Consider the following 114802-nt stretch of genomic DNA (forward strand, 5'->3'; position numbering starts at 1 on the left):
GAACTGCCAGGCATCAAATTTAGCGTGCTGATATGGCTCAGTTGGTAGAGCGCACCCTTGGTAAGGGTGAGGTCCCCAGTTCGACTCTGGGTATCAGCACCACTTTATACTTAGGTTAAAGTTCGGCAAGAAGTAAAAGAATTTGTCTGGCGGCTTTAGCGCGGTGGTCCCACCTGACCCCATGCCGAACTCAGAAGTGAAACGCCGTAGCGCCGATGGTAGTGTGGGGTCTCCCCATGTGAGAGTAGGGAACTGCCAGGCATCAAATAAGTGAAGAGGCCATCCGAAAGGATGGCCTTTTTGCGTTTATGCGCCGGAAAAACGGTAGGCCGGGTAAGGCGAAGCCGCCACCCGGCAGAGCAAACGACTAATGTATCACCTGCGATAAAAATGCTCGCGTACGTTCTGACTTCGGATGCGCAAAGAACTCATCCGGCGGTGCCTGCTCAACAATCTCGCCGCGGTCCATAAAGATCACCCTGTCAGCTACCGTTCTGGCAAAACCCATCTCATGCGTGACGCACAGCATCGTCATGCCGGATTGGGCCAGCCCAATCATGGTATCCAGTACTTCTTTCACCATTTCGGGATCCAGCGCAGATGTCGGTTCGTCAAACAGCATGATTTTGGGTTTCATGCACAGCGAACGGGCGATAGCCACGCGCTGCTGTTGCCCGCCCGAGATCTGACCTGGAAACTTATTGGCATGCTCTGCGATACGTACGCGTTCAAGGTAGTGCATCGCCAGCGCCTCCGCTTCCTGTTTCGGCATCTTTCGGACCCAAATCGGCGCAAGCGTACAGTTCTGCAGAACGGTCAGGTGTGGAAACAGATTAAAGTGCTGAAATACCATTCCCACTTCCTGCCGCACGCGTTCGATATTGCGGATATCTTCATTCAGTTCAATACCATCAACCACAATGCGCCCTTGCTGATGCTCTTCAAGATGGTTAATACAGCGAATGGTTGTGGATTTACCTGAACCGGAAGGGCCGCAAAGGACGATGCGTTCGCCCTGCTTTACCTTAAGATTGATGTCCTTCAGGACATGAAACTGTCCATACCATTTATTGACGTTTTCCAGCGTAATCATCGCGTTGGCGGTTGTCATAGTCATTTGGCTCATAATTTCCTCAGTGCGGTGTACGCCCGGTGTTAAAGCGCTTTTCCAGATGCTGGCTGTAGCGCGACATGCTAAAACAAAAGATCCAGTAGATCAGAGCGGCAAAGACATATCCCTCGGTGGACATACCCAGCCAGACAGGGTCAACGGTTGCCTGCTGCACGCTGCTAAAGAGATCGAACAATCCGATGATGATCACCAGGCTGGTATCTTTAAAGAGAGCAATGATCGTATTGACCAGCCCAGGGATAACCAGCTTGAGCGCTTGCGGAAGGATCACCAGTCCCTGCGTTTTCCAGTAACCGAGCGCCAGTGATTCCGCCGCTTCGTACTGGCCTTTAGGCAATGCCTGCAGGCCACCGCGTACAACTTCAGCGACATAGGCGGACTGGAAGAGAATCACCCCGACCAGGGCACGGATCAGCTTGTCGATCGTTGTACCTTCCGCCATAAACAGTGGCAGCATGACCGACGACATAAACAGTACGGTGATAAGCGGTACGCCGCGCCAGAACTCAATAAAGATAACGGAGAGCACGCGTACGACCGGCATTTTTGAACGGCGACCCAGGGCGAGTAAAATACCCAACGGTAGCGCGCCGGCGATCCCTACTGAAGCGATAATCAATGTCAGCGTCAGGCCACCCCACTGGCGTGTTTCAACGCGTTCCAGCCCCAGAAAACCGCCATACAGCAGCACCCAGACAATAATCGGATAAACCACCGCCCAGACGGCAATATAGCGTCCACGGTGAGGCAGCTTTTTCCAGAACATGACTGCAACAGAGAGCAGGCCGATAACCAGCGCCAGATTAATCCGCCAACGCTGTTCGTGGGGATACAACCCATACATGAACTGACCGAAGCGCTCATGAATAAATACCCAGCAAGCGCCGGCTTTTGTGCAATCAGCTCGGGTTGAACCGACCCAGTTGGCCTGTATAACCGCCCAGTTCAGCAGGGGAGGAATCAATTCCCACATTAGCCACAGGCAGACAATCGTCAGCAGGCTATTACTCCAGCTGGAGAAGAGATTCTTGCGTGCCCAGAGAATAAAACGTCCACCCGTCGAGCTGGCAGGGCGCGAGGAGTGCGACAGTATCGCTTTTGTCATCATAGATCCTTAGCGCTCGACCAGTGCTATACGACGGTTATAAAGGTTCATCAGCAACGAAATAGCCAGACTGATGATTAGATAGACGGACATGGTGATGGCAATGGTTTCTATGGCCTGTCCGGTCTGGTTAAGCACGGTTCCGGCGAAGAGAGACACCATATCCGGATAACCAATGGCAGCTGCCAGCGATGAGTTTTTGACAATGTTGAGATACTGGCTGGTCAGGGGCGGAATGATCACCCGTAAAGCCTGCGGAATAATGACCTGGCGAAGCGTCACGGTATTCGGCAAACCGAGTGAACGTGCCGCCTCGTGCTGCCCGTGAGGCACGGCCTGGATCCCGGAGCGGATGATTTCCGCAATAAACGAGGAGGTATAAATTGAAAGCGCCAGCGTGAGTGCTGCCAGTTCAGGAATTAACACCATACCACCCTGGAAGTTGAACCCGCGTAGGTGAGGAATATCCCAGTGCAAGGCTGCACCAAAAAGCCAGTGAGCAACTAGCGGTAAGCCAACAATCAGCGCAGCGGCAACTGGCCATGTTTTACGAAGCTGTCCGGTTTTAATCTGATGCTTACGGTTATAGCGGAACAGGCCGACGGAAATCGCGAGCGCAACAATAATGGCGACGATAAAGGCGTAAATCCCTTCGGCCACCTGCGGAGAGGGAATGTATAACCCACGATTACTCAGGAAAAACAGCTCAAACGCATCGACGGCCTGGCGGGGACCGGGAAGATTACGCAGCACCGCGAAATACCAGAAGAAGATCTGCAGCAGCGGCGGGATGTTGCGAAACGTCTCAATATAGATGGTGGAAAGCTTTCGCAGCAGCCAGTTTTCAGAAAGACGCGCCAGCCCAATAAAGAAGCCCAGGATGGACGCGAAGACAATACAAAGTGCCGATACCAACAGCGTATTCAGTAAACCGACCACAAACACGCGTCCGTACGTGTCACCCTCCTGATAGTCGATAAGGTGCTGAACAATCCCAAAGCCCGCGCTGCGATCCAGAAACGCAAAACCGGAGGTGATACCGCGATTATTCAGGTTAGTGATGGTGTTATGGATGAGATACACGGCGATAAGAACAACCGCAACAATAGCAATAATCTGGAATAGCCAGGCGCGGACCGCGGGATGAGAAAAGGATAGCGATCCTTTTACGGCTGAGCGGCGATGGGACATAAAGAAACCTCAGTAACCATGACTCTGGAGTGGGCACTGCCCGAGCAGTGCCCGTTACAGCTATGACTTAACGTACTGGTGGCGCGTACTGAATACCGCCGTTATTCCAGAGATTGTTCTGGCCGCGTTTGATCTTCAGCGGGCTTTCCGATCCCACGTTACGCTCGAAGATCTCAGCGTAGTTACCCACCTGTTTGATGATGTTGTAAGCCCACTTGTTATCCAGCTTCAGATCCTTGCCGAAATCACCTTCTTTACCGAGCAGGTGCGCCATATCCGGGGTGGAAGGATTCGCCGCTTTCTCATCAACATTTTTCGAGTTGATGCCCATCTCTTCTGCATTCAGCATGGCAAACAGCGTCCAGCGAACGATAGAGAACCAGTCTTCATCGCCACGACGCACAACCGGTCCGAGAGGTTCTTTGGAGATCACTTCAGGCAAGACAATCCATTCCGCCGGATTGCTCAGCTTAATGCGTAAGGCATACAGCTGTGACTGGTCAGAGGCCAGGGTGTCGCAGCGACCGGATTCCAGCGCTTTGGCTGATTCATCCGAGCGGTCGAAAGTCACAGGGGTGTATTTCATCTTATTTGCTTTGAAATAATCCGCGACGTTCAGCTCGGTATCGGTACCCGCCTGGATACACACGGTGGCGCCATCCAGTTCTTTGGCGCTTTTCAGGCCCGCTTTATTGTGGGTCAGGAAGCCGATGCCGTCATAGTAGGTCACGCCCGTAAATGACATCCCCATACCTGCATCGCGGGAGGAGGTCCAGGTGGTATTACGCGAGAGCATGTCAACCTCGCCGGACTGCAGCGCCGTAAAGCGCTCTTTCGCCGTCAGCGGGGTGTATTTTACTTTGCTGTCATCACCAAAAACCGCTGCTGCGACGCCACGGCAGACATCCACATCAATACCGGTAAATTTGCCGTTCGCATCGGCATAAGAGAAGCCAGGCAGACCGTCGCTGATACCGCATTGAACAAAACCTTTCTTTTTAACGGCATCCAGAGTCGTTCCCGCATGGGCTTGACCGGCTATGGCAAACAACATGCCTGCAGCGGTCAGGCTGGCTATCATCGTCTTTTTCATAATGGATCCTGTGTGGCGAAATTTATTGTTATAGAAGCGTTTTTAAGCGCTTAACCTGTCTGTGGCATTGGCCAACGTTTATAAAGCAAACGTAATGCCAGTTTTGAGTTCAGCGAGATAAGAGAAAACTGAACGCTTAATGCAGAGTGTAGACAGGCTTAAATAAAATGAGCGCCCCGAAACAGTGCGAAATTACAACCTGTGCCACAAATTGGAGCAAAAGTTTTAACCGGGATGAAATAAAAAGGAGAGATAGTTTCTGAGGTGAATATTGGCAGAGTATTCAATAGTATTAATGTATGAAAATCATCAGAGATAAGAAAAAGGTGTTGATAGCGGTTGGTTGAAATGAAATATAAGAATAAATGCGGAACTTTGTTATTTATTAGAAAATGATGAACTCATTAAAAGCAAAAGCGCGGCCGGAGCCGCGCTTTCTGAACAGATGTTACTTCGTCAGGGCAACGATACCTAACGTTAAACCCGCCACAGCGGCAGCGCCGCCGGCGATGGCACCCGCTGTTTCCCAGTTGTCCTGGGTGGTGCCTTTCATACAGGTATTGGTATGAACCAGTCGGCCCTGATCATCGTAAACCGGTACACAAGGAGAGTCGTGCGCGCAACCAGCAAGCAGCGCAGCGAGAAGTGCAACGGAAATGAATCTTTTCATGATGTTACCTCAGTATTATTTCTTATTCGCTACAAAACCAGGAGGGCTATTAACGAACTGGAGATTATTTTACCACCAGGGTAAGTTCCCGTTACACGTGGAATAATCTCAAATTATGTAGTTTGTAAAAATCATGGAGAAAAAGCGTTTTCTGGATAAATTCATGGAGAAATTATGGAGTCGCAAGAGGGTGCTTTTACTTAATGCAAACTCATGAATTTTTTATATGCGATTCAATAATGACTAATCCATTGTTTATATTAAAATAAAAAAGGCACCAAACGGTGCCTTCAGGGATATGTTAATCCTTATGGTTGGTAAACCGTCTCCGGACAACCACAAAGAAAACGGGTACAAAGAAAATAGCCAGAAGCGTTGCGGAAAGCATGCCTCCCATCACACCCGTACCGACGGCGTTTTGCGCGCCGCTCCCGGCTCCGGTGCTAATTACCAGCGGCATGACGCCAAGAATGAAGGCCAGGGAGGTCATCAGGATCGGGCGAAGGCGCATTCTTGAGGCTTCCAGCGTGGCCTCAATGATACCTTTACCTTCTTTATCCATCAGGTCCTTAGCAAATTCGACGATCAGGATGGCGTTTTTCGCCGATAACCCAATCGTTGTCAGCAGGCCGACCTGGAAATATACGTCATTGTTTAACCCGCGCAGCGACGCTGCGAAAAGAGCCCCGATGACGCCTAACGGCACAACCAGCATGACAGAGAAGGGTATGGACCAGCTTTCATACAGTGCAGCCAGGCACAGGAACACCACGATCAGTGAAATGGCGTACAGTGCAGGCGCCTGGTTACCGGAAAGGCGTTCCTGATAAGACATTCCCGTCCAGTCATAGCCGATGCCGGAAGGCAGTTTTGCCGCCAGGCTTTCCATCATCACCATGGCCTCACCGGTACTTTTCCCTGGGGCTGACTCACCGAGGATCTCCATGGACGGCATGCCGTTATAGCGTTCCAGACGAGGAGAACCGTAAACCCAGTGAGCGCTGCTAAAGGATGAGAACGGCACCATTTCCCCATTCGCGCTGCGCACGTAGAGATTGTTGATGTCCCCCGGCAACATTCGGAATTTCGCATCCGCCTGGACGTAAACTTTTTTCACGCGGCCATGATCGATAAAGTCATTCACATAGGTACCACCCAATGCCGTCGATATCGTCTGGTTGACGTCAGAAATGCTAATACCCAGCGCCTGCGCTTTCTCCTGATCGACATCCAGTTTGAACTGCGGTGTATCCTCCAGGCCGTTAGGACGCACGCGAACCAGCAGGTCAGGGTGCTCTTTCACCATGCCGAGCAGCTGATTACGTGCCTGCGTCAGCTGGGTATGCCCCAGGTTTGCCTGATCGATAAGTTCAAAGTCGAAGCCCGTTGCGGTTCCCAGTTCGATAATGGCAGGCAGGTTAAACGGAAATACAAGGCCGTCTTTAATCTGGCTGAACGCTTTTGTCGCTCGGCCCACGATGGCCTCAACGCTATTTTTCTCCCCAGAACGTTCTTCCCAGGGCTTCAGGCTGACGAAGGCGATACCGGAGTTCTGGCCCTGGCCGCTAAAGCTAAAGCCGTTAACGGTAAAGACGGATTCAACGTTCGCTTTCTCTTGGGTCAGATAATAGTCCTGAACCTGGTCGAGAACCTGCTGAGTACGCGTCTGGGTCGCACCCGCCGGGAGTTGAACCATCGTCATAAATACCCCCTGATCCTCTTCAGGCAGGAAGGAGGTAGGTAAGCGCAGGAACAGCACCGCCATCCCAGCGACAATAAGGACGTACACCACCAGATAGCGGCCGGTCTTACGCAAAATACCGCTTACGCTGTTGCTGTAGTGCTCCACGCTCTTATCAAAGAGCGCATTGAACCAGCCAAAAAACCCCCCTTTCTTCTCATGATGATCGCCAGAAACGGGCTTAAGCAGCGTTGCGCAGAGTGCGGGCGTCAGGATCAGCGCAACCAGCACGGAGAGCGCCATGGCGGAAACGATAGTCAGCGAGAACTGGCGATAGATGGCGCCCGTCGAGCCACCAAAAAAGGCCATCGGGACAAAGACCGCCGAGAGAACCATAGCGATCCCCACCAGCGCGCCCTGGATCTGCTCCATAGACTTCTGCGTGGCCTCTTTCGGCGGCAGCTTGTCCTCTACCATCACGCGCTCAACGTTCTCGACCACCACGATGGCGTCATCAACGAGTAGCCCTATCGCCAGTACCATCCCGAACATCGTCAGGGTGTTGATGGAGAAACCGAACGCCGCAAGAACCGCGAAGGTACCCAGCAGAACCACCGGCACCGCGATAGTCGGAATGAGCGTCGCGCGCAGGTTTTGCAGGAACAGATACATGACCAGGAAGACCAGAACGATCGCTTCAAACAGGGTCTTCACCACTTCATGAATAGAAATTTTCACAAAAGGCGTGGTGTCATAGGGATAGACGACCTTCAACCCCTGCGGGAAGAACTGTTGCAGTTGCGCCAGTTTGCTCTTGATGGCTGCCGCGGTATCCAGCGCGTTTGCCCCGGTTGCCAGCTTAATCCCCAGGCCGGTGGCTGCCTGCCCGTTGATTTTGGTCACCATATTGTAGTTTTCGCCGCCGAGCTCAATGCGAGCGACATCCTTCAGGTGAACCATCGAGCCGTCCTGGTTCACCTTGAGCGTCACGCGGCCAAACTCTTCCGGTGATTTCAGGCGAGTTTGCGCGATGATGGAGGCATTCAACTGCTGTCCGGGCACAGACGGCGTACCGCCCAACTGACCTGCCGCTATCTGGTCGTTCTGCGTTTTAAGCTGGTTGATAATATCCAGCGGCGTCAGCTGGTATTTATTCATCGCGTTGCTGTCGAGCCAGATGCGCATCGCATACTGGGCGCCAAACAGCTGAACGTCGCCGACACCCGTCGTTCGGCTGATAGCATCTTTGACGTTCGAGGCGACATAGTCGGAGATATCATCCTGAGTGAGGTTTTTGTTGTCCGAAACAAAACCAGCGACCAGCAGGAAGCTGCTGCTGGATTTCTCAACGCCAATCCCTTGCTGCTGTACCTCTTGCGGCAGCAGCGGCATGGCGAGCTGCAGCTTGTTCTGCACCTGCACCTGGGCGATGTCCGGATCCGTTCCTGACTCGAAGGTCAGTGTGATGGTGACATTACCTGCTGAATCGCTGGTGGAAGACATGTACATCAGGTTGTCGATACCGTTCATGTTCTGTTCGATAACCTGGGTCACGGTATCCTGCACCGTCTGGGCATCAGCGCCGGGGTAGGTCGCAGAAATCGCCACGGCTGGCGGAGCAATCGTCGGATACTGGGCGACGGGCAGTTTGAGAATGGCCAGCCCGCCTGCAATCATCAAAATGATGGCAAGTACCCAGGCGAAAACCGGCCTTTGAATAAAGAAATTAGCCATGTCGTCGTTCCTTAACTGGCGGGAGTCGTGGTGGTATCTGGCGTGGCGACGACGGTAGCCCCTGGTCTGACTTTTTGTAATCCGCTGACAATCACGCGGTCACCGTTTTTCAGCCCTTCCGTCACCAGCCAGCGGTCGCCAATGGCCTGAGGCGCAACGACGGTACGTGATTCAACCTGGTTTTTATCATTAACCACCAGCACGGTTGCGTCGCCTCGCGGCGTTCGGGTCACGCCCTGCTGCGGAACCAGAATGGCATCTGGCTGTGTGCCTTCATCAATGCGGGCGCGAACGAACATCCCCGGTAACAGCAGGTGTTGAGGATTCGGGAAAATGGCGCGCAGCGTGATTGAGCCGGTGCTTTCATCCACCGTAACGTCGGAGAACTGCAGGGTGCCTTTCAGCGGATAGGGCTGACCATTCTCCATCAGCAGCTCAACGCTGCTGGCCGTGTCGCCTTTTTGCAGGCTCGTCTGCTTCAGGCGCATAAATTCATTGCTCGACTGGGTCACATCGACATAAATCGGATCAAGCTGCTGGACCGTCGCCAGCGCTGCGGCCTGCCCGTTCGTCACGAGCGCCCCTTCCGTCACGCTGGATTTGCCGATGCGGCCATCGACAGGGGACGTTACTTTGGTATACGCAAGGTTGATACGTGCGCTTTCAACGCCCGCTTTTGCGGCGACAACGCTGGCATCTGCCTGCTGGGCCGTAGCCACGGCCTGGTCATACTCTTGTTTACTGACATACTGTGTTCCCACCAGTGGGAGATAACGTTTCACCGTCAGGTGTGCAATATTGGCCGCCGCCTGCGCCTTTGCCAGCTCGCCTTTCGCGCTGTCGTAAGCCGCCTGATAGGTCGCAGGATCAATTTGATAAAGTGAGTCCCCAGCTTTTACATCGCTACCTTCCGTGAAGTTGCGACGCAGAATGATACCGCTAACCTGTGGACGAACCTCCGCAACGCGGAACGCATCTGTTCTGCCCGGGAGTTCAGTTGTGACGGCCAGCGGCGCACTTTTCACGATATGGACGCTGACCTGAGGCGCCTGTGCATGTTGTTGTTGATTTTCCTGGCCATCGCATCCAGTGAGCAGTACAGCGCAGACAATGAAACCGGCTAAGGGTAAACGTCTGAAATGATTCGTCATGACTGTTCCTTTAAATACCCATTAACCGATGTTTGCCGTAGATCGGTAGTGGGGCAGAGGGAAAAAATAAAATGTAGCTGCGTATAATAATGAGGGTATTTAATGTTTTTTAATTTATAAGTGCGAATGACGAGGCCTGAGAGGAAAATCAGAATCAGTCCCGTAGAAAATACGGCTATACTTCTGCCCGCTAAATCAGGCTAATAGAGCTTAACCGGTAAATTTATCCATTTCGTGAATTTAATTCCGAGCATGTATTTAGATTGTTTATAGATTAAGTAAATTGACTTTTTTTTGTGCAAAATTAAAACGGCTTTTAGTGAATACTTCCAGCCATCCGAACCTGATGTTATGTATATACCCTGCGAGTAAAGAGTAGCTGTCAATGGCGCGTAAAAAGAAAGAAGAGGCTCAACAAACCCGACAGCAGTTGATTGAGGCGGCTATCGGGCAGTTTGCGACGCGAGGCGTAGCCAGCACGACGCTGAAGGATATCGCCGATGCCGCAAAGGTTACGCGTGGTGCTATCTACTGGCACTTTACCAGTAAAGCAGAGATATTTAATGCCATTTGGGAACAGCAATTACCGCTACGTGACATCATTCGCGACAGGCTTTCTCTCTCCGAAAATGATGATCCGTTGTTAATACTTCGTGAGCAATTCATTACTGCGCTTCAGTATATCGCACGCGAACCCCGTCAATGTGCGCTATTACAAATTTTGTATCATAAATGTGAATTTACTAGCGATATGATTTCAGAGGATGAAATTCGGAAACGTATTGGGTTCAATTATGATTCTTTGCGCGTTACGCTGGAGAAATGTATTTCTCGAAACATCATTTCGTCGCAGGTGAACGTTGAGCTGACCATGATCGTATTCCACGGTTTTTTTAGCGGCATCATTAAAAACTGGTTAATGAATACCGACAGTTTTAATCTTTATCAGCAGGCGCCAGCCCTGGTCGACAGTATTCTGGCGACACTCCCTCTCTTGCGCGTGTCGCCTCATAATGATTACGGCTCAGCGCCTGGCAACATTTCACCCCGTGCACAAAGCGCCTCGATGGTCTGCACGCTGGCGGGTTTACCTAACAGATAACCCTGTAAGGTATTACAGCCCAGCTCCGTCAAAAAGACTTGCTGCGCTTCGGTTTCCACACCTTCGGCCACGACTTTCAGGTTGAGCGTTTTCGCGAGGGCCACAATCGCAGAGACAATGGTGGCATCTTCGCTTTCACCGCTTAACTCTTTCACAAACGCTCTGTCTATCTTCAGTTCACAGGCCGGTAAACGCTTGAGATACAGCAGGCTCGAATATCCGGTCCCAAAATCATCAATCGAGGCTTTCACCCCAGCATCCGTCAGCTCTGTCAGCACCCGCACGCTCTCATCGGGGTTGCTCATCGCCGTAGTTTCCGTGACTTCCAGGATCAACATTTCCGGCGGGACGTGATGACGCTCCAGGCAGTCGAGCACTGTTTTAACCAGCGAGGGCTGTTCGAACTGCAGCGTCGACAGGTTTACTGCCATTGACCAGTTTCGATGCCCCTGCAGATGCCATTCTCTCAGCTGGCGACAGGCTTCATTGAGCACCCAGTTACCAATAGGGATGATAAGCCCGGTTTTTTCCGCCAGCGGCAGGAAAAGATCCGGCGTCAGTAAACCCTGCTTCGGATGCTGCCAGCGCAGCAGCGCTTCAAACCCGAGGAGAGGGCCTGCGGGCGCGTGAAACTTTGGCTGATAAAGCAGGCGCAGTTCATTACGATCGACGGCCATCCACAGATCGTTCATTAACTGAAGATGGGTCTGCGCCAGAGTGTTCATGGAGGGCTGGAAAAAGTGATAGCCGTTTCGGCCCATATGCTTGGTGTGATACATCGCCGCGTCGGCGTTAAACATCAGCTCACGTTCGGTTTTGCCGTCGTGAGGGTACAGGGCGATACCAATGCTAAGCGTTACCACCAGTTCGTAGGGGTCGAGAGTGAACGGGCTATCGATCGCCCGCACCAGCGAATTTGCCAGCGAGGCCGCATCGTCCGGACCTTCTCCCTCAGCCAGCAGAACAAACTCATCGCCGCCAATGCGTGCAAGGGTAAACTGGCCCTTCAGGAGATGCAGCAGACGCTGCGTAACGGCGACCAGCAGCCTGTCACCGACATCATGGCCGTAGGCGTCATTGATGGCTTTAAAACCGTCGAGATCCATGAACATCAGGGCGAAATGGGTACCTTCACGGTCAGCTTTGCTGATGGCCTGATCGAGCCGGTCCTCCAGCAGGATACGGTTGGGCAGACGCGTCAGCGTATCGTGCAGCGCCAGCTGCGCAAGTTCCCGGTTCGCTTCTGCCAGCGACGAGGCCAGAAGGGCGGTTCGTGCCTGCAGGCGGGCATCCAGCATCGACACCAGCAGGGTGATCCCAAGAATAGAGAGCGCGACGACGCTGACCAGCACGGCCAGCCAGCTGCCGTTAATACCCTGATGGTGAACCATGGTGGACATTGGAAACTGCGCGGCCTTCATCCCGGCGTAGTGCATACCGGCGATAGCAATTCCCATCGTGATGGCGGCACCCAGGCGCATCAGCACCACCTGAGCGGCTTCGTGACGCAGGCGGAAGGTCAGCCACAATGCTGCAAGCGAAGCGGCAAGCGCAATCACGACCGAAATGGCCACCCACAGCGTATCCCAAACGATCCCCGGCCTCACCTCCAGCGCCGCCATACCGGTGTAATGCATGGCAACAATACCGATTCCCATTACCAGAGCGCCGGGGAGCAGGCGGCGCATGCGCAGCTGTTCACAGCTGACGAGCCATAGCGCAAACAGTGACGACCCCACGGCGATGACCATAGATAAAATCGTCAGGGTCGCGTTGTAGCTCATGCTCATGGAGAGATCCATCGCCAGCATGCCGATAAAGTGCATGGCCCATACGCCAATGCCCATCGCAACACCGCCTCCCGCCAGCCAGATGCGGGCTGCGACACCCTGACTCCCGGCGACGCGTGCAGCCATATTCAGCGCGGTGTAAGCAGCAAGGATGGCAACAGCAAAGGAGAGGGCTACTAGGATAGGGTTATATTGGCTAACCAGCATGGTCGGTTCTACTCGAGTATGACGTTACGCAGGAGAGGTTGAGAAGGGCGAGACATTATCACCGTCAGGTAACGGCTCAAAGGGATTTAAATCCCCGTTTTTAGTGGGTAATACGGGGAGGTTGGTGACGGCAGGGTGTTAATCGAGTTCTGAACAGTTCACTAATTTCAGCGGATTGACGGAGTTCATATTGCGGCACTTGTCGGTTTCGGTGCTCATCAGTTCAATCCACTGCATCAGGAGGGCATCGAAAAGGAAAACGGAGATTGCAAAGACGACCAGCCACCAGTATTTACGAATCATTGTGTCATTCCGCGAGAAGAGAGCCACTGAAGTGGTGGAAATATACACGAAAAGAAGCGGTTTAAAAGCGGGATAAGCAAAGGTTTACAAAGCGTTGACGGTGAAAGAATAAGACAATAAAAAAGGCGCATCCCCATGCCAGGTAGCGCCTTTTTAAACAAGCATTTAACTGATTAGTATCAGTTCATGCCATATTTTTTCAGTTTCTTACGCAGAGTACCACGGTTGATACCCATCATCAGCGCAGCGCGGGTCTGGTTACCGCGGGTGTATTGCATCACCATGTCCAACAGTGGCTGTTCAACTTCAGCCAGTACCAGCTCATACAGGTCATTAACATCCTGACCATTCAGTTGAGCAAAATAGTTCTTCAGTGCCTGTTTAACCGAGTCACGCAGGGGCTTTTGAGTTACCTGATCCTGAGAGTTAACGGTAGAAACGGTCAGTACGTCAGAATTTACGCGTTGTTCGAACATAGTTCTGTCAGCTCTTTATTTCATTACGCAAGATTTTCGAAGTATGCCTCCAACGCCTCCAGCTGTTCGCTGGCATCCTCAATGGCGTTGAATGTGCGCCGAAACTGGTCATCTGGAGCGTGCTCCTGGAGATACCAGGAGACGTGTTTACGCGCAATTCGGTACCCTTTTGCCTGACCGTAGTGGTCATGCAGTTCCCGAACATGCGAACAAAGCAAGCGCTTTACCTCTGCCAGAGGCAGTGGGGCAAGCAGCTCCCCAGTGTCCAGATAATGCTGGATTTCCCGGAAGATCCAGGGTCTTCCCTGAGCTGCACGTCCTATCATCAGAGCATCAGCTCCCGTATAGTCGAGTACAGCCCTGGCTTTAAGCGGGTCAGTTATGTCGCCATTCGCGATAATCGGAATGGAAACCTTCTGCTTAACTGCCCGAATGCTGTCGTATTCAGCTTCACCATTGAACAAACAGGCGCGAGTGCGTCCGTGGATGGTCAGGGCCTGAATACCACAATCTTCGGCCAGTTGGGCAATCTCTACACAGTTACGGTGTTCCGGCGACCAACCCGTGCGAATCTTCAACGTAACAGGAACGTCCACTGCGCTGACAACCGCCGTCAGGATAGCTTTCACCTGGTCGGGGTATTGCAGAAGGGCTGAACCTGCAAGCTTGCGATTCACCTTTTTGGCCGGGCAACCCATATTGATATCAATAATCTGGGCACCACTTTCCACGTTAATACGCGCGGCATCTGCCATCTCTTCAGGCACGCTTCCGGCAATTTGCACGGTGCGAATACCTGGTTCATCAATGTGCACCATCCGAAGGCGGGATTTATCGCTTTCCCAAACCTGTGGGTTAGACGACATCATCTCGGATACGGTTAAACCGGCTCCCATCTCATAGCACAGCGTCCTGAACGGCCGGTCGGTAATACCTGCCATTGGGGCTGCGATCAGGCGATTTCTAAGCTGGTGGTGTCCGATGCGCATGAGTTAAGAAATGACCATACTGTGACTGCAAGGCGGCGTATATTACGCATTTTTTGCACGAGATGAAAGGCCAAACTTTGAACAATCCACTGTTGTAGATCAAGGAATCGCCGCGCAATCTTTTCGTTTAAAATTATTCATTATTGAAATCATTGAGTTATGCGCTGATGGCTATTTTATGTGCGCTTACAATTTCCCGTAACTTCTCATCATTTCTGAATAAATGCGACAGATGAGCGGGATAATCTGCTGTTTTTAACAGCAGATTTCCCCACTTCTTTGCGATCTGCGTCGCATTTTAGAACATGATCTCAGGGCAAAAAATAGACGTTATTCGAGGATAACACGACCATGGAGAGACTGTACCGGCCGGTTATTATCGTGATGCATTGTGTGGGTGAATTTCTCGAGCTGCCCGGCGGAGACCGTCAGAGGATGCTTAAGCACGATCCAGGTGACGCCTTCTGAACACGGTGGCGTTGTCAGCGAGCCGCTAAAGCGCCAGTACGTTTTATCTTCCGGCAGCAGCTTATTCAGGTTGAGCTCCTGCTTGATGGAGACGTTCAGCTCAGCCTGCTGAGGCATAACGTCCCACAGTTTATCAAGTTCACGGTTCTCTGCCCCTTTGTCGAACATGACCGCGACCACCGCCAGTTCCCCCTTCGCATTTTTATGCACAAGGTGCATTTCCATCGCGTAATGCTTGCCGTGTACGGTGTTTTCGCTCGGCGCGTGGAAGTGGAACTGCTGTAATGCCCAGGTTTGCTTATCCAGCGTGATAGTGTCGCGAGTGTCGGCCTGCTCGCTTGCCTGAATGGTATGGCCATTATTTGTCAGCGTCACAGGGCCGTCAACGTAGTGCGTTTGCAGCGGGGAAAGATGGGCGTTAACGGTGGAATCGATGTCAATCGGGGACTGGTTCATCCCGCTTTGGCAGGTCTTGTAGGCCTCATCCAGTTCGCCCCAGTGCTCAGGTGAACTTTCTCCTTTGTAGCTCCAGTGTGATGCGCATGCTGAAGCCGAGATCATGCTCAGCGCTAACAGCGCTGCCTTGCTATAAACGTGTTTCATAATATTCTTCCCGTGAATTTTTATTATCCAAATCAAAATTTATCTATATGATTTGTGTGGTTATTTTACCTGAGGTAGGCCAGGGGCGGGAGGAATATTGAGGAGAAAAGGCGTGGTCAGAGGACCACGCCAAATGCTTATTTTTTACGACCGGTAATGCGGCACCACTCTTCTTTCTCGACGACCGGGTCGAGCGCAAAGAGATCGGCGTAGGCTTCGCAAACGCTCTCCGCCTGGCTTGCCAGGATGCCTGAAAGTCCCAGCAGACCGCCCTCAACCGGCAGCACGCTGATTAATGGCGCCAGTTCACGCAGTGGGCCCGCGAGAATGTTTGCGACCACCACATCGGCTTTCATGGCTTCTGGCTGCGCTTCCGGCAGGTAGAGCTCCAGACGATCGGAGACGCCGTTACGCTCGGCATTATCGCGGCTGGCCTGAATGGCCTGCGGATCGATATCGATCCCGATGGCTTTCGCCGCGCCCAGTTTCAGAGCGGCAATCGCGAGGATCCCGGAACCGCAGCCGAAGTCGATCACCGTCTTACCTTCCAGATCCAGACCATCCAGCCACTGCAGGCACAGAGACGTGGTTGGATGGGTGCCGGTGCCAAACGCCAGGCCTGGGTCAAGCATCACGTTCACCGCGTTTTCATCGGGAACCTCGCGCCAGCTTGGGCAAATCCACAGACGTTTGCCGAACTGCATCGGGTGGAAGTTGTCCATCCACTCGCGTTCCCAGTCTTTGTCTTCCAGCTGTTCGATTTTATGCGCGAAGCCTGCTCCCAGCAGCGGATGGTTTTCCAGAATCGCCACCACCTCTTTCATGTCGGTTTCGGCATCGAACAGGCCGATCACGTCGGTATCACCCCACAGGCGCGTTTCGCCCGGCAGCGGTTCAAAGACCGGCGTGTCGTGCGTGTCCTGAAAGGTGATGGAGACAGAGCCGGCTTCCATCAGCGCATCGCTTAGCTCTTCGGCGTTCGCGCCGGTTGTGTTCAGTTTTAGTTGGATCCACGGCATGGCAAAACTCTTTATTTATCAGTAGAAATCATAGCGGGTTGTGGGGCGGGCTGACCGAAACGGTTCCCCACCACAAACGCCAGTAAACTTAGCAGTAACGAAGGCACAATCGGATGGAAGCCCAGATACTGAATCTTAAATGTCGCAAGGATGGCATACAGCACACCGCCAACAATCATCGCGCTCAGCGCGCCTGCAGCGTTCGCGCGTTCCCAGTAAAGACCTAATACCAGCGGCCACAGGAAAACGGCTTCAAGCCCACCAAACGCAAGCAGGTTCAGCCAGATGATCATCTCCGGCGGACGCCATGCAGCTAACATCAGCAAAGCTCCTAACACCAGCGTAATGACGGCAGACATCCGCTTCAGGCGACGTTCATTTTCAACCTGCTCAGGGCACAGGTTCAGATAGAGATCTTTAATGATCGTAGCGGAACTTTGCAGTAACTGGGCGTTAATGGTCGACATAATGGCGGCCATTGGCGCTGCGAGGAAAATTCCGGCGGCGAAGGGCGGCAGCACTTTAACCATCAGCGTCGGGATCACCAGATCCGGCACGGTAAGGTCGGGGATCACCGCGCGCCCTAACGCACCTGCCAGGTGCATACCAAACATCAGGACCGCGACCACAATCGTCCCGATGATGATGCCCTTGTGAACGGCTTTACTGTCTTTATAGGAGATACAGCGCACGGCGGTATGCGGCAGACCAATCACCCCGAAGCAGACTAACACCCAGAACGAGGTCATAAAGGTCGGCGAGAGGATATCATTCGCGCCCTGCGGTGAAATCAGTTTCGGGTCAATCGCTTCCAGGGTTTCCACCGCATGAGTGAGTCCACCCGCGGCATGAACAATCCCCACCAGCAGAACAATCGTGCCGATGAGCATGACCATTCCCTGCAGCGTATCGTTCAGCACGCTGGCGCGGAACCCGCCAAACGCGGTATAGAGCGCGATGCTTACCCCGAAGATAAGCAGGCCTGTCTCGTAAGGGATGCCGGCCGCCGTTTCCAGCAGGCGTGCCCCGCCGATAAACTGTACGGTCATCGCGCCAATAAAGGCCACCAGCAGGCTTAAGCTCGCCAGCCACACCAGTAAGCGGCTCTGGTAACGGGCAAACAGCATGTCGTTGAGCGTGACGGCATTATAGCGGCGCGCCAGAATGGCGAATTTCTTACCAAGAATACCGAGGGAGAGCCAGACGGCAGGCAGCTGGATCATCGCCAGCAGTACCCAGCCTAACCCGTACTTGTAGGCCGCACCGGGGCCGCCAATAAACGAGCTGGCGCTGATATAGGTCGCGGTCAGCGTCATTGCCAGCACAACGCCGCCCATCGAACGGCTGCCGAGGAAATACTCGTTAAGAAAAGCACCGGTCGCTCTTTTGCGCATGGCGTAAATGGACAATCCAAACACGACCAGCAGGTATGCGACAAGCGGTAGAATGACTTCAAGCTGCATCATCGTCCTCCAGCGGAATATCCCGGTAAATAAATTTCACCATTGCCCAGCACAATAGGATAAACACCAGCGGTACCAGCAGGCAGGCCATTTCGAACCAGTGCGGCAGGCCGGTGATGCCAATAGCGGAGTCAGGTAAGTAAGCAGTTACTAACCATGCAGCAAGATAGAGAAGGGTCAGCCACAGCGCCCAGCGCGCTTCTTTATGGGCCTGAACAAAACGTTTGTCCATTTTTTGTCCCTTGTGGATGCAGAAAGCGGGGATTGTACATGATGGGGCTTTGCGATCCCCAGAAATAAAAAAAGGCCGGATAATCCGGCCTTTTAGCAACACAGCTCTCTTACTTCTCGTTCAGACCGAGTTTTTTCTCCAGGTAGTGGATATTCGTTCCACCATTCTGGAAGTGCTCGTCGCTCATGATACGCATCTGCAGATCAACGTTGGTTTTAATACCGTCGATGATCAGCTCCTGCAGGGCGTTCTTCATGCGGGCAATCGCCACGTCACGGTTTTCGCCGTAGCAGATGAGCTTACCGATCATTGAGTCATAGTACGGCGGTACGGTGTAGCCGGCGTAGATATGAGATTCCCAACGCACACCAAAGCCACCCGGCGCGTGGAAACGCGTGATTTTACCCGGGCTTGGCAGGAAGGTGTTCGGGTCTTCGGCGTTGATACGGCACTCTACCGCATGGCCTTTCACCACAACTTCTTCCTGCTTGATGGACAGAGGCTGACCGGCTGCGATACGCAGCTGCTCTTTGATCAGGTCAACGCCGGTGATCATTTCGGTAACCGGGTGTTCAACCTGAATACGGGTGTTCATTTCAATGAAGTAGAACTCGCCGTTTTCGAACAGGAACTCAAAGGTACCCGCCCCGCGATAGCCGATATCGACGCACGCTTTGGCGCAACGCTCGCCGATGTAGCGACGCAGTTCCGGGGTAATGCCCGGCGCTGGCGCTTCTTCGACCACTTTCTGGTGACGACGCTGCATGGAGCAGTCACGTTCTGCCAGATAGATCGCGTTACCCTGACCGTCAGCCAGCACCTGAATTTCGATGTGGCGTGGGTTTTCCAGGTATTTTTCCATGTACACCATGTCATTGCTGAAAGCCGCTTTCGCTTCCGCTTTGGTCATGGAGATGGACTGCGCCAGTTCAGCATCGCTGCGCACAACGCGCATACCGCGACCGCCGCCGCCGCCGGACGCCTTGATGATAACCGGGTAGCCAATGCGTTTAGCATGAGCACGGTTAGCATCCATGTCGTCGGTCAGAGGGCCGTCAGAGCCTGGCACGGTTGGAACACCGGCTTTTTTCATTGCGGTGATTGCAGACACTTTGTCGCCCATCAGGCGAATGGTGTCGGCTTTCGGACCGATGAAGATAAAGCCAGAGCGTTCAACCTGCTCAGCAAAGTTGGCGTTCTCAGAGAGGAAGCCGTAACCCGGATGAATTGCCACCGCGCCGGTGATTTCAGCGGCGCTGATGATAGCCGGGATGTTCAGATAGCTTTTTACGGACGGAGCCGGGCCAATACAGACCGTCTCATCCGCCAGCAATACGTGTTTTAAATCGCGATCCGCGCTTGAGTGCACGGCCACGGTCTTGATGCCCAGTTCTTTACAGGCACGAAGAATACGCAGTGCAATCTCGCCACGGTTGGCGATAACAATTTTATCCAGCATGTTCGCCTCGTTACTCGATGACGACCAGCGGCTCGTCAAATTCAACCGGCTGACCACTTTCGACCAGAATCGCTTTCACAGTACCTGACTTGTCAGCTTCGATCTGGTTCATCATTTTCATCGCTTCAACGATGCACAGGGTATCGCCTACGTTGACTTTCTGACCCACTTCGATGAACGCCTTCGCGTCCGGGCTCGGGGTGCGGTAGAAAGTACCAACCATTGGGGAACGTACGATGTGACCACTGATTTCTGCTGCAGCGGCAGGTGCGGCTTCAGCTGCTGCTGGCGCAACGGCTGCGGAAAGCGCAGGCTGCTGCACTGGCGCAGCGTAAGCTTGCTGCATTACCGGGAAGCTAGCGGCTGGGGCTGCACGGCTGATGCGTACAGACTCTTCGCCTTCAGAAATTTCCAGTTCGGAGATGCCTGATTCTTCAACCAGCTCGATCAGTTTTTTAATCTTACGAATATCCATGAGTGGGTTCCGTACTCTTGTTTAGTGTGATTGTGACAAGCGTTTTACCGCTGTCTGTAAAGCGTATGAATAGCCGTCTGCGCCCAGACCGCAGATAACGCCAGCAGCGATATCCGACAGATACGAATGGTGGCGGAACGGCTCTCGGGCGTGCACGTTACTCAGGTGGATCTCGATAAACGGGATACTCACCGCGAGCAGTGCGTCGCGGATAGCAACACTGGTGTGCGTAAACGCGGCCGGATTGATCAGGATATAGTCCACAGTGTCTTTAGCCTGATGAATACGGTCGATGATTGCGTACTCCGCGTTTGACTGAAAATGATCCAAATCCACATTCAGCGAGGCTGCTTCCGTGCTCAGACGGTTAACAATTTCGCTCAATGTTAGCGTGCCGTACTTCTCTGGCTCACGGGTGCCGAGCATGTTCAGGTTCGGTCCGTTTAAAACTAAGATGTGGAACTTATCAGTCATTATGCCGCTATCTCCTGCGATTTTCGGGTAAAAAACAAAATATACCGTCGAAGCGCAAATGTCACCTTTTCAGAGGCTCAAAACCGCTGTCAGGCGAACCAAGGTCGCACATTATAACGATTTCGTAGCATTTGGCAGCTAAATACTGGTCTTATCAGGGAAGATTATCAACCGCAATCCAAAAAAGATTTGCGGTTGAGAGGTAATCTGCGGGAAAACGCACAGTTTCGCGAACTATCGCAACCACTGGCGGAACTTCTTGTAACGCCATGCTAAAAGCGCCACGGCTGCCAGCGCGTAAAGGACCGGCTGCGGAGAGAGGATCTTCACCGACCACAGATAATGAATGGGGGCGAGGATCGCGACAAGATAGACGAAGTTGTGCAGCAACTGCCAGCGACGGCCCAGCTTTCGCTGCGCATATTGCGTGGATGTCAGCGCTAACGCCAGTAGGATCAGCCAGCTAACAATGCCCAGCATCAGGTAAGGGCGTGCTACCAGCTCGCGGCCAAGCAGTGTCAGATTGTTAATTCCCAGTTCCAGCAGGGCGTAACTGGTGAGGTGCAGGGTCGCCCAGGCAAAACACCATAGCCCCAAAAGCCGACGGGTGCGTATCAATAATGGCTGTTTAGCGTAGCGCGCCAGCGGCGAGACGAGCAAGGTGGCCAGTAAAAATTTCAGAGCCATCCGACCGGTAAAATGCTGGATATCCTTTGCCGGATCGGCGCTAAAGAGGCCCTGGCTGGCCGCCCAGAACAGCCAGATAAAAGGAAGTATCCCGGCTAAATGCAGCAGCACTTTCAGCCAGGTAATCTGCTTTGCCGTTAAACGCACTCAGAAGTTCTCCCGTAAATTGAGGCCACGGTAAAGGGACGCCACTTCATCCGCATACCCGTTAAACAGCAGCGTGGGCTGGCGCTTCACGTCCAGCGCGCCGCCGGAGCCAATAAAGCGTTCCGTCGCCTGCGACCAGCGGGGATGATCCACATGCGGGTTCACGTTGGCGAAGAAGCCGTATTCACCCGGCGCCGCCAGGTTCCATGTCGTCGGCGGACGTTCGCGGGTCAACTTAATGCTGACGATCGATTTAATCCCTTTGAAACCGTATTTCCACGGCACGGTTAAACGGATGGGGGCACCGTTCTGCGGCGGAAGCGCCTTGCCGTAAACGCCGACGGTCAGGAGGGTAAGGGGATGCATGGCTTCGTCAAGACGTAACCCTTCAACGTAGGGATACTCCAGCCCGCCGCCGATGAACCGGTCTTTCTGGCCCGGCATCTCGTCCGGGGCGTAGCGCGTCTGGAAGGCGACGTATTTTGCGTTGCTGGTGGGTTCAACCATCGCCAGCAGCTTATGCAGCGGGAAGCCTACCCAGGGCACCACCATCGACCAGGCCTCTACGCAGCGCATGCGATAGATACGCTCCTCAAGCGGGAAGCGGGTGGTCAGATCGTGATGGTCCAGCGTCAGAGGTTTTGCCACTTCACCGTCGATTTTCAGCGTCCACGGATCGGTTTTCATGCTGCCGGCATTGGCGGCAGGATCGGCTTTATCCAGACCAAATTCGTAGAAGTTGTTGTAGCCGGTGACTTTATCTTCCGGCGTGAGCGCCAGCGTGTTTTGCCATTCGGCGGGTTTGGTAAAGGTAAGCGGGGCACCGGAAGGCGCCTTAGGGCGATCGTTGCCTTTAAACCAGTCGAGCAGGTCGGCGTGTGCCGCTGGAGAGAGCGTCAGTGCCGTGGCGCTGATGCCAAGCATTTTCAGGATCTGGCGGCGCTGTAACATAAAGACAGACTCAGACGTTACGTCGGCTTCCGTCAGTTTTCGGTTTTTCATGGCATCCTCCGTCATGCGTTTTTCTAAGCATGACGGAGGAGAAGCGTTAGCGCGAATATGTCACGAAAATTTGAAGATTAGGCGATTTTCACCAGCGCGCGGCCGTGGAACTGGTTATCCATGATCTTGCTGGCATATTCAGGTGCCTGGCTGAGCGTAATTTCGGTAGCGCTCTGGGTATAGAACGATTCCGGCAAATCGCGCACCAGACGCTCCCATGCCTCTGCACGGCGAGCCGCAGGCGTCATCACGGAATCCACGCCCTGCAGGCGGACGTTACGCAGAATAAATGGCATGACGGTCGTTGGCAGGGCAAATCCCCCGGCCAGGCCGCAGGCTGCCACGCATCCGCCGTAGTTCATCTGCGCCAGGACTTTTGCCAGCACCTTGTCACCGACGGTATCCACTGCACCTGCCCAGACCTGTTTTTCCAGCGGGCGGGTCTCGGCAAACTCATCGCGGCCAAGAATGCGGCTGGCGCCGAGCTGGCGCAGATAATCATGCGTGCTTTCACGGCCGGAAACCGCCGCAACCTGATAACCCAGCTTGTGCAGCAGCGTGACCGCCGTGCTGCCCACGCCACCGCTGGCCCCGGTAACAACAATTTCACCCGACTCGGGGCGAACACCCGCCTCTTCCAGCGCCATCACGCACAGCATGGCGGTAAAGCCTGCGGTACCAACGATCATCGCTTTGCGACCATCTATGCCTTTCGGCATAGGCACCAGCCAGTCGCCCTTCACGCGCGCCTGCGTTGCCAGCCCACCCCAGTGATTTTCGCCCACGCCCCAGCCGGTGAGCAGCACCTGCTGGCCCGCATGAAAACGGGGATCTTCGCTGCTATGAACCCGGCCAGCAAAATCAATACCCGGCACCATAGGGAAATTTCGGATGATTTTACCCTTGCCGGTGATCGCCAGCGCATCTTTATAATTTAAACTGGACCAGTCGATGTCGACGGTGACGTCGCCTTCCGGCAGGCGAGTCTCTTCTACGTCCTGTACGGAGGCAAGCGTTTTGCCGTCCTGCTGTTCTAAGATTAAAGCCTGCATACGGGGTCCTCACGGCTCAGATGATTGGAAAAGAGTTCCTGAAGACTATACTCGCTCAGGGTAAAGCAATGCCGATTTAACGCAATAAATTGCCAGATACGCCAGGTTTGGTAGTATGCCGCATTTGAAATGCAAGTTAGCGCTTACTCGCTACCCCATCAACCCACGGAGTAATCTCAAGGATGCGATTAACGACGAAGTTCTCGGCTTTTATCACCCTGCTGACGGGGCTTACCATCTTTGTCACGCTTCTTGGTTGCTCTCTGAGCTTTTATAACGCCATTCAGGACAAACTGGTCAACCGGGTGCAGTCCGTTGCGTCGGTCATTGATACGCGTCTGTTGACCACTCCACTTCCTGAGCTATCCCGGGAGCTGGATGAGTTGATGGTGCCGGTTGATATTATTCAGGTCGACATCCAGCAGGGAAAGCATCCGGTTTTAAGCCATGAACGACAGGACAGCTATCGACCTGCGGGCGTGGTGAGCCAGTATCGGGAAGTGACGGTGCACTCCCTCAAAAATCCGGGGATGACCATACACATGGTCTACCTCGATCCGATGGCCAGCTATTTCCGTTCTATGATGACCACCGCGCCGCTTACTGTTGCCGTCGCCTTCATTATTTTGCTGATTTTTCTCGCGGTCCGCTGGCTGCGCCGCCAGCTTTCAGGCCAGGAACTGCTGGAGATCCGCTCTGTGCGTATCCTGAACGGTGAACGCGGCCCGCAGGTTCGCGGCTCGGTCCATGAATGGCCCTCACGCGCCAGCAGCGCGCTGGATACGCTGCTCTCAGAGATCCAGTTTGCCAGCGACCAGCGCAGCCGAATGGATACGCTGATCCGCTCTTATGCCGCGCAGGATAATAAAACCGGCCTGAACAACCGCCTTTTCTTTGACAATCAACTCGCCACGCTGCTCGACGACCCGGAAAAAGTGGGCACGCACGGGGTGGTGATGATGATTCGCCTGCCCGATTTCGATCTGCTGCGCGACACATGGGGGCAGCGGGCGGCGGAAGAAAATCTCTTTACGCTGATCAACCTGCTCTCCACCTTTATTATGCGCTATCCGGGGGCGCTGCTGGCCCGCTACCACCGCAGTGACTTTGCCGTATTGCTGCCGCATCGCACGCTGAAGGAATCAGAAAGCATTGCCAGCCAGCTACTTAAGGCCGTCGACGCGCTGCCGCAGAGCAAAATGCTCGACAGAGACGATATGGTCCATATGGGGATTTGCGCCTGGCGCGGCGGACAGTCGACAGAGCAGGTGATGGAGCATGCGGAAGCGGCCACCCGCAACGCGGTATTGCAAGGGGCGAACGGATGGGCGGTCTATGATGATTCGCTGCCTGAAAAGGGGCGTGGAAACGTGCGCTGGCGTACTTTGATTGAGCAAATGCTGAGTCGCGGCGGGCCGCGTATTTATCAAAAACCGGCGGTCATGAAGAACGGTTTTGTCCACCACCGGGAATTGATGTGCCGTATTTTCGACGGGACGGAAGAGGTTATTTCTGCGGAATATCTGCCGATGGTTCTGCAATTTGGGCTCTCCGAAGAGTATGACCGCCAGCAAATTACACGCTTGATTCCATTTTTATCATTCTGGCCTGAAGAGAATCTGGCGTTACAGGTTACCGTTGAGTCATTAATACGCCCGCGTTTTCAGCGCTGGCTGCGTGATACATTAATGCAATGCGAAAAATCGCAACGCAAACGCATTATTTTTGAACTTGCTGAGGCGGATGTGGGTCAACACATCAGCCGGTTGCGTCCGGTGGTCCGTTTGATCAACGCGCTCGGTGCCCGTGTCGCGGTAACGCAGGCGGGTTTAACGCTGGTCAGTACCAGCTGGATCAAGGAGCTGGATGTGGAGCTATTAAAGCTACATCCGGGGCTGGTAAGGAATATTGAGAAGCGCACGGAAAACCAGCTGCTGGTTCAGAGTCTGGTTGAAGCGTGTAAGGGAACAAGAACACAGGTATTTGCCGCAGGCGTGCGCTCCAGAGGCGAATGGCAGATGTTAACAGAGCGCGGAGTGACGGGCGGTCAGGGCGATTTTTTTGCCGCCTCTCAGCCGCTTGACACCAACGTGAAAAAATATTTGCAAAGATACTCTGTTTGACCTGCCGTTTACGTTGTTTTCACGTAGAATATCGCGCCTGTAGCTTTGAGTATGTCGAGCAAAAAGCCAGTGAACGACCTTTAATGGGTTACAAATATCAGTGAGGAACACGACTGTTTACTCAGCCCTGAGGGAGTCAGGGGATGAATTTGTAACAACAGGAAACGTACTGCACAAATTTTCACCGTTGCAGATGATTTTTGCGCCTTGTCGCTGCTGCGTGTGGTTGGTAAAGTAAGCGGATTTTGTTTTCCGCCCCAGCTTTCAGGATTATCCCTTAGTATGTTGAAAAAATTTCGTGGCATGTTTTCCAATGACCTGTCCATTGACCTGGGTACCGCGAATACCCTTATTTATGTAAAAGGACAAGGCATCGTATTGAATGAGCCTTCTGTTGTGGCCATTCGTCAGGATCGTGCAGGCTCGCCGAAAAGCGTGGCCGCAGTGGGTCATGACGCGAAGCAGATGCTGGGTCGTACCCCTGGCAACATCGCCGCTATTCGCCCAATGAAAGACGGCGTTATCGCTGATTTCTTCGTGACTGAAAAAATGCTTCAGCACTTCATCAAGCAGGTTCACAGCAACAGCTTCATGCGCCCAAGCCCGCGTGTTCTGGTGTGTGTGCCGGTTGGCGCAACCCAGGTAGAACGTCGCGCAATCCGTGAATCTGCCCAGGGTGCAGGCGCACGTGAAGTGTTCCTGATTGAAGAGCCAATGGCTGCGGCAATCGGTGCAGGTCTGCCAGTTTCTGAAGCCACCGGTTCTATGGTGGTGGATATCGGTGGTGGTACCACTGAAGTGGCCGTTATCTCACTGAACGGCGTGGTGTACTCCTCCTCCGTACGTATCGGTGGTGACCGCTTCGATGAAGCCATCATCAATTACGTGCGCCGTAACTACGGCTCTCTGATCGGTGAAGCCACCGCAGAGCGTATCAAACACGAAATCGGTTCTGCATATCCGGGCGATGAAGTGCGTGAGATCGAAGTGCGTGGCCGTAACCTGGCGGAAGGTGTTCCACGCGGCTTTACCCTGAACTCCAACGAAATTCTGGAAGCACTGCAGGAACCACTGACGGGCATCGTGAGCGCGGTAATGGTTGCGCTGGAACAGTGCCCACCAGAACTGGCGTCCGACATCTCCGAGCGCGGTATGGTTCTGACCGGTGGTGGTGCGCTGCTGCGTAACCTCGACCGCCTGTTGATGGAAGAGACAGGTATTCCTGTCGTAGTTGCAGAAGATCCACTGACTTGCGTCGCCCGCGGTGGTGGCAAGGCGCTGGAAATGATCGACATGCACGGCGGCGACTTGTTCAGCGAAGAGTAGTCATGGTGAAAGGGTAGCGAATCGCTACCCTTTCTCTCTGACACGAGAATACGCATAGCCTATGAAGCCAATTTTTAGCCGTGGCCCATCGCTACAGTTTCGCCTCATTCTGGCGGTTCTGGTTGCGCTTGGCGTCATTATTGCCGATAGCCGCCTCGGTACGTTCAGCCAGATCCGAACGTACATGGATACCGCCGTCAGTCCTTTCTACTTTATATCAAATGGTCCCCGTGAACTGCTCGACTCCGTTTCTCAAACGCTGTCTTCACGAGACCAGCTCGAACTTGAAAACCGGGCATTACGCCAGGAACTGCTGCTGAAAAACAGCGAACTGCTGATGCTGGGGCAATACAAGCAGGAAAACGCGCGTCTGCGTGAACTGCTCGGCTCGCCGCTGCGTCAGGACGAGCAGAAGATGGTTACCCAGGTGATCTCCACCGTGAACGACCCTTACAGCGATCAGGTTGTGATCGACAAAGGGAGCGTGAACGGGGTGTATGAAGGTCAGCCCGTCATCAGTGATAAGGGCGTAGTAGGCCAGGTCGTTGCCGTCGCCAAACTGACCAGCCGCGTGCTGCTGATTTGCGACGCCACCCACGCACTGCCGATCCAGGTCCTGCGTAACGATATCCGCGTGATTGCGGCCGGTAACGGCTGCACGGACGATCTGCAGCTGGAACATCTGCCTGCTAACACGGACATCCGTGTCGGCGACGTGCTGGTGACGTCCGGTCTCGGTGGACGCTTCCCTGAAGGTTACCCGGTTGCGGTGGTTTCTTCGGTTAAGCTGGATACGCAGCGTGCATACACCGTGATTCAGGCCCGTCCAACCGCCGGTTTACAGCGTCTGCGCTATCTGCTGCTGCTCTGGGGTGCCGATCGTAACGGTGCTAACCCGATGACGCCTGAAGAGGTGCATCGCGTGGCGAACGAACGCCTGATGCAGATGATGCCGCAGGTTCTTCCGCCAGCGGACTCTATGGGGCCGCCTGCGCCCGTGCCTGCGCCGGCAACCGGGTTAACGCAGCCGCAGGCTGATGCGCCGCCACCGCCTAAACTCTCTTCGGGAGGGCAGTAGTGGCAAGCTATCGTAGCCAGGGACGCTGGGTCATCTGGCTCTCGTTCCTCATTGCACTGTTGCTGCAGATTATGCCCTGGCCGGATAACATTCTCGTTTTCCGGCCAAACTGGGTCTTGCTCATTTTACTTTACTGGATCCTTGCCCTGCCGCATCGCGTAAATGTCGGCACGGGTTTTGTGATGGGTGCCATACTGGATCTCATTAGTGGCTCTACGCTGGGCGTGCGCGCCCTGTCCATGAGCATTATTGCGTACCTCGTCGCACTGAAATTCCAGCTCTTCCGTAACCTCGCGCTCTGGCAACAGGCCCTGGTCGTGATGCTGTTGTCGCTTGCTGCGGATATCGTTGTTTTCTGGGCAGAGTTTTTAGTGATCAACGTCTCTTTCCGACCGGAAGTGTTCTGGAGTAGTGTAGTAAACGGTGTGCTCTGGCCGTGGCTATTCCTGCTGATGCGTAAGGTTCGCCAGCAGTTTGCTGTGCAATAAAAGGTTTCTATGACGTCTCTGTATCTTGCTTCCGGCTCCCCGCGCCGTCAGGAACTCCTGACGCAGTTAGGGGTCTCTTTTGAACGCATCGTGACCGGCATTGAAGAAAAACGTGCTGAGGGCGAAAGTGCTCAGCAGTACGTGTCTCGCCTGGCACGCGAGAAAGCGCAGGCGGGCGTGGCCTGTGTGCCGCGCGATCTGCCCGTGCTGGGAGCAGATACCATCGTTATCCTTAACGGTGAAGTCCTCGAGAAACCGCATGACGCTGGCCATGCGGCGCGCATGCTGCGCAAGATGTCCGGGCAAACGCACCAGGTGATGACGGCCGTCGCGCTGGCGGACAGCCAGCACGTGCTGGATTGCCTGGTGGTTACGGATGTCACGTTCAGAGTGATTACCGACGACGAGATCGCCGCTTATATTGCCAGCGGTGAACCGATGGATAAAGCAGGTGCATACGGTATTCAAGGGTTGGGTGGCTGTTTTGTCAGGAAGATTAATGGCAGCTATCACGCCGTAGTCGGCTTACCGCTGGTGGAAACGTATGAGTTGCTGAGCAATTTTAACTCACTGCGTGAGGGAAGGGATAATTATGACGGCTGAATTGTTGGTAAACGTAACGCCATCGGAAACCCGTGTGGCCTATATTGACGGTGGCATTCTTCAGGAAATTCATATTGAGCGTGAAGCGCGGCGCGGAATAGTAGGCAATATCTACAAAGGTCGTGTCAGTCGTGTACTGCCGGGTATGCAGGCGGCTTTTGTAGATATTGGACTGGATAAGGCGGCATTTTTACATGCCTCCGACATCATGCCGCACACCGAGTGCGTCGCGGGCGAAGAGCAAAAGCAGTTTGCCGTGCGCGACATTTCCGAGCTGGTGCGTCAGGGCCAGGACTTAATGGTGCAGGTGGTGAAAGATCCCCTTGGCACCAAAGGTGCCCGTCTGACCACCGACATTACCTTACCTTCCCGCTATCTGGTCTTTATGCCCGGCGCATCGCACGTGGGCGTTTCGCAGCGTATTGAGAGCGAAAGCGAGCGCGAGCGGCTGAAGAAAGTGGTCAGCGCCTACTGCGATGAACAGGGCGGGTTTATTATCCGTACCGCTGCAGAAGGGATCAGCGAAGAAGACCTGGCGTCGGATGCGGCTTACCTGAAACGCGTCTGGACCAAAGTGATGGAGCGTAAAAAACGCAACCAGACTCGCTACCAGCTGTACGGTGAGCTGGCGCTTGCGCAGCGCGTGCTGCGTGACTTTGCCGATGCCCAACTCGACCGCATTCGCGTGGACTCTCGCCTGACGTATGAAGCGCTGCTGGAGTTTACCGCTGAATACATCCCGGAAATGCCGGGCCTGCTGGAGCATTACACCGGGCGTCAGCCGATCTTCGATCTCTATGATGTCGAAAACGAGATCCAGCGAGCCCTGGAGCGTAAGGTTGAACTGAAGTCCGGCGGCTATCTGATCATCGATCAGACCGAAGCGATGACCACCGTCGATATCAACACCGGCGCGTTTGTCGGTCATCGCAATCTGGACGACACCATCTTCAACACCAACATCGAAGCCACGCAGGCGATTGCGCGTCAGCTTCGTCTGCGCAACCTCGGCGGCATTATCATCATCGACTTTATCGATATGAGTAATGAAGACCATCGTCGTCGTGTGCTGCACTCGCTGGAGCAGGCGCTGAGTAAAGATCGCGTGAAGACCAGCATCAATGGCTTCTCGCAGCTCGGCCTGGTGGAAATGACCCGGAAACGGACCCGCGAAAGCGTGGAACATGTCCTGTGTAATGAGTGTCCAACCTGCCATGGACGCGGAACGGTAAAGACGGTGGAGACGGTCTGCTACGAGATCATGCGTGAAATTGTCCGTGTCCATCATGCCTACGACTCCGATCGTTTTCTGGTCTATGCTTCCCCTGCGGTGGCTGAAGCCCTGAAAGGCGAAGAGTCGCACGCGCTGGCGGAAGTGGAAATCTTTGTCGGCAAACAGGTAAAAGTACAAATTGAACCGCTCTATAACCAGGAGCAGTTTGACGTCGTAATGATGTAAAACGCAGTACGCTGCGTGACGAAAGCTGACAAGGAGAGATGCGTGAGGCGATTGCCGGGGATTTTAGTGCTTACAGGGGCAACGCTGGTCGTGATTGTCGCGTTGCTCGTGAGCGGGCTACGCCTCGTTTTACCGCATCTGGACAGCTGGCGTCCGCAGCTGCTGGCGAAAATCGAATCCACCACCGGCGTGCCGGTCGACGTAAGCCAGGTTAGCGCCAGCTGGCAGAATTTTGGCCCGACGCTGGATGTCCGTGACATCAACGCCAGCCTGAAAGATGGCGGTCATCTCAAAATCAAACGCGTAACCCTGGCGCTGGACGTCTGGCAAAGCCTGCTGCATCTGCGCTGGCAGTTTCGCGATCTCACCTTTTATCAACTCCAGTTTCTGACCAATACGCCGCTGACGGGCGGTGATAACAATCAGGGCCTGGAAGCCAACCGCTTCAGCGATCTCTTCCTCCGCCAGTTCGATCATTTCGATCTGCGCGACAGCGAAGTGAGCTTTATTACCCTTTCTGGCCAGCGCGCCGAACTGGCGATCCCGCAGCTGACCTGGCTTAACGGCAAGGATCGACACCGCGCCGAAGGGCAGGTCAATCTTTCCAGCCTGAACGGCCAGCACGGCGTCATGCAGGTGCGTATGGACTTGCGTGACGATGACGGCCTGTTAAACAACGGCAAAGTCTGGCTGCAGGCCGACGATGTGGATGTAAAGCCCTGGCTCGGCGACTGGCTGCAGCAAAACATGCAGCTGGAAACCGCCCGTTTCAGCCTTGAGGGCTGGATGACCCTGACGAAAGGGAAATTTGCCAGCGGCGATATCTGGCTGAAGCAAGGGGGCGCGAGCTGGAAGGGTGAAAGACAGCAGCATCAGCTTTCCGTCGATAACCTCACCGCGCACGTGACGCAGGAAAAAGAGGGCTGGCAGTTCGCCATCCCGGATACGCGCATCACGATGGACGGCAAGCCGTGGCCGCGCGGTGCGCTGACGCTGGCCTGGATGCCGGAGCAGGACGTGGGCGGCGCGGCGAGTAAACGCAGCGATGAGCTGCGCATCCGCGCCAGTAACCTGGATTTGGCGGCCATTGAAGGCCTGCGCTCCATGGCGGCAAAGCTCTCTCCGGACCTGGGCGAGATCTGGCTGGCAACGCAGCCGAGCGGAAAAATTGATTCTCTGGCGCTGGATATCCCGCTTCAGGCGACGGAAAAAACCCGTTTCCAGGCAACATGGAAAGATCTTGCCTGGAAGCAGTGGAAGATGCTGCCGGGCGCGGAGCATTTCAGCGGCAAGCTGGAAGGCAGCGTGGAGAACGGCAGGCTGACGGCCGATATGCACAACGCAAAAATGCCTTACGAGACGGTCTTCCGCGCGCCACTGGAAATTGAACAGGGCAGCGCGGTGCTTAACTGGCTCCGTAACGATAAGGGCTTCCAGCTTGATGGTCGCCATATCGACGTCAAAGCCAAAGCGGTACACGCGCGGGGTGACTTCCGCTATTTACAGCCGCAGGGTGACGAACCGTGGCTGGGCATTCTGGCCGGGATCAGTACCGATGACGGTTCTCAGGCCTGGCGCTATTTCCCGGAAAATCTGATGGGTAAAGCGCTGGTCGACTATCTGAGCGGCGCAATTCAGGGCGGTCAGGCGGAAAACGCCACGCTGGTCTACGGCGGTAACCCGCATCTTTTCCCGTACAAACATAATGAGGGGCAGTTCCAGGTGCTGGTGCCGCTGCACGACGCCACCTTCGCGTTCCAGCCGGGCTGGCCCGCGCTGAAAAACCTGGATATCGAGCTTAACTTCCTCAACGACGGATTATGGATGAAGGCGGACAGCGTTGCGCTGGGAGGCGTAACGGCCAGCAACCTGACGGCCAACATCCCGGACTACTCAAAAGAGAAGCTGCTGATTGATGCCGACATCAACGGCCCGGGGAAAGCGGTGGGGCCGTACTTTGAGGAGACGCCACTCAAAGAGTCGCTGGCGGCGACCCTTCAGCAGCTCCAGCTCGATGGCGATGTGAATGCTCGCTTACATCTGGATATCCCGCTGGACGGTGAAATGACCACCGCCAAAGGTGACGTCCGTCTGAAGAACAACAGCCTGTACATTAAACCGCTTGATAGCACCCTGAAAGACCTCAGCGGACAGTTCAGCTTTGTGAACGGTAATTTGAAAAGCGAGCCGCTGACCGCCAGCTGGTTTAATCAGCCGGTGAATATCGACTTCTCAACAGCCGAGGGGCAAAAGGCTTATCAGGTGGTCGTTAATCTGGACGGCAACTGGCAGCCGTCGCGTATGGACGTCCTGCCGAAGCCGATTGAGGCGTCAGTAGCGGGCGCGGTCGCCTGGCAGGGCAAAGTGGCAATCGACCTGCCTTATCACGCGGGTGCACACTATAAGGTCGACATTACGGGTGACCTGAAGAATCTTCAAAGCCAGCTGCCTGCGCCGCTGGATAAACAGGCGGGACAGCCGCTGCCGGTGAAGCTTAACGTGGATGGCAATCTGGACAGCTTCGCGCTGACCGGAAGCGCGGGCGGAACAAACCACTTTAACAGCCGCTGGCTGCTTAACCGCAAGCTTACCCTCGACAGAGCCATCTGGACGACGGACAGCAAAACCACGCCGCCGTTGCCTGAGCATGCGGGCGTTGAGCTGAATCTCCCGCCGATGGACGGTGCGGAGTGGCTGGCGCTGTTCCAGAAAGGCGTTGGGCAAAACGTTGATGAGGCCGCCCAGTTCCCGCAGACCATTACCGTACGCACGCCGTCGCTGATGCTGGGCGGACAGCAGTGGAACAATCTGAGCATTGTCTCCCAGCCAACCGCTAACGGCTCAAAAGTGGAGGCGCAGGGCCGGGAAATCAACGGCACGCTGACCATGCGCAATAACGCGCCGTGGCAGGCAGCGATCCGCTATCTCTACTACAATCCGGCTGCCGCGAGTAAAGATAAACCGGCGAATACATCGCCGCTGAGTAATACTACCCGCGTCGATTTTAGCGGCTGGCCCGATCTGCAGCTGCGCTGCGCGGAGTGCTGGCTGTGGGGGCAAAAATATGGCCGTATCGACGGTGATTTTGCCATCCAGGGGAATACGCTCAAGCTCTCCGGCGGATTGATCGACACCGGCTTTGGCCGCATGACGGCGGGTGGAGAGTGGGTGAATAACCCGGGCGAGCAGCGCACGTCCCTGAAGGGCGACATTAAAGGCACCAAGCTGGATGCGGCAGCCAACTTCTTTGGCATCAGCACGCCGCTGCGCGGCTCCTCGTTTAACGTTAATTACGATCTTCACTGGCGTGCCGCGCCGTGGACACCGGACGAAGCGTCACTGAACGGTATTCTGAAAACACACTTTGGCAAAGGTGAAATCGCCGATGTGAGCACGGGGCGTGCCGGGCAGATCCTGCGCCTGCTGAGTTTTGATGCGCTGCTTCGCAAGCTGCGCTTCGATTTCAGCGACACCTTCAGCGAAGGTTTCTATTACGATTCCATCCGCAGTACGGCGTGGATCAAGGACGGCGTTCTGCACACGGACGACACGCTGGTGGATGGGCTGGAAGCGGACATCGCCATGAAAGGCTCGGTCAACCTCGTGCGTCGCGAGCTGGATATGGAAGCCGTGGTGGCGCCGGAAATTTCCGCCAGCGTGGGCGTGGCGGCGGCCTTTGTGGTTAACCCGATTGTCGGTGCGGCGGTGTTTGCCGCCAGTAAAGTGCTGGGGCCGCTGTGGAGCAAGGTCTCCATTCTGCGCTACCGCATTACCGGTCCGGTGGATAAACCGCAGATTAACGAGGTGCTGCGCCAGCCGCGCAAAGATGCACAGCAATGATTTGACGTGGGCTGGTAATTGCCTCACTCTCAATAAATACGATCTTTATACCGCCACGGGCGGCAACGAACGAGTAGCAATACGATGAGTCTGAACCTGGTAAGTGAACATTTGCTCGCAGCGAACGGCCTGAGCCATCAGGACCTGTTCTCCATTCTTGGTCAACTGACCGAACGCCGTCTCGACTACGGCGATCTCTATTTCCAGTCGAGCTATCACGAATCCTGGGTTTTAGAAGACAGCATCATCAAAGATGGCTCATATAACATTGACCAGGGCGTCGGCGTGCGCGCCATCAGCGGCGAAAAAACCGGTTTTGCCTATGCCGACCAGATTAGCCTGGCCGCGCTTGAGCAGAGCGCTCAGGCCGCGCGTACCATTGTGCGCGATGCCGGCGACGGTCGCGTAAAAACCCTGGGTGAAGTGCAGCACTCCGCGCTTTATACCAGCATCGACCCGCTGCAGAGCATGAGCCGCGAAGAGAAGCTGGACATCCTGCGCCGCGTGGACAAAGTGGCGCGCGCCGCCGACAAACGTGTTCAGGAAGTCTCCGCCAGCCTGAGCGGTGTGTATGAACTGATTCTGGTGGCGGCAACGGACGGTACGCTGGCGGCCGATGTGCGTCCGCTGGTGCGTCTCTCCATCAGCGTGCAGGTCGATGACAACGGCAAACGCGAGCGCGGCTCAAGCGGCGGCGGCGGTCGTTTCGGCTATGACTGGTTCCTGGGTGATGTTGACGGCGGAGCGCGCGCTGACGCGTGGGCTAAAGAAGCCGTGCGCATGGCGCTGGTGAATCTTAATGCTGTTGCGGCGCCGGCCGGGACATTCCCGGTGGTGCTGGGCGCAGGCTGGCCGGGCGTGCTGCTGCACGAAGCGGTGGGCCACGGTCTGGAAGGCGATTTTAACCGTCGTGGGACGTCCGTGTTCAGCGGCCAGATCGGACAGCTCGTCTCCTCTGAGCTTTGCACCGTAGTGGATGATGGCACCATGCTTGACCGCCGCGGCTCGATTTCTATCGACGATGAAGGTACGCCAGGCCAGTACAACGTGCTGATCGAAAACGGCGTTCTGAAAGGCTACATGCAGGACAAACTCAACGCGCGCCTGATGGGCGTAGCGCCAACGGGTAACGGCCGCCGTGAATCTTACGCGCACCTGCCGATGCCGCGCATGACCAACACTTATATGCTGCCGGGCAAATCCACGCCGCAGGAGATTATCGAATCCGTGGATTACGGTATCTTTGCGCCAAACTTTGGCGGCGGCCAGGTGGATATCACCTCCGGTAAGTTTGTCTTCTCGACTTCAGAAGCGTACCTGATTGAGAAGGGCAAAGTGACCAAAGCGGTGAAGGGCGCAACCCTGATTGGCTCCGGCATTGAAGCCATGCAGCAGATTTCCATGGTCGGTAACGATCTGAAGCTGGATAACGGCGTGGGTGTTTGCGGTAAAGAAGGCCAGAGCCTGCCGGTTGGCGTGGGTCAGCCAACGCTGAAAGTGGATAATCTGACGGTGGGCGGCACGGCCTGACCTGAGCAAACATAAAAAATGGCGCTACAGATGTAGCGCCATTTTTTTAACGTAAGTTACCCAGCGGGATCTCCGGATCCGGCTCGTGAGTAATGCGGTTACGCAAGTCACGTCGAATGATTTCGATCGACCAGAACCAGACCAGATGACCCACGATCTCTGACACGTGTTCATACCAGGGCAGATCAAACAGCGGTGGCGTCAGCCCCATCAGCGGGAAGGAGAGCATGTGAACAAAAAGCTGTGCCAATGCACCCGCCAGCAAACCCTGCCAGAGTTTAATTTTCGGGAAGACTTCAGCAACGACACAATACCCAACCGCGAAGACGATTGAGAAAATAATATGCGTTACGCCGACCCAGTTAAATATATGTCCGGCAAAGGTATAAACTGCTGCGTTAGGATCAACTACGCCCAGCCAGTCGCGTAAAAAAACATAGGGTGGATTTAAAAAATTGCGGGAGCAATCTATTTGTCCTGCGGCTCTTATTAATTGCTCAGGGCCGCATGCGCCGGTAAATAAATCGGTGGGACTGCGTGGCGGGAGTGGTACCTCGGCTCCCCATTTGACAAACGCGGAGACAATTCCTGCAATTAAGCCAATGAACGCGGCGAGTCCGTAGCGCCTGCGTGACGGCGGTGTTTGTTCAAATAGATTCATTTCGTTTCCTTGTTTAACGTCATCCTGCGAAATACATTTTATTATTCAAATCAGCAACAAAATAATAACAGTCTGAATGCCAGACTGTTTATAAGGTAAAGGGCAGGCGGCGGCAGTGTCAATTCGCTATTCCTGATAGAAGCTAAAGAATATTCCTGGATGAAGGCCGGCTTCATCCTGAAATATTAATGGCGCGGATATTTCAGGAATTAATTACTTATTCCTTTCTTCTTCCGCGCATTCCCTGAAACAGCTCTGCTACGTCGACAAAATAGTCGGTCAGATAGTTAATACACACCTGTACTTTGAGGGGCAGCTTGTCCTTCTCGGTATACAGGGCGTAGACCGGGCGCGGATCGGACTGATAGCGCGGGAAGAGGATCTCCAGCACGCCGCTGTTGATCTCATTGATCACCCACATCAGCGGCACGTAGGCGATCCCGGCGCCGGCCACCAGCCAGCGCGAAATGGTCATCGGATCGTTGGTGACGAACCGGCCTTCCGGCAGCAGCCTGGTGGAGATCCCTTCCGGAGCAATCAGCTCAAATTCATTATCGGGGCGGACGCTGTACTCCAGCCAGGAGTGGTTAGCGAGATCGGCAGGTTTCTCGGGCACTCCGTACTGCGCCAGATAGCTCTTCGAGGCACAGACCACCATCGGCATGCTCCCGAGGCGACGCGAGAACAGGCTGGAGTCCTGCAACGCGCCAACGCGGATCACCACGTCTAAACCATCGGCGATCAGGTCTGGGGCAGGGATGCCCGTCACCAGATTGACGGTAAGCCCAGGGTACTCTTTCAGCATGTCCGCCGTCATGGCAGCGAGAACATTTTGTGCCATAGTTGAAGAACACCCTATACGCAGCGTGCCGATGGGCGTGTTGTTAAAGGCATAGAGTTGTTCGTGAACATCCTGCACTTCATGCAGCATGCGGCGACAGCCCTGATAGTAAATTTTACCGGCTTCCGTCAACCCGATGCTGCGGGTGCTGCGGTTGAGCAGCTTAACCTGAAGCTCATCTTCCAGTTTGGACACCGTCTGGCTGATGGATGAGACGCTCATCTGAAGCTGGCGCGCAGCGGCGGTAAATGAGCCGAGTTCAACCACTTTGGCGAAGACGGACATGCGTTTTAAACGTTCCATTGTTCACTCTGGCTTAAAAGTGATTTAGATCACATATGATAGATAACAGCATAACAGTTACGTTAATATATTATTAATTACATAACGGCTGCGCCATTCTCGCCCTGCGTTTCTAGCTCTCCTGCGATGGCGTGCGCTAAAAAATTCTGAAGCCTGCACTCTCTCTTATCAAGGTCAACATGAGTCTGTTTCCCGTTATCGTGGTGTTCGGTCTGTCGTTCCCACCGATATTTTTCGAGCTTCTTTTATCACTGGCGATCTTCTGGCTGGTGCGCAAGGTGCTGGTCCCGACTGGGATCTACGATTTCGTCTGGCACCCTGCATTGTTCAATACCGCGCTGTATTGCTGCCTGTTTTACCTGATATCGCGCATGTTTGTCTGAGGTTGATGTGAAAACGCTAACAAGAAAAATCTCCCGCACCGCCATTACCATGGCGCTGGTTATCCTCGCGTTCATCGCTATTTTTCGCGCCTGGGTTTATTACACCGAATCACCGTGGACGCGTGACGCGCGCTTTAGCGCCGATGTGGTGGCAATTGCCCCCGACGTGGCCGGCCTTATCACGGCGGTTAACGTTCACGATAACCAGCTGGTGAAGAAAGATCAGGTCCTGTTCACCATCGACCAGCCTCGTTACCAGAAGGCGCTGGAGGAAGCAGAAGCAGACGTGGCCTATTACCAGGCGCTGGCCGCAGAGAAACGCCGTGAGGCAGGCCGTCGTAACCAGCTTGGCGTTCAGGCCATGTCCCGCGAAGAGATTGACCAGTCCAACAACGTGCTGCAAACCGTGCTGCACCAGTTAGCGAAAGCGCAGGCAACGCGCGATCTGGCGAAGCTCGACCTGGAGCGTACCGTGATCCGCGCGCCGGCCGATGGCTGGGTGACCAACCTGAACGTCTATGCCGGAGAGTTTATCACCCGTGGCTCAACCGCCGTGGCGCTGGTTAAACAGAACTCCTTCTACGTGCTCGCCTATATGGAAGAGACCAAGCTGGAGGGCGTTCGTCCGGGTTATCGCGCAGAGGTCACGCCGCTTGGCAGCAACCGCGTCTTTAAAGGTACCGTCGATAGCGTCGCCGCAGGGGTAACCAACTCCAGCAGCTCTAACGATGCCAAAGGGATGGCGACGGTGGATTCTAACCTGGAGTGGGTGCGTCTGGCGCAACGCGTGCCGGTACGTATTCATCTGGATGAGCAGCAGGGCAACCTGTGGCCAGCGGGTACCACGGCGACGGTGGTGATCACCGGAGAAAAAGATCGGGATGCCAGCCAGGACTCCCTCTTCCGTAAAATTGCCCATCGCCTGCGTGAGTTTGGTTAATCGCCATGGGTATCTTTTCCATCGCCAGCCAGCACATTCGCTTCGCCGTGAAGCTGGCGTGCGCCATCGTGCTGGCGCTGTTCGTTGGCTTCCACTTCCAGCTTGAAACCCCTCGCTGGGCGGTGCTGACCGCCGCGATTGTCGCGGCGGGCCCTGCCTTCGCCGCGGGTGGAGAACCCTACTCTGGTGCGATCCGCTATCGCGGGATGCTGCGTATCATAGGGACGTTTATCGGCTGTTTCGCGGCGCTGACCATTATTATTCTGATGATCCGCACGCCGCTGCTGATGCTAATGGTGTGCTGCATCTGGGCAGGCTTCTGCACCTGGGTCTCGTCTCTGGTAAAAGTGGAGAACTCCTACGCCTGGGGGCTGGCGGGCTATACCGCGCTGATCATTGTCATCACCATCCAAAGCGAACCGCTGCTCGCGCCGCAGTTTGCCGTGGAGCGCTGCAGCGAGATTGTGATTGGTATTGTCTGCGCGATCGTGGCTGACCTGCTTTTCTCCCCGCGCTCGATCAAGCAAGAGGTGGATCGCGAGCTGGACGCGCTGATCGTTGCCCAGTACCAGCTGATGCAGCTGTGCATTAAACACGGCGACAGCGAAGAGGTGGATAAAGCCTGGAGCGGGCTGGTTCGTCGTACGCAGGCGCTGGAAGGGATGCGCAGCAACCTCAATATGGAGTCGTCTCGCTGGGCGCGGGCGAATCGTCGCCTTAAAGCCCTGAATACCGTCTCCTTAACGCTGATTACCCAGGCGTGCGAAACCTATCTTATCCAGAACACCCGCCCGGAAGCGGTCACCGATACGTTCCGCGAACTGTTTGCCGAGCCGGTAGAGACCGTGCAGGACGTGCATAAGCAACTTAAGCGCATGCGCCGGGTGATTGCCTGGACCGGGGAGCGCGAGACGCCGGTGACGATCTACACCTGGGTTGGAGCCGCAACGCGCTATCTGCTGCTTAAGCGCGGCGTGATCGGTAACACCAAAATCAGCGCGGCGGAAGAAGAGGTGCTCCAGGGCGAAGTGGTGATCAAGGCGGAGTCTGCCGAGCGCCATCACGCGATGGTCAACTTCTGGCGTACCACGCTTGCCTGTATGCTCGGCACGCTGTTCTGGCTGTGGACGGGCTGGACGTCCGGCAGCGGCGCGATGGTGATGATTGCCGTCGTGACCGCACTGGCGATGCGTCTGCCTAACCCGCGCATGGTCGCCATTGATTTCCTCTACGGTACCATCGCCGCGCTGCCGATAGGCGCGCTCTATTTCCTGGTCATCATCCCGTCGACGCAGCAGAGCATGCTGCTGCTCTGTATTAGCCTGGCGGTGATGGCGTTCTTTATCGGCATTGAAGTGCAAAAGCGCCGCCTGGGATCGCTGGGGGCGCTGGCGAGTACGATTAACATCATCGTGCTGGATAACCCGATGACCTTCCACTTCAGCCAGTTCCTCGACAGCGCGCTGGGTCAGCTGGTGGGCTGCTTCCTGGCGATGATGGTGATTCTGCTGGTCCGGGATAACTCGCAGGCGCGGACGGGGCGCGTATTGCTGAACCAGTTTGTATCGGCTGCCGTGTCGTCGATGACTACCAATACCGCGCGTCGTAAAGAGAACCACCTGCCCGCGCTCTACCAGCAGCTGTTTTTACTGCTGAACAAGTTCCCGGGCGACATAGCGAAGTTCCGCCTGGCGTTAACCATGATCATCGCGCACCAGCGTCTGCGCAACGCGCCGGTGCCGATCAACGACGATCTCTCGGCCTTCCACCGTCAGCTGCGTCGTACCGCCGACCATGTGCTTTCCGCCAGCAGTGACGACAAACGCCGTCGTTACTTTACCCAACTGCTTGAAGAACTGGATATTTATCAGGAAAAGCTCAAGCACTGGCAAGCGCCGCCACAGGTGACCGAGCCGGTAGGGCGGCTGGTGTTTATGCTGCATCGCTACCAGAATGCCCTCACGGATAACTGACTGAAGTAAAAAAACCGACGCCAAAAGCGCCGGTTTTTTTGTGGCTATACTTATTCCAGCACGTACTTACATTCAGGAAGGGAGGACACATGACGACTCAGGCGCTTCAGGACAACACCCTTTTTCAGACCGGCTATCTGGTCGACGGCATCTGGAAAACGCTGGACACAACGTTTGATGTGCTGAACCCCGCGACCGGTGAGGTCATCGCTAAAGTTGCGAAAGCGGGTAAAGCGCAAACCGAAGAAGCGATCGCAGCGGCCACCAAAGCCTTCCCGGCATGGCGTGCCAAAACCGCGAAAGAGCGTTCGGCGATTCTGTACCGCTGGTACGAACTGATTATTGAAAATAAAAGCTGGCTCGGGCGGCTAATGACCACCGAGCAGGGCAAGCCCCTGAAAGAGGCGGAAGGAGAAGTGGAGTATGCCGCCAGCTTTATCCAGTGGTTTGCTGAAGAGGCCAAGCGCGCGAACGGTGAGATTATTCCGCCAATCAAGCCCGGCTCGCGCATTCTGGCGACCCGTGAGCCCATCGGCGTGGTCGCGGCCATCACGCCGTGGAACTTCCCGATGGCGATGCTCACCCGCAAGCTAGGCCCGGCGCTGGCAGCCGGGTGTACCGGTGTCATCAAACCGGCCAATAACACGCCGCTCAGCGCCTTTGCGCTGCTGACGCTGGCAAAACAGGCGGGCGTGCCCGACGGTGTGCTCAACGCGGTGGCCGGAAATACCCATGAAATCAGCGATGCGATCATGGCCAGCCACGACGTGCGTAAAATCTCCTTTACCGGTTCGACCTCCGTCGGCAAAACGCTGGTGCGCAACGCCGCAGAAACCATGAAAAAAGTCTCGATGGAGCTGGGGGGAAATGCTCCGTATATCGTCTTTGAGGATGCCGACATCGAGGCTGCGGTAAAAGGCGCGATAGCCAATAAATTCCGCAATGCCGGGCAGGTCTGTGTCAGCGTGAACCGCTTCTACATTCAGGAAACCGTCTACGACAAGTTTGTGAATAAGCTCGCAGATGCGGTTAATGCCCTTAAGGTGGGGAATGGCCTTGAGGACGGCGTCGTCGTCGGGCCGCTGATTGAATCCGCAGCGGTCGACAAGGTCCGTGAGCATGTTGAAGATGCTGTCACACGAGGGGCGACCGTGCTGGCGGGCGGCAAACCCCATCCGCTGGGCGGTAATTTCTGGATGCCAACCGTGCTGGGCGACTGTCACGAAGGCATGAAGCTGGCAGAAGAAGAGACGTTTGGTCCGGTTGCGGCGTGTTTCCGCTTCACCTCGGAAGATGAAGTTATCCAGCGTGCGAATAACACGCCTTACGGGCTGGCAGCTTACTTCTACACCCAGAACCTTTCCCGGGTTTTCCGCGTTTCACAGGCCATCGAGAGCGGGATGATTGGCATTAACGAGTGCGCCGTTTCCACCGAGCTGGGGCCTTTCGGCGGCGTAAAAGAGTCCGGTCTTGGACGTGAGGGATCCGTGCTGGGGCTGGAAGAGTATCTGGAAGTTAAAACCCTGCATATCGGGGGATTATAATAGACTGGGCGGCATCTGCCGCCCGCCTGGACTGGGTGGCTGGCAATGAAAACCTATACTTTTGATTTTGACGAAATCGACAGTCAGGAAGACTTTTATCGGGAATTTATCCGGGCGTTTGAACTTGAACGGGAAAGCGTGACCAATCTGGATACGCTGTGGGACGTGGTCACCGGCAGCATGCTGCCGCTACCGCTGGAGATTGAGTTTATCCATCTGCCCGATAAGCTGCGCAGACGTTTCGGCGCGCTGATATTACTCTTCGATGAAGCGGAGGAAGAGCTTGAAGGACAGCTTCGTTTTAACGCGCGGCATTAAATGAAAAAAGCCCCTGACCACGAGGCCAGGGGCAAGTCGTATGATGAGATACGACGAGGGTTTATTTATACAGTTCAGCCGTGGCGTGCCAGTGGTCACCCTGATTCAGTTCGGTGACGCGATAGCTGCTGGCGCCTGCTTTTTCAGCTTTGGCGGCAAGTTCCTGACGAATGTCCATCGGGGAGCCGGTGACTGACGTCACGGAGACGCTGCCCATTGGCTGCAGATTTTGTGCCTGATCGGCATTCACTTGCTGTACGGCTGCGCTTGCGCCGAAAGAGAGAGCGGATGCCAGACCCAGGGTTGCGATGATCAATTTGGTTTTCATAGTCTTTACTCCTGAACAGGTTTTTGCTCAACGGCGAGAAGGGGTGAACTGCTATTTTTATGCCTGGTGCCGTTGAGTGGAGAGTTATGTCTTCAGTGATTACTTAAACTTATTTGTACAGCTCGGCGGTGGCGTGCCAGTGGTCACCGGAACGCGCTTCGATAATGCGATAGGATGACGCACCTTTTTCTTCCGCTTTTTTGTTCAGCATCTCATGCATGTCCATTGGAGACGTGCCAACAGCGCCGACAGAAACCGTACCGATTGCCTCACGGGATTGCGCCTGGTCAGCATTAATAGCGTCAGCTGCGAAAGCACCGAAGGACAGGACAGACAGGACGCTCAGCGCCGCTACAGTAGTTTTGATTTTCATGATTCTTACCTCGTCGAATTTTTTAGTGGGGTCTTGTTTCGTGACCCTCATCACAAAATCAAGTATACACTAATAACGTAAAAAATTAATACCAGACTAATGGTTTCCCTTGTTATTACGTGTTAAACACGCTTTTTTTTATAACCTAATTGCATAATGCTGGGTGTTTTATGAGCAATTTGTGTTGGTATTTATAAGAAAATCATAGGGATAATGCTTTTTGATTTTTTGTGCGATTTGCGGGATTGCTATTCACTGGATGAATGTTAATGAGTGGTAAAAAGCACTAATCGTCAAAGCAAGGGCAGTGAAATAAAGGGGGAAATGATGCGAGAGCAGAATGATCCCCGCAGCGGCGCTACGGGGGAGGGCGCATTACAGTTCCTGTTCGAACAGAACCAGAATCGCTTCGTGGAGATCCTTCACGGAGAAACCGCTAGCCGGGGTGGTAAAGATGGTGTCATCACCGGCAATGGTGCCAAGGATACCCTCTGTTTTACCTAACGAGTCCAGCATGCGGGCAATCAGCTGCGCGGCACCCGGGCTTGTGTGGATGACCACAACGGCGTCGTTATAGTCGATATCCAGAACCAAATTCTTGAGCGGGCTGGAGGTGGTCGGCACGCCAAGTTCAGCCGGCAGGCAATAGACCATCTCCATCTTGGCGTTGCGGGTACGCACCGCGCCAAACTTGGTTAACATGCGGGAGACTTTCGACTGGTTGATGTTATCGAAGCCTTGTTCCTGCAGCGCCTGAACAATTTCTCCCTGAGAACTGAATTTCTCTTCTTTAAGTAGCGCCTTAAACGCTTTTACCAATTCTTCTTGCTTAGACGAGCTTCGCATAAGTCACCCGGAATATGACGAAAGAAACAACATTATTATGCATGTGGATGAATTTTTATGCAAATTATCTGCTCAACGGCAGGCTGAAATAATGTTATGAAAGGGAGTGATTTTATCAGATTTCGTTATCAGAAAACATGCCTGGGTCACGCCGCGCAAATAAGCTTAAAAGTAAATTAAATGTTATCAAAATGATGTTGTTTTGGTGGCGTGGCAGGGTGTATTGTAACCACCTCTTAATTCGTTGCCATCTGTCGTCAGATAGCTTTCTGGTGAGAGATAAAGTCGTGTGACCTCAAATTCTTTAGCTTCGAAAATTGTAATTAAAGACATGCTGATTTAAGGTCGCGGCAACGGATTTACAGATACTTAAGTTAACCATAATAAGGAGTTTAGGATGAAAGTCGCAGTCCTCGGCGCTGCTGGTGGTATCGGCCAGGCGCTTGCCCTACTACTGAAAACCCAACTGCCTTCAGGCTCAGAACTCTCCCTGTACGATATTGCTCCGGTAACCCCAGGCGTGGCGGTTGACCTGAGCCACATCCCGACCGCTGTAAAAATCAAAGGCTTCTCCGGTGAAGATGCGCGTCCTGCGCTGCAGGGTGCTGACGTGGTCCTGATTTCTGCAGGCGTGGCGCGTAAGCCAGGCATGGATCGTTCAGACCTGTTCAACGTCAACGCGGGCATCGTGAAAAACCTGGTGCAGCAGATCGCTGAAGTGTGCCCGAAAGCATGCATCGGTATTATCACTAACCCGGTGAACACCACCGTTGCTATCGCAGCCGAAGTGCTGAAGAAAGCGGGTGTGTACGACAAAAACAAACTGTTCGGCGTGACCACGCTGGATATTATCCGTTCCAACACCTTCGTTGCTGAGCTGAAAGGCAAACAGCCAACAGAAGTGGAAGTGCCGGTTATCGGCGGCCACTCTGGCGTGACTATTCTGCCTCTGCTGTCGCAGATCCCGGGCGTGAGCTTCACCGAGCAGGAAGTGGCTGATCTGACCAAACGAATCCAGAACGCGGGCACCGAAGTGGTGGAAGCGAAGGCGGGTGGCGGTTCTGCAACCCTGTCTATGGGCCAGGCGGCTGCACGTTTCGGTCTGTCACTGGTTCGCGCCCTGCAGGGCGAGAAAGGCGTTGTTGAATGTGCTTACGTTGAAGGCGACGGCGAACATGCCCGCTTCTTCTCTCAGCCGCTGCTGCTGGGCAAAAACGGTATTGAAGAGCGTAAGCCTATCGGTACGCTGAGCGCGTTTGAGCAAAACGCGATGGAAGGCATGCTGGACACGCTGAAGAAAGATATCACTCTGGGTGAAGAGTTCGTTAACAAGTAAAACGAAGTGTCTCCCGTAGGCCGGGTAAGCGTTAGCGCCACCCGGCAAAAAAACCGAAGCCAGTAAGCGCTTCGGTTTTTTTATGGGGCTAATTTGTTGCCGGGTATTCCTGAATCGTCACGTGCAGCGTCATTTTCTTATCGTTGCGCATGATTTCCACAGGGATGATCGAGCCAGGGCGAATTTCGGCCACCTGGTCCATCGTCTCCAGGGCAGAGACTGCCGGCGTGCCGTTGACCGACACGATGACATCATTAACCTGAATCCCCGCGTTAGCCGCCGGGCCACCCGGTGCCACCTCGTTGACGACGATGCCCTGAATCTGATCGATACCGCCGCCCTGAGTATGCATTGGCGCAATTTCGCGCCCGCCGATACCGATATAGCCGCGGATCACGCGTCCGTCGCGGATCAGCTTATCCATAATCTTGGTCGCCAGCTGGAACGGAATAGCAAAGCCGATCCCTTCCGGCGTCTCGCCGTCGTTGCTTTTATCGAACGAGAGGGTGTTGATGCCCATCAGTTCGCCCAGCGAGTTGACCAGCGCGCCGCCGGAGTTGCCGTGGTTGATTGACGCATCCGTCTGCAGGAAGTTCTGCCGTCCTGACGGGTTGAGGCCGATTCGACCGGTCGCGCTGATAATTCCTTGCGTGATGGTCTGGCCCAGGTTGTACGGGTTACCGATCGCCAGCACCACATCGCCGATGTGCGGCGTACGTTTACGGTTGATCGGAATGACCGGCAATCCGCCCGTGGCGTTAATCTTCAGCACGGCCAGATCGGTCAGGCTGTCTGAACCCACAAGCAACGCCTCAAACACGCGGCCATCCTGCAGGGCGACGATGATCTGGTCGGCATCGTTGATCACGTGTTTGTTCGTAATAATGTAGCCGCGCTCGTCCATAATCACCCCGGAGCCAAGGGTGCGGATCTCAAGCTGGTTATGTGCTGAGCTGTTGAGGCCGCGGTTATAAACGTTAACCACGGCAGGGGCGGCACGGCGAACGGCCTGGTTATAGGTCGCCGGCGTTTCATCCGTGCTGTCGAACTGGGGGGCAGACAGCTTATTAAACTGACGCAAAGACGGCATCGCCAGCAGCAGCAGGCCAGCGACAATCAAACCGATGACAATGGAACGTAAGAGCTTTAAAAGCATGATGCGCGTGTCGTGAAAAAAGGAACGATTTGCAGCATAACATGAGTTATCCGGACATCACACGCAGCGGTGATGTCCGGGATCGCAAATGCTTAGCGCAACAGAATGTAGATAGACTCATTGCCACGCATGACCTGCAGGGCAATGACCGCCGGTTTGCTCTCCAGCACCTTGCGCAGTTCGGCAATGGACTGCACGCGATTGCGGTTCACGCCAATGATGACATCTTCCTGATGCAATCCGGCCTGCGCGGCAGGGCTGCTCTTCTCGACGGTATCCAGGCGAATGCCTTTCGTACCGTCTTTCAACTGCCCATCGCTTAGCGTTGCTCCCTGCAGCGCCGGGGCGATAAGCTCCGCGCTGGCAGAGGACGAGGTGCTTTTATCCAGCGTCACTTCGACGTTCAGCGGCTTACCGTCACGGATCAGGCCCAGCTTCACTTTGGCCCCCGGTTCGGTAGTGGCAATACGCGAACGCAGTTCAGCAAAGCTGCTCAGCGGCTTGTCGTTAAGGCTGACGATCACGTCGCCCGATTTAATGCCTGCTTTTGCCGAGCCGGAGTTTGGCAGCACTTCACTGACAAACGCACCGCGCTGCACGTTGATATTGAACGCTTTCGCGATATCAGCGCTCATCTCCATGCCTTTAATACCCAGCAGTCCACGTTTGACTTCGCCGAACTGGATTAGCTGCTGCGCCAGCGTTTTAGCCATATTGCTCGGGATCGCAAAGCCAATCCCAATGCTGCCGCCGCCCGGAGCCAGAATTGCCGTGTTAATGCCAATCAGCTCGCCGTTAAGGTTGAGTAATGCCCCGCCGGAGTTGCCCCGGTTGATTGAGGCATCGGTCTGGATGAAGTTTTCCAGACCTTCCAGATTCAGGCCACTGCGTCCCAGCGCCGAGACTATGCCGGAGGTGGCGGTTTGACCTAAACCAAAGGGGTTGCCCACAGCGACGGCAAAATCACCGACGCGCAGCTTGTCGGAATCCGCAATGGCAATCTGGGTCAGGTTGCTCGGGTTCTGCACCTGCAATAGCGCGATGTCGCTCTGATCATCGCCGCCAATCAGTTTGGCATCAAATTCACGACCATCGTTCAGCTGGACGCTGATTTTATCGGCCTGGCTGATGACATGATTGTTGGTCAGGATATAGCCTTTAGCCGCATCAATGATGACGCCAGAGCCCAGGCCTTCAAAAGGCTGGGCCTGCTGGTTGGGGGACTCATCGCCAAAATATTTTTTCAGTTCTTCCGGTACGCGCTGGCTTTGAACCGCCGTGCCTTCTACCTGAACGCTCACGACCGCGGGCAACACTTTTTCCAGCATTGGCGCGAGGCTGGGAGTGGCTGCCTGTCCCGGCACCTGCGAAGGCAGCGCCGCACCGGCAGGGAAGGACGCCGAGAGAGATAACCCGACACTTAACGCTATAGCGCTCAACAGCTGGTTTTTTTTCTTCATTGATGCTGACTCTCGTATCCTGGAATGAAAGAAGAACGGCCCAAAATCATGATGATGTTATTGAATTTTATACCGCTGAACAATGAGGTGTTTGACTAAATAATAGCTGGGGACGGGAAGAAAGGACGGGCGCAAGAGATGCGCCCGTAAAATATATTTATGTTGTGCGATTAATCGCGTTTTGCGCCACCGCGCAGCAGGCCGGACGCGCCGTCAGAGTAGTCGCGTGGCATCTGAACCGGAGCCTGATCGTTACCCGCTTCTGAGTCGGCCAGACGGTTGCGGAACGGGTTAGTCTCCGCGGTCATTTCCGGCAGCAGGCTGCTGGAGCTTTTCGCCATATGCTGATACAGCTGACGGTAGTCGGTCGCCATGTTGTCCAGCAGCTCAGCGCTACGGGCAAAGTGGCTGACCAGCTCTTCGCGATACTCTTCCAGCTCTGCTTTATTCTTTTCCAGTTCGTACTGCAGTGACTGCTGCTGACGCAATTTGCGGTTGCCGAAACGCATGGCCACAGCACCGATCACGATGCCGACGACTAAACCGATTAGCGCATATTCCCAGGTCATGAACTTCTCCCGTTGTCTTGTTGTTCCGTAGGGTGTTGGCTCGGCTCCTGCCTGTGCCTGATAATGCCACTATAACCGCTATTTCCGCAGAAGTGGAATCCTGACGTATCATCGCGTAGTGTAGAACGGCCTTTTTTTCATCAGTCACGCCTGCTGATGAGCATTAATTGAAGGAATAACAATAAGATTATGCAAATCCTGTCCCCTGCATCGCGATATCAACTGGCCCTGAATGAGGGTACTCATCAGCCTGATGACGTTCAACGTGAGGCGGTAAACCGTCTGGAGATGATTTATCAGGCGCTCACGGCAAAACCTGCTGAAGTAGAACAGAGTGGTGGGCTCAAAGCGGCGTTTGGCCGACTGCTCGGCAAAAAAGCGCCGCAGGCTCAGGCTCCGGTGCGCGGTTTATATATGTGGGGCGGCGTCGGTCGCGGAAAAACCTGGCTGATGGATCTGTTTTATCTCAGCCTGCCGGGGGAGCGTAAACAGCGCCTCCACTTCCATCGCTTTATGCTGCGGGTGCATGAAGAGCTGACAGCGCTGCAGGGCAAAAGCGATCCGCTGGAGATTGTGGCTGACAGGTTCAAGGCGGAAACGGACGTGCTCTGCTTCGATGAGTTTTTTGTTTCTGACATTACCGACGCCATGCTGTTAGGCGGGCTGATGAAAGCGCTGTTTGCCCGCGGGATCACGCTCGTTGCCACGTCGAATATCCCGCCGGATGAACTCTATCGCAACGGCCTGCAGCGGGCGCGTTTCCTGCCGGCTATTGATGCTATCAAACAGCATTGCGACATCATGAATGTCGATGCCGGTGTCGATTATCGTCTGCGCACGTTAACGCAGGCGCACCTGTGGCTTTCGCCGTTAAACGCCGATACCGCTCGCGAGATGGATAAACTCTGGCTGGCGCTGGCGGGCGCAAAACGCGAAAACGCACCGACGCTGGAGATTAACCATCGCCCGTTACCCACCCTTGGCGTAGAAAACCAGACGCTGGCGGTCTCTTTTGCGACGCTCTGCGTGGATGCCCGCAGCCAGCATGACTATATTGCGCTTTCGCGCCTGTTCCACACCGTGATGATGCTGGATGTGCCGGTGATGACGCGGCTGATGGAGAGCGAAGCGCGGCGTTTCATTGCGCTGGTGGACGAGTTTTACGAGCGCCACGTCAAGCTTGCCGTCAGCGCCGAGGTGCCTTTATATGAGATCTACCAGGGCGAGCGGCTGAAGTTTGAGTTCCAGCGCTGCCTCTCGCGCCTGCAAGAGATGCAGAGCGAAGAGTATCTCAAGCGTGAGCATATGCCCTAATAAATGCGCCTCTCTCCCGCGGGGAGAGGAGCTGGGAGTGAGGGCACCAGACCGCACAAACGCGCCCCCCGAAAAACCCATTCCAAATCACATTTAAGGGTCGATCTTTGACCTCAACTTCTCTATAATCTTGCGACCCCACGTTACGAGAAGGTTTTTTTCCCGAAACTTTCTATGTGTCGGCATGTGCTATTCGAAGGGGTAGGTTTGCCGGACTTTGTCGTGTGAACCTCAACTGACTAAACGTTTGGGTGTTCACCAACGTGTAACTTATTATTTGGGTAAGCTTTTAATGAAAACTTTTACAGCTAAACCAGAAACCGTACAGCGCGACTGGTATGTTGTTGACGCGACCGGTAAAACTCTGGGCCGTCTGGCTACTGAACTGGCTCGTCGCCTGCGCGGTAAGCATAAAGCGGAATACACTCCGCACGTTGATACCGGTGATTACATCATCGTTCTGAACGCTGACAAAGTTGCTGTTACCGGCAACAAGCGTACTGACAAAGTGTACTACCACCACACCGGCCACATCGGTGGTATCAAAGAAGCGACCTTTGAAGAGATGATTGCCCGCCGTCCTGAGCGTGTGATTGAAATCGCGGTTAAAGGCATGCTGCCAAAAGGCCCGCTGGGTCGTGCTATGTTCCGTAAACTGAAAGTTTACGCAGGCAACGAGCACAACCACGCGGCACAGCAACCGCAAGTTCTTGACATCTAATCGGGATTATAGGCAATGGCTGAAAATCAATACTACGGCACTGGTCGCCGCAAAAGTTCCGCAGCTCGCGTTTTCATCAAACCGGGCAGTGGTAAAATCGTAATCAACCAGCGTTCTCTGGAACAGTACTTCGGTCGCGAAACTGCCCGCATGGTAGTTCGCCAGCCGCTGGAACTGGTTGATATGGTAGAAAAACTGGATCTGTACATCACCGTTAAAGGTGGTGGTATCTCCGGTCAGGCAGGTGCGATCCGTCACGGTATCACCCGCGCTCTGATGGAGTACGACGAATCCCTGCGTTCTGAACTGCGTAAAGCTGGCTTCGTTACTCGTGACGCGCGTCAGGTTGAACGTAAGAAAGTGGGTCTGCGTAAAGCACGTCGTCGTCCACAGTTCTCCAAACGTTAATCCATTCTGCTTACGCAGAACGATTGGCGAAAAACCCGCTTCGGCGGGTTTTTTTATGGATAATGCGCAGGTTATCCACAGTAACATTTCATATATCTTCTCTTTTTCCACATTTCCGGCATCCCCTCACCACAAAGCCATCAAAATCTGGTAAACTATCATCCAATTTTCTGCCCAAATATCGGTGAATACTCGATTTTTGTTCGATTCTTGAACAATGTGTCTTCTCTGGGATGGGCGATACTTCATCTGGCTGGCCCCGTTGGGCTGGTAGCAGTAAAAATTCTGAATATACCTGGAGGTTTTCATGGCTGTCGCTGCCAACAAACGTTCGGTAATGACGCTGTTTTCTGGTCCTACTGACATTTATAGCCATCAGGTTCGTATCGTGCTGGCCGAGAAGGGTGTCAGTTTTGAGATCGAGCATGTGGAAAAGGATAACCCGCCTCAGGATCTGATCGATCTCAACCCGAGCCAAAGCGTACCGACGCTGGTGGATCGCGAGCTGACCCTGTGGGAATCCCGTATCATTATGGAATATCTGGATGAGCGTTTCCCGCATCCGCCGCTGATGCCTGTTTACCCTGTTGCACGTGGTGAAAGCCGCCTGTACATGCAGCGTATCGAAAAAGACTGGTACTCGCTGATGAACGTCATTACCAGCGGCTCCGCTTCTGAAGCCGACGCTGCGCGTAAGCAACTGCGTGAAGAGCTGCTGGCAATTGCCCCTGTGTTTGGTCAGAAACCGTTCTTCCTGAGCGACGAGTTCAGCCTGGTGGATTGCTATCTGGCCCCGCTGCTGTGGCGTCTGCCAATTCTGGGCGTTGAGTTCAGCGGCCCTGGCGCAAAAGAGCTGAAAGGCTATATGACTCGCGTATTTGAGCGCGACTCTTTCTTGGCATCTTTAACTGAACCGGAACGTGAAATGCGTCTCGGCCGAGGCTAATGACTGTGGAAATGTCACAACTTACCCCACGCCGTCCGTATCTGCTGCGCGCCTTCTATGAATGGCTGCTGGATAACCAGCTCACGCCGCACCTGGTTGTGGATGTGACGTTGCCGGGCGTGCAGGTTCCAATGGAATACGCACGCGACGGACAGATTGTACTGAATATTGCGCCACGTGCAGTGGGTAACCTGGAGCTGGCAAACGACGAAGTGCGCTTTAATGCGCGTTTCGGCGGCGTGCCGCGTCAGGTTTCCGTTCCGCTGGCTGCGGTTCTGGCTATCTACGCCCGTGAAAACGGTGCAGGCACCATGTTCGAGCCGGAAGCGGCGTATGATGAAGAGGTTGCCAGCCTGAATGATGACGAGTCGCCATCAGGTCCTGAAAGTGAGACGGTGATGTCCATTATCGACGGTGACAAACCGGATCATGCCGATGACAACGATCCGAATGACGATCCACCACCACCGCGTGGTGGTCGCCCCGCATTACGCGTTGTTAAATAATCAAACAGGCCCATTGGGCCTGTTTTGCTTTCTGCTTATAGCGGTTAGCTGTTACGTTCCCGCCACTCTTTTATCATTTCAGCGGTGACTTCATTCTGGTAACAAATTGGGGAATAGCCACCAGCCTTACTCCATGCACTGCGACGCCCGCATGAACTGCCATTTCGGGCCTGATTAAAAGGGCAAGCACATACGCCGGGATAATCAGCGATAGACTCCGCAATAATTTCGTTTTTAACCTGAGTATCGGAGAGCGCGTTGGCTTTGGCGACAGCATTACCGACGCTGAAAAACAAAATGGCAAAGAGTAGCCCGGTGACGATTTTATCGAATTTCATATCTTCATTTCCGTATGTAGTAGCAATATATCAGCGGCAAAGAGGTGCCGGCCCAGGATCAGACAAGTTATTTAGATGACACTAGTTGTCGTTTCATATTTGAGAATGCAATGATATTAGCTGTGAATGTTAATTCAGATATCTATGCTGTTAGTGAATGTTATTATCGAAATGTCCGGACATAAATGTCACATTTTCGATTGTGTTTGCCCCTAAGAATCACTCCGGTTAAAGACATAATAAAAAGCCCCGAAGGGCTTTTAAATAGCGCATATTTAGGCTTTAATCCCTTGGTGTATTACAAGGAACATCTAATTGCCCTAGGGGTATACACGGAACAAAGGCGGTTGATCTAAGTCCTTAAGATGGCGCTCGCGGGCGACATGAACCGCATAACCCTTTTCCAAAGCCCAATCAGCAGCCTTTTCCTGCGTTTTCTCTGTATGTATCTCTTTGCCGTCAACAATCACCACATGATGGATAACGTCTTCATCCTCACTCGTTGATTTAGGGCGATATTCTACATAGGCATGTTTTTTGACCATTATTTCAAATCCCTTTTGTTTACGGCGCAAATATTACGCCGCTCTTCTATTACTGCGTTATATGAACTTCTGCTTCAACACTTAACCATTTATTTGTTGTGGATATACGATTGCGTTCACGATTTAAAGAGAGTTACGGACCGTTGATAAAGGTTCGTCATGTCATGGTTCGTAATAAATCTCAGGCAGAAGGAATTAGCCTGGAATTGAAGGGGGAAAGAAGGGGGGGCGAACATGCGGTGATGATAAACCGCATGTTCAACCGGTATTACACTTCCAGGAAGTTCATGATCCCGTCAGCCGCTTTACGTCCTTCGGCAATCGCGGTAACCACCAGGTCTGAACCGCGAACGATATCGCCACCGGCGAAGATTTTCGGGTTGCTGGTCTGGAAGGCGTTGTCGCTGCCTTCCGGCGCAATCACGCGGCCCTGTGAGTCCAGCTCTACGCTGTGCTTCGCCAGCCACTCCATGCTGTGAGGGCGGAAACCAAACGCCATCACCACGGCGTCGGCCGGGATCACGTGCTCAGAGCCAGCCACGATCTCCGCGCGACGACGGCCTTTTGCATCCGGCGCACCCATCTCCGTGCGCGCCATCTTCACGCCGCTTACCTTACCGTTGGCGTTCACTTCAATGCCCAGAGGCTGGATGTTGAACTGGAACTCCACGCCCTCTTCACGCGCGTTTTTCACTTCGCGCTTAGAGCCGGGCATGTTCTCTTCGTCACGACGGTAAGCACAGATGACGTGCGCCGCGTTCTGACGAATGGACGTACGCACGCAGTCCATCGCGGTATCACCGCCGCCCAGCACGACAACGCGTTTACCTTCCATGCTGACAAACGGCTCGTCGGCAGTTTCGCCGTAGCCCATCAGCTGTTTGGTGTTAGCAATCAGGAACGGCAGCGCGTCGTAAACGCCCGGCGCGTCTTCGTTTTCCAGACCACCGCGCATGGACTGATAGGTACCCACGCCCAGGAACACGGCGTCGTAATCCTTCAGCAGATCGTCGAGCTGCACGTCCCGGCCCACTTCGGTGTTGAGTTTGAACTCAATGCCCATGCCGGTGAAGATTTCACGGCGGCGGGTCATCACCTCTTTTTCCAGCTTGAAGGCCGGGATACCGAAGGTCAGCAGACCGCCGATTTCCGGGTGACGGTCAAAAACCACCGCCTTCACGCCGTTGCGTGTCAGCACGTCGGCACAGGCGAGGCCTGCTGGACCCGCGCCGACGATCGCCACGCGCTTGTCGGTTTGCTTCACGCCGGTCATATCCGGACGCCAGCCCATCTCGAACGCTTTATCGTTGATATAGCGTTCGATGTTGCCGATGGTCACCGCGCCAAACTCGTCGTTCAGCGTACAGGAGCCTTCGCACAGGCGATCCTGAGGACACACGCGGCCGCACACTTCCGGCAGGGTGTTGGTCTGGTGAGAGAGCTCGGCGGCTTCAAAAATACGCCCTTCGTTGGCCAGCTTCAGCCAGTTCGGAATGTAGTTATGGACCGGACATTTCCATTCGCAGTAAGGGTTACCGCAGGACAGGCAGCGGTCTGCCTGTGCTTTGGCCTGGCCTTCTGAAAACGGCTCATAGATTTCAACAAATTCAATTTTACGGATCTTCAGCGGTTTCTTTGGCGGATCAACACGCTGCAGGTCGATAAACTGGTATACGTTCTGGCTCATCTGAATTCCTTACTGCGCCTGCACGCGCAGCTCTGCTGCGCTACGACTACGGTGACCCAACAGGGCTTTAACATCGCTGGACTTCGGCTTAACCAGCGCGAATTTCGCAGAGAACGCTGGCCAGTTCGCCAGGATCTCTTCGCCGCGCGAAGAACCGGTATGCTGCACGTGTTCGGTAATCAAACCGCGCAGGTGTTCTTCGTGAATGGCCAGCGAATCAACGTCCAGCACTTCCACCAGTTCCGGGTTCACGCGTTTGCGGAACTCACCGTCTTCATCCAGCACGTAGGCAAAACCGCCCGTCATGCCGGCGCCAAAGTTCACGCCGGTTTTACCCAGGACGCACACAATTCCGCCCGTCATGTATTCGCAGCCGTTATCGCCGATGCCTTCCACCACGGTGATGGCACCGGAGTTACGCACCGCAAAACGTTCGCCCGCACGGCCCGCGGCAAACAGACGACCGCCGGTCGCACCGTACAGACAGGTGTTGCCGATGATGCTGGCTTCATGGCTGCGGAAGGCTGAACCGACCGGAGGACGCACCGCCAGCAGACCGCCCGCCATGCCTTTGCCGACGTAGTCGTTGGCATCGCCGGTCAGGTATAACTCAACGCCGCCGGCGTTCCACACGCCGAAGCTCTGGCCCGCGGTACCGCTGAAGTGCGCGGTAATCGGATCCGACGCCAGCCCCTGATCGCCGTGCGTTTGCGCGATATAACCGGAGAGGGACGCGCCGACAGAACGGTCGGTATTGCGAATATCAAACCAGAACGTTTTGCTCTGCTTCTCGTCCACGTACGGCTTCGCCTGTTGCAGCAGCTGCGCGTTCAGCACGCCGTTGTCGAACGGCGGGTTGTTCTCGGTGCAGTAAACCGCTTTGCCAGGATGCGGCTCAGCCGTTTCCAGCAGCTTAGACAGCTCCAGCTTCTGCTGCTTGGCGGTGAAGCCTTCCAGCTCTTTCAGCAGGTCGGTACGGCCAATCAGATCCACCAGACGCTTCACGCCCAGCTGCGCCATCAGCTCGCGGGTTTCACGGGCGATGAAGTCAAAGTAGTTAGTCACCATGAACGGCAGGCCATGATAGTGATTCTTACGCAGCTTCTCGTCCTGGGTCGCAACGCCGGTTGCGCAGTTGTTCAGGTGGCAAATACGCAGGTATTTACAGCCGAGCGCAACCATCGGGCCGGTACCGAAGCCGAAGCTTTCCGCACCCAGAATCGCCGCTTTGATGATGTCGAGGCCGGTTTTCAGACCGCCGTCCACCTGCAGACGGATCTTGTGACGCAGACCGTTAGCCACCAGCGCCTGCTGGGTTTCCACCAGGCCAAGCTCCCACGGGCAGCCCGCGTATTTCACGGAGGAGAGCGGGCTTGCGCCGGTACCGCCGTCGTAGCCGGCAATGGTGATCAGATCCGCATAGGCTTTCGCCACGCCGGTGGCGATGGTGCCGACGCCCGGCTCGGAAACCAGCTTCACGGAGATCATCGCTTTCGGGTTGACCTGCTTCAGGTCGAAAATGAGCTGCGCCAGATCCTCGATAGAGTAGATATCGTGGTGCGGCGGCGGGGAAATCAGCGTCACGCCCGGCACCGAGTAGCGCAGTTTGGCGATGTACGGGGTGACTTTATCACCCGGCAGCTGACCGCCTTCGCCCGGTTTTGCACCCTGAGCGACCTTAATCTGGATCACGTCGGCGTTAACCAGGTAGGCAGGGGTTACGCCAAAGCGGCCGGACGCCACCTGCTTGATGCGCGACACTTTGTTGGTGCCGTAACGGGCCGGATCTTCACCGCCCTCGCCGGAGTTGGAGTTGCCGCCGATGCTGTTCATGGCTTCCGCCAGCGCTTCGTGCGCTTCCGGGCTCAGCGCGCCGATGGACATCGCCGCGGTATCGAAGCGTTTGAACAGTTCGGATGCAGGCTCAACTTCGTCAACGCTGACCGCTTCATCGCCCGGATTGAGGGCAATAAGGTCTCGCAGCGTCGCTGCCGGACGGTTGTTCACCAGCTCGGCATACTGCTGATAATCGCTGTATTCGCCGCTCTGTACCGCCTGTTGCAGCGTGCGCACCACGTCCGGGTTGTAGGCGTGATATTCGCCGCCGTGAACGTATTTCAGCAGGCCGCCCTGTTCCAGCGGCTTACGTGCCAGCCAGGCGCGCTTCGACAGGTTCACCAGATCCTGCTGGAAGTCAGCAAAACCGGCCCCGCCGATGCGGCTGACCACGCCCTGGAAGCAGAGGTTGGCGACGTCGTCGTGCAGGCCGACCGCTTCAAACAGCTTCGAGCAGCGGTAAGAGGCAATGGTCGAGATGCCCATTTTGGACATGATCTTGTACAGGCCTTTGTTGATGCCGTTACGGTAGTTCAGCATCACCGTGCGGTAATCTTTGTCGATGGCGCGGGTGTCTACCAGGCGGGCCAGCGTTTCGTAGGCCAGGTATGGATAGATCGCCGTCGCACCAAAGCCTAACAGCACGGCAAAGTGGTGCGGATCGCGGGCGCTGGCGGTTTCCACAATGATGTTGGCATCGCAGCGCAGGCTCTTGTCGACCAGACGCGTCTGGATAGCCCCCACCGCCATTGGCGCAGGCACCGGCAGACGGTTTTTCGCAATGTTACGGTCAGACAGCACCAGCAGAACGGTGCCGTTACGCACCATCTGCTCGGCTTTGTCACACAGCGCATTCACCGTCTCTTCGAGGCTCGTTTCGGTCACGTCGAAGGTGATATCGAGCGTGTCGGCGCGGTAGTGCTCCTCGGTCATGGTGGTGAGCTGTTTGAAATCGGAGTACAGCAGGATCGGCGATTTAAAGGTCAGACGGTGCGCCTGGCCTTCGGCTTCGCAGAAGACGTTCATCTCACGGCCGATGCTGGTGGCCAGCGACATCACGTGGGCTTCACGCAGCGGATCGATTGGCGGGTTGGTCACCTGCGCAAACTGCTGACGGAAGTAGTCGTAAATAATGCGCGGCTGGCTGGAGAGCACGGCGAACGGGGTATCGTCACCCATCGAGCCGACCGCTTCCTGGCCGTTTTCGCCGAGCACGCGAATAACCGAGTCCAGCTCTTCCGCGCTGTAGTTAAACTGCTTCTGGAAGCTCGCGAGGGTATCGTCGTCCATCTCGCGGCTGCCCACTTCGTCGTCAGACAGATCTTCGAACGGCACCAGGCGACGGACGTTTTTCGCCATCCACTCTTTATACGGATGGCGGCTTTTCAGATCGTTATCGGTTTCCGCAGAGTGCAGAATACGGCCGCCGCGGGTATCGATCACCATCAGCTCGCCCGGACCGACGCGGCCTTTCTCGACCACTTCGTCAGGCTGGTAATCCCAGATCCCCACTTCAGAGGCGCAGGTGATGAGCTTGTCTTTGGTGATGACGTAGCGCGCCGGACGCAGACCGTTACGGTCCAGGTTACAGGCAGCGAAGCGACCGTCGGACATCACGATACCTGCCGGACCGTCCCACGGCTCCATGTGCATGGAGTTAAAGTCGAAGAATGCGCGCAGCTCCGGATCCATATCCGGGTTGTTCTGCCAGGCCGGCGGCACGAGCAGACGCATGGCGCGCACGATATCCATCCCGCCCGCCAGCAGCAGCTCCAGCATGTTGTCCATGGAGCTGGAGTCAGAGCCGGTTTCGTTCACGAACGGCGCGGCATCGTGCAGGTCAGGGATCAGCGGGGTCTGGAACTTATAGGTACGAGCACGCGCCCACTGGCGGTTGCCGGTGATGGTGTTGATCTCGCCGTTGTGCGCCAGGTAGCGGAACGGCTGAGCCAGCGGCCAGCGCGGTACGGTGTTGGTGGAGAAGCGCTGGTGGAACAGGCAAATGGCCGATTCCAGACGCAGGTCCGCCAGGTCCAGGTAGAAGCGCGGCAGGTCAGCCGGCATACACAGACCTTTATAGATGTTCACCAGGTTAGAGAGGCTACAGACGTAGAACTCTTTATCGTCCTGAAGACGTTTTTCAATGCGGCGACGGGCGATAAACAGACGGCGTTCCATATCGCGCGGACGCCAGCCCGCAGGCGCGTTAACGAAAATCTGCTCAATACGAGGCAGCGAGGAGAGGGCGATTTCACCGAGTACCCCTTCGTTGGTTGGCACATCGCGCCAGCCGACAATCGACAGGGTTTCGCGCTGAAGTTCTTCTTCAACGATGCGGCGTGAGGCGGCAGCCTTTTCAGGATCCTGATTCAGGAACAGCATGCCGACAGCGTAGTTTTTGGCTAAACGCCAGCCGCGCTCTTCCGCCACGATGCGGAAGAAACGATCCGGTTTTTGCAGCAGCAGGCCGCAACCGTCGCCGGTTTTACCATCGGCCAGGATGGCGCCACGGTGCTGCATACGGGCCAGTGCGTGAATAGCGGTACGCACTACCTTGTGGCTAGGTTCGCCTTCTATGTGGGCGATCAGGCCGAAACCACAGTTATCCTTCTCAAGGGATTTATCGTACAACATATCAGTGAACCTCCCCAGGCTCGTCGGGCTTCCCACTGAACTTTACCGTGGCGCACAGGCGCAGAAAGAGCATGGCGACGGGGTTAGCGTTTCATACGCGGACCTCGCATTCGCCCTCTTTTTCATCCTTTCGCGCAGGTAAACAAGTTTGAGGACTTGCTTCAGAGGGAATCTCAATTACTGCATAAATATGATGAGCAGGCCGCTCATCCAGAAAGCTTCCAGCGGATTTCCAACTTATCGGGAATTGGTACACAGGTCAAATGGCAATCTTATTTATACAAAAATGTGCTAAAGCGTAATTATCATTTTGTTTTTATTGGTTATTTGGCTAATTTTACAACCACTGAAAGCGCCAGGAAGGTGCAGGGGAGTGTGATCTGACTCACTATATGAAAGCGGTATTATTGATGCAGCGTGCTGAAATGCGGTTTTATGACAGAATAATAATCTGGCGCAGTCTTCGAACCCGCATAAAATCACTGTTTTTCAGTCCTGGCGCTATAAATGAAAAAAACCATCAGAACATAAGGAAAAGTAATTACGTGGCGGGTGAATGAAATCTCGGTAATCGTGATTATTTATTCAAATGGATAAAGGCCGTCCAAGGCGATTGATCCAGGTCATCGCCGACAGAGGCTAAAAATGGCAGGCTTGTCCCCTTTCTTCGGGACGGTCTATCAGATTATGCAGTTACAGAAATTAGTCAATATGTTTGGTGGGGATCTTTTGCAGCGGTACGGTCAAAAGGTGCATAAGCTGACGCTGCACGGCGGGTTTAGCTGCCCGAATCGCGACGGCACCATCGGGCGCGGAGGCTGCACCTTCTGTAACGTTGCGTCGTTTGCCGATGAAGCACAGCAACATAACTCTATCGCTGAACAGCTTGCTCATCAGGCCAGCCTGGTGAACCGTGCGAAGCAGTATCTGGCCTATTTTCAGGCTTACACCAGCACGTGGGCGGAGGTGCAGGTATTGCGATCGATGTATCAGCAGGCCGTCAGCCAGGCCAACATCGTTGGGCTGTGCGTGGGAACCCGCCCGGACTGCGTACCGGACGCGGTGCTGGACCTGCTCAGCGAGTACAAAGAACAAGGCTACGAGATCTGGCTGGAGCTGGGCTTGCAAACGGCACATGATAAAACGCTGCACCGTATCAACCGTGGCCATGATTTCGCCTGCTACCAGCGCACCACGCGGCTGGCACGCGAGCGCGGGCTGAAGGTCTGTTCACATCTGATTGTCGGTCTGCCCGGCGAAGGTCAACAGCATGCCCTTGAAACGCTGGAAAAAGTCGTTGAAACCGGCGTGGACGGCATCAAGCTTCATCCGCTGCATATCGTGAAGGGCAGCATTATGGCGAAAGCCTGGGAGGCCGGGCGGTTAAGCGGTATCGAGCTTGAGGACTATACGGTGACGGCGGGGGAGATGATTCGCCACACGCCGCCGGAGATTGTCTACCACCGCATCTCCGCCAGCGCCCGCCGTCCAACGCTTCTGGCACCGCTCTGGTGCGAGAACCGGTGGACGGGGATGGTGGAAATCGACCGCTATCTTCAGGAAAACGGCGTACAGGGTTCGGCGCTGGGCCGCCCGTGGGTTCCCCGTCTACCGACGGCGGCCGCCTAGCAGACTCCCCAGCATGCCGCGCACAATCTGATTGGTGACCTGCCGCGCGGCGCTTTTCGCCATAGTCTGTACCACGCCGTCGCGCTTGCCGCCGCGCGGTCCGGTTGTGCCAAACAAAATGTCTTTTAGCCCACCGAGAATGCCGTCATCCACTGCGACTGACTGGCCCTTAGCGGGTGGAGCATCCTGCGATTCGGTGTTTGCCTGTACCCCTTTTTGCAGCATCTCGAACGCAGACTCCCGATCCACCTCGTCTTCATACTTGCCGTACACCGGGGAGTGATTAATCAGGCTGTTACGTTCATCGTCGGTAACCGGCCCCATGCGCGAGCAGGGCGCGATCACCATTGCGCGTTCCACCACGGACGGGCTGCCCTTGGCATCCTGGAACGAGATCAGTGCTTCACCGGTGCCCAGCGCCTGAATCGCGGCTTCGGTATCAAAGGCCGGATTGGCACGCATGGTTTGCGCGGCGGCTTTCACCGCTTTCTGATCCTTCGGCGTAAAGGCGCGCAGGGCGTGCTGCACGCGGTTTCCCAGCTGGCCCAGCACATTGTCAGGAATATCCGAAGGGTTTTGCGACACAAACCAGACGCCGACCCCTTTGGAGCGGATCAGGCGGATAACCTGTTCAATTTTATCCAGCAGTACCTGCGGCGCGTCGTTAAATAGCAGGTGTGCTTCGTCAAAGAAGAAGACCAGTTTGGGTTTTTCCAGATCGCCCGCTTCCGGTAACTGCTCGTACAGTTCGGAGAGCATCCACAGCAGGCTGGCGGCGTAAAGCTTTGGCATCTGGTAGAGCTTCTCTGAACTCAGAATGTTGATGATGCCTTTGCCGCTGCTGTCGGTGCGCATCCAGTCTTTAATGTCCAGCATCGGCTCGCCGAAGAAGTGTTCGGCGCCCTGCTGCTCCAGCGTAAGTAGCCCACGCTGAATGGCACCGACAGAGGCGCTGCTGATATTGCCGTACTGGTTCTGGAAAGATTTGGCGTTATCGCCGATGTACTGGGTAATGGCGCGCAGATCTTTGAAATCGAGCAGCAGCAGCCCCTGATCGTCGGCGATACGGAAGATGATGTTCAGCACGCCGGACTGCACGTCGTTGAGGTTGAGCAGGCGGGCCAGCAGCAGCGGGCCGAGATCGGAAACGGTGGCGCGTACCGGGTGGCCTTTCTCACCGAAGATGTCCCAGACCACCACCGGGTTGCCGTGCGGCGTCCAGTCCGTAATGCCAATATTCTTCAGTCGTTCGAGCAGTTTTTCAGAAGAGGTACCCTCCTGAGCCACACCGGTTAAATCGCCTTTTACGTCAGCCATAAAGACCGGCACGCCAATCTCTGAAAGTGACTCCGCTAGCTTCTGGAGAGTGACTGTTTTCCCTGTGCCGGTGGCGCCGGTAATCAGACCGTGGCGGTTCGCCATCGCGGGCAGTAGATACAGCTCTTTTTCCAGCGTCCGGGCAATTAACAATGGTGTACTCATGATGCGCTTCCTCTCTTAGTCCTGGGTGGAGTATAGGCAACCTGACGGCAAAATGGTTGAGTAAATTGCTGACTTTGCGGCGCATTGTCCAGCGCGGACTATGCTTTTGCATACGGTTCATAAAATAGTGGAAAACAATGTCCAGATTCTTCTTTAACGATCGCAAACAGCTGGTCAACGACGCCATTGAAGGCATACTGCTTTCTGCGCCACATGCGAATCTCGTCAAACTTGATATCGATCCAGCTATCAGGGTTGTCGCCCGCGGCGACTGGGATAAAAGCCGCGTGGCGGTGATCTCCGGCGGTGGCTCCGGGCACGAACCGGCGCACGCCGGATTTGTCGGTAAAGGCATGCTGACGGCGGCAGTGTGTGGCGATCTGTTCGCCTCCCCGAGCGTGGATGCGGTGCTGAACGCTATTGTGGCGGTGACGGGCGATCGCGGCTGCCTGCTCATCGTCAAAAACTATACCGGTGACCGGCTTAACTTTGGCCTGGCGGCAGAAAAGGCCAAACGCTACGGCCTGAAGGTCGAGATGGTGATTGTGGCAGACGATATCGCGCTGCCCGACAACAAGCAGCCGCGCGGCATTGCCGGCACGGCGCTGGTGCACAAGATTGCGGGCTATGCAGCGGAGCACGGAAAATCGCTGAGCGAGGTGCGGGATATTGCGCAGCAGGCCTGCGATAACCTCTGGAGCCTGGGCGTTGCGATGCAAACCTGCAACCTGCCGGGCAGCGACGATGAAGAGGGGCGCATCAAGCAGGGCCATGTCGAGCTGGGGCTGGGGATCCACGGGGAGCCGGGTGCCTCGGTGGTTGATACGCAAAACAGCAAAGCGATTATCGACACGCTGGTGTCGCCGCTCAAAGCGCAGGCGGGCGAGGGGCGTTTCGCGGTGCTGATCAACAACCTCGGCGGCGTGTCCGCGCTGGAGATGGCTCTGCTCACCAAAGAGCTGGCACATTCAGCGCTGAAAGAGAATATTGCGTACCTGATTGGCCCTGCGCCGCTGGTGAGCGCGCTGGATATGAAGGGCTTTTCTCTGACGCTGCTAAAGCTCAACGATTACTTTGAAAAGGCGATTCACGCCGAGGTCGAGACGCTGGGCTGGCAGAAGCCTGTGGCGTTTGCCCCTCTGCGTACCGTTCCGCAAAGCGCTATTCACGATAGCGTGGAATATGCCGCGTCCGACAATCCGCAGGTGAAGGAGTCTGTTTCACAGGTGACGAAGACGCTCATACAGCTTGAAAACCGCCTGAATGCGCTGGATGCCAAAGTGGGCGATGGCGATACCGGCTCTACGTTTGCGCAAGGTGCACGGGATATTGCGCAGCGCCTGGAAGAAAACACTCTCCCGCTGAATGACGTGCCTAAGCTGCTGTTGCTGGTGGGGGAACGACTGGCCACGGTGATGGGCGGATCGAGCGGTGTACTCATGTCGATCTTCTTCACGGCGGCGGGGCAAAAGCTTCACGATGGACAGCCGCTACCTGAAGCATTGCTGAGCGGACTGGCGCAGATGAAGCAGTATGGCGGGGCAGATCTCGGCGATCGTACGCTGATCGATGCGCTGCAACCGGCGCTGGAAGCCTTGAAGAAAAAAGATCTTCAGGCGGCCGCGCAGGCTGCGCAGCAGGGGGCGGAGGCAACGGCGAAAATGGCGAAAGCCGGAGCAGGGCGCTCATCGTATGTGAATAAAGAGAATCTGGATGGGGTAATGGACCCGGGGGCGGTCGCGGTGGCGGAAGTGTTTAATACATTGGCGCAGTAGCAAAAGTAGGCCGGGTCAGGCGAAGCCGCCACCCGGCAAACTCACATCAGAAATCCGCTTTCAACACCACGCGATAACGGGCTTTGCCGTCGCGCACGTGCTGGATGGCTTCGTTAATTTTCGACATTGGATACAGCTCGGTGGTCGGCGTCACTTTGGTGCGGCCGGCAAACTTCATCAGCTTGCGCAGCTCGTATGGCGTACCGGTCGCGGAGCCTGACACGCTGCGATCCCCGCCGATCAGGGTAAAGGCCGGAACCGGCAGCGGCTTCATCACCGCACCCACGGTGTGGAAGTTACCGCCGTAGGCCAGCGCTTCAAAGTACGGCTGCCAGTTGAGATCGACGTTCACGGTGTTGATGATCAGGTCAAACTGCCCAGCCAGCGCGTTCAGCGCGTCCGGATCGCGGCTGTTCACGACTTTGTCCGCGCCCATTGCCAGCACTTCTTTCTCCTTCGCCGGGTTCGAGCTAAACGCCGTCACTTCACAGCCCATCGCGTGCAGCAGCTTGATGGCGATATGGCCCAGACCGCCGATACCGATCACGCCCACGCGGCTGGTGGCGGTGACGTGGTGCATCAGCAGCGGTTTAAAGACGGTGATCCCGCCGCACAGCAGTGGACCAGCAGATTCAATATCAATGCTGTCCGGCAGCGGGATGACCCATTGCCAGTCGGCGCGCAGCTTATCGGCGAAACCGCCCTTGTTCAGGATGGTGGGCACTGCGCCTTCTAGGCAGTTGATCTGGTTGCCGCTGATACAGGCGTCGCAGTGGCCGCAGCTGCGTGCTGTCCAGCCAATGCCCACGCGCTGGCCAACCTTCAGCCCTTTGTCCTGCGCGGCGCTGCCGAGCGCGACGACGCGGCCAATCACTTCGTGCCCGGCAACCAGCGGATAGCTGGAGAAGCCCCATTCGTTGTCGATCATCGAGAGATCTGAGTGGCAGACCCCGCAGTAATCAACCTGTACTTCGACGTCTTCTGCTTTTAGTTCGCCCGCATCGTACTCGTACAGCTCAAGTTCTGCACCCGCCTGCGGTGCGGCGTAGCTTTTTATCTTCGACATCGTATTTCCCCCGTTGTGGTGTGAACTGAGAGTGTAGAGCATTCAGTTTACAGCCGCTTAACAGAAGGGGGCAGGAACGAAACTTACAGACTTTTCAGCATTCTGACTTCGCAGTCAACGTGGCCCGTGCAGCCCAGCGGCGCATCGATATGCTCAAAGCCCAGATGTTCATACAGGCCGATGGCCTCTTTGAGGAAGGCGGTGGTTTCGAGGTAACAGCGTTTAAAACCCTGATTGCGCGCGTGCTCCAGGGCGACCAGCGCCAGCTTCTTCGCCAGGCCCTGTCCACGAACCGACGGCAGGAAATACATTTTCTGCAGCTCACAGATATCCGGCTCGCTGCAGCTCAGCGGTGCAACACCGCCGCCGCCCACAACCTGGCCGTTCTGCTCAATGACCCAGTAGGCGTGGCCCGGCTGGCTGTACAGCTTAAACAGTTCGTCAAGATTCGGGTCGGCAACGGTGTAACCTTTATCCGCCGTCAGCCCAAACTCTGCAGAAACGGTGCGGATAACGGCGGCGATAGCCGGATTGTCCTGCTCAGTGATCCGACGCATCGTCGTCGCGACGGGGGTAATCACGCTCATAGCATTACTCATTACAAAAATTGACACACAGTTGCTGTTAATAGCACCGCAGAAAAGGGAGTGCAAGCGAGGAGTTTTCAGGAAGGTTACCCCTTACGCCCTGAAGCGTAAGGGGTAAAAGCATTACAGGGCTGCGATAACGGCCTGCTGCTCGATCAGTTTGGTCTTCGCATCGGCGAAGGCAACCAGACGCTCACGCTCTTTGGCAATGACCGCTTCCGGCGCGCGGGCCACAAAGCCTTCGTTCGCCAGTTTGCTTTCAATTTTGCCAATTTCCACGTCGACTTTCGCCACTTCTTTCGCCAGACGCGCCAGCTCTGCCTCTTTGTCGACCAGGCCCGCCATCGGGATCAGCAGCTCCGCACCGTCGATGATTTTAGTCACGGAAACCGGACCCTTGTCATCGGCAGGCAGCACGGTGATGCTTTCCAGACGCGCCATGGTTTTCAGGAAGGTGTTGTTCTCGGTGACGCGACGAACGGCAGCGTCGCTGCAGCCGCGCAGCAGCAGCTCCAGTGGTTTACCCGGGGCGATGTTCATTTCGGCACGGATGTTACGTACCGCAACGATCGCCTGCTTCAGCCACTCGGTATCCGCAGACGCGGCTTCATCAACCTTAGCCGCATCGAATTCCGGGAACGGCTGCAGCATGATGGTATCGGCGTTGATGCCCGCAATGACCTTCACGCGCTGCCAGATGGTCTCGGTGATGAATGGAATAACCGGATGCGCAAGGCGCAGCAGGCCTTCCAGGACGGTAATCAGCGTGTTGCGCGTGCCGCGCAGCTCTGCTTCAGAACCGCCGTTCATGACCGGCTTCGCCAGCTCCAGATACCAGTCACAGAACTGGTTCCAGGTGAATTCATACAGAATGCCCGCTGCGATATCGAAGCGGTAGCTGTCCAGCGCCTCGCGGAAGGCTTTCACCGTCTGGTTAAATTCCGCCAGGATCCAGCGGTCCGCCAGAGACAGGGTCATCTCGCCGCCGTTGAAGCCGCAATCCTGATCTTCGGTGTTCATCAGCACGAAGCGGCTGGCGTTCCACAGCTTGTTACAGAAGTTACGGTAACCTTCAAGACGTTTCATGTCCCAGTTGATGTCGCGGCCGGTCGAGGCCAGCGCCGCCAGGGTGAAGCGCAGGGCGTCGGTACCGTGAGATTCGATCCCGTTCGGGAACTGCTTCTCGGTACGCTTGCGGATTTTCTCAGCCAACTGCGGCTGCATCATGTTGCCGGTACGTTTTTCCAGCAGGTCTTCCAGGGAGATCCCGTCAACCATGTCCAGCGGGTCAATCACGTTGCCCTTGGACTTGGACATCTTCTGCCCTTCGTCGTCGCGGATAAGGCCGGTCATGTAGACGGTATGGAACGGAACCTGCGGCTTGCCGTCTTCGTCTTTGATGAAGTGCATGGTCATCATGATCATGCGGGCAATCCAGAAGAAGATGATGTCGAAGCCGGACACCATTACGCTGGTAGGGTGGAACTGACGCAGCGCGTCGGTGTTTTCCGGCCAGCCGAGGGTAGAGAAGGTCCACAGCGCGGAGGAGAACCAGGTATCCAGAACGTCTTCATCCTGGCGAAGGGCCACGTCAGCGCTCAGGTTGTTTTCCTGACGCACTTCGTCTTCGCTACGGCCAACGTAGACGTTGCCTTCGTTGTCGTACCATGCCGGGATGCGGTGACCCCACCACAGCTGACGGGAGATACACCAGTCCTGAATGTCGCGCATCCAGGAGAAGTACATGTTTTCGTACTGCTTCGGCACGAACTGAATGCTGCCGTTCTCAACCGCTTCCACAGCCGGTTTTGCCAGCACGTCGGCACGGACGTACCACTGGTCTGTCAGCATTGGCTCAATAACCACGCCGCCACGGTCGCCGTACGGCACGGTCAGATCGTGAGGCTTAATCTCTTCCAGCAGGCCGAGCGCATCAACGGCGGCTACGATGGCTTTACGTGCAGCAAAGCGCTCCAGCTTCTGGAACTCCGCCGGGATCTCGCTGGAGTAAACGTCGGATTCGTTGCCTTTGGTGTCGTACACCTCTGCGCTTTCGCGGATATCGCCGTCGAAGGTCAGAATGTTGATCATCGGCAGGGCGTGACGACGACCCACTTCATAGTCGTTGAAGTCGTGCGCCGGGGTGATTTTCACGCAGCCGGTGCCTTTTTCCATGTCGGCGTGTTCGTCGCCCACAATCGGAATGCGGCGGTTCACCAGCGGCAGCACCACAAATTTGCCGATCAGATCTTTATAGCGCGGATCTTCCGGGTTAACGGCCACGCCGGTATCGCCCAGCAGGGTTTCCGGACGGGTGGTCGCCACCACCAGGTAATCTTTACCGTCTGCGGTTTTTGCGCCGTCGGCCAGCGGATAGCGGATGTGCCACATGGAGCCTTTAGACTCGCGGTTTTCCACTTCCAGGTCAGAAATTGCGGTGCGCAGTTTCGGGTCCCAGTTTACCAGGCGTTTGCCGCGGTAAATCAGGTCTTCTTTGTACAGACGGACGAACACTTCTTTTACGGCGTTGGACAGGCCTTCGTCCATGGTGAAGCGCTCGCGCTCCCAGTCCACGGAGTTGCCGAGACGGCGCATCTGACGGGTAATGGTGCCGCCGGATTCTGCCTTCCACTGCCAGATTTTGTCGATGAACGCATCGCGACCGTAGTCGTGACGAGTTTTACCTTCTTCAGCGGCAATTTTACGCTCAACCACCATCTGGGTCGCGATACCCGCGTGGTCAGTCCCTGCCTGCCACAGGGTGTTTTTGCCCTGCATGCGCTGGTAGCGGATCATGGTGTCCATGATGGTCTGCTGGAAAGCATGCCCCATATGCAAACTGCCGGTGACGTTCGGCGGCGGGATCATGATGCAGAAGGACTCTTTGCTTTCGTCGCCGTTAGGCTTGAAATAGCCCTGCTGTTCCCAGTGCTCGTAAAGCGGCTGTTCGATATCGCGTGGGTTATATGTCTTTTCCATTATTTCCAGGTTGCCGTATTCAGGTTAAAACCGGCCAGGCGGTACGCTTTATAGCGTTCGCGCGCCAGTTGTTTCAAGGATTCTTCGTAAGGGACAAAGTCTACCACTTCTGTGAAAGCGGTGGCAAAATCTGCAAAGTCTGTCCGCAGGCTAATGAGAATATCGCGCGCGCTGCTGTTGCGCTTTTGCGGCCAGGCAATTTCGACCGGTGCCCCGCCGCGTGGACCTTCGCCCGACAGGTTATGCGGAACAAAACTTTCCGGCGGGCGCGCCCATAGCGCTTCATCCAGGCGAATCGCCTGCTGCTCATCTTCACAGGCAATCAGTACGCGTTTACCTGCGCGCCAACGTTCTGCGGCAATTTCACACACCAGCTGTTCAACGGCGCTGAGGCCATCCTGATGGGTGTCGTTGTCCAGAAGGTAGAACGTTGCATTCTTCATATATGGGGCTTCTTGTCGTGGATTTAAATGCAAAGCCGGGTGGCGCTTCGCTTACCCGGCCTACGGTTGAGTGGCGTGTAGGCCGGGTAAGGCGAAGCCGCCACCCGGCACATTACATCACTCGTCGCCGTTAAAACCCGCACGATTAAGCAGGAACTGCGACAGCAGGGCCACCGGACGTCCGGTAGCGCCTTTGGCTTTACCGGAGCGCCATGCGGTACCCGCGATGTCCAGGTGCGCCCAGTTATATTTACGGGTGAAGCGCGCCAGGAAGCAGCCTGCGGTAATTGCGCCGCCAGGACGACCGCCGATGTTTGCCATGTCCGCAAAGTTAGACTCCAGCTGTTCCTGATACTCGTCACCCAGCGGCAGACGCCATGCGCGGTCACCTGCCTGCTCGGACGCGCCGATAAGCTCGTGCGCCAGCGGGTTGTGGTTCGACATCAGGCCGGTGATGTGATGGCCCAGGGCAATCACGCAGGCACCGGTCAGGGTGGCCACGTCGATAACCGCTTCAGGTTCGAAGCGCTCAACGTAGGTCAACACGTCACAGAGTACCAGACGGCCTTCGGCGTCGGTATTCAGCACTTCAACGGTCTGGCCGGACATGGTGGTCAGGACGTCGCCCGGGCGATACGCGCGACCGCCAGGCATGTTTTCGCAGCCTGCCAGCACGCCGATTACGTTGATGGGCAGCTGAAGCTCCGCAACCATGCGCATGACGCCGTAAACCGCCGCCGCGCCGCACATGTCGTACTTCATCTCGTCCATGCCTTCTGAAGGCTTGATGGAGATACCGCCGGAGTCAAAGGTCAGCCCTTTACCGACGAGCACGATCGGACGCGCGTCTTCAGACGGATTGCCTTTGTATTCGATGACCGACATCAGGGATTCGTTCTGCGAGCCGTTACCCACCGCCAGATAAGAGTGCATCCCCAGCTCTTTCATCTGCTGTTCGCCGATGACGCGGGTGATGACGTTTTTGCTGTAGGAGTCAGCCAGCTGGCGCGCCTGAGAGGCGAGGTAGGCGGCGTTACAGATGTTTGGCGGCATGTTGCCGAGATCTTTTGCCGCTTTGATACCGGCGGCAATCGCCAGACCATGCTGGATGGCGCGCTCGCCGCTGGTCAGTTCGCGACGGGTTGGCACGTTAAAGACCATTTTACGCAGCGGGCGACGCGGCTCGCTTTTGTTGGTCTTAAGCTGATCGAAGCTGTAAAGGCTCTCTTTTGCCGTTTCGACGGCCTGACGCACTTTCCAGTAGGTGTTACGGCCTTTGACGTGCAGCTCGGTCAGGAAGCAGACGGCTTCCATTGAACCGGTGTCATTCAGCGTATTAATGGTTTTCTGAATAACCTGCTTATACTGACGTTCATCCAGCTCGCGCTCTTTGCCGCAGCCAATCAGCAGAATACGCTCTGACAGGACGTTCGGAACATGGTGCAGTAACAGCGTCTGCCCAGGTTTGCCTTCCAGTTCGCCACGGCGCAGCAGGGCGCTGATATAGCCGTCACTGATTTTATCGAGTTGCTCGGCGATCGGGGAGAGTCGGCGCGGTTCAAAGACGCCCACAACGATGCAGGCACTCCGCTGTTTCTCCGGGCTACCGCTTTTTACACTGAACTCCATGCACTACGCTCCTGAATCTTAAAGACAACGGCGGCTGCTACGGATAGAATTGAAACCTTTCGTAACTCATGTCCGCTGTTGTGGTGACTTCGTGTTAATCTTACGTTACTACGGTTTCGACACGTCAGAAAAAGTCCTGAAGCGTGAATCCGCCGGATGTTTTAATCTTAGCGACGATTTCGACGACTCAAGAGAATAAATGACGTTTAAGCCATGAAACAAGCGATTTTCCAGCAAAGAGACGGGTTTTTACGGGCGTATTTAAAGTGATAATCATAAGATATCTGGTGCGGGAGACGCTCAAAAGCCAACTGGCGATCCTCTTCATCCTGCTGCTGATTTTTTTCTGTCAGAAGCTGGTTAAGATCCTCGGTGCGGCCGTTGACGGCGAAATTCCAACGAATCTGGTGCTTTCCCTGCTTGGGCTGGGGATCCCGGAAATGGCGCAGCTTATTCTGCCGCTGAGTCTATTCCTCGGCCTGCTGATGACCCTCGGTAAGCTGTACACCGAGAGTGAAATTACGGTGATGCATGCCTGCGGCCTGAGTAAAGCCGTACTGGTGAAAGCGGCGATGATACTGGCGCTGTTCACGGGCATTGTTGCGGCGGTGAATGTGATGTGGGCGGGCCCTATGTCTTCCCGTCATCAGGACGAAGTGCTGGCCGAGGCGAAAGCAAACCCCGGCATGGCGGCGCTCGCGCAGGGGCAGTTCCAGCAGGCGACTGACGGAAACTCCGTGCTGTTTATTGAGAGCGTTGACGGCAGTAAATTCAACGATGTATTTCTGGCGCAGCTGCGTCCTAAAGGTAACGCGCGTCCGTCCGTGGTGGTTGCCGATTCTGGCCAGCTTTCTCAGCGCAAAGACGGTTCTCAGGTCGTCACGCTGAATAAAGGCACCCGTTTCGAAGGCACCGCGATGCTGCGTGACTTCCGTATTACGGATTTCCAGAACTATCAGGCCATTATTGGTCATCAGGCGGTGGCGCTCGATCCGACGGATACCGAGCAAATGGATATGCGCACGCTGTGGAATACCGATACCGACAGAGCGCGGGCTGAGTTCCACTGGCGTATTACGCTCGTATTCACCGTGTTTATGATGGCACTGATTGTCGTGCCGCTGAGCGTGGTGAACCCGCGCCAGGGCCGCGTGCTCTCTATGCTGCCAGCGATGCTGCTTTACCTGATCTACTTCCTGCTGCAAACCTCGATTCGCTCTAACGGCGCGAAGGGTAAGCTGGATCCGATGGTCTGGACATGGTTCGTTAACAGCCTGTACATATTACTGGCGCTGGGATTAAACCTGTGGGATACGGTGCCTGTGCGCCGCATACGTGCCCGATTCTCGCGTAAAGGAGCCATCTAATGCAGGCGTTTGGCGTTCTTGATCGCTATATCGGTAAAACCATTTTCACCACCATCATGATGACGTTGTTCATGCTGGTGTCGCTCTCCGGCATTATCAAATTTGTCGATCAGCTGAAAAAAGCCGGACAGGGCAGCTATGACGCGATGGGGGCGGGGATGTACACCCTGCTCAGCGTGCCAAAAGATGTGCAGATCTTCTTCCCGATGGCGGCTCTGCTGGGCGCGCTGCTGGGGCTGGGGATGCTGGCTCAGCGCAGCGAGCTGGTGGTGATGCAGGCCTCAGGCTTTACCCGTATGCAGGTTGCGCTGTCGGTAATGAAAACCGCAATCCCGCTGGTGCTGTTGACCATGGCGATTGGCGAGTGGGTGGCACCGCAGGGCGAGCAGATGGCGCGTAACTATCGTGCTCAGGCAATGTACGGTGGTTCACTGCTCTCGACTCAGCAAGGTTTATGGGCGAAAGACGGGAAAAACTTCGTCTACATCGAACGGGTAAAGGGTAATGATGAACTGGGCGGGGTGAGCATCTACGCGTTCAACGACCAGCGCCGTCTGGAGTCTGTCCGACACGCCTCTTCCGCGAAGTTTGACGCTGAACATAAGCAGTGGCGTTTGTCGCAGGTTGATGAATCTGACCTGACGGATCCAAAACAGATTACCGGGTCACAGACGGTGACCGGCACCTGGAAGACCAACCTCACGCCGGATAAGCTCGGGGTTGTTGCGCTGGATCCTGACGCGCTCTCTATCAGCGGCTTGCACAACTATGTGAAGTACCTGAAGTCGAGCGGGCAGGATGCCGGACGCTATCAGCTCAACATGTGGAGCAAAATCTTCCAGCCGATGTCCGTGGCGGTGATGATGCTGATGGCGCTGTCGTTTATCTTCGGCCCGCTGCGTAGCGTGCCGATGGGCGTGCGCGTCGTGACCGGTATTAGCTTCGGCTTTGTCTTCTATGTACTCGATCAGATCTTCGGTCCGCTGACGCTGGTTTATGGCATCCCGCCGATTATCGGTGCGCTGCTGCCGAGCGCCAGCTTCTTCCTGATCAGCCTCTGGCTGCTGCTGAAACGCTCCTGATTGACCTCTCCTCGCTTCCGGTGAAACGGAGGCGAGGCTAATCTCCTGTTTCACCCCGCACTTTTTCTCACAACCTTCAACGTCCCGCCTCGAATTTGAGTATTATTGAGCGATAAAGTCGTGAAGGGATCCTCTATGAAGCAAATTCGAATGCTAGCCCAGTACTACGTCGACCTGATGATGAAGCTTGGACTGGTGCGTTTCTCCATGCTGCTGGCGCTGGCGCTGGTCGTTCTGGCGATTGTCGTGCAGATGGCCGTTACGATGGTTCTGCATGGTCAGGTCGAGAGTATCGACGTTATCCGCTCTATCTTCTTCGGCCTGCTCATTACCCCCTGGGCGGTCTATTTCCTTTCCGTGGTGGTCGAACAGCTTGAGGAGTCCCGTCAGCGCTTATCAAAACTGGTCGATAAGCTGGAGGAGATGCGCGAGCGCGACCTGAAGCTCAACGTTCAGCTTAAAGACAACATTGCTCAGTTGAATCAGGAAATTTCAGATCGTGAGAAGGCGGAGGCAGAGCGTCAGGCCACGCTGGAACAGCTGAAAATCGAAATGAAAGAGCGCGAGGTGACGCAGATCCAGCTTGAGCAGCAATCCTCCTTCCTGCGTTCGTTCCTGGACGCTTCACCGGATCTGGTATTCTACCGTAACGAAGATAAAGAATTTTCAGGCTGTAACCGCGCGATGGAGCTCCTGACCGGGAAAAGCGAGAAGCAGCTGATTCACCTCAAGCCGCAGGACGTTTACTCCGAAGAGGCGGCCGCCAAGGTCATGGAGACGGATGAAAAAGTGTTCCGCCATAACGTCTCGCTGACCTACGAACAGTGGCTGGATTACCCGGACGGGCGCAAAGCCTGCTTTGAGATCCGTAAGGTGCCGTACTATGACCGCGTCGGGAAGCGCCACGGCCTGATGGGCTTCGGCCGTGATATTACCGAGCGTAAGCGCTATCAGGATGCGCTGGAGCGCGCCAGCCGCGACAAGACCACCTTCATCTCCACCATCAGCCATGAGCTTCGTACCCCGCTTAACGGCATTGTGGGGCTGAGCCGTATTCTGCTGGATACCGACCTGACCGCAGAACAGGAAAAATACCTCAAAACGATTCATGTCTCGGCGGTCACGCTGGGTAATATCTTCAACGATATTATTGACATGGATAAAATGGAGCGCCGAAAGGTTCAGCTTGATAACCAGCCGGTTGATTTCACCAGCTTCCTTGCCGATCTGGAAAACTTGTCTGGTCTGCAGGCCCAGCAGAAGGGGCTGAATTTTGTCATGGATCCCACCCTGCCGCTGCCGCATAAAGTGATTACCGACGGCACGCGCCTGCGTCAGATCCTGTGGAATCTCATCAGCAACGCGGTGAAATTTACCCAGAAGGGGCAGGTGGCGGTGCGTATTCGCTATGACGACGGGGACATGCTGCATTTCGAGGTGGAGGACTCCGGGATTGGTATTCCGCAGGAGGAGCAGGACAAGATTTTCGCGATGTACTACCAGGTGAAGGACAGCAACGGTGGAAAACCGGCCACTGGTACCGGAATCGGCCTGGCGGTGTCTAAGCGGCTGGCGAAGAGCATGGGTGGTGACATCACCGTTGCCAGCCAGGCGGGCAAAGGGTCAACCTTCACGCTGACGGTGCATGCGCCGGCGGTGGCGGAAGAGGTAGAGGATACCTTTGAAAATGACGATATGCCGCTGCCTGCGCTGCACGTCCTGCTGGTGGAGGATATTGAGCTTAACGTGATTGTAGCGCGCTCGGTGCTGGAAAAACTGGGCAACAGCGTGGATGTCGCGATGACCGGTAAAGCCGCGCTGGAGATGTTTACACCGGGTGAATATGACCTCGTTCTGCTGGATATTCAGTTGCCGGATATGACCGGGCTGGATATCTCGCGTGAACTGACGCGTCAGTACGCGGCTGATGAACTGCCGCCGCTGGTGGCGCTGACGGCAAACGTGCTGAAAGATAAAAAAGAGTATCTCGACGCCGGTATGGACGATGTACTCAGCAAGCCTCTGGCGGTGCCTGCTCTGACCGCCATGATCAAGAAGTTCTGGGATACCCACGATGAAGAGGAGAGCACCATGACGTCTGTTGATAGCGCAAAAGCCCAAACGATACTCGATACCGCGATGCTGGAGCAGTATATCGATCTGGTCGGCCCGAAACTGATTACCGACGGCCTGGCGGTGTTTGAAAAAATGATGCCGGGTTATCTGAGCGTGCTGGAGTCAAACCTGACGGCGCGTGACCAGAAGGGCATCGTGGAAGAAGGGCATAAAATCAAAGGCGCAGCCGGCTCGGTCGGGTTACGCCACCTGCAGCAGTTGGGTCAACAGATTCAGTCGCCTGATTTACCAGCCTGGGAAGATAACGTTGGTGATTGGGTTGAAGAGATGAAACAAGAGTGGCAGAACGATGTTGCGGTGCTTAAAGCCTGGGTGGATGCCAGAAAAAAATGACCCCGGCTAGACCGGGGTGCGCGAATACTGCGCCAACACCAGGGAAATCGTGGCTGCGCCTGTTTTTTAAAGTAATTTTCTAATGGGCGCCGCCGTAAAAATTTAGGCCGCACGCAGATAAGATAGCAAATCTTAAATGGTTTGTTACATGAATCAGTGAAATGTGTGAAGCATAGCGTTTTAATCAAAATTATTAATGTGCTTCAGCGAGTTGCAAAGAAGGATCGTCAAGATGAAAAAAATTGGTGTTGTCCTGAGCGGATGCGGTGTTTTTGATGGTTCAGAAATACATGAAGCCGTAATCACGCTGCTGGCCCTGACAAAACAGGGAGCAGAGGTTATCTGTTTTGCGCCCGACAAAAATCAGTCGGATGTGATTAACCATCTGACCGGCGAGCCGATGGCCGAAACGCGTAACGTGCTGATTGAAGCCGCGCGTATTACCCGGGGAGAGATTCATCCGCTGGCGCAGGCAGATGCCGCTGAACTGGATGCGCTCATTGTGCCGGGCGGCTTCGGCGCCGCGAAAAATCTCAGCACCTTTGCTGCCGAGGGTGCCGCATGCACGGTGGACCCTGATCTCAAAGCGCTGACGCTGGCGATGCATGCCGCGGGCAAGCCGCTGGGCTTTATCTGTATTGCACCGGCCATGCTGCCAAATATTTTCGATTTTCCGTTACGGCTGACGATCGGAACCGATATTGATACCGCAGAGGTCGTCGAGGATATGGGGGGTGAACACGTTCCGTGTCCGGTCGATGACATTGTGGTGGATGAAGACAACAAAATTGTCACCACGCCCGCGTATATGCTGGCGAAGAATATTGCGGAAGCCGCCGTGGGCATTGAAAAGCTGGTCGCCCGAGTGCTGGTGCTGACGGAATGAGGCGTCAGTCTTCCGCAGGCGCATGGGTGAAACGCCTTCTTTTACGCATCGTTCTCGTCCTGGCGGTGTTCTGGGGGGGCGGCCTGGCCGTGTTCAGCATTTTGCCGGTACCGTTTTCAGCGGTCATGGTTGAGCGCCAGCTTAGCGCGTGGTTCTCCGGTGATTTCGGCTATGTTGCCCATTCTGACTGGGTGAGCATGGATGAAATTTCTCCGTTCATGGGGCTGGCGGTTATCGCGGCGGAAGATCAAAAATTCCCGCAGCACTGGGGGTTTGATGTGGCCGCGATCGAAAAGGCGCTGGCCCATAACGAACGTCACGAAAACCGCGTGCGCGGTGCGTCAACGCTGTCGCAGCAGACGGCTAAAAACCTGTTCCTGTGGGATGGCCGAAGCTGGGTGCGAAAAGGGCTGGAAGCGGGCCTGACCCTGGGAATGGAAACGGTCTGGAGCAAAAAGCGTATTCTGACCGTTTACCTTAATATCGCCGAGTTCGGCGACGGGGTATTTGGTGTCGAAGCTGCATCACAACGCTATTTTAATAAACCTGCCAGCAGGCTGAGCATGTCGGAGGCGGCGCTGCTCGCGGCTGTTCTGCCTAATCCTGTCCGCTTCAAGGCCAGCGCCCCGTCAGGGTACGTGCGAAGCCGTCAGGCGTGGATCATGCGCCAGATGCGCCAGCTGGGTGGGGAAGGGTTTATGGAGAGAAATGCGTTAATGTAGGGCGGGTAAGCGCAGCGCCACCCGCCAGAATAGCAGGCCTAATCTTCGTCGAACCCGGCGTTAAACAGCGCAACTACCGCTGCCAGAGCTTCCTCTTCCTGAGGACCGGTGGCTTCAACCTCAATCTGACGCCCTTTGGCGGAGTCCAGCATCAGCAGCGCAATCACGCTGTTGGCTTCCGCTTCGGTGCCTTCGTCATTACGCAGCAGCACTTCTGCATCGAAACCCTGCATCAGCTCAAACAGCTTCATCGCCGGGCGTGCATGCATGCCCAGCTTATTGGTGATCTCAACGGTTTGTTTTACGGTCATGTTTTACGTTTTTCCAGCGTGCGATGACGGGACTGAACGTTCTTACCGCGCGAGCGGAAATAGTCGGCCAGCTGTTCGGCGATGTAGACCGAACGATGTTTACCGCCGGTACAGCCAATCGCCACTGTCAGGTAGCTACGATTGTTTGTCTCCAGCATAGGTAACCATAGCTCAAGGTAGCTTCGCGTCTGGTAGATAAAATTGTGAACTTCTGTGTGTCGGTCGAGGAACGCCGCCACGGGCTTATCCAGACCGGTCATTGGACGCAGTTTAGGATCCCAGTGCGGGTTCGGCAGGAAGCGCACGTCGAAAACATAGTCCGCATCAATCGGAATACCGTGCTTAAAGCCGAAGGATTCGAACACCATCGTCAGCTCGCGCTCGCGTTTGCCCAGCAGCCGGGTTCGCAGCATTTCCGCCAGCTCGTGAACGGACATCTCTGAGGTGTCGACAATCAGATCGGCACGAGAGCGCAGCGGCTCAAGCAGATCGCTCTCTTCGTCGATGGCGCTCTCCAGCGAGAGATTCTTGCTGGAAAGCGGGTGCAGACGGCGGGTGTCGCTGTAGCGGCGGATCAGGGTATTGCGGTCGGCATCAAGGAACAGCAGCTGAGGCGAGAACGCGTCAGGCAGGTTACTCATTGCCTGTTCGAAGATCTCTGGCGATTCCGGCATGTTACGAACGTCGATACTGACGGCGGCGGAGGTTTGTCTCTCCGCTAACGTGCGTGCCAGATCGGGCAATAACACGACCGGCAGGTTATCGACGCAGTAAAAACCCATGTCTTCCAGCGCGCGCAGGGCAACGGATTTCCCCGACCCTGAACGACCGCTGACAATCATCAGCACCATGTTCCGTTTCTCCTCAGGACAACAGATGTGAAGGCCATCACCTGGTTATGCGTCATCCTGATTGCCTTCTGCTTCAGTGATAATTTGATAAAGCTCTTCATCACTTTGGGCTGAGCGCAGTCGACGGCAGATGGTTTTATCCGCCAGACGTTTAGCAACCAGCGAAAGCGTATGCAGGTGGGTCTTGGTCTGGTCTGCAGGCACCAACAGCGCGAAGAGGAGATCGACGGGCTGGTTATCAATGGCGTCAAAAGCGATTGGGGTTTCCAGTTGCACAAACACACCGACGGCACGCAGGGTGTCCTCTTCCAGCTTGCCGTGCGGGATCGCGATGCCGTTGCCTATACCGGTACTGCCCATCTTTTCACGGGTCAGAATGGCTTCGAACACCACCTGCGGCGGCAGGCCCAGCTGTTTTGCAGCCAATTCACTGATGATCTCCAGCGCACGTTTTTTGCTCTGGCAGTGAACGGCACTGCGGGTACATTCCTGGTTAAGGACATTGCTCAGTTGAAGAGCGGAATCGTTGTTCATCATAATTTCACCTAAGCGCTAACTGTACAAATGGCCCGTTGTGTTTCACAACAGGCCGTCCTGCACCCGTTAACTGCCCGGACAATTAGTGTTGTTTCAGTTTATCTTTATGTTTATTGAGCTGTCGCGCAAGCTTGTCAATCAAGCCGTCGATAGCCGCGTACATGTCTTGCCCTTCCGCACTGGCATGGAGTTCACCCCCGTTAACATGCAGGGTTGCATCCGAGATATGAGTCACTTTCTCCACTTTTAACACAACGTAGACCTGATTGATCCTTTCGAAATACTGCTCGAGTTTCGCGAACTTAGCGTTCACGAAGTCACGTAAAGCCTCAGTAATCTCGACGTTATGTCCTGTGATATTGAGCTGCATAGTGTCTTCCTTATCGGTTGTGTCAGACCAACTGTTTACGCTGGTTAGACGGCGGAATGGATAAAGACTCTCGATACTTCGCAACAGTACGACGTGCCACCATAATACCCTGATCGGACAGCATGGTGGTCAACTTACTGTCACTTAGTGGCTTCGCGGGGTTCTCCGCGGCGATCAACTTCTTCACCAGGGCGCGAATCGCCGTTGAGGAGGCTTCGCCGCCACCCTCGGTGTTCACGTGGCTGGAGAAGAAATACTTAAGCTCAAAAATACCGCGCGGACTGTGCAGATACTTCTGCGTAGTAACGCGGGAAATAGTGGATTCATGCATCTCGACGGCCTGGGCGATATCCGCCAGCACCATCGGCTTCATATACTCTTCGCCCTGCTCAAAGAAGGCCTGCTGCTGTTCGACGATGCAGCGGCTCACGCGAAGCAGGGTATCATTCCGGCTCTCCAGGCTCTTGATCAACCATCGCGCTTCCTGAAGATTGCTGCGAATATATTGATTGTCGGAGTCGTTGCGCGCGCTGGTACACATGGAGGCGTACTGCTGGTTGATTTGCAGGCGAGGGATGCTGTCAGAGTTCAGTTCAACGACCCAGCGGTCATTGTGTTTTCTGACCAGCACGTCCGGGATAACGTACTCGGGTTCGCTGGTCTGGATCGACTGACCGGGACGCGGATCGAGGGACTGGATCAGATTTACCGCCTCTTTCAGCACCTCTTCCTTCAGGCGCGTCACGCGCATCAGGGTGCGGAAATCGTGGTTAGCCAGAAGATCCAGATGATCGCTGATGATTAAGCGTGCCTCGTCGAGCCACGGCGTCTCTTTGCTGAACTGAGAAAGCTGGATCAGCAGACAGTCGCGCAGGTCCTTCGCGGCCACCCCGACCGGATCGAAGCGCTGAATGCGTTTCAGTACCGCTTCAATCTCCTCAATCTCAATCTCTTCATCGCCCATGCTTTCCAGAATGTCGTCCAGCGTGACGGTCAAATAACCGGTGTCATCAACGGCGTCGACAATCGACGTGGCAATGGCGCGGTCGGTATCGGAGAAGGGGGTAAGCTCTACCTGCCACATCAGGTAATCCTGCAGCGACTGGGTGGTTTCGCCCTGGTAGACCGGTAGCTCGTCGTCCTGGTAGTCTGCACGCGTGCCGGAAGGGGTTCCGGCGGTATAGATTTCATCCCAGCTGGCATCCAGCGGAAGCTCGTCCGGCATCTCTTTTTGTTCGAGTGCATCCGCGGTGTCGAGCGCTTCTGTGTCCTGTGACTGCTGGGTATCTACCTCGTCATGAAGATCGGCTTGCTCCAGCAGGGGATTGCTGTCCAGCGCCTGCTGGAGCTCCTGCTGGAGTTCTAAGGTGGACAGTTGCAACAGACGAATTGCCTGCTGTAACTGCGGCGTCATCGCCAGCTGTTGGCTGAGCCTTAATTGCAAACCTTGCTTCATGTTCAGAGCATTTTTCTCCGGTTCGGCGTTACGTTACCTCTACCCTATCAGAGTCTGAAGTCTTCCCCAAGATAGACGCGCTTAACATGATCGTCTTCGAGGATCTGCTGCGGCGTACCGTGAGCGATCAGATTGCCCTGGCTCACGATATACGCGCGTTCACATACCGCCAGCGTTTCACGAACGTTGTGGTCGGTGATCAGCACGCCAAGTCCGCTGTCACGCAGATGCTCGATAATGCGTTTAATGTCGATAACGGAGATCGGGTCAACGCCCGCAAACGGTTCATCCAGAAGGATAAACTTCGGATTGGCGGCCAGCGCGCGCGCAATCTCAACACGACGGCGTTCCCCCCCGGACAAGGCCTGGCCCAGGCTGTCGCGCAGGTGTTCGATATGAAACTCTTCCATCAGCTCGTTGGCGCGATCCTGACGCTGTTCGTTGGTCAGGTCGTCGCGAATTTGCAGGACTGCCATCAGGTTATCAAAGACGCTCAGACGACGGAAAATAGAGGCTTCCTGCGGCAGATAGCCGATGCCACGGCGCGCGCGCGCGTGCAGCGGCAGCAGGCTGATGTCTTCATCGTCGATGATGATGTTGCCGGCGTCACGCGGCACAATGCCCACCACCATGTAGAAGGTGGTGGTTTTACCCGCACCGTTCGGGCCAAGCAGGCCCACAATTTCGCCGGAGTTGACGGTCAGACTGACATCTTCTACGACACGGCGGCCCTTATAGGCCTTCGCGAGATTTTTTGCAGTTAATGTTGCCATAGCGAATTAGTTACTCTTCTTCTGTGCCGGGGCCTGGCCCTTGCCTTTGTCCTGCAGCTGCGACGGAACCAGCACGGTGGTTACGCGTTTGCCTTTCTCGCTGGAGGCCTGCATTTTTTGCTCTTTCACCAGATAGGTAATCTGGTCACCGGTAATATTGCTGTCCAGCTGTTCCAGATACGCGTTTCCGGTCAGGATGACCAGGTCCTTCGCCAGCTCATAGTGCATATGCGAGGCGTGGCCCTTCACCGGCTTGCCGTTGTCCTGCATCTGGTAGAAGGTGGCCGGGTTGCCGTAACCATCAATGATCTCTTTGCCCTGCTCGCCGCCCGGACGGGTAACGACCACTTTATCGGCGTTAATTTTGATGGTCCCCTGAGTCATGACGACGTTACCCGTGAAGGTGACGACGTTACCCTGCATATCGAGAGACTGAGTGTCGGACTCGATATGGATCGGCTGGTCGGTATCGCCCGTTACAGCAAGCGCGGGGAGACTGGCCGCCAGCATCGCGCTGGCGATAATTACTTTAAGGCTGAGTTTGTTTGTTTTGAATTTCATAGGAGGTTCTAACCTTTTCAATCAGCTCGGCGTTCTTGCTGCGTAAGTTCCCGCGCATTCTTAAACCGCTGGAATTAAATGTTGTGCCATACAGTGTGACCAGATCCTGTGACGTCACGTCCTGGGTTACCAGGTTGATCTGGGCATTATCCGTCGTAATTTTTCGCAGTTGCGAGTCAGCGGTCAGGGCGTTGACTTCAACGTGGCCATACAGATAAAGCATACGGTCATTTGTCAGTTTGGCCCGATCTGACTTAATTGACCACGTCGGCACTTTGTCTTTGTCGAAAGTGGTCATGACAGGTTGGGTAAACCACGAAACGCCGTCATCGGAAAAGTATTCAACGTGCTGGGCAATCAGGCGATAATTCAGCGCACCTTCCGGGCTATAGACCACGGTGTCGCTGTGATCGCTTTTATAGGTTGGATCGTTATTGTTGACGACTTCCGTTTGCGTATCGTCGCGATCGGCAAGGTTCACGCCAATCAATACCAGTGCGACAAGCGAAAGCAGAATGATAACCCAACGTCTGGTTTTACTCATATCGATTGCCCTTTGGCTTCATCAAGCTTGCCCTGCGCCAGCAGAAGCAGATCGCAGACTTCACGGACGGCACCCCGGCCACCGTTGATGTGGGTAACGTAGTCAGCGCGCGGGATCAACAGCGGATGAGCATCAGCAACCGCGATGCTGAGACCGACTTCAGCCATCACCGGCCAGTCAATCAGGTCGTCCCCGACGTAGGCCACGTTTTCCGGTGCGATAGCCAGTTTACCCAGTAAATCATTGAACGCTGCCATCTTATCGGATTGACCCTGGTAAAGATGGGTAATGCCTAAGGTTTCACAGCGGTCTTCTACCAGTTTAGCTTTTCGTCCGGTGATGATAGCAACCTCAATACCCGAGGTGAGCGCACAGCGGATACCGTAGCCGTCGCGAACGTTAAACGCTTTCAGCTCTTCACCATTATTGCCCATGTAAATCAGGCCATCGGAAAGTACGCCATCCACATCCAGAATGAGCAGACGAATATTTTCCGCCTTTGCCATCATCTGGGTACTGACCGGACCATAACAGGTTGCAAGGGATGCACCCGCATTACTCATTGTCTTATCCTTTATTACACTACGCCAGCGCGCAGCAGATCATGCATATGTACCACACCCAGCAACTGGTCGCCATCGGCAACCATAACGGAGGTGATATGGCGGGACTGCATCAGGTTCAGCACATCCACGGCCAGCGTTCCCGGACGCACGCGAATGCCGCCGGGCGTCATCACATCGGCAATGCCGAGCGTGCGGACATCTACACCCATGTCGAACACGCGACGCAGGTCGCCATCGGTGAAGATCCCCTGAATTTTCATCAGATCGTCGCACACGACCGTCATACCCAGATTCTTACGGGTGATTTCCAGCAGCGCATCACGCAGGGAGGCTTCTTTGCTGACGTGAGGGATCTCATCCCCGGTGTGCATAATATCGTTTACCCGCAGCAGCAGCTTGCGCCCCAGCGCGCCGCCCGGATGGGAGAGCGCGAAATCTTCCGGTGTAAAACCGCGGGCTTCAAGCAGCGCGACGGCAAGCGCATCGCCCATGACCAGCGCGGCGGTGGTGCTGGACGTTGGTGCCAGGCCGAGCGGGCAGGCCTCTTTCGGTACTTTAACGCACAGATGAATATCGGCCGCACGCGCCATGCTACTTTCCGGACGGCTGGTCATGCAAATCAGCGGCACCTGCAGACGCTTCAGTACGGGGATCAATGCCAGAATTTCATTGGACTCACCGGAGTTGGACAGCGCGATAACGACATCCTGCGGCGTGACCATCCCCAGGTCGCCGTGCGCGGCTTCCCCCGGGTGTACAAAGAAGGACGAGGTTCCGGTGCTGGCAAACGTTGCCGCCATTTTGCGCCCAATGTGGCCGGACTTGCCCATCCCCATCACCACGACTTTCCCGGCACAGTAGAATATCTTCTCACATGCCAGACTAAAATCCTGATTAATGTACTGATCTAACTGCGCCAGACCTTCACGTTCAATCTCCAGAACCTCTTTGCCTGCTTTCTGAAAGTCAAAACCCGGCTGCAATTCTATTTGCGACATAATGCGTTTCCGTTTACCCAGAGAGAAGAGGCGAGAGCCAGTACAGCATCGCCATCCATACGATAAATCCACCCGTCAGCAGCGCGCCTGCGCCTTTGCCGATCTGGCGTTGCCGCCGCCAGCAGAGCAGGGCAAATATCACGCTGACCAGCAACATCACCCCGTAATCGCGTGAAAACGCCAGAGGATTAAACGGCCCCGGCGTAATCAGAGCCGGCAGGCCCATGACAATCGCGATATTAAATATGTTGGAGCCGATGATATTACCAATGGCGATGTCATCTTCCCCTTTACGCGCCCCCGCAATGGCGGTGGCCAGCTCCGGCAGGCTGGTGCCGATAGCAATAACCGTCAGGCCAATCGTCAGTTCGCTCATGGCGAAATAGTTCGCCAGTACCGTCGCGTTATCCACGACCATGCGCGTTGCCATCGGCATGATGATCAGCGCAACGCCAAGCCAGAGGAGGGCGACCGGCAGCGTGCCTTCCCGCGGGAGTTCGGCAACCTGTTCACGCGTCAGGCTATCCTGACCCTGTTTTTCCGCCTGGCGGGCAATCTTAACACTATACAGTAACCAGATGACGGCCAGCGCCAGCAGGAAAATGCCGTCGCTATAGCTCAGTACGCCATCATAAAATACGCACCCTGCCAGCAGGCTTACGACTAACATTAGCGGCAATTCACGGCGCAGAACATCAGAATGCACGCGAAATGGATGGAGCAGTGCCGCAAGGCCTAAAATCAGTAATATATTGACGATGTTAGAGCCAATCGCGGTGCCAATTGCCAGGTCTAACTGACCATGCAGCGACGCCGAGACGGAGACGATGATTTCAGGAAGTGACGTGCCAACGCTGACCACGGTCATCCCGATGACTACAGGCGGTACACCCGTCAGGCGACACAGGATAGATGCAGCAAAGACTAAACGGTCAGCACTGTAGACCACTAACAGTAAACCAATGATTAACAGTGCTGTTGCTAAAAGCATCAAAAGTCCTTTCTTCAGGTATACTTGTCGGTCCATCGCGCGGGAATGGCTGGACTGCATACGGTCTGAGGCGTAACGAATTCCTAATTTTGACTTTATGCGCCGGAAAAGTAAAACAAATGCCAGCTTTCGCTAACCTCAACGGCTAATATTCTGTAAAAATGCGGGGTTAAGGGCTGATTCAGGCTGCACGTCTTAACGTGAGCAGGGTAAGAAAGGAACTATAAATGAGCCAAACGATGGCGAATATCGTCGATGTCCGCGGTGTGAGTTTTTCTCGCGGCAATCGACTGATATTCGATGATATTTCGTTGACCGTACCGCGTGGCAAAATCACCGCCATCATGGGGCCGTCCGGGATCGGTAAAACGACCCTCCTGCGCCTTATTGGTGGTCAGATCCCACCGGATAGCGGTGAAATCCTCTTCGATGGCGAAAACGTCCCGGAGATGTCGCGCTCGCGCCTGTATACTGTCCGCAAACGTATGAGTATGCTCTTTCAGTCGGGGGCGTTGTTCACCGACATGAACGTCTTTGATAACGTGGCCTATCCGCTGCGCGAGCATACTAGCCTGCCGCCTGAGCTGCTGAAAAGCACGGTGATGATGAAGCTTGAAGCTGTGGGGTTGCGGGGAGCCGCGAAGCTAATGCCTTCGGAGCTGTCCGGCGGGATGGCGCGCCGCGCCGCGCTGGCGCGAGCCATTGCATTAGAGCCCGATTTAATCATGTTCGACGAACCGTTCGTCGGGCAGGATCCCATCACGATGGGCGTGCTGGTAAAGCTCATCTCTGAACTGAACAGCGCGCTCGGCGTCACCTGTATCGTGGTGTCTCACGATGTACCGGAAGTGTTGAGCATTGCCGATTACGCCTATATCGTGGCGGACAAAAAGATCGTTGCACACGGCAGCGCCCAGGCGCTGCAGGAAAATTGCGATCCGCGCGTGCGGCAGTTCCTCGACGGTATTGCTGACGGACCCGTACCGTTCCGCTACCCGGCGGGCGATTATCGTGACGATTTACTGGGAATAGGGAGTTAAGCCACTCATGCTGTTAAATGCGTTGGCCGCTCTCGGACACCGTGGCATAAAAACCATCAGGACGTTCGGGCGTGCCGGATTGATGTTATTCAACGCGCTGGTCGGCAAGCCGGAGTTTAGTAAGCACGCCCCTCTGCTGGTGCGTCAGCTTTATAATGTCGGCGTGCTGTCGATGCTCATCATTATTGTTTCCGGTCTGTTTATCGGTATGGTGCTTGGGCTGCAGGGCTACCTTGTTCTGACAACCTACAGTGCGGAAACCAGCCTCGGAATGCTGGTGGCGCTTTCGCTGCTGCGCGAATTGGGTCCGGTTGTGGCGGCACTGCTGTTTGCCGGACGCGCTGGGTCGGCATTAACGGCTGAGATTGGCCTGATGCGTGCGACCGAGCAGCTATCCAGCATGGAAATGATGGCGGTCGATCCGCTGCGTCGCGTGATCTCGCCGCGTTTCTGGGCGGGGGTGATCTCGCTCCCGCTACTGACTATTCTGTTTGTCGCCGTGGGGATCTGGGGCGGTTCGCTGGTTGGGGTCCACTGGAAAGGCATCGATGCCGGCTTCTTCTGGTCCGCGATGCAGGACGCCATCGACCTGCGAATGGATCTGGTTAACTGCCTGATTAAAAGCGTGGTGTTTGCCATTACGGTCACCTGGATTGCATTGTTCAATGGTTACGATGCTATCCCGACCTCGGCGGGCATTAGCCGTGCAACAACACGTACTGTCGTACATTCGTCGCTGGCCGTACTGGGCCTGGATTTTGTGCTCACCGCACTGATGTTTGGGAATTGAGTTCATGCAAACGAGAAAAAATGAAATTTGGGTCGGCGTTTTCCTGCTGCTGGCGCTGCTGGCGGCGCTGTTTATCTGCCTGAGAGCGGCGGATATCACCTCAGTACGCACCGAGCCGACGTATCGCATCTATGCCACGTTCGATAACATCGGCGGGCTGAAGGCGCGTTCACCGGTCCGCATTGGCGGTGTGGTGATCGGACGCGTAACTGACATTACGCTGGATGAGAAGACCTATCTGCCGCGCGTCGCGATGGATATCGAAGAACGTTACAACCACATTCCGGACACCAGCTCCCTTTCTATCCGTACTTCCGGCCTGCTGGGTGAACAATATCTGGCACTTAACGTCGGCTTTGAAGATCCTGAGCTGGGAACGACTATCCTTAAAGACGGTAGCGTTATCCAGGATACGAAGTCCGCGATGGTGCTGGAGGACATGATTGGTCAGTTCCTTTACAACAGTAAAGGGGATGATAAAAAGTCTGACGATGCCCCTGCGCAGAGTGAAGACCATACCAACGTTGCGCCGACCCCTGGTGCTGCGAATTAATTCAGGAGAAGTCATTCATGTTTAAACGACTGTTAATGGTTGCCATGCTGGTCATTGCCCCTCTCACTGCGGCACATGCTGCGGATCAGAGCAACCCGTACAAACTGATGGACGAAGCTGCGAAGAAAACCTTCGACCGTCTCAAAAACGAACAGCCAAAAATTCGCGCGAATCCTGACTATCTGCGTGACGTGGTTGACCAGGAACTGCTGCCGTATGTGCAGATCAAATATGCGGGAGCGCTGGTGCTGGGCCGCTATTACAAAGACGCCACCCCGGCGCAGCGTGAGGCCTATTTTGCCGCATTCCGTGAATACCTGAAGCAGGCGTATGGTCAGGCGCTGGCGATGTACCACGGTCAGACCTATCAGATCGCCCCGGAGCAGCCGCTGGGTGATGCGACCATCGTGCCTATTCGTGTAACGATCATCGATCCTAACGGCCGTCCGCCGGTGCGCCTGGATTTCCAGTGGCGTAAAAACAGCCAGACCGGCCACTGGCAGGCGTATGACATGATCGCCGAAGGCGTAAGCATGATCACCACCAAGCAGAACGAGTGGAGCGACCTGCTGCGCACCAAGGGCATTGATGGCCTGACCGCGCAACTGCAGTCCATTGCTCGTCAGAAAATTACCCTGGACGAGAAGAAGTAATGTCGCAGCAACTCCGCTGGTCGCGTGAAGGTGAGACGTTAAGGCTGTCCGGCGAGCTGGACCAGGATCTGCTGAACCCACTGTGGGATAAACGCCAGGAAGCGATGCAGGGCGTGACGCTTATCGACTTAACCGACGTCACGCGGGTGGATACGGCAGGCGTTGCGCTGCTCGCCCATCTGGTTGCCGTGGGCAAAAAGCAGGGAATAAGCGTCATGCTTCATGGCGCGAGTGACAATGTCGTTACCCTTGCGCAACTCTACAATCTGCCTCAGGACGTACTGCCTCGTTAATATTTTCAGTGCGTTACTTCCGAAAGCCCTGACAGTTTCATCGTCGGGGCTTTTTGCTTGTTTAAGACGACGCCACTTTGCTCTAAGATGTTGGGCTTGTTTTCACTATCAGATGATTAAGAGCCCATGGAAAATCATGAAATCCAGACAGTGCTGATGAATGCACTCTCCCTTCAGGAAGCCCACGTCACTGGCGATGGCAGTCACTTCCAGGTTATTGCTGTGGGTGAGATGTTCGACGGTATGAGCCGTGTGAAGAAGCAGCAGGCTGTGTACGCGCCGCTGATGGAATATATTGCGGATAACCGCATCCACGCCCTGTCGATTAAAGCGTTCACCCCGCAAGAGTGGGCACGCGATCGCAAACTAAACGGTTTTTGAGCTGAGGGCGACAGGCCCGCAGCACGGTTGAATTTATAAGAGAGCACACAATGGATAAATTTCGTGTACAGGGGCCAACGCGTCTCCAGGGCGAAGTCACAATTTCTGGCGCGAAGAACGCCGCGCTACCAATCCTCTTTGCTGCGCTGCTCGCGGAAGAGCCGGTAGAAATTCAGAACGTACCGAAGCTGAAAGATATCGACACGACCATGAAGTTGCTCACCCAGTTGGGCACTAAAGTTGAGCGCAACGGTTCCGTCTGGATCGACGCCAGCAACGTGAACAACTTCTCTGCGCCTTACGATCTGGTTAAAACCATGCGTGCATCTATCTGGGCGCTTGGCCCGCTGGTGGCACGTTTCGGTCAGGGTCAGGTTTCGCTGCCGGGCGGTTGCGCCATCGGCGCGCGTCCGGTTGACCTGCATATCTTTGGCCTGGAGAAACTGGGCGCAGAGATCAAGCTGGAAGAGGGGTACGTTAAGGCCTCCGTCAACGGTCGTCTGAAAGGCGCACACATTGTCATGGACAAAGTGAGCGTAGGCGCTACCGTTACCATCATGTCTGCGGCAACGCTGGCAGAAGGTACCACCATCATCGAAAACGCCGCGCGCGAACCGGAGATCGTGGATACCGCCAATTTCCTCGTGGCGCTGGGCGCGAAGATTTCCGGCCAGGGTACTGACCGCATCACCATTGAAGGCGTTGAGCGTCTGGGCGGTGGTGTGTATCGTGTTCTGCCGGACCGTATCGAAACCGGCACCTTCCTGGTGGCTGCGGCCATTTCCGGCGGTAAGATTGTCTGCCGTAATGCACAGCCAGACACTCTGGATGCCGTTCTGGCGAAGCTGCGTGAAGCGGGTGCCGATGTTGAAACCGGTGAAGACTGGATCAGCCTCGACATGCACGGCAAGCGTCCTAAAGCGGTGACCGTGCGTACGGCTCCGCATCCGGCATTCCCGACCGATATGCAGGCACAGTTCACTCTGCTGAACCTGGTTGCCGAAGGAACCGGTGTGATTACCGAGACGATTTTCGAAAACCGTTTTATGCACGTACCGGAACTGATCCGTATGGGTGCACATGCTGAGATCGAAAGTAATACCGTGATTTGCCATGGCGTTGAGAAACTGTCCGGTGCTCAGGTAATGGCAACGGATCTGCGTGCGTCTGCAAGCCTGGTGCTGGCGGGCTGTATCGCGGAAGGCACAACGGTGGTGGATCGTATTTATCACATCGATCGTGGCTATGAACGTATTGAAGACAAACTGCGCGCGCTGGGTGCCAATATCGAGCGTGTGAAGGGCGAGTAATCGTTCCGGCAGCCCCCTGCCAGAAATGACCGGGGGGTTGCTATTCCTGTCAAAAAAACCGTTATCCCTGCGGTTCTGTTTTTGCTTTTCTCTGGCGCATCATGCGCGTTCTGTCGATAAATTCATGAGTAACAGGATCGTGATAACGTGAAGGCCAGATCACCCACGGGTGCGTTTCCAGCGCCGTCGCGATAATCAATTCTCCCTTTGGCCAGGGGCGGGTCAGGGCGTTGGCCAGGGTGGAAGAACTCAGACCATGGCGGCGGGACTCTGCTGCAAGTGACGTTCCTCTTTTGCGCAGTGCCGCAATGATATCTGCCGTATGCCAGTCGATAAATTTCGTATCCATAACGCTGTCCTTAAGTTCGGATTCACCTACGCCGTTTCTTCTGAAACGACTAGCTTACTATACCCATTTCGACTTCTTGTTCTAAAAAGTTCGAGTTACTTGAAGGGATATTCAGAATAAGACATGGCTTTATTCATGCGGGCTTTAACCCGATTCATTTACATGAATGAGGAATTTACTGATGCGTTTTTGAACCTCCCCGCGATGGATACGGGGAGGTGGGGGCAAGATTAACGGTCGCGTTGAACAGCGATGTGGGCAAGACCAATCAGGGCATCGCGCCATGGGCTGTCTGGAATAACCTGGAGAGCTTCGATGGCTTTGTCAGCCTCTTCTTCAGCACGCTGGCGGGTCCATTCCAGCGAGCCGCAGATGGCCATCGTTTCCAGTACAGGTTCCAGAAGATGGCGACCATTTCCCTGTTCGATCGCCTCACGGATCATTTTCGCCTGGTCGGCCGTTCCGTGACGCATCGCGTGAAGCAGCGGCAGGGTCGGTTTGCCTTCGTTCAGGTCATCGCCAACGTTTTTGCCGAGCGTTTCGCCGTCCGCGCTGTAGTCCAGCAAATCATCAATCAGCTGGAAGGCAGTACCCAGGTAGCGTCCATAATCCTGCAGTCCTTTTTCCTGCGCCTCGGAACAGCCAGCCAGGATGCCGGAACACTGGGCGGCCGCTTCAAACAGGCGCGCTGTTTTGCTGTAGATAACGCGCATGTAGTTTTCTTCGGTGATATCGGGGTCATTGACGTTCATCAGCTGCAGCACTTCGCCTTCAGCGATGACGTTGACGGCTTCGGACATCACCTCGAGCACTTTCAGAGAGCCCAGGCTGGTCATCATCTGGAAGGCGCGGGTATAGATAAAGTCCCCGACCAGAACGCTGGCGGCGTTCCCGAAGGCAGCGTTTGCCGTGGCTTTGCCACGACGCATATCGGATTCATCCACAACATCGTCATGCAGAAGCGTCGCCGTGTGAATAAATTCGATCAGCGCGGCGATCGTCACGTGGGCATTTCCCTGATAGCCAACGGCTCTGGCAGCCAGAATGGCAATCATCGGGCGAATGCGTTTACCGCCGCCGCTGACAATGTAATAGCCCAACTGATTGATCAGCTGAACGTCAGAGTTGAGTTGCTCCAGGATTGCTGCATTTACACCCGCCATATCTTGCGCGGTTAACTCGTTGATTTTTTCTAAATTCATCGCAAAAGCCGGGCTTTTTATCCTGTTGATCCCATCTTCAATGGGGTAACGAAGGGTTTCGGTTTATCAATAGTAGTGCTGATTGTACTGAAAAAACGGCTCAGATAAACGTTACCGTACGTGTTGTGTTTTTTTTCTTCATGTATTGACGGTAGCACTTGTCAAAGGCTCGCGTTTTGCGTAATATTCGCGCCCTATTGTGAATATTTATAGCGCACTCTGATTCATACGAGGACGTGCGCGGAAGCGGAGTTTATATGTACGCGGTTTTCCAAAGTGGTGGTAAACAACACCGAGTAAGCGAAGGTCAGACCGTTCGCCTGGAAAAGCTGGACATCGCAACTGGCGAATCTGTTGAGTTCGCAGAAGTTCTGATGATCGCAAACGGTGAAGAAGTCAAAATCGGCGTTCCTTTCGTTGATGGCGGCGTTATCAAAGCTGAAGTTGTTGCACACGGTCGTGGCGAGAAAGTTAAAATCGTTAAGTTTCGTCGTCGTAAACACTACCGTAAGCAGCAGGGCCACCGTCAGTGGTTCACTGATGTGAAAATTACTGGCATCAGCGCCTAAGACCTGAGGAGAGATTTAAATGGCACATAAAAAGGCTGGCGGCTCCACACGTAACGGTCGCGATTCAGAAGCTAAACGCCTGGGCGTTAAGCGTTTCGGTGGCGAATCCGTTCTGGCGGGTAGCATCATCGTTCGTCAACGTGGTACCAAATTCCACGCTGGCAACAACGTAGGTTGCGGTCGTGACCACACTCTGTTTGCTAAAGCAGACGGTAAAGTGAAATTTGAAGTTAAAGGCCCGAACAACCGTAAATACATCAGCATCGTTGCTGAGTAAGGTTTTCTCGGTCCGGTAACGGATTAAAGCCCCGCAACGTGTTGCGGGGCTTTTTACATTGGAAACCCGGAAAATTTTCTGTAGGGAAAACGGGCATGAAGCAGCAGGCCGGCATTGGTATTCTTTTGGCGCTCACGACCGCAATGTGCTGGGGTGCGCTGCCAATTGCAATGAAGCAGGTACTGGAAGTGATGGAGCCGCCTACGGTGGTCTTTTATCGCTTCCTGATGGCAAGCATTGGTCTCGGGACCATCCTTGCAGTTAAAGGCAAGCTTCCACCGCTACGGCTCTTCCGCAAACCTCGATGGCTGGTGTTACTGGCCATTGCGACGGGCGGTCTGTTCGGTAACTTTATCCTGTTCAGCTCTTCCCTGCAGTATTTGAGCCCTACGGCGTCTCAGGTGATTGGTCAGCTTTCGCCTGTCGGCATGATGGTCGCGAGCGTGTTCATCCTCAAAGAGAAGATGCGCGGGACGCAGATTATCGGGGCAAGCATGCTGCTATGCGGCCTGGTGATGTTCTTCAACACCAGCCTGATCGAGATTTTTACCCGGCTTACGGACTACACCTGGGGCGTGATCTTCGGCGTGGGTGCAGCAACGGTCTGGGTGAGCTATGGCGTCGCGCAAAAGGTATTATTGCGTCGCCTGGCCTCACAGCAGATCCTTTTTTTGCTGTACACTTTGTGTACAGTGGCATTATTGCCGTTAGCGAAGCCGGGCGTCATTAGCCAGCTGAGCGACTGGCAACTGGCGTGCCTCATTTTTTGTGGGCTTAACACGCTGGTCGGTTATGGCGCGCTGGCGGAAGCGATGGCGCGCTGGCAGGCAGCACAGGTGAGCGCATTGATCACGCTTACCCCGCTGTTTACGCTGTTATTTTCAGATTTGTTATCAATGGCCTGGCCCGATGTCTTCGTCAGACCGATGCTCAACCTGTTGGGCTATCTCGGTGCGTTTGTCGTGGTTGCGGGCGCGATGTATTCCGCCATTGGTCATCGTCTTTGGGGACGTTGGCGCAAAAATGAAGCGGTCGTAGTAGTCCCCCGCTCAGGCGAATGAGTTACGGAGAGTAAAATGAAGTTTGTTGATGAAGCGACGATTCTGGTCGTGGCAGGTGATGGCGGTAACGGTTGTGTAAGCTTCCGCCGTGAAAAATATATTCCTCGTGGCGGCCCTGACGGCGGTGACGGTGGCGATGGTGGTGACGTGTGGCTGGAGGCGGATGAAAACCTCAACACGCTGATCGACTACCGCTTTGAAAAATCCTTCCGCGCAGAACGCGGACAGAACGGCCAGAGCCGTGACTGTACCGGTAAACGCGGTAAAGACGTGACCATTAAGGTTCCGGTCGGTACGCGCGTTATCGATCAGGGCACCGGTGAAACCATGGGCGATATGACTAAACACGGTCAGCGCCTGATGGTGGCGAAAGGCGGCTGGCACGGTCTGGGTAACAGCCGTTTCAAATCTTCCGTTAACCGTACCCCGCGTCAGAAAACGATGGGTACCCCGGGTGATAAGCGTGACCTGCAGCTTGAGCTGATGCTGCTGGCAGACGTGGGCATGCTGGGTATGCCAAACGCCGGTAAATCGACCTTTATCCGCGCTGTTTCTGCTGCGAAACCAAAAGTAGCGGACTATCCGTTTACCACGCTGGTACCAAGCCTCGGCGTTGTCCGTATGGATAACGAGAAGAGCTTCGTCGTGGCTGATATCCCAGGCCTGATTGAAGGCGCTGCGGAAGGGGCTGGCCTGGGTATTCGCTTCCTGAAGCACCTTGAGCGTTGCCGCGTACTGTTGCACCTCATCGACATCGATCCGATCGACGGTTCCGATCCGGTTGAAAACGCCCGTATCATTATCGGTGAGCTGGAAAAATACAGCGAAAAACTGGCGAGTAAGCCACGCTGGCTGGTCTTCAACAAGATCGACCTGATGGATAAAGCGGAAGCCGAAGCGAAAGCCAAAGCGATTGCTGAAGCGATGGGCTGGGAAGATAAATACTACCTTATCTCCGCGGCAAGCCAGGTTGGCGTGAAAGATCTCTGCTGGGATGTGATGACCTTCATCATCGAGAACCCTGTCGTTCAGGCTGAAGAAGCGAAACAGCCAGAAAAAGTCGAATTCATGTGGGATGACTACCACCGCCAGCAGCTCGAAGAGCTGGAAGCGGAAGAGGAAGACGACTGGGACGATGACTGGGATGAAGACGACGAAGAAGGCGTCGAGTTCATCTACAAGCACTGATATCTGTCCAAAGCCCCCATCCGGGGGCTTTTTTCATTCCAGCGTTGAGGGCAGCCAGCAGCTTGCTATCAGGCCGCCTTCAGCACCATTCTCCAGCATCAGCTTACCGTGATGAAGCTGCAGGATGCGCTGTACGATACTCAGGCCCAGGCCGCTGCCGCCGTAACGCTGATCGAGGCGACGGAACGGCTCCGTGATCGACTGTCGATGCGCTTCGTCAATACCAGGCCCCTGATCGATAACGCTGAGCTGCGTACCGCCTTCGACCTCGGTAAGCGTCACGGTAATCGTGGTGCCTGTCGGGCTGTAGCGCCCGGCATTCTCCAGCAGGTTGCGCAGCATCAGCCGCAGCAGTACCGCGTCTCCCTGAACCGTGAGCGCGCTTTTAGCAGGCCAAATCACCGTATGCTCTTTGGCTTCATGCTCAAGACCAAGAGGCGTGATAATGGTGTCCGTCCAGTTGATGGTTTCATAGTGGCCGCTCGCCATTGCCTGTCCTGCACGGGCCAGCATCAGCAGTTGCTCAACGGTGTGCATTAGCTGGTCAATACGGCTGATGAGCGTCGTGGCCTGCGTAGAGCCTGACTGGGCCATGAGCTCCAGATGGAGCCTGATTCCGGCAAGAGGCGTTCGCAGTTCATGGGCGGCGTCAGCCGTAAAGAGACGCTCCTGCTGAATGGTACTGTCCAGCCTGGCGAGTAGCTGATTGAGCGAGGTGGTAACGGCGCCGATTTCTTCCATGTCGGAATACATAGGAAGTGGGGTTAGGTTATCCGCCGAACGGTTAGCCAGGCTCACGCGCAGTTTATTCAGCGGTCGGGTTATCCAGGTGACCGCCCAGAACGAGAAAAACAACGTAAACCCAACCATCACCAGAGAAGGAACCAGCAGCGAGGCAATCGCTTCACGGATCTCTTTCTCGACGTGGTTGTTACGCGATTTTGCCGACAGCGTTTCGTTCACCAGAAAGCCAATCTGCTCGCGGCTTTCGTGCCACAACCAAATGACGCTTATCAGCTGGAAAAATAACAGAATGACCGCCAGCAACACCATTAATCGCCGACGCATGCTGTTCATTTCTGGCTCTCCAGGCGGTAGCCAACGCCGCGGACGGTTTTAATCCGGTCTTTGCCGAGCTTACGACGCAGGTTGTGGATGTGGACTTCCAGGGTATTTGACCCCGGATCGTCCTGCCAGGAATAGATATCCTGCTGAAGGGTTTCTCTGTGTACCGTTTGTCCGCTTCGCATGATCAGACGCGTCAGCAAGGCGAACTCTTTTGGAGTGACTTCAACGGGCTGGGACTGGCGCAATACCTGCTGGGTTTGCAGATTCAGGGTAATGTCCCCGTCGGTTAGTAAGTTATCACTATGGCCCTGATAACGGCGTATTAACGCTCGCACCCGAGCCTGAAGTTCTGCAAGCGCAAAGGGCTTCACCAGGTAATCATCGGCGCCAGCATCAAGGCCGGTAATACGATCTTCAATGGCGTCGCGTGCCGTCAGGATTAACACCGGATTGGCGATGCCCCGGCGACGCCACTGGGTAAGCAGCGTCGCGCCGTCTTTGTCCGGCAAGCCCAGGTCAAGGATCACCAGGCTGTATTCGCCGCTCTGGATCAGGGCATCTGCTTCTGCCGCGGTGCCGGCACAGTCCAGGGCATAGCCTTCATTGGCGAGTCCCAGAGCCAGTCCTTCCTGTAATAACAGATCGTCTTCAACTATAAGTAGTTTCATCGCTAGTTATTCTGGTAGATGTCTTTATAAAGCCTGCTTTCGAAGCGAACCAGTGGAATACGGCGGTTGCGCTGGTCGGTCGGTTCGACGGCATAGCCGGAAAGATACTGCACGAATGCCATGCGCTGTCCGCTGGCGGTCGTGATGAACCCTGCCAGGTTATACACCCCCTGCAGTGAACCTGTTTTCGCGGATACTTTGCCATCCACACCTGCCGCGTGAAGCCCGGCGCGGTACTGCAGCGAACCGTCGTGTCCGGCAAGCGGCAGCATTGAGATAAAGTTTAGCTCAGTGTCATGTTGTGCAATGTACTGAAGCACCTGCATCATGGTGGCCGGGGCAATCAGGTTATGACGCGATAATCCTGAACCATCAACGGCGATAGTGTTACCCAGATCGATTCCCGCCTGCTGGCGCAGGATCTGACGAACAGCGTCTGAGCCCGCGCGCCAGGTTCCCGGCACGCCGAAACGCGCGTGGCCAATCATGCGGAACACGGTGTCGGCAATCATGTTGTCAGACTTTTTCAGCATAATTCGCAGCAAATCGTGCAGCGGTGGCGACTGTTTGCTGGCAATGACCGTTCCGGGCTGGTTGACCTGCGTCTGGCGTAGCAGCGTGCCGGAGTAGGTTATTCCCGCCTGCTTCAGCTCATCCTTGAGAATCGCACCCGCATAGCTTGCGCCATCCTGAATCGCGAAGGCCAGCGGCAGGGGATCGGCGCGCTGCGTCAGGCAGCCGGTGAGGGTGTAGCGGTTAAGATCGCCAGGCACCACGTCCAGTTCGCAGTACTGGGCATCAGGGGAGCCTTTAGCCAGCGTTCGCACCTGGCTAAACATGGTCACCGGATAGTAAGATGCCACGCGAATGAACGCTAAATCATCCGGCTTGGGCGCGCTGTAAAGGGAAATCGAGAAGCAGTTGCGGTCAACAATCGCGGCGGCTGGCGGGGCGCTAAAGCACTGCGTCATGTCGTTCCACGGCCAGCCTGGTGCTTTATCGTGGCTGGCAAAAATGGAGGTATCGATCAGCACGTTGCCATCGATTTTTGTCACGCCGGATTTTTTCAACACCGCTACCATGTTGCGGATATCCTGGCGCTTAAAGGTGGGATCACCACCGAAACGGGCGATAAGATCGCCTTTCAGTTCGCCACCGTCGACGTTACCTTTGGTTTCAAGCGTGGTGGTAAAACGGAAGTCAGGCCCGAGTTGGAGCAGGGCGGCGAGGGCAGTGATCACCTTCTGGGTACTGGCAGGCAGCGCCATCTGTTGACTGTGATAGTCAATCTCGGGAGCCTGTGCGCCAACCTTCTGCACCATCAGGGCGAGGTTCGCGCCTGCGGGGAGCTGATTAATGTACTCATCAACATTCGCGGCCTGGGCGGTGAACGTTATACTGGTAGTCAATCCGATGATAAAACTGGAAAATCGCATAATCTCGCGCTAACAACCCGAAAACAAACCGTCATACTACGGTGCATGGCACTGCAAAGTAAACGATGACCCATAGTGAACTTCGCGGTAAAATGCGTATCAAATTGAAAAATTGCTGCTGACCTGGGGCGTCGCTCCCGGGTCGGTTTTCTTTTTGCTTCTTGCCCGCTTCGGGGGGCAGGAGCAGGGAACACTGCTCCCAACAGGAATGTTTAAGAGGTATAACAAATGCAAGCTATTCCGATGACCTTACGTGGTGCCGAAAAACTGCGCGAAGAGCTGGATTTCCTGAAATCCGTGCGTCGCCCTGAAATCATCGCCGCTATCGCGGAAGCCCGTGAGCATGGCGACCTGAAAGAGAATGCTGAATACCATGCGGCGCGCGAGCAGCAGGGTTTCTGTGAAGGGCGCATTAAAGATATCGAAGCGAAACTGTCTAATGCGCAGGTTATCGATATCACCAAAATGCCTAACAACGGTCGCGTGATCTTTGGTTCTACCGTCAGCGTTCTGAACCTCGACAACGATGAAGAGCAAACCTATCGCATCGTGGGCGATGATGAAGCAGACTTTAAACAGAACCTGATTTCGGTGAACTCACCCATTGCTCGCGGCCTGATTGGCAAAGAGCAGGACGATGTTGTCACCATCCGCACCCCTGGCGGTGAAGTGGAATACGAAATTATCAAGGTTGAATACCTGTAATTCGCTTCTCTACTAAGATGTTGATACATTGTAAAGAAAAGAAAAAGGCCGCATAGCGGCCTTTTATCAACTCAAGGAGCATGGCATTTTGCTGAGCCTGCTGAAAGAAATCCCTCGTTTCACACAGAAAATGTGATTGATTCAGGATATCCTTAGCGTGGCAGCGAGATTTTACGCTCTTTAGATGGGCGATAGAGCACCAGCGTTTTACCGATGACCTGTACATTACAGGCGCCGGTTTCGCGCACGATGGCTTCCACGATCAGGTTTTTAGTGTCTCTGTCTTCAGAGGCGATTTTCACCTTGATCAGCTCGTGGTGTTCCAGCGCTTGTTCAATCTCGGCAAGCACCCCTTCGGTCAAACCATTGTTGCCAAGCATGACTACAGGCTTGAGCGGATGTGCCAGACCTTTAAGGTGCTGTTTTTGTTTAGTACTCAGATTCATCGTATATTTTTGCTTACGTTGGGATTGAAAACGGTTCATTCTACCGCCATCTCCCTTATATCGCCAAATAGCTGCGTAGAAATTTACGTCACAGGCAAGCAACGATGAACCAGGACGGAAATGTTAAATGACAGGTAAAAAGCGTTCTGCCAGTTCCAGCCGCTGGCTTCAGGAACACTTTAGCGATAAATATGTTCAACAGGCACAGAAAAAGGGGTTACGTTCCCGTGCCTGGTTTAAACTTGATGAAATACAGCAAAGTGACAAACTTTTTAAGCCGGGGATGACGGTTGTCGACCTCGGTGCGGCACCTGGCGGATGGTCCCAGTATGCGGTAACGCAGATCGGCGGAACGGGCCGAATCATCGCGTGCGATCTTTTACCAATGGATCCCATCGTTGGTGTCGACTTCCTTCAGGGCGACTTTCGTGATGAATTAGTGCTGAAAGCGTTACTTGATCGTGTTGGTGACAGTAAGGTCCAGGTTGTCATGTCGGATATGGCACCAAATATGTGCGGAACACCGGCGGTGGATATCCCCCGCGCCATGTATCTGGTGGAGCTAGCGTTAGAAATGTGTCGTGATGTACTAGCGCCTGGTGGTAGTTTTGTTGTGAAGGTGTTTCAGGGCGAAGGTTTCGAGGAGTATCTTAAGGAAATTCGCTCCCTGTTTGCGAAGGTCAAAGTTCGTAAGCCGGACTCTTCCCGGGCCCGTTCCCGTGAAGTGTATATTGTAGCGACCGGGCGAAAATGATAACCGGGAGATTTCAGACGAAAGTTTGAATGAAACTGGATATAGAGTATCCTGACGCTGTTTTTAACACAGTTGTAATATGAGGTTAATCCCTTGAGTGACATGGCGAAAAACCTAATACTCTGGCTGGTCATTGCCGTTGTGCTGATGTCAGTATTCCAGAGCTTTGGGCCCAGCGAGTCGAATGGCCGCAAGGTGGATTATTCTACCTTCCTGCAAGAGGTCAATCAGGACCAGGTTCGCGAAGCGCGTATCAACGGACGTGAGATCAACGTTACCAAGAAAGATAGTAACCGTTACACGACTTACATCCCGGTGAACGATCCTAAGCTGCTTGATAACCTTCTGACCAAAAACGTCAAAGTGGTAGGCGAGCCGCCAGAAGAACCAAGCCTGCTGGCTTCTATCTTCATTTCCTGGTTCCCGATGCTGCTTCTTATCGGCGTCTGGATCTTCTTTATGCGCCAGATGCAGGGCGGCGGTGGCAAAGGTGCCATGTCGTTCGGTAAGAGCAAGGCGCGTATGCTGACGGAAGACCAGATCAAGACCACGTTTGCTGACGTCGCCGGTTGTGACGAAGCAAAAGAAGAAGTGGGTGAACTGGTTGAATACCTGCGCGAGCCGAGCCGTTTCCAGAAACTGGGCGGTAAAATCCCGAAAGGCGTCCTGATGGTAGGCCCTCCGGGTACCGGTAAAACCCTGCTGGCGAAAGCCATCGCGGGTGAAGCGAAGGTGCCGTTCTTTACTATTTCAGGTTCTGACTTCGTTGAAATGTTCGTGGGTGTCGGTGCATCTCGTGTGCGTGACATGTTCGAGCAGGCCAAGAAGGCAGCACCGTGCATCATCTTTATCGATGAAATCGACGCCGTAGGCCGCCAGCGTGGCGCGGGCCTGGGCGGTGGTCACGATGAGCGTGAGCAGACCCTGAACCAGATGCTGGTTGAGATGGACGGCTTCGAAGGTAACGAAGGTATTATCGTTATCGCGGCGACTAACCGTCCGGACGTACTTGACCCTGCGCTGCTGCGTCCAGGCCGTTTCGACCGTCAGGTTGTTGTCGGTCTGCCGGATGTTCGTGGTCGTGAACAGATTCTGAAAGTGCACATGCGTCGCGTACCGCTGGCGCCAGATATCGACGCGGCAATCATTGCGCGCGGTACGCCGGGCTTCTCCGGCGCGGACCTGGCTAACCTGGTCAACGAAGCTGCACTGTTTGCCGCTCGCGGTAACAAGCGCGTGGTCTCCATGGTTGAGTTCGAGAAAGCGAAAGACAAAATCATGATGGGTGCGGAACGTCGCTCCATGGTGATGACGGAAGCGCAGAAAGAGTCCACGGCTTACCACGAAGCGGGTCACGCGATTATCGGTCGCCTGGTGCCGGAACACGATCCGGTACACAAGGTAACGATTATTCCGCGCGGCCGTGCGCTGGGTGTGACCTTCTTCCTGCCTGAGGGCGACGCGATCAGCGCCAGCCGTCAGAAGCTGGAAAGCCAGATTTCGACCCTGTACGGCGGTCGTCTGGCGGAAGAGATCATCTACGGGCCAGAACATGTTTCTACCGGTGCGTCGAACGACATTAAAGTGGCGACAAACCTGGCACGTAACATGGTGACTCAGTGGGGCTTCTCCGACAAACTCGGTCCGCTGCTGTATGCAGAGGAAGAGGGTGAAGTATTCCTGGGCCGCTCCGTGGCGAAAGCAAAACATATGTCCGATGAGACGGCACGTATCATCGACCAGGAAGTGAAAGCGCTGATTGAACGTAACTACGGTCGCGCGCGTCAGATCCTGAACGACAATATGGACATTCTGCATTCGATGAAAGATGCGCTCATGAAATATGAGACCATCGATGCACCGCAGATTGACGACCTGATGGCTCGCCGCGAAGTGCGCCCGCCAGCAGGCTGGGAAGACCCAGGCGCTTCCAACAATTCTGACAACAATGGTACCCCGCGCGCGCCGCGTCCGGTCGATGAACCGCGTACGCCAAACCCGGGCAACACCATGTCAGAGCAGTTGGGCGACAAGTAAGTCACTGCTGTTGAAGCGTTTGTCTGTACCCCAAACCCTGGAGCTTGCTCCGGGGTTTTTCTTTTCCGTTAAACCATACTAAAACCAGGGATTTGACCATGAAACTCTTCGCCCAGGACTCGCATCTCGATCTTTCACATCCGCACGTGATGGGGATCCTGAATGTTACCCCTGACTCCTTCTCTGACGGCGGCACGCATAACACGCTTATCGACGCGGTTAAGCACGCAAATCTAATGATCAACGCGGGTGCCACTATCATTGACGTGGGCGGTGAATCGACGCGTCCCGGCGCGGCAGATGTTTCGGTGGAAGAAGAGCTGGCGCGCGTGGTGCCGGTGGTTGAGGCAATCGCGCAACGTTTCGAGGTGTGGATCTCCGTCGACACGTCCAAACCAGAAGTGATTCGTGAAGTGGCGAGAGTGGGTGCTCACATTATTAATGACATCCGCTCGCTGACCGAACCGGGTGCGATCGAGGCCGCTGCAGAAACCGGCCTGCCGGTATGCCTGATGCATATGCAGGGGCAACCGAAAACCATGCAGGAAGCGCCGAAGTATGATGATGTCTTTGCCGACGTGAATCGCTTCTTTATTGAGCATATTGAACGCTGTGAGCGTGCAGGCATCCCAAAAGAGAAATTGCTGCTCGACCCGGGGTTCGGTTTCGGTAAAAATCTCTCACACAATTATGCGTTGCTTGCGCGCTTATCGGAATTTCATCACTTTGGTCTGCCGCTGCTGGTGGGTATGTCGAGAAAGTCGATGATTGGCCAATTGCTGAATGTAGGACCGAGCGAGCGCCTGAGTGGCAGCCTGGCCTGCGCGGTAATTGCGGCGATGCAAGGCGCGCACATTATCCGTGTCCATGACGTCAAAGAAACAGTAGAAGCCATGCGTGTGGTGGAAGCCACACTGGCAGCGAAGGAAAACAAACGCTATGAGTAACCGTAAATATTTTGGTACCGATGGTATCCGTGGGCGCGTAGGCGATGCTCCAATTACCCCTGATTTTGTTCTGAAGCTCGGCTGGGCTGCCGGCAAGGTGCTGGCGCGTCATGGCTCACGTAAGATCATTATTGGTAAAGATACCCGTATTTCGGGCTATATGCTGGAATCTGCGTTGGAAGCGGGTCTGGCGGCTGCAGGGCTTTCAGCCTCTTTTACTGGCCCAATGCCAACGCCTGCTGTTGCCTACCTTACGCGCACCTTCCGCGCGGAAGCGGGAATTGTGATCTCGGCGTCTCATAACCCGTTCTACGACAACGGCATCAAGTTCTTCTCCATTGACGGCACTAAGCTGCCGGACGAAGTGGAAGAGGCCATTGAAGCCGAAATGGAAAAAGAGATCACCTGTGTTGATTCCGCCGAGCTGGGTAAAGCGAACCGTATCGTCGATGCGGCGGGTCGTTATATCGAATTCTGCAAAGGCACCTTCCCGAACGAGCTGAGCCTGGCGCATCTTAAAATTGTGGTGGACTGTGCGAACGGTGCGACCTATCACATTGCGCCGAATGTCTTCCGCGAGCTGGGTGCGAAAGTGATCGCCATCGGCTGCGAGCCGGATGGTCTGAACATTAACGAAGAAGTCGGGGCGACGGACGTGCGCGCCCTGCAGGCGCGCGTGCTGGCGGAAAAAGCCGATCTGGGTATTGCCCTGGACGGCGACGGTGACCGCGTGATCATGGTTGACCACGAAGGTAATAAAGTCGACGGCGATCAGATCCTCTACATCATTGCTCGTGAAGGCCTGCGCCAGGGGCAGCTGCGCGGCGGTGCGGTAGGGACCCTGATGAGCAACATGGGCCTCGAACTGGCGCTGAAACAGCTCGGTATTCCGTTTGTTCGCGCGAAGGTGGGCGACCGCTACGTGCTGGAAAAGCTGCAGGAGAAAGGCTGGCGCATTGGTGCTGAGAACTCCGGCCACGTGATCCTGCTCGACAAAACCACTACCGGTGACGGCATTGTTGCCGCGCTTCAGGTGGTTGCCGCGATGGCGCGCAACCATATGAGCCTGCACGATCTGTGCAGCGGGATGAAAATGTTCCCGCAGATCCTGGTGAACGTGCGTTTCACTGCGGGTAAAGGCGATCCGCTGGAAAATGACAACGTGAAAGCGGTGATGGCTGAGGTTGAAGCGGCCCTGGGCAGCCGTGGGCGCGTGCTGCTGCGTAAGTCTGGTACCGAACCGCTGATCCGCGTGATGGTGGAAGGCGAAGACGAAGCGCAGGTCACCGAATTTGCGCACCGAATTGCGGATGCCGTAAAAGCTGCATAATCTTGCATGCTAAATGTTTAAAAAGGCGGCGTTTGCCGCCTTTGTTTTAAGCAATTAATGGCTTTTTGCTGTTTTTTTCCGCAGTTGATACAATGCGTCGAAAATGCCCTTGCGAAGGTGATTCGCTTTGGTTAGTATTCACACCCGCTTCAGTGGGAAACAGAAATCCTGCTAATTGGTCGAAGCATTGGTATGCGGCAAATCCGCAAGGAACAGGTTGATTATGTACGAAGCTCTTTTAGTTGTTTTCCTTATTGTAGCCATCGCTCTCGTAGCGTTGATCATGCTGCAGCAAGGTAAAGGCGCTGATATGGGAGCCTCCTTCGGAGCAGGCGCTTCCGGTACGCTGTTCGGTTCAAGTGGTTCTGCGAACTTCATGACCCGCACGACGGCGATTCTGGCTACGCTGTTCTTCATCATCAGTCTGGTGCTTGGCAATATCAACAGCAACAAGACCAGCAAAGGAAGCGAGTGGGAAAATCTGAGCGCGCCAGCAAAAACTGAGCAGACTCAGCCAGCTGCACCGGCTAAGCCAACCAGCGATATCCCGCAGTAAGTATTCCGTACCGAGGTGGTGGAATTGGTAGACACGCTACCTTGAGGTGGTAGTGCCCTAACGGGCTTGTGGGTTCGAGTCCCATCCTCGGTACCAATATTCCAGAAGAAAGACGTCGAAAGGCGTCTTTTTTTTCGTCTGTAGTTTTTGCCGTTCGTAGGCCCGGTGGCGCTGCGCTTACACGCCCTACAAAAGCCAAACAAAAAGGCGCCCATAGGGCGCCTTTTGCATGTTTCATCAGCGATTACTTCTTATCGCTATTCTCCAGGTTTTCAACCTGCGGCAGGCCGTTACCGGAATTCGCGGAGAGCAGACCATTCTCAACGTAGTTGAACAGCTTCTCACGGGTATCGGTGATGTCCAGGTTACGCATGGTCAACTGACCAATACGGTCGTCCGGAGAAAACACAGACTCACCTTTTTCCATGGTCAGACGCTCGGCTTTATAGGTCAGGTTGTCCGACACGGTGTTAAGAATGGAGTAGTCGTTACCACGACGCAGTTCCAGCGTCACTTCACCGGTGATCGCGCTCGCTACCCAACGCTGCAGCGCGTCACGCAGCATCAGCGCCTGCGGATCGAACCAGCGACCCTGATACAGCAGTTTGCCCAGTTGACGACCATGAGAATGATACTGCTCGATGGTGTCTTCGTTGTGAATACCGGTCAGCAGACGCTCGTAAGCGATGTGCAGCAGCGCCATCCCCGGAGCTTCATAGATGCCGCGGCTTTTCGCTTCGATGATACGGTTTTCAATCTGATCGCTCATGCCCAGACCGTGACGACCGCCGATGCGGTTTGCTTCCAGCATCAGTTCAACGTCGTCAGAGAAGGTCTTACCGTTCAGGGCAACCGGATGACCACGTTCGAAACGCACGGTCACCTCTTCTGCCGGGATCTTCACGCTCTCGTCCCAGAACTTCACGCCCATGATCGGGTTAACGATCTTCACGCTGGAGTTCAGGAATTCCAGGTCCTTCGCTTCGTGCGTCGCGCCCAGCATGTTGGAGTCGGTAGAGTAGGCTTTCTCAACGGACATTTTGTAGTCAAAGCCGCAGGCAATCATAAACTCAGACATCTCATGACGACCACCCAGCTCGTCGATGAAGTCGGTGTCCAGCCACGGCTTGTAGATCTGCAGCTCCGCGTTGGTCAGCAGGCCATAACGATAGAAACGTTCGATATCGTTGCCTTTATAGGTGCTGCCATCACCCCAGATGTTTACGCCATCTTCTTTCATGGCGGCAACCAGCATGGTGCCGGTGACAGCACGACCCAGCGGGGTGGTGTTGAAATAGGTCAGGCCGCCCGTAGTGTTATGGAACGCACCGCACTGAATAGCGGCGATACCTTCAGCAACCAGTTGCTTACGGCAGTCAATCAGTCGCGCGTTTTCTGCGCCATACTCTTTAGCGCGACGAGGAATAGCATCGTAATCGTCCTCATCCGGCTGACCCAGGTTCGCAGTATATGCATACGGAACCGCTCCCTTCTGGCGCATCCACAGCAGTGCAGCGCTGGTATCCAGGCCGCCTGAGAAAGCGATGCCAATACGTTGTCCTACCGGAAGATGCTTGAGAATCGTCGTCATAGAATAAAACCCTGCTTGATTGACTGATTAGAGACCGCTTTCGTTCTCTTGTGCATTTTTATGCAAAATAAGTGAGTATTCATTTAATCATCTTTTATCGAATACCGGAAGAGACTCATGCGTTTTTTGTAAAAAATTTGGTCTGTTCTCTCTGGCGGAAGCTGGGTTGACAGGTGGGGTCAACTATCAATATACTAAACGCCGATTTTACGTCCCGTCTTCGGTACCAAATCCCAGCATTATTTGCAAATTCTGTCCAAAACGCGTAGAATTTGCCACGTTTCAGGCGCGGGGTGGAGCAGCCTGGTAGCTCGTCGGGCTCATAACCCGAAGGTCGTCGGTTCAAATCCGGCCCCCGCAACCACTTTCCCATAAAGTTCTTTTTCAAATATACTGTGAAGACTTAGAGCCTTCGTAGCTGGATTTGAAAAAATTCTTTCGGAGAGTGCTCCAGGCCACAGTTGTGGCTATAGGGTTCAGTTATCTAAAGCCCCGATTTATCGGGGTTTTTTGTTATCTGACTACAGAATAACTGGGCTTTACGCCCTTTTTTTATGTCTTGGGGGTGGGCTTGTCCACATTAGAGCAAAAATTAACAGAGATGATTACTGCACCGGTCGAAGCACTGGGCTACGAACTGATCGGCATCGAATTCGTTCGCGGCCGTACATCGACGCTGCGCATCTATATTGATAGTGAAGATGGCATCAATGTTGATGATTGTGCTGATGTCAGCCACCAGGTGAGTGCGGTTCTTGATGTTGAAGACCCGATTACCGTTGCGTACAACCTGGAAGTTTCCTCACCTGGCCTGGATCGCCCGATGTTCACGGCCGAGCACTATGTGCGCTTTACCGGTGAAGAAGTGGCTCTCGTTCTGCGTATGGCCGTACAGAACCGCCGTAAATGGCAGGGAATTATCAAAGCCGTTGATGGTGAAATGATCACGGTAACAGTCGAAGGCAAAGATGAAGTGTTCGCGCTGAGTAATATCCAGAAGGCGAACCTGGTTCCCCACTTTTAACAGTCTGGATTGAGGTGAAAAGCCCGCGATGAACAAAGAAATTTTGGCTGTTGTTGAAGCCGTCTCCAACGAGAAATCACTGCCGCGTGAGAAAATTTTCGAAGCGCTGGAAAGTGCACTGGCTACAGCAACCAAGAAAAAATACGAACAAGAGATCGATGTTCGCGTAGAAATCGATCGTAAAAGCGGTGACTTCGATACATTCCGTCGTTGGGTAATCGTTGAAGAAGTGACCCAGCCGACCAAAGAGATCACCCTGGAAGCGGCACGTTTTGAAGACGAAAGTCTGAACGTGGGTGACTACGTTGAAGATCAGATTGAATCTGTGACCTTCGACCGTATCACCACCCAGACCGCTAAGCAGGTTATCGTGCAGAAAGTGCGCGAAGCCGAGCGCGCGCTGGTTGTCGATCAGTTCCGCGATCAGGAAGGCGAAATCATCACCGGCGTGGTGAAGAAAGTAAACCGTGACAACATCTCTCTGGAAATTAAATCCGAAGGGATGCCGGGCAACGCTGAAGCCGTGATCCTGCGTGAAGACATGCTGCCGCGTGAAAACTTCCGCCCGGGCGACCGTATTCGTGGTGTTCTGTACGCCGTGCGCCCTGAAGCGCGTGGTGCACAGCTGTTCGTGACCCGTTCTAAACCAGAAATGCTGGTTGAACTGTTCCGCATCGAAGTGCCGGAAATCGGCGAAGAAGTTATTGAGATCAAAGCAGCAGCTCGCGATCCAGGCTCTCGTGCGAAAATTGCGGTGAAAACCAACGACAAGCGTATCGACCCGGTCGGTGCTTGCGTCGGTATGCGCGGTGCGCGCGTTCAGGCGGTTTCTACCGAACTGGGCGGCGAGCGTATTGATATCGTTCTGTGGGACGACAACCCGGCGCAGTTCGTGATCAACGCAATGGCTCCGGCTGATGTCGCGTCTATCGTTGTTGACGAAGACAAACACACCATGGATATCGCTGTTGAAGCGGGCAACCTGGCGCAGGCGATTGGCCGTAACGGTCAGAACGTACGCCTGGCGTCACAGCTGAGCGGCTGGGAACTCAACGTCATGACCGTTGATGACCTGCAGGCTAAGCATCAGGCTGAAGCCCATGCGGCGATCGATACCTTCACCAAATACCTCGACATTGACGAAGACTTCGCCACTGTTCTGGTAGAAGAAGGTTTCTCTACGCTGGAAGAACTGGCCTATGTGCCAATGAAAGAGCTGCTGGAAATTGACGGTCTGGATGAGCCAACCGTTGAAGCCCTGCGTGAACGCGCTAAAAACGCACTGACCACCCTGGCACTGGCTCAGGAAGAAAGCCTTGGCGATAAGAAGCCGGCTGATGACCTGCTGAATCTGGAAGGTCTTGATCGTGCGATTGCGTTCAAGCTGGCTGCCCGTGGTGTTTGTACGCTGGAAGATCTCGCTGAGCAAGGCGTTGATGACCTGGCCGATATCGAAGGTTTAACCGACGAGAAAGCCGGCGAACTCATCATGGCCGCACGTAATATTTGCTGGTTCGGCGACGAAGCGTAATAAACTGTAGCAGGAAGGAACAGCATGACTGATGTAACTGTAAAATCGCTGGCTGCTGAGATTCAGACCTCCGTGGACCGCCTGGTACAGCAATTTGCTGATGCAGGGATCCCGAAGTCCGCTGATGACTCGGTGACCGCGCAAGAAAAACAAACCTTGTTAACGCACCTGAACCGCGAACACGGTTCTACGCCTGACAAGTTAACGCTGCAGCGCAAAACGCGCAGCACGTTAAACATTCCTGGTACCGGTGGCAAAAGCAAATCGGTACAAATTGAAGTCCGCAAGACGCGCACCTTTGTAAAACGTGATCCGCAAGAGGCAGAACGCCTTGCCGCGGAAGAGCAGGCACAGCGTGAAGCGGAAGAACAAGCTCAGCGTGAGGCGGAAGCAGCCGCCAAACGTGAAGCAGAATTAAAAGCTGAACGTGAGGCCGCAGAAAAAGCGAAACGCGACGCCAGTGATAAAGTGAAGCGTGACGCTGCGGAAAAAGACAAAGTGAGCAATCAACAGACAGACGAAATGACCAAAACCGCCCAGGCTGAAAAAGCCCGCCGTGAAAATGAAGCTGCCGAGCTGAAGCGTAAAGCGGAAGAAGAAGCCCGCCGTAAGCTGGAAGAAGAAGCTCGCCGCGTCGCTGAAGAAGCGCGTCGTATGGCAGAAGAAAACGAGAAGAATGGCGTGAATACCGCTGAACCGACTGAAGACACCAGCGACTATCACGTGACCACTTCTCAGCATGCGCGTCAGGCTGAAGATGATAACGACCGTGAAGTAGAAGGCGGCCGTGGCCGTGGTCGTAATGCAAAAGCCGCGCGTCCGGCTAAGAAAGGTAACAAACACGCTGAATCTAAAGCTGACCGCGAAGAAGCTCGTGCAGCGGTTCGCGGTGGTAAAGGCGGTAAGCGTAAAGGTTCTTCTCTGCAGCAGGGCTTCCAGAAGCCAGCTCAGGCGGTTAACCGTGACGTCGTGATTGGCGAAACCATCACCGTTGGCGATCTGGCAAACAAGATGGCGGTTAAAGGCTCTCAGGTCATCAAAGCGATGATGAAGCTGGGCGCAATGGCGACCATCAACCAGGTTATCGACCAGGAAACCGCACAGCTGGTTGCCGAAGAGATGGGCCACAAAGTTATCCTGCGTCGTGAAAACGAGCTGGAAGAAGCAGTAATGAGCGACCGTGACACTGGCGCTGCGGCTGAACCGCGTGCACCGGTTGTGACCATCATGGGTCACGTTGACCACGGTAAAACCTCTCTGCTCGACTACATTCGTTCTACGAAAGTTGCCTCCGGCGAAGCGGGTGGCATTACCCAGCACATCGGTGCTTACCACGTAGAAACTGAAAACGGCATGATCACCTTCCTGGATACCCCAGGCCACGCAGCGTTCACCTCAATGCGTGCTCGTGGTGCTCAGGCTACGGATATCGTTGTACTGGTTGTTGCAGCAGACGATGGCGTTATGCCACAGACCATTGAAGCTATCCAGCACGCGAAAGCGGCGCAGGTGCCTCTGGTTGTTGCGGTCAACAAAATCGATAAGCCAGAAGCCGATCTGGACCGCGTGAAGAACGAACTGTCTCAGTACGGCGTTATGCCGGAAGAGTGGGGCGGCGAAGCGCAGTTCATCCCTGTATCTGCAAAAGCGGGTACTGGTATCGACGACCTGCTGAACGCTATCCTGCTTCAGGCCGAAGTTCTGGAGCTGAAAGCCGTTCGTAAAGGTATGGCGAGCGGTGCGGTAATCGAATCCTTCCTGGATAAAGGTCGTGGTCCGGTTGCAACGGTTCTGGTTCGCGAAGGTACGCTGAACAAGGGCGACATCGTTCTGTGTGGCTTCGAATACGGTCGTGTTCGTGCGATGCGTAACGAATTGGGTCAGGAAGTGCTGGAAGCAGGTCCGTCCATTCCAGTGGAAATCCTGGGGCTGTCCGGTGTTCCGGCTGCCGGTGATGAAGTGACCGTTGTGCGTGACGAGAAGAAAGCGCGTGAAGTGGCACTGTATCGTCAGGGCAAGTTCCGTGAAGTTAAGCTGGCGCGTCAGCAGAAATCTAAACTTGAGAACATGTTTGCGAACATGGCTGAAGGCGAAGTTCACGAAGTGAACGTCGTTCTGAAAGCGGACGTTCAGGGTTCTGTGGAAGCGATCTCCGACTCCTTGCTGAAACTGTCTACCGACGAAGTGAAAGTGAAGATCATCGGTTCTGGCGTAGGTGGTATCACCGAAACCGACGCAACCCTGGCTGCGGCGTCCAACGCTATCCTGGTTGGCTTCAACGTGCGTGCTGATGCATCTGCTCGCCGCGTGATCGAAGCGGAAAGCCTGGATCTGCGCTACTACTCCGTCATCTATAACCTGATCGACGAAGTGAAAGCCGCGATGAGCGGTATGCTGTCTCCTGAGCTGAAACAGCAGATCATCGGTCTGGCTGAAGTGCGTGACGTGTTCAAATCACCGAAATTCGGTGCGATCGCGGGCTGTATGGTTACCGAAGGTACCATCAAGCGTCACAACCCAATCCGCGTACTGCGTGACAACGTGGTTATCTACGAAGGCGAGCTGGAATCCCTGCGCCGCTTCAAAGATGACGTTAACGAAGTCCGTAACGGCATGGAATGTGGTATCGGCGTTAAGAACTACAACGACGTTCGCGTTGGCGATATGATCGAAGTGTTCGAAATCATCGAGATCCAACGCAGCATCGACTAATCCTTAGGGATAAGTCCATATGTAGGCCGGGATCGCCTCGTGCCACCCGGCAATAATTTTAAAAGGGGCTTTTAGCCCCTTTTTTGTCTGGAGAATTTATTATGGCGAAAGAATTTGGTCGCCCACAGCGCGTGGCGCAGGAGATGCAGAAAGAGATTGCGCTTATCCTGCAACGCGAAATCAAAGACCCGCGTATCGGTATGATGACCACCGTCTCTGGCGTGGAAATGTCTCGTGACCTGGCCTATGCCAAAGTGTTCGTGACCTTCCTGAACGATCAGGACGAAGCGGCGGTGAAGAACGGCATTAAAGCACTGCAGGAAGCCTCTGGTTTCATCCGCTCTCTGCTCGGCAAAGCGATGCGCCTGCGTATTGTTCCCGAGCTGACCTTCTTCTACGACAACTCGCTGGTCGAAGGTATGCGCATGTCCAACCTGGTGACCAGCGTGGTGAAACATGACGACGAACGTCGTGTTAACCCGACGGACGACAGCAAGGAGGACTGATGAGTCGTCCTCGTCGTCGCGGTCGCGACGTGCATGGCGTGCTGCTGTTGGATAAACCGCAGGGTGCATCCAGTAACGACGTGCTGCAAAAAGTGAAACGTATTTATAACGCTAACCGTGCGGGCCACACCGGCGCGCTGGATCCGCTGGCGACCGGCATGCTGCCGATTTGCCTGGGTGAAGCGACAAAGTTTTCCCAGTACCTGCTCGATTCCGATAAACGCTACCGCGTTATCGCTAAACTTGGCCAGCGTACGGATACCTCCGACGCGGATGGTCAGGTGGTGGAAGAGCGCCCGGTGACCTTCAGCGCTGAACAGCTTGATGCGGCCCTGGAGAGCTTCCGCGGAGACACGATGCAGGTGCCGTCGATGTATTCGGCACTGAAATATCAGGGCAAGAAGCTCTACGAATATGCGCGCCAGGGAATTGACGTCCCGCGCGAAGCGCGTCCGATAACCGTGTATGAGCTGCTGTTCATTCGCCACGAAGGTGACGAGCTGGAGCTGGAAGTCCACTGTTCGAAAGGGACCTATATTCGCACCATCATCGACGACCTGGGTGAAAAGCTGGGCTGCGGCGCGCATGTGATCTACCTGCGTCGTCTGGCGGTCAGTAAATATCCGGTGGAACGCATGGTGACGCTTGAGCAGCTGCGCGCGCTGGCTGAGCAGGCACAAGCGCAGGGAGTGGAACCAGCAGATTTGCTGGATCCACTGCTGATGCCAATGGACAGTCCGGCAGCGGACTTCCCGATCGTTAATCTTCCTTTAACATCGTCCGTTTACTTTAAGAACGGAAACCCGGTTCGTACGGCGGATGCGCCGCTGGATGGACTTGTACGCGTGACGGAAGGTGACGAAGGGAAATTCATCGGTATGGGCGAAATGGACGGTGAAGGGCGCGTTGCGCCGCGTCGTCTGGTCGTCGAATATCCGGTCGACGCGTGACGGTGATTACGCCTCACCTTGCGATAAGCAGGGGAGACGAGTAGAATATCGCCGCTTAACGCCCGGTAAATTGTTTAACAATCTGCGGGGCGTACATGGGGTCGCTGAATTAGAGATCGGCACCCTTACATTTTTTATACTTTGGAGTTTGAAAATGTCTCTAAGCGTTGAAGCTAAAGCTAAAATCGTTTCTGAGTTTGGTCGTGGTACTAACGACAGCGGTTCTACCGAAGTTCAGGTTGCACTGCTGACTGCACAGATTAACCACCTGCAGGGTCACTTTGCAGAGCACAAAAAAGATCACCACAGCCGTCGTGGTCTGCTGCGCATGGTTTCTCAGCGTCGTAAACTGCTCGACTACCTGAAGCGTAAAGATGTTGCACGCTACACCGCGCTGATCGAGCGTCTGGGTCTGCGTCGCTAAGTCTTGCGAGTTTCAGAAAAGGGGGCCTGATGGCCCCTTTTTTCAACCAGACGGCAGCAATTCAATGGAAACTATTGTATTGTTGCTATAAATGATCTTCATTGCAGAGGTTCGCGCGGCTAATGAGAGGCTTCACCCATGGGGGTGTCGGTTGTCATTAGTCGCGAGGATGCGAAGAAGGTCGGGTTAAATCGACAGCACGCCGGCGGTGTGCTGTCATACATTTAAGAAAGGATAGAATTTTGCTGAATCCGATCGT

109 protein-coding genes, 3 tRNA genes and 1 rRNA gene (1 of these 113 cut by a window edge) are annotated in these 114802 nt (G+C 54.9%); 56 read left to right on the forward strand and 57 right to left on the reverse strand.

Features of this window, described 5'->3' with window-relative positions; genetic code table 11:
- The first annotated feature begins 26 nt into the window (after positions 1-26).
- Both IM313_RS02700 and rrf read left to right on the forward strand, forming a co-directional pair.
- Positions 27-102, forward strand: a tRNA-Thr gene (locus IM313_RS02700).
- Positions 103-145: 43 nt separating this feature from the next.
- A 5S ribosomal RNA gene (rrf, locus tag IM313_RS02705) occupies positions 146-261 on the forward strand.
- Between the two features lie 106 nt (positions 262-367).
- On the opposite strand, the gene IM313_RS02710 is transcribed toward rrf, so the two are convergent.
- The 7 genes from IM313_RS02710 to IM313_RS02740 form a co-directional block, all read right to left on the reverse strand.
- Positions 368-1126, reverse strand: a complete 759-nt coding sequence (locus IM313_RS02710) for an amino acid ABC transporter ATP-binding protein (RefSeq protein WP_041907797.1) — start codon at positions 1124-1126, stop codon at positions 368-370.
- 7 nt (positions 1127-1133) lie between these two features.
- A complete protein-coding gene (locus tag IM313_RS02715; protein WP_047367023.1) occupies positions 1134-2237 on the reverse strand; it encodes an amino acid ABC transporter permease in 1104 nt (367 codons plus the stop codon).
- 9 nt (positions 2238-2246) lie between these two features.
- Positions 2247-3428, reverse strand: coding sequence for an amino acid ABC transporter permease (locus IM313_RS02720; RefSeq protein WP_028014620.1), 1182 nt, complete (start codon positions 3426-3428; stop codon positions 2247-2249).
- A 67-nt stretch (positions 3429-3495) separates the two neighbouring features.
- On the reverse strand, positions 3496-4521 hold the full coding sequence (locus tag IM313_RS02725; protein ID WP_028014619.1) for an amino acid ABC transporter substrate-binding protein: 1026 nt from the start codon (positions 4519-4521) through the stop codon (positions 3496-3498).
- A gap of 448 nt (positions 4522-4969) precedes the next feature.
- Positions 4970-5191 carry a lipoprotein gene (locus tag IM313_RS02730; protein WP_008502867.1) on the reverse strand — a complete coding sequence of 74 codons (222 nt, stop codon included), beginning with the start codon at positions 5189-5191 and terminating at the stop codon, positions 4970-4972.
- Positions 5192-5492: 301 nt separating this feature from the next.
- Positions 5493-8606, reverse strand: coding sequence for an efflux RND transporter permease subunit (locus IM313_RS02735; protein WP_192971970.1), 3114 nt, complete (start codon positions 8604-8606; stop codon positions 5493-5495).
- A gap of 11 nt (positions 8607-8617) precedes the next feature.
- Positions 8618-9757, reverse strand: coding sequence for an efflux RND transporter periplasmic adaptor subunit (locus IM313_RS02740; protein WP_028014617.1), 1140 nt, complete (start codon positions 9755-9757; stop codon positions 8618-8620).
- A gap of 385 nt (positions 9758-10142) precedes the next feature.
- Here IM313_RS02740 and envR point away from each other — a divergent pair, with 385 nt between their 5' ends.
- Positions 10143-10859 carry an acrEF/envCD operon transcriptional regulator gene (gene envR, locus IM313_RS02745; protein WP_192971971.1) on the forward strand — a complete coding sequence of 239 codons (717 nt, stop codon included), beginning with the start codon at positions 10143-10145 and terminating at the stop codon, positions 10857-10859.
- On the opposite strand, the gene IM313_RS02750 is transcribed toward envR, so the two are convergent.
- From IM313_RS02750 to IM313_RS02815, 14 genes are all read right to left on the reverse strand, one after another.
- Positions 10775-12856: a bifunctional diguanylate cyclase/phosphodiesterase gene (locus IM313_RS02750; RefSeq protein ID WP_192971972.1), complete on the reverse strand. Its 2082-nt coding sequence runs from the start codon at positions 12854-12856 to the stop codon at positions 10775-10777. The genes envR and IM313_RS02750 overlap by 85 nt on opposite strands.
- Positions 12857-12994: 138 nt before the next feature.
- Positions 12995-13159 carry a DUF2556 family protein gene (locus IM313_RS02755; RefSeq protein WP_014885446.1) on the reverse strand — a complete coding sequence of 55 codons (165 nt, stop codon included), beginning with the start codon at positions 13157-13159 and terminating at the stop codon, positions 12995-12997.
- Between the two features lie 179 nt (positions 13160-13338).
- A complete protein-coding gene (gene fis, locus IM313_RS02760; protein ID WP_000462905.1) occupies positions 13339-13635 on the reverse strand; it encodes a DNA-binding transcriptional regulator Fis in 297 nt (98 codons plus the stop codon).
- Between the two features lie 23 nt (positions 13636-13658).
- Positions 13659-14624 carry a tRNA dihydrouridine synthase DusB gene (dusB, locus tag IM313_RS02765; RefSeq protein ID WP_008502861.1) on the reverse strand — a complete coding sequence of 322 codons (966 nt, stop codon included), beginning with the start codon at positions 14622-14624 and terminating at the stop codon, positions 13659-13661.
- Between the two features lie 330 nt (positions 14625-14954).
- Positions 14955-15695, reverse strand: a complete 741-nt coding sequence (locus IM313_RS02770) for a carbonic anhydrase (protein ID WP_048999228.1) — start codon at positions 15693-15695, stop codon at positions 14955-14957.
- 137 nt (positions 15696-15832) lie between these two features.
- Positions 15833-16714 (reverse strand): 50S ribosomal protein L11 methyltransferase, encoded by an 882-nt coding sequence (prmA, locus tag IM313_RS02775; protein ID WP_028014613.1) that lies wholly within the window; start codon positions 16712-16714, stop codon positions 15833-15835.
- An 11-nt stretch (positions 16715-16725) separates the two neighbouring features.
- Entirely contained in the window at positions 16726-18177 is a 1452-nt protein-coding gene (gene panF / locus IM313_RS02780) for a sodium/pantothenate symporter (RefSeq protein WP_192972001.1), read from the reverse strand.
- Positions 18167-18409: a YhdT family protein gene (locus tag IM313_RS02785; protein WP_006178860.1), complete on the reverse strand. Its 243-nt coding sequence runs from the start codon at positions 18407-18409 to the stop codon at positions 18167-18169. The genes panF and IM313_RS02785 overlap by 11 nt, the downstream gene beginning before the upstream one ends.
- A 109-nt stretch (positions 18410-18518) precedes the next feature.
- Positions 18519-19868, reverse strand: coding sequence for an acetyl-CoA carboxylase biotin carboxylase subunit (accC, locus tag IM313_RS02790; RefSeq protein WP_003860388.1), 1350 nt, complete (start codon positions 19866-19868; stop codon positions 18519-18521).
- Between the two features lie 10 nt (positions 19869-19878).
- The gene (gene accB / locus IM313_RS02795) at positions 19879-20343 is read right to left on the reverse strand and encodes an acetyl-CoA carboxylase biotin carboxyl carrier protein (protein WP_008502856.1); all 465 of its coding nucleotides are present in this window, start codon (positions 20341-20343) and stop codon (positions 19879-19881) included.
- Positions 20344-20364: 21 nt separating this feature from the next.
- Positions 20365-20817 (reverse strand): type II 3-dehydroquinate dehydratase, encoded by a 453-nt coding sequence (gene aroQ, locus IM313_RS02800; protein ID WP_028014610.1) that lies wholly within the window; start codon positions 20815-20817, stop codon positions 20365-20367.
- A 234-nt stretch (positions 20818-21051) separates the two neighbouring features.
- The gene (gene msrQ, locus IM313_RS02805) at positions 21052-21651 is read right to left on the reverse strand and encodes a protein-methionine-sulfoxide reductase heme-binding subunit MsrQ (protein WP_126345792.1); all 600 of its coding nucleotides are present in this window, start codon (positions 21649-21651) and stop codon (positions 21052-21054) included.
- Entirely contained in the window at positions 21652-22653 is a 1002-nt protein-coding gene (msrP, locus tag IM313_RS02810; RefSeq protein WP_028014608.1) for a protein-methionine-sulfoxide reductase catalytic subunit MsrP, read from the reverse strand.
- Positions 22654-22730: 77 nt separating this feature from the next.
- Positions 22731-23705 carry an MDR family oxidoreductase gene (locus IM313_RS02815; protein WP_047367033.1) on the reverse strand — a complete coding sequence of 325 codons (975 nt, stop codon included), beginning with the start codon at positions 23703-23705 and terminating at the stop codon, positions 22731-22733.
- A 182-nt stretch (positions 23706-23887) separates the two neighbouring features.
- Between IM313_RS02815 and csrD the strand changes: the two genes are divergently transcribed.
- The 8 genes from csrD (at position 23888) to tldD (ending at position 36152) form a co-directional block, all read left to right on the forward strand.
- A complete protein-coding gene (gene csrD / locus IM313_RS02820; protein WP_041907831.1) occupies positions 23888-25828 on the forward strand; it encodes an RNase E specificity factor CsrD in 1941 nt (646 codons plus the stop codon).
- A 282-nt stretch (positions 25829-26110) separates the two neighbouring features.
- Positions 26111-27154, forward strand: a complete 1044-nt coding sequence (gene mreB / locus IM313_RS02825) for a rod shape-determining protein MreB (RefSeq protein ID WP_000913396.1) — start codon at positions 26111-26113, stop codon at positions 27152-27154.
- 61 nt (positions 27155-27215) lie between these two features.
- Positions 27216-28232: a rod shape-determining protein MreC gene (mreC, locus tag IM313_RS02830; protein ID WP_192971973.1), complete on the forward strand. Its 1017-nt coding sequence runs from the start codon at positions 27216-27218 to the stop codon at positions 28230-28232.
- Positions 28232-28720: a rod shape-determining protein MreD gene (gene mreD, locus IM313_RS02835; protein ID WP_008502849.1), complete on the forward strand. Its 489-nt coding sequence runs from the start codon at positions 28232-28234 to the stop codon at positions 28718-28720. Before mreC ends, mreD begins: the two co-directional genes overlap by 1 nt.
- A gap of 9 nt (positions 28721-28729) precedes the next feature.
- Complete coding sequence (locus IM313_RS02840; RefSeq protein WP_041907832.1) at positions 28730-29323, forward strand: nucleoside triphosphate pyrophosphatase; 594 nt, start codon at positions 28730-28732, stop codon at positions 29321-29323.
- The gene (rng, locus tag IM313_RS02845) at positions 29313-30782 is read left to right on the forward strand and encodes a ribonuclease G (RefSeq protein WP_008502847.1); all 1470 of its coding nucleotides are present in this window, start codon (positions 29313-29315) and stop codon (positions 30780-30782) included. The genes IM313_RS02840 and rng overlap by 11 nt, the downstream gene beginning before the upstream one ends.
- A 42-nt stretch (positions 30783-30824) precedes the next feature.
- Complete coding sequence (gene yhdP / locus IM313_RS02850) at positions 30825-34622, forward strand: AsmA2 domain-containing protein YhdP (RefSeq protein ID WP_192971974.1); 3798 nt, start codon at positions 30825-30827, stop codon at positions 34620-34622.
- Positions 34623-34706: 84 nt separating this feature from the next.
- Positions 34707-36152: a metalloprotease TldD gene (gene tldD, locus IM313_RS02855; RefSeq protein ID WP_192971975.1), complete on the forward strand. Its 1446-nt coding sequence runs from the start codon at positions 34707-34709 to the stop codon at positions 36150-36152.
- Between the two features lie 46 nt (positions 36153-36198).
- Here the strand turns inward: tldD and IM313_RS02860 are convergent, their stop codons facing one another.
- Positions 36199-36813: a YagU family protein gene (locus tag IM313_RS02860; protein WP_032644925.1), complete on the reverse strand. Its 615-nt coding sequence runs from the start codon at positions 36811-36813 to the stop codon at positions 36199-36201.
- A gap of 217 nt (positions 36814-37030) precedes the next feature.
- Positions 37031-37957, reverse strand: a complete 927-nt coding sequence (gene aaeR / locus IM313_RS02865; protein ID WP_028014600.1) for an HTH-type transcriptional activator AaeR — start codon at positions 37955-37957, stop codon at positions 37031-37033.
- Positions 37958-38136: 179 nt separating this feature from the next.
- Here aaeR and aaeX point away from each other — a divergent pair, with 179 nt between their 5' ends.
- The 5 genes from aaeX to IM313_RS02890 all read left to right on the forward strand — a co-directional run bounded on the left by aaeX (position 38137) and on the right by IM313_RS02890 (position 43115).
- A complete protein-coding gene (gene aaeX / locus IM313_RS02870; protein ID WP_003860416.1) occupies positions 38137-38340 on the forward strand; it encodes a p-hydroxybenzoic acid efflux pump operon protein AaeX in 204 nt (67 codons plus the stop codon).
- Between the two features lie 7 nt (positions 38341-38347).
- Entirely contained in the window at positions 38348-39280 is a 933-nt protein-coding gene (aaeA, locus tag IM313_RS02875; RefSeq protein WP_028014599.1) for a p-hydroxybenzoic acid efflux pump subunit AaeA, read from the forward strand.
- A 5-nt stretch (positions 39281-39285) separates the two neighbouring features.
- Positions 39286-41253, forward strand: coding sequence for a p-hydroxybenzoic acid efflux pump subunit AaeB (gene aaeB / locus IM313_RS02880; protein ID WP_047364742.1), 1968 nt, complete (start codon positions 39286-39288; stop codon positions 41251-41253).
- Between the two features lie 89 nt (positions 41254-41342).
- Entirely contained in the window at positions 41343-42797 is a 1455-nt protein-coding gene (locus IM313_RS02885) for an NAD-dependent succinate-semialdehyde dehydrogenase (RefSeq protein ID WP_028014597.1), read from the forward strand.
- A 45-nt stretch (positions 42798-42842) separates the two neighbouring features.
- Positions 42843-43115, forward strand: a complete 273-nt coding sequence (locus IM313_RS02890) for a barstar family protein (protein WP_192971976.1) — start codon at positions 42843-42845, stop codon at positions 43113-43115.
- 61 nt (positions 43116-43176) lie between these two features.
- Here IM313_RS02890 and yhcN (IM313_RS02895) read toward each other — a convergent pair whose 3' ends face one another.
- The 3 genes from yhcN (IM313_RS02895) to argR all read right to left on the reverse strand — a co-directional run bounded on the left by yhcN (IM313_RS02895) (position 43177) and on the right by argR (position 44662).
- Complete coding sequence (yhcN, locus tag IM313_RS02895) at positions 43177-43443, reverse strand: peroxide/acid stress response protein YhcN (RefSeq protein WP_028014595.1); 267 nt, start codon at positions 43441-43443, stop codon at positions 43177-43179.
- Between the two features lie 109 nt (positions 43444-43552).
- Positions 43553-43816 carry a peroxide/acid stress response protein YhcN gene (gene yhcN / locus IM313_RS02900; RefSeq protein WP_014885423.1) on the reverse strand — a complete coding sequence of 88 codons (264 nt, stop codon included), beginning with the start codon at positions 43814-43816 and terminating at the stop codon, positions 43553-43555.
- A gap of 375 nt (positions 43817-44191) precedes the next feature.
- On the reverse strand, positions 44192-44662 hold the full coding sequence (argR, locus tag IM313_RS02905; RefSeq protein ID WP_008502836.1) for a transcriptional regulator ArgR: 471 nt from the start codon (positions 44660-44662) through the stop codon (positions 44192-44194).
- Positions 44663-45059: 397 nt separating this feature from the next.
- On the opposite strand from argR, the gene mdh reads away from it, so the two are divergent.
- Positions 45060-45998, forward strand: a complete 939-nt coding sequence (gene mdh / locus IM313_RS02910) for a malate dehydrogenase (RefSeq protein ID WP_028014594.1) — start codon at positions 45060-45062, stop codon at positions 45996-45998.
- An 88-nt stretch (positions 45999-46086) separates the two neighbouring features.
- Here the strand turns inward: mdh and degS are convergent, their stop codons facing one another.
- The 3 genes from degS to zapG form a co-directional block, all read right to left on the reverse strand.
- Positions 46087-47154 (reverse strand): outer membrane-stress sensor serine endopeptidase DegS, encoded by a 1068-nt coding sequence (gene degS / locus IM313_RS02915; RefSeq protein ID WP_028014593.1) that lies wholly within the window; start codon positions 47152-47154, stop codon positions 46087-46089.
- A 92-nt stretch (positions 47155-47246) separates the two neighbouring features.
- Positions 47247-48614, reverse strand: coding sequence for a serine endoprotease DegQ (gene degQ, locus IM313_RS02920; RefSeq protein ID WP_041907839.1), 1368 nt, complete (start codon positions 48612-48614; stop codon positions 47247-47249).
- Positions 48615-48784: 170 nt separating this feature from the next.
- Positions 48785-49183, reverse strand: coding sequence for a Z-ring associated protein ZapG (zapG, locus tag IM313_RS02925; RefSeq protein ID WP_010436126.1), 399 nt, complete (start codon positions 49181-49183; stop codon positions 48785-48787).
- A 189-nt stretch (positions 49184-49372) separates the two neighbouring features.
- Between zapG and zapE the strand changes: the two genes are divergently transcribed.
- The 5 genes from zapE (at position 49373) to sspB (ending at position 53078) form a co-directional block, all read left to right on the forward strand.
- Entirely contained in the window at positions 49373-50497 is a 1125-nt protein-coding gene (gene zapE / locus IM313_RS02930) for a cell division protein ZapE (RefSeq protein ID WP_192971977.1), read from the forward strand.
- Between the two features lie 292 nt (positions 50498-50789).
- A complete protein-coding gene (rplM, locus tag IM313_RS02935) occupies positions 50790-51218 on the forward strand; it encodes a 50S ribosomal protein L13 (protein WP_006178824.1) in 429 nt (142 codons plus the stop codon).
- Positions 51219-51233: 15 nt separating this feature from the next.
- Positions 51234-51626 carry a 30S ribosomal protein S9 gene (rpsI, locus tag IM313_RS02940; RefSeq protein ID WP_003860436.1) on the forward strand — a complete coding sequence of 131 codons (393 nt, stop codon included), beginning with the start codon at positions 51234-51236 and terminating at the stop codon, positions 51624-51626.
- A gap of 307 nt (positions 51627-51933) precedes the next feature.
- Positions 51934-52572 carry a stringent starvation protein SspA gene (gene sspA / locus IM313_RS02945; protein WP_028014589.1) on the forward strand — a complete coding sequence of 213 codons (639 nt, stop codon included), beginning with the start codon at positions 51934-51936 and terminating at the stop codon, positions 52570-52572.
- 5 nt (positions 52573-52577) lie between these two features.
- Complete coding sequence (gene sspB / locus IM313_RS02950) at positions 52578-53078, forward strand: ClpXP protease specificity-enhancing factor (protein ID WP_192971978.1); 501 nt, start codon at positions 52578-52580, stop codon at positions 53076-53078.
- A 44-nt stretch (positions 53079-53122) separates the two neighbouring features.
- Here sspB and IM313_RS02955 read toward each other — a convergent pair whose 3' ends face one another.
- The 4 genes from IM313_RS02955 to gltB all read right to left on the reverse strand — a co-directional run bounded on the left by IM313_RS02955 (position 53123) and on the right by gltB (position 60118).
- Entirely contained in the window at positions 53123-53416 is a 294-nt protein-coding gene (locus IM313_RS02955; RefSeq protein ID WP_063438551.1) for a hypothetical protein, read from the reverse strand.
- Positions 53417-53736: 320 nt separating this feature from the next.
- Positions 53737-53991 (reverse strand): hypothetical protein, encoded by a 255-nt coding sequence (locus tag IM313_RS02960; protein ID WP_226837577.1) that lies wholly within the window; start codon positions 53989-53991, stop codon positions 53737-53739.
- Between the two features lie 238 nt (positions 53992-54229).
- A complete protein-coding gene (gltD, locus tag IM313_RS02965) occupies positions 54230-55648 on the reverse strand; it encodes a glutamate synthase subunit GltD (protein WP_041907852.1) in 1419 nt (472 codons plus the stop codon).
- A gap of 9 nt (positions 55649-55657) precedes the next feature.
- Entirely contained in the window at positions 55658-60118 is a 4461-nt protein-coding gene (gene gltB, locus IM313_RS02970; RefSeq protein ID WP_192971979.1) for a glutamate synthase large subunit, read from the reverse strand.
- 687 nt (positions 60119-60805) lie between these two features.
- Between gltB and IM313_RS02975 the strand changes: the two genes are divergently transcribed.
- Positions 60806-61747 (forward strand): TIGR01212 family radical SAM protein, encoded by a 942-nt coding sequence (locus IM313_RS02975; RefSeq protein ID WP_127334642.1) that lies wholly within the window; start codon positions 60806-60808, stop codon positions 61745-61747.
- Here IM313_RS02975 and IM313_RS02980 read toward each other — a convergent pair.
- Positions 61727-63229, reverse strand: coding sequence for a helicase HerA-like C-terminal domain-containing protein (locus IM313_RS02980; protein ID WP_192971980.1), 1503 nt, complete (start codon positions 63227-63229; stop codon positions 61727-61729). The two genes, IM313_RS02975 and IM313_RS02980, sit on opposite strands and share 21 nt — an antisense overlap.
- A 137-nt stretch (positions 63230-63366) precedes the next feature.
- Between IM313_RS02980 and IM313_RS02985 the strand changes: the two genes are divergently transcribed.
- Positions 63367-65004, forward strand: coding sequence for a dihydroxyacetone kinase subunit DhaK (locus tag IM313_RS02985; RefSeq protein WP_192971981.1), 1638 nt, complete (start codon positions 63367-63369; stop codon positions 65002-65004).
- A 46-nt stretch (positions 65005-65050) separates the two neighbouring features.
- Here the strand turns inward: IM313_RS02985 and IM313_RS02990 are convergent, their stop codons facing one another.
- The 5 genes from IM313_RS02990 to pepA all read right to left on the reverse strand — a co-directional run bounded on the left by IM313_RS02990 (position 65051) and on the right by pepA (position 71708).
- Positions 65051-66070 carry an NAD(P)-dependent alcohol dehydrogenase gene (locus IM313_RS02990; protein WP_028014580.1) on the reverse strand — a complete coding sequence of 340 codons (1020 nt, stop codon included), beginning with the start codon at positions 66068-66070 and terminating at the stop codon, positions 65051-65053.
- An 83-nt stretch (positions 66071-66153) separates the two neighbouring features.
- Entirely contained in the window at positions 66154-66657 is a 504-nt protein-coding gene (locus IM313_RS02995; protein WP_192971982.1) for a GNAT family N-acetyltransferase, read from the reverse strand.
- A 123-nt stretch (positions 66658-66780) separates the two neighbouring features.
- Complete coding sequence (locus IM313_RS03000; protein ID WP_192971983.1) at positions 66781-69636, reverse strand: valine--tRNA ligase; 2856 nt, start codon at positions 69634-69636, stop codon at positions 66781-66783.
- The gene (holC, locus tag IM313_RS03005; protein WP_003861884.1) at positions 69636-70079 is read right to left on the reverse strand and encodes a DNA polymerase III subunit chi; all 444 of its coding nucleotides are present in this window, start codon (positions 70077-70079) and stop codon (positions 69636-69638) included. Before holC ends, IM313_RS03000 begins: the two co-directional genes overlap by 1 nt.
- A gap of 117 nt (positions 70080-70196) precedes the next feature.
- Positions 70197-71708: a leucyl aminopeptidase gene (gene pepA, locus IM313_RS03010; RefSeq protein WP_028014577.1), complete on the reverse strand. Its 1512-nt coding sequence runs from the start codon at positions 71706-71708 to the stop codon at positions 70197-70199.
- A 143-nt stretch (positions 71709-71851) separates the two neighbouring features.
- Here pepA and IM313_RS22735 point away from each other — a divergent pair, with 143 nt between their 5' ends.
- The 6 genes from IM313_RS22735 to mtgA all read left to right on the forward strand — a co-directional run bounded on the left by IM313_RS22735 (position 71852) and on the right by mtgA (position 78234).
- Complete coding sequence (locus tag IM313_RS22735) at positions 71852-71911, forward strand: hypothetical protein (RefSeq protein WP_213743486.1); 60 nt, start codon at positions 71852-71854, stop codon at positions 71909-71911.
- 63 nt (positions 71912-71974) lie between these two features.
- Positions 71975-73075 carry an LPS export ABC transporter permease LptF gene (lptF, locus tag IM313_RS03015; protein ID WP_028014576.1) on the forward strand — a complete coding sequence of 367 codons (1101 nt, stop codon included), beginning with the start codon at positions 71975-71977 and terminating at the stop codon, positions 73073-73075.
- On the forward strand, positions 73075-74157 hold the full coding sequence (gene lptG / locus IM313_RS03020; protein WP_028014575.1) for an LPS export ABC transporter permease LptG: 1083 nt from the start codon (positions 73075-73077) through the stop codon (positions 74155-74157). The genes lptF and lptG overlap by 1 nt, the downstream gene beginning before the upstream one ends.
- 135 nt (positions 74158-74292) lie before the next feature.
- Positions 74293-76626, forward strand: coding sequence for an aerobic respiration two-component sensor histidine kinase ArcB (gene arcB / locus IM313_RS03025; protein ID WP_045260464.1), 2334 nt, complete (start codon positions 74293-74295; stop codon positions 76624-76626).
- A gap of 232 nt (positions 76627-76858) precedes the next feature.
- On the forward strand, positions 76859-77512 hold the full coding sequence (elbB, locus tag IM313_RS03030) for an isoprenoid biosynthesis glyoxalase ElbB (RefSeq protein WP_049136844.1): 654 nt from the start codon (positions 76859-76861) through the stop codon (positions 77510-77512).
- A complete protein-coding gene (mtgA, locus tag IM313_RS03035) occupies positions 77509-78234 on the forward strand; it encodes a monofunctional biosynthetic peptidoglycan transglycosylase (RefSeq protein WP_049136842.1) in 726 nt (241 codons plus the stop codon). The genes elbB and mtgA overlap by 4 nt, the downstream gene beginning before the upstream one ends.
- A 38-nt stretch (positions 78235-78272) precedes the next feature.
- Here mtgA and npr read toward each other — a convergent pair whose 3' ends face one another.
- From npr to IM313_RS03090, 11 genes are all read right to left on the reverse strand, one after another.
- Positions 78273-78545 (reverse strand): PTS phosphocarrier protein NPr, encoded by a 273-nt coding sequence (gene npr, locus IM313_RS03040; RefSeq protein ID WP_025756690.1) that lies wholly within the window; start codon positions 78543-78545, stop codon positions 78273-78275.
- Complete coding sequence (gene rapZ, locus IM313_RS03045) at positions 78542-79396, reverse strand: RNase adapter RapZ (protein WP_014885397.1); 855 nt, start codon at positions 79394-79396, stop codon at positions 78542-78544. Before rapZ ends, npr begins: the two co-directional genes overlap by 4 nt.
- A 45-nt stretch (positions 79397-79441) precedes the next feature.
- Entirely contained in the window at positions 79442-79933 is a 492-nt protein-coding gene (ptsN, locus tag IM313_RS03050) for a PTS IIA-like nitrogen regulatory protein PtsN (RefSeq protein ID WP_008501443.1), read from the reverse strand.
- 82 nt (positions 79934-80015) lie between these two features.
- Positions 80016-80303, reverse strand: a complete 288-nt coding sequence (hpf, locus tag IM313_RS03055; protein ID WP_014171818.1) for a ribosome hibernation promoting factor — start codon at positions 80301-80303, stop codon at positions 80016-80018.
- Positions 80304-80325: 22 nt separating this feature from the next.
- Positions 80326-81759 carry an RNA polymerase factor sigma-54 gene (gene rpoN, locus IM313_RS03060; protein WP_028014571.1) on the reverse strand — a complete coding sequence of 478 codons (1434 nt, stop codon included), beginning with the start codon at positions 81757-81759 and terminating at the stop codon, positions 80326-80328.
- Positions 81760-81806: 47 nt separating this feature from the next.
- The gene (lptB, locus tag IM313_RS03065; RefSeq protein WP_028014570.1) at positions 81807-82532 is read right to left on the reverse strand and encodes an LPS export ABC transporter ATP-binding protein; all 726 of its coding nucleotides are present in this window, start codon (positions 82530-82532) and stop codon (positions 81807-81809) included.
- A 6-nt stretch (positions 82533-82538) separates the two neighbouring features.
- The gene (gene lptA / locus IM313_RS03070; RefSeq protein ID WP_028014569.1) at positions 82539-83093 is read right to left on the reverse strand and encodes a lipopolysaccharide ABC transporter substrate-binding protein LptA; all 555 of its coding nucleotides are present in this window, start codon (positions 83091-83093) and stop codon (positions 82539-82541) included.
- Entirely contained in the window at positions 83062-83637 is a 576-nt protein-coding gene (lptC, locus tag IM313_RS03075; protein ID WP_028014568.1) for an LPS export ABC transporter periplasmic protein LptC, read from the reverse strand. Before lptC ends, lptA begins: the two co-directional genes overlap by 32 nt.
- Positions 83634-84200, reverse strand: coding sequence for a 3-deoxy-manno-octulosonate-8-phosphatase KdsC (kdsC, locus tag IM313_RS03080; RefSeq protein ID WP_025756695.1), 567 nt, complete (start codon positions 84198-84200; stop codon positions 83634-83636). The genes lptC and kdsC overlap by 4 nt, the downstream gene beginning before the upstream one ends.
- A gap of 14 nt (positions 84201-84214) precedes the next feature.
- Entirely contained in the window at positions 84215-85201 is a 987-nt protein-coding gene (gene kdsD, locus IM313_RS03085; RefSeq protein ID WP_028014567.1) for an arabinose-5-phosphate isomerase KdsD, read from the reverse strand.
- Between the two features lie 13 nt (positions 85202-85214).
- A complete protein-coding gene (locus IM313_RS03090; RefSeq protein WP_028014566.1) occupies positions 85215-86192 on the reverse strand; it encodes a calcium/sodium antiporter in 978 nt (325 codons plus the stop codon).
- 227 nt (positions 86193-86419) lie between these two features.
- Here IM313_RS03090 and mlaF point away from each other — a divergent pair, with 227 nt between their 5' ends.
- The 7 genes from mlaF (at position 86420) to murA (ending at position 91212) form a co-directional block, all read left to right on the forward strand.
- Positions 86420-87232, forward strand: a complete 813-nt coding sequence (gene mlaF, locus IM313_RS03095) for a phospholipid ABC transporter ATP-binding protein MlaF (protein WP_028014565.1) — start codon at positions 86420-86422, stop codon at positions 87230-87232.
- Positions 87233-87239: 7 nt separating this feature from the next.
- Positions 87240-88022, forward strand: a complete 783-nt coding sequence (gene mlaE / locus IM313_RS03100) for a lipid asymmetry maintenance ABC transporter permease subunit MlaE (RefSeq protein WP_028014564.1) — start codon at positions 87240-87242, stop codon at positions 88020-88022.
- Between the two features lie 4 nt (positions 88023-88026).
- Entirely contained in the window at positions 88027-88575 is a 549-nt protein-coding gene (gene mlaD, locus IM313_RS03105) for an outer membrane lipid asymmetry maintenance protein MlaD (RefSeq protein WP_028014563.1), read from the forward strand.
- A gap of 17 nt (positions 88576-88592) precedes the next feature.
- Positions 88593-89228 (forward strand): phospholipid-binding protein MlaC, encoded by a 636-nt coding sequence (gene mlaC, locus IM313_RS03110; protein ID WP_028014562.1) that lies wholly within the window; start codon positions 88593-88595, stop codon positions 89226-89228.
- A complete protein-coding gene (gene mlaB, locus IM313_RS03115) occupies positions 89228-89521 on the forward strand; it encodes a lipid asymmetry maintenance protein MlaB (protein WP_088204348.1) in 294 nt (97 codons plus the stop codon). The genes mlaC and mlaB overlap by 1 nt, the downstream gene beginning before the upstream one ends.
- A 126-nt stretch (positions 89522-89647) precedes the next feature.
- Positions 89648-89902, forward strand: a complete 255-nt coding sequence (gene ibaG, locus IM313_RS03120) for a BolA family iron metabolism protein IbaG (protein ID WP_008501458.1) — start codon at positions 89648-89650, stop codon at positions 89900-89902.
- 50 nt (positions 89903-89952) lie between these two features.
- Complete coding sequence (gene murA, locus IM313_RS03125; protein WP_028014560.1) at positions 89953-91212, forward strand: UDP-N-acetylglucosamine 1-carboxyvinyltransferase; 1260 nt, start codon at positions 89953-89955, stop codon at positions 91210-91212.
- A 61-nt stretch (positions 91213-91273) separates the two neighbouring features.
- Here the strand turns inward: murA and sfsB are convergent, their stop codons facing one another.
- The gene (sfsB, locus tag IM313_RS03130; RefSeq protein ID WP_028014559.1) at positions 91274-91561 is read right to left on the reverse strand and encodes a DNA-binding transcriptional regulator SfsB; all 288 of its coding nucleotides are present in this window, start codon (positions 91559-91561) and stop codon (positions 91274-91276) included.
- Between the two features lie 230 nt (positions 91562-91791).
- Entirely contained in the window at positions 91792-92763 is a 972-nt protein-coding gene (ispB, locus tag IM313_RS03135) for an octaprenyl diphosphate synthase (RefSeq protein WP_045260467.1), read from the reverse strand.
- Between the two features lie 257 nt (positions 92764-93020).
- Here ispB and rplU point away from each other — a divergent pair, with 257 nt between their 5' ends.
- The 4 genes from rplU to cgtA all read left to right on the forward strand — a co-directional run bounded on the left by rplU (position 93021) and on the right by cgtA (position 95858).
- Complete coding sequence (gene rplU / locus IM313_RS03140) at positions 93021-93332, forward strand: 50S ribosomal protein L21 (RefSeq protein ID WP_003025032.1); 312 nt, start codon at positions 93021-93023, stop codon at positions 93330-93332.
- A 19-nt stretch (positions 93333-93351) separates the two neighbouring features.
- The gene (gene rpmA, locus IM313_RS03145; RefSeq protein ID WP_004385076.1) at positions 93352-93609 is read left to right on the forward strand and encodes a 50S ribosomal protein L27; all 258 of its coding nucleotides are present in this window, start codon (positions 93352-93354) and stop codon (positions 93607-93609) included.
- A gap of 95 nt (positions 93610-93704) precedes the next feature.
- Positions 93705-94670, forward strand: a complete 966-nt coding sequence (locus tag IM313_RS03150; protein ID WP_192971984.1) for a DMT family transporter — start codon at positions 93705-93707, stop codon at positions 94668-94670.
- Between the two features lie 15 nt (positions 94671-94685).
- Positions 94686-95858, forward strand: coding sequence for an Obg family GTPase CgtA (gene cgtA, locus IM313_RS03155; protein ID WP_014885381.1), 1173 nt, complete (start codon positions 94686-94688; stop codon positions 95856-95858).
- Positions 95859-95891: 33 nt separating this feature from the next.
- On the opposite strand, the gene pmrB is transcribed toward cgtA, so the two are convergent.
- The 3 genes from pmrB to dacB are packed head-to-tail and all read right to left on the reverse strand — an operon-like array spanning position 95892 to position 99030.
- Complete coding sequence (gene pmrB, locus IM313_RS03160; RefSeq protein ID WP_041907874.1) at positions 95892-96935, reverse strand: two-component system sensor histidine kinase PmrB; 1044 nt, start codon at positions 96933-96935, stop codon at positions 95892-95894.
- Positions 96932-97594 carry a two-component system response regulator PmrA gene (gene pmrA / locus IM313_RS03165; protein ID WP_028014555.1) on the reverse strand — a complete coding sequence of 221 codons (663 nt, stop codon included), beginning with the start codon at positions 97592-97594 and terminating at the stop codon, positions 96932-96934. The genes pmrB and pmrA overlap by 4 nt, the downstream gene beginning before the upstream one ends.
- Before the next feature lie 2 nt (positions 97595-97596).
- Positions 97597-99030, reverse strand: a complete 1434-nt coding sequence (gene dacB, locus IM313_RS03170) for a serine-type D-Ala-D-Ala carboxypeptidase (RefSeq protein ID WP_028014554.1) — start codon at positions 99028-99030, stop codon at positions 97597-97599.
- Between the two features lie 228 nt (positions 99031-99258).
- Here dacB and greA point away from each other — a divergent pair, with 228 nt between their 5' ends.
- Entirely contained in the window at positions 99259-99735 is a 477-nt protein-coding gene (gene greA, locus IM313_RS03175) for a transcription elongation factor GreA (RefSeq protein WP_006812122.1), read from the forward strand.
- A gap of 152 nt (positions 99736-99887) precedes the next feature.
- Here the strand turns inward: greA and yhbY are convergent, their stop codons facing one another.
- A complete protein-coding gene (yhbY, locus tag IM313_RS03180; protein ID WP_003861814.1) occupies positions 99888-100181 on the reverse strand; it encodes a ribosome assembly RNA-binding protein YhbY in 294 nt (97 codons plus the stop codon).
- A gap of 127 nt (positions 100182-100308) precedes the next feature.
- On the opposite strand from yhbY, the gene rlmE reads away from it, so the two are divergent.
- The 6 genes from rlmE to IM313_RS03210 all read left to right on the forward strand — a co-directional run bounded on the left by rlmE (position 100309) and on the right by IM313_RS03210 (position 105901).
- Complete coding sequence (gene rlmE, locus IM313_RS03185) at positions 100309-100935, forward strand: 23S rRNA (uridine(2552)-2'-O)-methyltransferase RlmE (RefSeq protein WP_003861812.1); 627 nt, start codon at positions 100309-100311, stop codon at positions 100933-100935.
- A 102-nt stretch (positions 100936-101037) separates the two neighbouring features.
- Complete coding sequence (ftsH, locus tag IM313_RS03190; protein ID WP_013098921.1) at positions 101038-102972, forward strand: ATP-dependent zinc metalloprotease FtsH; 1935 nt, start codon at positions 101038-101040, stop codon at positions 102970-102972.
- Between the two features lie 98 nt (positions 102973-103070).
- On the forward strand, positions 103071-103919 hold the full coding sequence (gene folP, locus IM313_RS03195; protein WP_014885377.1) for a dihydropteroate synthase: 849 nt from the start codon (positions 103071-103073) through the stop codon (positions 103917-103919).
- Entirely contained in the window at positions 103912-105249 is a 1338-nt protein-coding gene (gene glmM / locus IM313_RS03200) for a phosphoglucosamine mutase (RefSeq protein ID WP_041907881.1), read from the forward strand. The genes folP and glmM overlap by 8 nt, the downstream gene beginning before the upstream one ends.
- A gap of 223 nt (positions 105250-105472) precedes the next feature.
- A complete protein-coding gene (gene secG / locus IM313_RS03205; protein ID WP_021242256.1) occupies positions 105473-105805 on the forward strand; it encodes a preprotein translocase subunit SecG in 333 nt (110 codons plus the stop codon).
- Between the two features lie 9 nt (positions 105806-105814).
- Positions 105815-105901: transfer RNA gene (locus IM313_RS03210), tRNA-Leu, on the forward strand.
- Positions 105902-106049: 148 nt separating this feature from the next.
- Here the strand turns inward: IM313_RS03210 and argG are convergent.
- Positions 106050-107396 carry an argininosuccinate synthase gene (gene argG / locus IM313_RS03215; protein ID WP_028014551.1) on the reverse strand — a complete coding sequence of 449 codons (1347 nt, stop codon included), beginning with the start codon at positions 107394-107396 and terminating at the stop codon, positions 106050-106052.
- A 287-nt stretch (positions 107397-107683) separates the two neighbouring features.
- Between argG and IM313_RS03220 the strand changes: the two genes are divergently transcribed.
- The 8 genes from IM313_RS03220 to pnp all read left to right on the forward strand — a co-directional run.
- Positions 107684-107760 (forward strand) — tRNA-Met (locus tag IM313_RS03220).
- Between the two features lie 207 nt (positions 107761-107967).
- Positions 107968-108420, forward strand: coding sequence for a ribosome maturation factor RimP (rimP, locus tag IM313_RS03225; RefSeq protein ID WP_192971985.1), 453 nt, complete (start codon positions 107968-107970; stop codon positions 108418-108420).
- Between the two features lie 28 nt (positions 108421-108448).
- The gene (gene nusA / locus IM313_RS03230; protein WP_014885374.1) at positions 108449-109951 is read left to right on the forward strand and encodes a transcription termination factor NusA; all 1503 of its coding nucleotides are present in this window, start codon (positions 108449-108451) and stop codon (positions 109949-109951) included.
- Between the two features lie 24 nt (positions 109952-109975).
- Positions 109976-112663: a translation initiation factor IF-2 gene (infB, locus tag IM313_RS03235; protein WP_041907885.1), complete on the forward strand. Its 2688-nt coding sequence runs from the start codon at positions 109976-109978 to the stop codon at positions 112661-112663.
- 101 nt (positions 112664-112764) lie between these two features.
- Positions 112765-113169, forward strand: a complete 405-nt coding sequence (gene rbfA, locus IM313_RS03240) for a 30S ribosome-binding factor RbfA (protein WP_041907887.1) — start codon at positions 112765-112767, stop codon at positions 113167-113169.
- Entirely contained in the window at positions 113169-114119 is a 951-nt protein-coding gene (truB, locus tag IM313_RS03245; protein ID WP_045260076.1) for a tRNA pseudouridine(55) synthase TruB, read from the forward strand. Before rbfA ends, truB begins: the two co-directional genes overlap by 1 nt.
- Positions 114120-114273: 154 nt before the next feature.
- Positions 114274-114543, forward strand: coding sequence for a 30S ribosomal protein S15 (rpsO, locus tag IM313_RS03250; protein ID WP_003861789.1), 270 nt, complete (start codon positions 114274-114276; stop codon positions 114541-114543).
- Positions 114544-114785: 242 nt separating this feature from the next.
- On the forward strand, positions 114786-114802 hold the start of the coding sequence (pnp, locus tag IM313_RS03255) for a polyribonucleotide nucleotidyltransferase (RefSeq protein ID WP_028014547.1). The gene runs 2122 nt beyond the window's last position; the window shows 17 of its 2139 coding nt (coding positions 1-17); it begins with the start codon at positions 114786-114788; its stop codon lies beyond the right edge, outside the window.

The organism is Enterobacter cloacae complex sp. P2B, assembly GCF_014895985.1.
Taxonomy (GTDB): domain Bacteria; phylum Pseudomonadota; class Gammaproteobacteria; order Enterobacterales; family Enterobacteriaceae; genus Enterobacter; species Enterobacter bugandensis.

Bases quoted from the DNA above. Each gene is read 5' to 3' on its own strand.
- lptA (WP_028014569.1), bottom strand. From the start codon at position 83,093: ATGAAATTCAAAACAAACAAACTCAGCCTTAAAGTAATTATCGCCAGC.
- hpf (WP_014171818.1), bottom strand. From the start codon at position 80,303: ATGCAGCTCAATATCACAGGACATAACGTCGAGATTACTGAGGCTTTA.
- secG (WP_021242256.1), top strand. From the start codon at position 105,473: ATGTACGAAGCTCTTTTAGTTGTTTTCCTTATTGTAGCCATCGCTCTC.
- degS (WP_028014593.1), bottom strand. From the start codon at position 47,154: ATGCTTTTAAAGCTCTTACGTTCCATTGTCATCGGTTTGATTGTCGCT.
- arcB (WP_045260464.1), top strand. From the start codon at position 74,293: ATGAAGCAAATTCGAATGCTAGCCCAGTACTACGTCGACCTGATGATG.
- gltD (WP_041907852.1), bottom strand. From the start codon at position 55,648: ATGAGCCAGAACGTATACCAGTTTATCGACCTGCAGCGTGTTGATCCG.
- IM313_RS02985 (WP_192971981.1), top strand. From the start codon at position 63,367: ATGTCCAGATTCTTCTTTAACGATCGCAAACAGCTGGTCAACGACGCC.
- pepA (WP_028014577.1), bottom strand. From the start codon at position 71,708: ATGGAGTTCAGTGTAAAAAGCGGTAGCCCGGAGAAACAGCGGAGTGCC.
- nusA (WP_014885374.1), top strand. From the start codon at position 108,449: ATGAACAAAGAAATTTTGGCTGTTGTTGAAGCCGTCTCCAACGAGAAA.
- pmrB (WP_041907874.1), bottom strand. From the start codon at position 96,935: ATGAACAGCATGCGTCGGCGATTAATGGTGTTGCTGGCGGTCATTCTG.
- greA (WP_006812122.1), top strand. From the start codon at position 99,259: ATGCAAGCTATTCCGATGACCTTACGTGGTGCCGAAAAACTGCGCGAA.
- IM313_RS02815 (WP_047367033.1), bottom strand. From the start codon at position 23,705: ATGCAGGCTTTAATCTTAGAACAGCAGGACGGCAAAACGCTTGCCTCC.
- IM313_RS02990 (WP_028014580.1), bottom strand. From the start codon at position 66,070: ATGTCGAAGATAAAAAGCTACGCCGCACCGCAGGCGGGTGCAGAACTT.
- accC (WP_003860388.1), bottom strand. From the start codon at position 19,868: ATGCTGGATAAAATTGTTATCGCCAACCGTGGCGAGATTGCACTGCGT.
- IM313_RS02860 (WP_032644925.1), bottom strand. From the start codon at position 36,813: ATGAATCTATTTGAACAAACACCGCCGTCACGCAGGCGCTACGGACTC.
- yhcN (WP_014885423.1), bottom strand. From the start codon at position 43,816: ATGAAAATCAAAACTACTGTAGCGGCGCTGAGCGTCCTGTCTGTCCTG.
- IM313_RS02770 (WP_048999228.1), bottom strand. From the start codon at position 15,695: ATGAAACACGTTTATAGCAAGGCAGCGCTGTTAGCGCTGAGCATGATC.
- IM313_RS02955 (WP_063438551.1), bottom strand. From the start codon at position 53,416: ATGAAATTCGATAAAATCGTCACCGGGCTACTCTTTGCCATTTTGTTT.
- gltB (WP_192971979.1), bottom strand. From the start codon at position 60,118: ATGTTGTACGATAAATCCCTTGAGAAGGATAACTGTGGTTTCGGCCTG.
- sspA (WP_028014589.1), top strand. From the start codon at position 51,934: ATGGCTGTCGCTGCCAACAAACGTTCGGTAATGACGCTGTTTTCTGGT.
- IM313_RS02710 (WP_041907797.1), bottom strand. From the start codon at position 1,126: ATGAGCCAAATGACTATGACAACCGCCAACGCGATGATTACGCTGGAA.
- aaeX (WP_003860416.1), top strand. From the start codon at position 38,137: ATGAGTCTGTTTCCCGTTATCGTGGTGTTCGGTCTGTCGTTCCCACCG.
- fis (WP_000462905.1), bottom strand. From the start codon at position 13,635: ATGTTCGAACAACGCGTAAATTCTGACGTACTGACCGTTTCTACCGTT.
- holC (WP_003861884.1), bottom strand. From the start codon at position 70,079: ATGAAGAATGCAACGTTCTACCTTCTGGACAACGACACCCATCAGGAT.
- IM313_RS03090 (WP_028014566.1), bottom strand. From the start codon at position 86,192: ATGCTTTTAGCAACAGCACTGTTAATCATTGGTTTACTGTTAGTGGTC.
- accB (WP_008502856.1), bottom strand. From the start codon at position 20,343: ATGGATATTCGTAAGATTAAAAAACTGATCGAGCTGGTTGAAGAATCA.
- rlmE (WP_003861812.1), top strand. From the start codon at position 100,309: ATGACAGGTAAAAAGCGTTCTGCCAGTTCCAGCCGCTGGCTTCAGGAA.
- rplM (WP_006178824.1), top strand. From the start codon at position 50,790: ATGAAAACTTTTACAGCTAAACCAGAAACCGTACAGCGCGACTGGTAT.
- zapG (WP_010436126.1), bottom strand. From the start codon at position 49,183: ATGACCTGGGAATATGCGCTAATCGGTTTAGTCGTCGGCATCGTGATC.
- kdsD (WP_028014567.1), bottom strand. From the start codon at position 85,201: ATGTCGCAAATAGAATTGCAGCCGGGTTTTGACTTTCAGAAAGCAGGC.
- mlaF (WP_028014565.1), top strand. From the start codon at position 86,420: ATGAGCCAAACGATGGCGAATATCGTCGATGTCCGCGGTGTGAGTTTT.
- elbB (WP_049136844.1), top strand. From the start codon at position 76,859: ATGAAAAAAATTGGTGTTGTCCTGAGCGGATGCGGTGTTTTTGATGGT.
- tldD (WP_192971975.1), top strand. From the start codon at position 34,707: ATGAGTCTGAACCTGGTAAGTGAACATTTGCTCGCAGCGAACGGCCTG.
- IM313_RS02890 (WP_192971976.1), top strand. From the start codon at position 42,843: ATGAAAACCTATACTTTTGATTTTGACGAAATCGACAGTCAGGAAGAC.
- mlaD (WP_028014563.1), top strand. From the start codon at position 88,027: ATGCAAACGAGAAAAAATGAAATTTGGGTCGGCGTTTTCCTGCTGCTG.
- mtgA (WP_049136842.1), top strand. From the start codon at position 77,509: ATGAGGCGTCAGTCTTCCGCAGGCGCATGGGTGAAACGCCTTCTTTTA.
- mlaB (WP_088204348.1), top strand. From the start codon at position 89,228: ATGTCGCAGCAACTCCGCTGGTCGCGTGAAGGTGAGACGTTAAGGCTG.
- folP (WP_014885377.1), top strand. From the start codon at position 103,071: ATGAAACTCTTCGCCCAGGACTCGCATCTCGATCTTTCACATCCGCAC.
- argG (WP_028014551.1), bottom strand. From the start codon at position 107,396: ATGACGACGATTCTCAAGCATCTTCCGGTAGGACAACGTATTGGCATC.
- IM313_RS02750 (WP_192971972.1), bottom strand. From the start codon at position 12,856: ATGCTGGTTAGCCAATATAACCCTATCCTAGTAGCCCTCTCCTTTGCT.
- ptsN (WP_008501443.1), bottom strand. From the start codon at position 79,933: ATGATGAACAACGATTCCGCTCTTCAACTGAGCAATGTCCTTAACCAG.
- csrD (WP_041907831.1), top strand. From the start codon at position 23,888: ATGCGATTAACGACGAAGTTCTCGGCTTTTATCACCCTGCTGACGGGG.
- IM313_RS03150 (WP_192971984.1), top strand. From the start codon at position 93,705: ATGAAGCAGCAGGCCGGCATTGGTATTCTTTTGGCGCTCACGACCGCA.
- mlaE (WP_028014564.1), top strand. From the start codon at position 87,240: ATGCTGTTAAATGCGTTGGCCGCTCTCGGACACCGTGGCATAAAAACC.
- sfsB (WP_028014559.1), bottom strand. From the start codon at position 91,561: ATGGATACGAAATTTATCGACTGGCATACGGCAGATATCATTGCGGCA.
- ftsH (WP_013098921.1), top strand. From the start codon at position 101,038: ATGGCGAAAAACCTAATACTCTGGCTGGTCATTGCCGTTGTGCTGATG.
- rpsO (WP_003861789.1), top strand. From the start codon at position 114,274: ATGTCTCTAAGCGTTGAAGCTAAAGCTAAAATCGTTTCTGAGTTTGGT.
- truB (WP_045260076.1), top strand. From the start codon at position 113,169: ATGAGTCGTCCTCGTCGTCGCGGTCGCGACGTGCATGGCGTGCTGCTG.
- zapE (WP_192971977.1), top strand. From the start codon at position 49,373: ATGCAAATCCTGTCCCCTGCATCGCGATATCAACTGGCCCTGAATGAG.
- mdh (WP_028014594.1), top strand. From the start codon at position 45,060: ATGAAAGTCGCAGTCCTCGGCGCTGCTGGTGGTATCGGCCAGGCGCTT.
- kdsC (WP_025756695.1), bottom strand. From the start codon at position 84,200: ATGAGTAATGCGGGTGCATCCCTTGCAACCTGTTATGGTCCGGTCAGT.
- msrP (WP_028014608.1), bottom strand. From the start codon at position 22,653: ATGAAAAACCGAAAACTGACGGAAGCCGACGTAACGTCTGAGTCTGTC.
- npr (WP_025756690.1), bottom strand. From the start codon at position 78,545: ATGACCGTAAAACAAACCGTTGAGATCACCAATAAGCTGGGCATGCAT.
- lptB (WP_028014570.1), bottom strand. From the start codon at position 82,532: ATGGCAACATTAACTGCAAAAAATCTCGCGAAGGCCTATAAGGGCCGC.
- mreB (WP_000913396.1), top strand. From the start codon at position 26,111: ATGTTGAAAAAATTTCGTGGCATGTTTTCCAATGACCTGTCCATTGAC.
- envR (WP_192971971.1), top strand. From the start codon at position 10,143: ATGGCGCGTAAAAAGAAAGAAGAGGCTCAACAAACCCGACAGCAGTTG.
- IM313_RS02840 (WP_041907832.1), top strand. From the start codon at position 28,730: ATGACGTCTCTGTATCTTGCTTCCGGCTCCCCGCGCCGTCAGGAACTC.
- IM313_RS02730 (WP_008502867.1), bottom strand. From the start codon at position 5,191: ATGAAAAGATTCATTTCCGTTGCACTTCTCGCTGCGCTGCTTGCTGGT.
- IM313_RS02885 (WP_028014597.1), top strand. From the start codon at position 41,343: ATGACGACTCAGGCGCTTCAGGACAACACCCTTTTTCAGACCGGCTAT.
- lptG (WP_028014575.1), top strand. From the start codon at position 73,075: ATGCAGGCGTTTGGCGTTCTTGATCGCTATATCGGTAAAACCATTTTC.
- rng (WP_008502847.1), top strand. From the start codon at position 29,313: ATGACGGCTGAATTGTTGGTAAACGTAACGCCATCGGAAACCCGTGTG.
- argR (WP_008502836.1), bottom strand. From the start codon at position 44,662: ATGCGAAGCTCGTCTAAGCAAGAAGAATTGGTAAAAGCGTTTAAGGCG.
- IM313_RS02975 (WP_127334642.1), top strand. From the start codon at position 60,806: ATGCAGTTACAGAAATTAGTCAATATGTTTGGTGGGGATCTTTTGCAG.
- aaeB (WP_047364742.1), top strand. From the start codon at position 39,286: ATGGGTATCTTTTCCATCGCCAGCCAGCACATTCGCTTCGCCGTGAAG.
- cgtA (WP_014885381.1), top strand. From the start codon at position 94,686: ATGAAGTTTGTTGATGAAGCGACGATTCTGGTCGTGGCAGGTGATGGC.
- ispB (WP_045260467.1), bottom strand. From the start codon at position 92,763: ATGAATTTAGAAAAAATCAACGAGTTAACCGCGCAAGATATGGCGGGT.
- dusB (WP_008502861.1), bottom strand. From the start codon at position 14,624: ATGCGCATCGGACACCACCAGCTTAGAAATCGCCTGATCGCAGCCCCA.
- IM313_RS02785 (WP_006178860.1), bottom strand. From the start codon at position 18,409: ATGGACAAACGTTTTGTTCAGGCCCATAAAGAAGCGCGCTGGGCGCTG.
- mlaC (WP_028014562.1), top strand. From the start codon at position 88,593: ATGTTTAAACGACTGTTAATGGTTGCCATGCTGGTCATTGCCCCTCTC.
- IM313_RS02980 (WP_192971980.1), bottom strand. From the start codon at position 63,229: ATGAGTACACCATTGTTAATTGCCCGGACGCTGGAAAAAGAGCTGTAT.
- yhbY (WP_003861814.1), bottom strand. From the start codon at position 100,181: ATGAATCTGAGTACTAAACAAAAACAGCACCTTAAAGGTCTGGCACAT.
- IM313_RS02715 (WP_047367023.1), bottom strand. From the start codon at position 2,237: ATGACAAAAGCGATACTGTCGCACTCCTCGCGCCCTGCCAGCTCGACG.
- rbfA (WP_041907887.1), top strand. From the start codon at position 112,765: ATGGCGAAAGAATTTGGTCGCCCACAGCGCGTGGCGCAGGAGATGCAG.
- rpsI (WP_003860436.1), top strand. From the start codon at position 51,234: ATGGCTGAAAATCAATACTACGGCACTGGTCGCCGCAAAAGTTCCGCA.
- mreC (WP_192971973.1), top strand. From the start codon at position 27,216: ATGAAGCCAATTTTTAGCCGTGGCCCATCGCTACAGTTTCGCCTCATT.
- rpmA (WP_004385076.1), top strand. From the start codon at position 93,352: ATGGCACATAAAAAGGCTGGCGGCTCCACACGTAACGGTCGCGATTCA.
- IM313_RS02995 (WP_192971982.1), bottom strand. From the start codon at position 66,657: ATGAGCGTGATTACCCCCGTCGCGACGACGATGCGTCGGATCACTGAG.
- ibaG (WP_008501458.1), top strand. From the start codon at position 89,648: ATGGAAAATCATGAAATCCAGACAGTGCTGATGAATGCACTCTCCCTT.
- yhcN (WP_028014595.1), bottom strand. From the start codon at position 43,443: ATGAAAACCAAATTGATCATCGCAACCCTGGGTCTGGCATCCGCTCTC.
- IM313_RS02725 (WP_028014619.1), bottom strand. From the start codon at position 4,521: ATGAAAAAGACGATGATAGCCAGCCTGACCGCTGCAGGCATGTTGTTT.
- glmM (WP_041907881.1), top strand. From the start codon at position 103,912: ATGAGTAACCGTAAATATTTTGGTACCGATGGTATCCGTGGGCGCGTA.
- IM313_RS02735 (WP_192971970.1), bottom strand. From the start codon at position 8,606: ATGGCTAATTTCTTTATTCAAAGGCCGGTTTTCGCCTGGGTACTTGCC.
- pmrA (WP_028014555.1), bottom strand. From the start codon at position 97,594: ATGAAACTACTTATAGTTGAAGACGATCTGTTATTACAGGAAGGACTG.
- dacB (WP_028014554.1), bottom strand. From the start codon at position 99,030: ATGCGATTTTCCAGTTTTATCATCGGATTGACTACCAGTATAACGTTC.
- IM313_RS02720 (WP_028014620.1), bottom strand. From the start codon at position 3,428: ATGTCCCATCGCCGCTCAGCCGTAAAAGGATCGCTATCCTTTTCTCAT.
- prmA (WP_028014613.1), bottom strand. From the start codon at position 16,714: ATGCCGTGGATCCAACTAAAACTGAACACAACCGGCGCGAACGCCGAA.
- aaeR (WP_028014600.1), bottom strand. From the start codon at position 37,957: ATGGAACGTTTAAAACGCATGTCCGTCTTCGCCAAAGTGGTTGAACTC.
- aroQ (WP_028014610.1), bottom strand. From the start codon at position 20,817: ATGACTGATAAGTTCCACATCTTAGTTTTAAACGGACCGAACCTGAAC.
- IM313_RS02740 (WP_028014617.1), bottom strand. From the start codon at position 9,757: ATGACGAATCATTTCAGACGTTTACCCTTAGCCGGTTTCATTGTCTGC.
- murA (WP_028014560.1), top strand. From the start codon at position 89,953: ATGGATAAATTTCGTGTACAGGGGCCAACGCGTCTCCAGGGCGAAGTC.
- infB (WP_041907885.1), top strand. From the start codon at position 109,976: ATGACTGATGTAACTGTAAAATCGCTGGCTGCTGAGATTCAGACCTCC.
- degQ (WP_041907839.1), bottom strand. From the start codon at position 48,614: ATGAAGAAAAAAAACCAGCTGTTGAGCGCTATAGCGTTAAGTGTCGGG.
- rplU (WP_003025032.1), top strand. From the start codon at position 93,021: ATGTACGCGGTTTTCCAAAGTGGTGGTAAACAACACCGAGTAAGCGAA.
- rapZ (WP_014885397.1), bottom strand. From the start codon at position 79,396: ATGGTGCTGATGATTGTCAGCGGTCGTTCAGGGTCGGGGAAATCCGTT.
- rpoN (WP_028014571.1), bottom strand. From the start codon at position 81,759: ATGAAGCAAGGTTTGCAATTAAGGCTCAGCCAACAGCTGGCGATGACG.
- lptC (WP_028014568.1), bottom strand. From the start codon at position 83,637: ATGAGTAAAACCAGACGTTGGGTTATCATTCTGCTTTCGCTTGTCGCA.
- IM313_RS03000 (WP_192971983.1), bottom strand. From the start codon at position 69,636: ATGGAAAAGACATATAACCCACGCGATATCGAACAGCCGCTTTACGAG.
- panF (WP_192972001.1), bottom strand. From the start codon at position 18,177: ATGCAGCTTGAAGTCATTCTACCGCTTGTCGCATACCTGCTGGTCGTG.
- IM313_RS02755 (WP_014885446.1), bottom strand. From the start codon at position 13,159: ATGATTCGTAAATACTGGTGGCTGGTCGTCTTTGCAATCTCCGTTTTC.